Source organism: Bradyrhizobium mercantei (genome assembly GCF_001982635.1).
Taxonomy (GTDB): Bacteria; Pseudomonadota; Alphaproteobacteria; order Rhizobiales; family Xanthobacteraceae; genus Bradyrhizobium; species Bradyrhizobium mercantei.
Map to the genome: position 1 here is coordinate 561,455 of NZ_MKFI01000003.1, position 110,514 is coordinate 671,968.

The following is a 110,514-nucleotide window of genomic DNA, read 5'->3' on the forward strand; positions in this document are numbered from 1 at the left end:
CGCCGGCACCGATCACCAGCACTGCGCCATCAGGCAATTGCGCAGCATTCCTGTAGCTGGAGGCATGGACCTGAAACAGGCCAGGATGATCATCAAGCAGCGCGGGCCGCAGCGGCCGCTGATAGGGGCCGGTGGCAATCACGACGTTGCGGGCGGCGATGCTGCCGCCGGCAAATTCGGCAACGAAGCCGCCTGCGTCGCGGCGCAGTCTTGTGACCTCGACGCCGCAGCGGATCGGCGGCGCGACGAACGCGGCATAGTCCTCGATGAAGGCGATGATCGCAGCGGTGTCGGAGAAGCCGTCGGGATCGCGGTGCGGAAACGCAAACTCCGGTAGCCGCACCGACCAGTTCGGAAACTGGAACATCAATCCGTCCCAGCGTTCGCTGCGCCAGCGCTCGGCGATCCGTCGCCGCTCCAGCACCAGGTGCGCGATGCCGCGCTGCTTCAGCCGATGGCTCATGGTGAGCCCGGCCTGGCCGCCGCCGATCACCAGCGTATCGATCGCTTCGTCAGGCACTTCGCGTTCCCTTGCGGCGGGTAGCAGGCTCCGTTGCCGCGCGGATGATCCAGCGCCGGAACGCGGCGAAATCGCGCTGCTCGGCGTGGAAGCCGCGATAGACCAGATACCAGCGCATCCCTTTCGGCACGCTGAGCGCAAACGGGGCCACCAGCCGGCCGGCGGCGAGATCGTCATCGATATAGGGCCGGATCCCCATCGCGATGCCGAGCCCGTCGCTGGCTGCTTGCAGCGCCTGGCCGTAGAACTGGAATTCCGGCCCGCGCGCCGTCAGGCGCGGCACGCCCGCGGCCTTCAGCCAGGATGGCCAGTCGTCGGGCGAATGCGCGACGCGGATCAGGCTCGGCCCCTTGAGGTCGGCGGGGCGCTTCAGGGTGCTGGCGAGCCGCGCCGTGCATACCGGCATCAGGTCGGCGGCGAACAGCGGCTCGGCGACGAGGCCCGGCCATTGGCCGTCGCCGAGCTGGATGCCGCAGCTCCAATCGTCGGCGAACGGCACCGCCATGCCGCCGGTCGTGATCCGCACCTCGATGTCGGGCTCCGCTTTGCGGAACTCGGCGAGATGCGGGATCATCCATTTCATCGCAAATGTCGGCCCGACGCCGACGGTCAGCACGCGCGAACTTGCCGATACCGTGACCTGCGCGGTGAGGCTCGCCAGCGCGTCGAAGATCGGCGTCAGCCCGCCCTGATAGGCGCGGCCGGCCGGTGTGGTGACGAGCCGGTTGGCCTTGCGCTCGAACAGCGCGACGCCGAGCCGCTCTTCCAAGAGATGCACCATGCGGCTGATTGCGGCGGCCGAGACGTTGAGTTCCTGGCCTGCCGCCGCGAAGCTGCCGGTCCGCGCCGCGGCTTCGAACGCCTTGATGCCGTTGAGAAAGAGCAGCCGCCGCATGAACCCTCAGGAAAACTGATGCAAGGGCAAGATAACTCAGTTTGCGGGAGCAGGCCAAGCGGCGCAGAAATAGCGGACGATGAATCCCTGCTGACCCGGCGAGGACCCAATGACTGAGACCACCGACGCCCTGGTGCTCGATCTCGTCGAATGGGTCGCGCGCGAGCCGCGGCCCTATGCCGAGGTGCTCGAGGTTTGGCGCACCTCATGCCCGCGGCTGACGATCTGGGAGGACGCGGTCGACCGCGGCTATGTCGCGCGCCGTCCCTCGGTCGAGGGCATGCGGGTGATGGTGACGGCAAGCGGCGAGACGTTCTTGCGCGCGCATGGTCGGATGCATTGACGCGACGCGTCAGCGTCCCGGCGCCACCAGCCGCGGCCGGATGATCTCGACCATGCGGTCGGCCGAGGTGCCCGGCGGGAAGAAGCCGAGATAATTGCCGTCGCGGTCCATCAGGTAGATGTAGGCGGTGTGGTCGACAGTGTAGTCGCCGGCGTCCTGCGGCACCCGCGCGTAATAGACCTTGTAGGCATCGGCGACCTTGCGGATCGCATCAGCGCTGCCGGTGAGCCCGATCAGCCGCGGATGGAACATCGGCACGTAGTCTGCGAGATGGGCCGCGGTGTCGCGCTCGGGATCGACCGTGATGAAGATCGGCTGCACCTGATCGCCGTCACGGCCGAGCTTGTCGAGCGCGAGCCCGATCGCCTGCAAATCGGTCGGGCAGACGTCGGGACAATACGTGAAGCCGAAATAGACCAGCATCAGCCTGCCACGAAACTCCTTATCGGTGCGCTCATGGCCGGCCTGATCGGTCAGCGCGAACGGGCCGCCGACCGGCTCCCTGTTCCACATCAGGATGTCCATGATCTCGGCGGCGGAGCGCGCCGATTGCTGTGGCGCGTCGCCGGCCAGCGCAGGCGCCAGCGTCAGCCACAGGCCGGCACCGGCGCACGCAATCGCGCGCAGGATCGGCGTCATATGCCGAAGGAGAGACGGCTGCCGGTCGTCGTGACCAGCACCTTGTCGCCCATCTGCGCGGTCGCCTCCTGCACGAAGTTGAGCCCGGAGCAATGCATCGGGATCAGCACGTCGGGGTCGAGCTTCTTGATCTCGGCCACGACCTCGGTGAGATAGTCCTTCGGCGCCGGTCCGAGGTGGAAGCCGCCGACGATCGCGTGCACCTTCTGGACGCCCGAGACCTCCTGCGCCTGCTTCACCGAATTGACGATGCCGACATGGCCGCAGGACGAGATCACGACCAGGCCGAAATCCTTCACGTTGAAGCAGGTGGCGTGCTCGTGGATGTGCTCGTCGGGCACGATCTTGCCGTCGAGCTCGGCCGGCAGATAGTGGCTGGTGTTGCAGCCGAGCCCGTCCTTGATGCCGAACTCGACCCAGGTCTGCGGCAGCACGCGCTCGATGCTGCGGCGGGTGATCTTGCCGGTCGTGAAGGCGTGGCCGGCGATCACGGTCGGGGTCTCGCACAGCACGGTGGTGACGCGTTGCGCGGCGAGCTGGCGCCGATCCAGCGTGCCGAAATCGGTGAACTGGCCCTTGGTCGGCGTCGCGTTGACGCGGTGGCAGAAATTGTCCTCGCCGCCGGCATAGAGCTTCACGTCGGCCGGGAGCTTGTCGCGGAATTTGTCGAGGAAGCCGTTGAGGCCGCCGAAATGGTCGTAATGCCCGTGGCTCACGATCAGCGCGTCGAGCTTGGACGGGTCGGCGCCGACCAGCTCCATGTTGTTGATCAGCACCTCGGGCGTATAGCCATAGTCCAGCATCAGCGTGCGCTGGTTGCCCGCGGCCTCCGATTCCAGCCACAGCGACAGGCCCCATTCATTGTGCAGCGATTTGCGGAAGTCGGCGCCGCGCGCCGCCGGCGCGATCGAGACGCCGTGCGCCTGCTTCGGCCGCAGGAACAGATCGAAGCTGGAATCGACCAGCACGCGGATCGACAGTTTGTCGACGGTCGGCACCTCGATCGGCGCCGCGCTCGCGATCTCGACGCAGGAGAATGCGCCCGCGGCCGCAGCGCCGGCGATCGCCGCCGAACCTTTCAGGAAATCACGTCGTGCCAAATCCCGTGTCATTGAAATCCCCCATGTTCTGAAAATTCTTCAATACGAAGCACGCGGAGCCTAGGAGCATTCGGAGCGCGGCTCAATCGGTCGCTTGCGTTGTTTGCAGATCACATTCGCGCGCGGTGCAATGCGCGCGCCATTGACTTGGGAGCGGTTATACGCCCAACTCCATGCATTCGCATCTTTCTCGCCGATGCCTCAGCAATCCCGTGCAATACAGGATCACGCACATGATCGATCTTCACTACTGGTCCACGCCGAACGGTCACAAGATCACGATGTTCCTTGAAGAGACCGGACTGCAATACAAGGTTTTCCCGGTGAACATCGGCAAGGGTGACCAGTTCAAGCCGGACTTCCTGCAGGTCGCGCCGAACAACCGCATTCCCGCCATCGTCGATCACGCGCCGAAGGGGGGCGGCAAGCCGGTCTCCTTGTTCGAGTCCGGCGCGATCCTGCTCTATCTCGCCGAGAAGACCGGAAAATTCCTGCCCGAGGATCTCTACGGCCGCTATGACGCGATCCAGTGGGTGTTCTGGCAAATGGGCGGGCTCGGGCCGATGGCCGGACAGAACCATCACTTCCGCAACTACGCGGTCGAGAAGCTGCCTTATGCGATCGACCGCTATGTCAACGAGACCAACCGGCTCTACGGCGTGCTCAACAAGCGGCTTGCCGACCGCGAATTCATCGCCGGTGATTATTCGATCGCCGACATGGCGAGCTATCCCTGGGTCGTGCCCTACAAGAACCAGGGCCAGGAGATCGACGACTTCCCGCATCTGAAGCGCTGGCTCGAGACCATCGGCAAGCGCCCGGCGACCGAGCGCGCCTATGCCAAGGCGAAGGAGGTCAACCCGAATTTCGGCCAGCCCGCGATCCGCACCGAGGAAGAGCGCAAGCTGCTGTTCGGGCAGACCGCGGCCGTGGTGCGGTAGGCCTACGACTCTCTCCCGCGTCATTGCGAGGAGCGAAGCGACGAAGCAATCCATCCCTCCGCGCATGCGGATCGATGGATTGCTTCGCTCCGCTCGCAATGACGGGTGTGGGACCAGCGTGCCTCACGCCCCAACGTACTTCGCCGGCCGCCGCTCCTTCCACGCCGCCAGCCCCTCGGTGAGGTCACGGCTCGGCACCAGCGCGGCGAACTGTTCGCTCTCGACCAAAAGGCCCTCGGCAATCGGCATGTTGAGCCCGCGTGTCACCGCGGTGATGGTGCCGGCGACGGCGCCGGGCGAATGCCTGGTGATGCGGCCGGCGAGTTCGCGCACCGTTGTCAGCAGTTGATCGTGCGGCACGATGTGATTGATCAACCCGATCTCGCGCGCATGCTCGGGAGGGAACGGATCGCCCGCCAGCAGCAATTCCAGTCCGCGCTTGCGGCCCGCCAGCCGCGGCAGCCGCTGCGTGCCGCCGAAGGTCGGGGGCATGCCGAGCTTGATCTCGGGTTTTGCAAACAGCGCACGGTCGCTGGCAACAGCCAGATGCACGGCTTCCGTGATCTCGCAGCCGCCGCCGAAGGCGAGGCCATTGACCGCGGCGATCACCGGTTTCTTGAACGCCTCCAGCCGCGCGGTCATGGCTTGTCCCCGGCGGACGAAGTCGCGCACCGCGACCGCCGCGCCCTGTTTGACACTGTCGGAGAATTCCTTGATGTCGGCGCCCGCCGAGAAGGCGCGCTCGCCGGCGCCGGTCAGGATCACCGCGCGCACCGCGGCATCGCCCTCGATGCGGTCGAGCGCCGCCATCAGCTGGTCGATCAGCGCATAATTCAGCGCATTGAGCTGTTCGGGACGGTTGAGGGTGATCAGGGCGATCCCGTCATTGGTCTCGAGCAGGATGGGGGCGGGCATGGTGCAGTCTCCGGCATTCGGGGGTGTCGGGGTGGAATGTAGGGCCGGCTGCAATTTGTGTATATTCACTGGTTAGTATACATACGGACGATGCCCAGACCCTCCGAACCCACCCGCGCGCGCATCGTCCAGGCGGCGAGCGCGCTGTTCTACAGTGAAGGCATAAGACGCGTGAGCGTCGACGAGGTCGCCGCCAAGGCCGGCCTCACCAAGCGCACGCTGTATTATCACTTCAAGAGCAAGGACGATCTCGTCGCCGCCTATCTCGCCGCGCGCGACCAGCCCAATCTCGCGCTGTTCCGGACCTGGTTCGCGGAAGCCGAGGGCGGCATGCCGGCGAAGGTCGAGGCGATCTTCAGGAACCTCGCGCGCTCGGCGCGGCATCCGAAGTGGAAGGGCTGCGGCTTCCTGCGCACCTCCGCCGAGCTCGCCAACATGCCCGGCCATCCCGCGATCAGGATCGGCGCCGCGCACAAGAAGAAGTTCGAGGACTGGCTGCGCACGACCTTCGCGGAGCAGGGGATCGTCGACCCGTTGAAGCTGGCGCGGCAGATCCTGCTGCTGCTGGATGGATCATTCGCCGTGGTGCTGCTGCATCGCGACGCCAGCTACATGGAGACGGCCGGCGAGGCCGCACGCGCGCTGATCGAGACGGCGCTGACGAAGCCGGGGCGTAAACGCGGAAGCCGGAAATGAGGATCGGACGCGAAACCGGCATTTCCGACTTAGGGCAAAGGACAGCACCCGTACCCCTCATTCGGGGAGCCCAGCCTTGCGCAAGCCCTCGGCTAACTTGGCGAGATCCACTGATAGACGAACAGGGTATACCTCGCTCAGATTTGAGATACGCAACGACGGATCGAGTTCACGTAAATGGGCCATCGCTTCTCGCGCTTCGTTCATGTGACCAGCGAGCGCGTGGCTGGCTGCGAGAATGCGATTGGCCGCTGGGAAGTTCGGCTGCTCGCGAAGCGCACTATTTGCCCATACGATCGCTTCGTCGTAACGACCCGCGAGAAAATGCGCAAACGCAGTTCCCACATGCATGTTGTAGAGGATGGGATCGAGTGGGCTCAGGCGCATTGCCCGTGCATGATGTTCAATCGACAGGTCCAACTCGCCTCGATAGGCCCTTACCCAGCCGCTGAGGTTCCACGCAGCCGACAAGTTCGGATTCAGTGCCAGTGCCCTGTCAATAAAAGCGGCGCCGTTGTCCAGGTCAGATACAAACCAGACGATCGCGTGCCCACCCCTGGACAGTGCGACGGGATCATCCTTGCCTAGCTCCACGGCGCGCCTGGCCAAGCGGGCGCCTTCGGAATTTTCTCGCGCGCGATCAACCACCCATCCATTAAGCTTCCGCCAGATATAACACCACGCCGCCATGCCATGAGCAGAGCCAAACTCGGGATCCAGCTCCATAGCTTTGTAAAATTGGCGTAACGCCTCGTCATTGGTAGCTCTCGTCCAATGGTTGACGTTTGCCATTCCCCGTAGAAAATAATCATAAGCATCGAGGCTCTCGGTCGGCTTGCGCGTCGCGCGCTCGATCTCGGCTTGTTCCAGCTTTGGTGCAATTTCGCCAACGACGCGCGCCGCAACCTGGTCTTGCAGCTCGAAGATGTCCTGAAGTCCACCGTCAAAGCGCTCCGCCCACAGATGCGCGCCCGTTGATGCATCGATCAGCTGCGCGGTTATGCGAATGCGGTTCGCTGCCTTGCGAACGCTCCCTTCAAGGATATAGCGCACGCCCAAGTCGCGGCTGATTTGCTTGACGTCAACAGCCCGACCTTTGTAGGCGAATGATGAATTGCGAGCGATCACGAATAGCTGACGAAACCGCGATAATGCAGTGACGATGTCTTCGACGATCCCGTCGGCAAAGTATTCCTGCTCGGGGTCGCCACTCATGTTCTGAAACGGCAAGACGGCAATTGATGGCTTGTCGGGGAGCGATAGTCTGGGCGCAGTCGAGGCCGTAGCCCCGGCCGGCGCTTTTACCGCGGTCGCGTTGCCGAATTGAAGCGAATAGACGCGAATAGGCTCGGCGATGTTTTTCAGCCTTGTCTCACCAAGATCACTGATTGCCAGATCGAGTCGCGATTTCACCTGTCGATAAGCATCCTCCGAAAGACATATCGCTCCAGGCTGGGCGACGCCCTCCAGTCGTGCGGCGATATTGACGCCGTCGCCCATCAGGTCGCCATCGCTTTCCTCGACAACGTCGCCGAGATGAATGCCGATGCGAAATTCGATGCGACGCTCAGGCGGCACGCCGGCGTTACGTTCGATCATCGAGTTCTGAATCTCGATGGCACAACGAACGGCATCAACGACGCTTCGAAATTCGACAATCGCTCCATCGCCGGTACGCTTCACCACCCGTCCTTTGTAGACCGCGATTGTCGGATCAATCAGGTCGCTTCGAACTGCGCGCAACCTTGCCAGGGTACGGTCCTCGTCCGCGCCGGTTAGCCGACTGAACCCAACGACGTCTGTCACCATTATCGCGGCAAGCTTTCTGGACTCATCCATGCCCTGCCTCCCCGACGGAAACAAACCCGTTGGCCAGGTTAGCATATTTTGGGGATGCTCATGTGAGGTCAAAGCCCGCCGCGGCATCCGAAATGGAAGGGCTGCGGCTTCCTGCGCACCTCCGCCGAGCAGGGGATCGCCGATCCGCCGAAACTGGCGCGGCAGATCCTGCTGCTGGATGGATCATTCGCCGTCGTGCTGCTGCATCGCGACGCCAGCTACATGGAGACCGCCGGCGAAGCGGCGCGCTCGCTGATCGAGACGGCGCTGAAGAAGCCGCGCGGCGCAGACGGGGCAAAGACGTGTGTCCATAAACGCCGCATCCCCTAGGCTTAGCGGGCTCTGAAAGTGTGATACGTGGGAAGCGGCTATGGACCGCCTGACCGTATTAGGGATCTGATGAGAGTCTTTCGGCACTATCATTGCGACCACGGACATCAATGGACTGTTCAACGGCAGCACACCGAAGACGAGCACGCTTCTGATCTGATTTGCCCAGAGGGGCACCCGACGATCACTTGCCGAATAGATCTTCCAGTTGACGATGTGCAGATACTGATCAGTCCCGCAGCCAGGGTTGTTGATCAACTAAGACGGCAGCGCACACTTAACGGGCGATACTATCTGTCGTTGCTCGACAAGAATGGAAAGGAACTGTGTGCATCCAGGGAGCACTACGGCTGGGATGAGGTCGTGAAACTCTCCGCCTTCTTCAGAGATAAGGGAACCGACCAGGCGCTGGCCTGGTGGACAAAGCGCAATCCTTAGTGCGCATCTGATTTCGGCTCTGCGTCAAAGGCCGTCGATGACGGCCGAGCCGAGTGGCATCCGCTTGACCTTCAGAAGCGGGTCCTACGAGAAAACACCCATGCCGATCAGATTCCGTCATTGCGAGGAGCGAAGCGACGAAGCAATCCATCGCTCAGCATATGCGGGATGATGGATTGCTTCGCTTCGCTCGCAATGACTGCGCGGATCGTTGTTGCAGCAACACCAGCACCGCGTTGACGTCGGGCGGCACGGCCGCGCGCAGGCTGAAGACGGCGCTGGCGAAGCTGAGACGCGGGCGCATTGAGGACGGAGGGGTGCCTGCGTCATTTCGGAATATTAGAAATATATCCCTGAGTTGCCCGACGTGTCAAGCGGCCCGGCCGAACGCTGGCGGCTGCCGGCTCCTTTGCATGGGGTTGTTTTCGATATTTTGCGACGGGCCCGCGGGCGGTGAGTTCCTCCACCGTCACCGCAGATACGAGTTGCATTCGGGCAACATCGTCCGGAAAGATGGGTCGTTAACCTTCTTTCGCCATTGCGCGACCACGCCCCGAGCGGATGATCGCATCGTCACATGCTTGCAATCTGGCTCCCGAGGAGCCCGTGGAGGCTGGGATGATGAACTCGCGGCGGGTGCGGGCGGCGTTGGGCGGAACGGTCGTTCTGTCGGGCTGCATTGTCTCGTGGTTTGCGGCGTTCGGTTCGGCTGGCATCCAGAAGATCGGTGCGTCAGTCACCGATACGTCAGTCACCGATGTGTCAGTTACCGGTGCATCAGTTGATGAGTCCCGCGCACCTGCAGTCGTCGCCGATGCCGTATCGGCGACATCACCAGCAACTGCGACGTCGAACGCTGCCGTCGACGGCCCTCACGCACCGAGCATCAGCGAACAGGAAGCGGTGGCGACCGCCAAGGCTGCGCTGACCGTGCAGGCGACGGAACCTGTCGTCGAGGCCGCATTGACCGATCCGGCGCTGCCGCCGGACATTCAACCGCTGCAGGCGCCGGCAACGAATACGCCGGATCCGGAGCCTCGCGTGGTCAAGCCGGCGGTGGACACCGTCGAAATCCTCGACGAGTGCTGGGACGTCAATGCCTGCATCGATCGCTATCTGTGGGCGCTCTATCAAAGGACGCCCAAGGAAGACACCATCAAGGTGCCGGAGCAGAGGCAGGTGACGGTCAAGAGAAAGAAGAAAATGGTGACGGTCACCCGAACCTTCACCAGGCTCGTCGATGAGGATTTCGCCTGGAAGGACACCAAGGCGGCCGAAAGAGCCGGCATGCCGATGATGGACTACGTCATGGGAGGCGTCGATCGGAGCTTCAAGCTGAAGCTCTTTCGTGCGCTTCTCGCGGCGGAACAGGCCGGCCTGTCGCCCGGCATCACCAGCGCCTTCCGCGATGACTACCGCCAGTCGATCGCAAGCGGGCTGAAGGCGGCCAGCAACAAGTCGTATCACGGCGGCAGCTTCCGTGGCGGCTACGGCCATGGGCTCGCGGCCGACATCGTCAGCATCGACGGCGCGACGCGCGACGACCGTTGGAAAGCGTCGGAACGGCTCTGGAAATGGGTCGACGCGCACGGCAAGGAGTTTGGCGTCGCGCGCCCCTATCTCGATTTTGACCCGCCTCATCTGGCGCCGATCGATGGCAAGGAATATGCCGCTCACCGCGGTGGCGGCAAAACGCGGCAGGCGGCGCTGGACGCGAAGACGCGCAGCCGCCACGCGGCGCGCGACAATCGCGCCGCGGCGAAGCGCGCAAAGACCGCGAAGTCATCGAAGGTGCGAACGATCTGAGCGGGTTCGCGATGGTTCGGATGGTGGGTTAGCCCACCGGGTGCTCGCAGTAATGCTTAAAGCGCGCCGCGCTCCTGCAGCAGCGCCAGCACGGCGTTGAGGTCGGGCAGCACGGCCGCGCATTTCGCGCGGGTCTCCTCGGTCGGCGGCGCGATGTCCGGCACCATCAGCGTGATCGCGCCGGCGGCATGCGCGGCCGCGACGCCGTGGTTGGAATCCTCCACCGCGATGCAGGCCGCAGGTAGCACGCCAAGCCGTGCGGCGGCCTTGAGATAGAGCGCCGGGTCCGGCTTGCCGTGCGTCACGTCGTCGAGCGTCAGCAGCGTTTCGAAACGATCGCGGATGCCGGCAAGCGTCAGGTTGCGCTCGGCCGAGCGGCGCGAAGACGAGGTGACGATCGCCATCGGTCGCTCCGCGGCGGCGATGGCGTCGAGCAGATCGAGCGTGCCGCGCTTCAACGGCAGGCCCGCGCGCATCATCTCATCGCGATGATCGAGAAAGGCCTGGTTGACGGCGTCCAGCGGAAACGCCGCGCCATAATGCTCGCGCAGCATCGCCTCGCAGACCGGGCCGGGAAGTCCGACCATGGAATGGCACAGCGCGACGACGTCGTCGCTGTAGCCGCATGCATTCAGTGCAGCGACCAGGCTGTCGAAATAAACCTTCTCGGTGTCGAGCAGCGTGCCGTCCATGTCGAGCAGGACGGCGTCGACGGTCCAGGGCGCGTTCACGTGTCGCTCACCGCGGCTTGCTGTTCCGCCAGTTTCCGCAGGCATGCCGGGCACAGGCAGTCGCCGCCGTCGCTCGGCATCGGCAGGCGAAAGCTCTCGTCGGAACACCAGCACGAACCCGTGAGCGAGCAGGAAAATTCGCTGCCGCATGCCGTGCAGGCGAGCCGGCGCGGCGAGGCTTGTTCGGAACGATCGGTCGACGAGAGGTCCATTCTAACCGCGATTTAATGCGCGAATTAATCTCGGGTTCATCCCGGGCCGCGCTATGATGCCTGCAACTGATATAGCCGGGATAGGCCGTTAAGGGAATTCTGATGGCCCGTGATTCGCAAGCCGCGCTGACAGCGCTCAACCGGTTTGGATTTGGCGCCCGCGGCGGGGCGTCCGGCGACTTCATCAACGCGGCCTCCGATCCCCGCGGTTTCGTGCTGGCGGAACTGGCGCGTCCGAACGGCGCGCTGCTCGAAGTGCCAGGCCTGCTCTCGACGCCGGAGCTCGGCAAGCAGGTGTTCGACTATCAGTTCGAGATCAAGCAAGCGCGTGATGCCGCGAAGGCGGCGCAGCAAGGCGCGAGCGAGACGCCGCCGCAGGGTTCGGACGCGAAGCCGCAGCAGCGGCGCAATCTGTCGCTGTCGACTGCTGCGAAAGAAATCGCCGGGAAGGATCCAGCGATGCAGCCGCAGCCGGCCGACAGCGCCAATGCGGTGATGACGCCGTCCGCGACGATGCAGCCACAAGCCGGCCCAGCGAAGCCGCCGGCGCAGCCGCTCAACATCATCCAGAAGACGTTCCGCGCCGAGGCACTGGCGCGGCTGCAACGCGGCGTGGTCGCCGATTGCGGCATCGTCGAGCGGCTCGTCGTGTTCTGGTCCAACCACTTCTGCATCTCCGCCAACAAGGGCGCGCTGGCGCGGATGTGGGCCGGCTCGTTCGAGCGCGAGGCGATCCGCCCGCATGTGCTGGGCCGTTTCGGCGACATGCTGAAGACCGTCGAGCAGCATCCGGCGATGCTGTTCTTCCTCGACAACCAGCAATCGCTCGGACCGGAGTCGCGCGCCGGCATCAATCGCCATCGTGGCCTCAACGAGAACCTCGCCCGCGAGATCATGGAGCTGCATACGCTCGGCGTCGGCGGCGGCTACACCCAGGACGACGTGACCTCGCTGGCGCGCGTCATCACCGGCTGGACCTTTGCCGGCCGCCAGGGCCGGCTCGGTACGCCCGGCAGCTTCGCGTTCAACGCCAATGCGCATCAGCCCGGCCCGCAGCTTGTGCTCGGCAAGACCTATGCGCAGGCCGGCATCGCGCAGGGCGAGGCGGTGCTGTCCGACATCGCGCGGCATCCTTCGACCGCCAAATTCATCGCGACCAAATTCGCCCGCCATTTCGTCGCCGACGATCCGCCGCCGGCACTGGTGGCGAAGCTGCAGGATACGTTCACGAAGACCGACGGCGATCTCAGGGCGCTGGCCACGACGCTGGTCCAGTCCAACGAGGCGTGGCAGGCGCCGCTGACAAAGATGCGCTCGCCCTACGAATTCCTGGTCGCCTCCGGCCGCCTGCTGGCGCGCAATCCGGAGGATCCGGGCCGCTATCTCAACGGCCTCAATTTGCTCGGCCAGCCCTTGTGGTCGCCGGCCGGGCCGAACGGTTTTCCGGACACGGCCGCGGCCTGGGCGGCACCTGAAGGCATCAAGCTCAGGCTCGACATCGCCGCGCAGGTGGCCTCCCAGCTCGCCGACAAGTTCGACCCGCGCGACCTGCTCGAGCTGGTCGCTGCGGATGCGGCGTCACCGGAGACACGGCGCACCATCGAGCGCGCGGAATCGCGGCAGCAGGCGCTGGCGCTGCTGTTGATGTCGCCGGAATTCCAGAGGAGATGACGATGGATTGCTCCGAGAGCTTGACGATGCAGGCGACGTCGCGGCGCGCGCTGCTGCTCGGCGGAGCCTCGTTTGCGGCCTGGGCCTACTTGCCGAAATTCGCGCGCGCGGCCGACGGCCGCGATCCGCGCTTCGTCACCATCATCCTGCGCGGCGCGCTCGATGGCCTTGCCACGGTTGCGCCGATCGGTGACCCCGATTATGCCGGCCTGCATGGCGCGATCGCGCTCCGCTCCGATGGTCCGAACGCGGCCGTGATGCTCGATCAGTTTTTCGGCCTGCATCCGGCGATGCCGGAATTTACGCGGATGTACCGCGCCAAGCAGGCCGCGGTGGTCCATGCGGTCGCGACCTCGTATCGCGATCGCTCGCATTTCGACGGCCAGGATGTGCTGGAGAGCGGCTTCCCCGGTCCCGGCCGCGTGCAGTCCGGCTGGCTCAACCGCGCGCTCGAGGCATTGCCGAAGGGCGAGCGGGTGACGAGCGCGCTTGCGGTCGGCCCGACCACGCCGCTGGTGCTGCGTGGCGCGGCGCCAACGGTCGGCTGGGCCCCGACCGCGCTGCCACAGGCCGCCGACGACACCGCGATGCGGCTGCTCGATCTCTATCAGCATCGCGATCCGACGCTGGCGAGCGCGCTGACCCAGGGCTTGCAGCTCGAGAAGCAGGCGCAGGGCGACGAGATGAAGCCGAAGCCCGGCGGAGGCGGTGCGGCGGCGATGCGGCTGGTGGCGCGCGGCGCCGCCAAATTGATGGCGGCCGATGACGGTCCGCGGATCGGCGCGCTCGCCTTCGACGGCTGGGATACGCATGCCAATGAAGGCGGGCCGGTCGGCCGGCTGGCGCAGCTGCTCGGCGGTCTCGATGGGGCGCTGGCGGAATTCCAGAGTGGCCTCGGCGCGCGCTGGCGCGACACCGTGATCGTGGTTGCCACCGAGTTCGGCCGCACCGCGCGCATCAACGGCACCGAGGGCACCGACCACGGCACCGGCACCATCGCGCTGCTCGCCGGCGGCGCGGTCAATGGCGGCCGGATGATCACCGACTGGCCCGGCCTGAAGCCGGCCAATCTCTACCAGGCCCGCGACCTCGCCCCGACCACCGACCTTCGCGCCGTCATCAAGGGCGTGCTGCACGACCAGTTCGGCCTCGGCGAGCGCGTGCTGGCCGACACGGTGTTTCCGGACAGCGCCCCGGTGAAGCCGATGAAGGGGCTGGTGGTGTAAGCGCCAACCCCAATCACTGCGTCGTCCCGGCCAAGCGAAGCGCGAGCCGGGACCCATAACCACCGAACGAATTTACTCGAGAACGCTGGGGCCACAGCATGGCGTCCAACTACGCCCTGTGGTTATGGGTCCCTGCTTCCGCAGGGACGACAGTTGTGACTGTGGCTTCAGCGGAGCCTACTACTTCGTAATCCCGTCGATCTCCGCCATCTCCTCCGCAGTCAGCTTCCAGCCGATTGCCTTGACGTTCTGCTCGACCTGCTCGACCCGCGTCGCGCCGGCGATGACGCTTGAGACTTGCGGGCGCGCGGCGAGCCAGGAGAAGGCGAGCTCGAGCATGGTGTGACCGCGCTCGCCGGCGAAGGCTTGCAGCTTCTCGACGATGTCCTCGTTGCGCGGGGTGACGTAGCGATCCTTCAGCGCCGGCGCCTTGGCGAAGCGGGTGTCGGCGGGCGCGGCGGCGCCGCGCTGGTATTTTCCGGTGAGGAGACCGCTGGCGAGCGGGAAGAACGGCAGCAGGCCGAGATTGTATTGCTGCGCCGCCGGCAGCAGGTCCTTCTCGATGCCGCGCACCACGAGGCTGTATTCGTCCTGGCAGGACACGAAGCGGTTCAGGTTCATCTGACGCGCGACGTATTCGGCTTCCGCGATCCGCCACGCCGGGAAGTTGGAGTTGCCGATGTAGCGCACCTTGCCCTGGTGCACGAGATCGTCGAGCGCGCGCAGCGTTTCGTCGATCGGGGTCAGCGGATCGTAATCGTGCTGCTGGTAGAGATCGATGTAGTCGGTCTTCAGCCGCGTCAGGCTCGCTTCGACCGCCGACATGATGTAGCGCCGCGAGGCACCCTGCTTGGTGCCGTCGGTCGCCATCGGCTTGGAGAATTTGGTGGCGAGCACGATGTCCTTGCGGCGGTCGCCCAGCACGGTGCCGAGCACGGTTTCCGAGCCGCCCATGCCCGCATAGATGTCGGCGGTGTCGAACAGGGTGATGCCGAGATCGATCGCCTTGTGGATCACCTTGCGGGAGGTTTCGAGATCAGTGCGCTGGCCGAAATTGTTGCAGCCGATGCCGACCGCGGACACGCGCAGGCCGGAGCCGCCGAGATTACGAATTTCCATGAGACGATCCTGTGGGATAGGCGAGGGAGCGTGCGGATTGTGACGCGCACGCCGCGGCGCGGCAAGGTGCTGCCCTACCGCCGATCATGCATGGCAATGTTGCGAAAAAGGAAACGTCGCAAAAAAAGCGGTCCCGGTCAGACGCGGCGACTGACGGGGACCGCTCGGGGCGAAGATCTGAGACGGGGGGCCTGATCTTACGCGAGCGGAAGCGTAGCGGGGCTTTGTAACGCGGCGGTGACACCTCTGTGCAATCCACAGGCCGCGACTGCGCGCTCAGAGAATCTTGCGATAGATGACGAAGCCGGGCCTGTCCGCGACCTTGTCATAAAGCTGCATCGCGGTGTGATTGGTCTCGTGCGTTTGCCAGTAGACGCGTGGCGAGCCAACAAGCCTGGCCTGCGTGTAGACGCCGTTGATCAAGGCGCGGCCGACGCCCTTGCCGCGCGCGGCTTCGCTGGTGAACAGATCCTGCAGATAGCAGGTCGGCGCGATCGCCGTGGTCGAGCGGTGAAACAGATAGTGCGTCAGCCCGAGCAGCCTGCCGCCGGCGTCGGCGACCAGCGCATGCACCGGCTCATAGGCGTCGAAGAAACGCTCCCACGTCATTGCGGTGATCTCGGGTGCGAGCGCGGTTGGCCCTGAACGTTCGTAAAAGGCGTTGTAGCCGTCCCACAGCGGAAGCCACTGGGCGTAGTCGTCGCGCGTGACGAAGCGGATGGTGACGTCGTCGGACATGAATGATCCCTGGATGATCCCGCGTTACGCGATGTCTGCGCATCGCCTCGCAAGGTTCTAGAGCATGATCCGGAAAAGTGTGAAGCGTTTTCCGAAAAGATCATGCTCAAACTGACGTCGCAGTCGTGGGGGATCAATTGCGAACGAGGTCGCGCCTCACTCGGCGGCGCGCAGCAGCCGCGCCAGATGGCCTCCGCGCCCGGCGCGCTGCGCCCGGTATTCGTCGGCCTTCGCGGGATCGTCGGTGTGGCGCACGAGGTCAGTCACCGGCGTGTAGCTCAGCATGCGGCCGCCGTCGGGCAGCGCCGTGCAGCTGAAGCGCAGCACCTGGCCGTCGGCGAGGTTGAGGTTGATCGGCGTGGAATCGCCGGATCGCATCATCTCGATGCGCTTGGTGACGAACGCGCTGAGTTCGTCTTCCGGCAGTTCATAGGCGCCGGTGTCGCGGCCATGATACATCAGCGCGACGAAGGGCGGCTTGCTGTCGGCCTGCGCGTCGGACAGCGCGAAATAGTCGCGGAAGGCGCGGTTGATGAATTCGGCGCGGGTGTCGGCGTCGAGCAGCACGATGCCGATGTCGACCTGGTCGAGTGCGGCGGCGAGCCGCTCCGCGGTGGCGTGATGCTGCTGGTCCGCGGCAAAGGCGTCGATCCATTTCTGCCGCAGCATTCCGGTGATCAGGGCGGTGCCGGCCGTGGTCGCCGCCAGCATCAGCATCCGCGCGACGTCGGCTGCGTCATAACCGGGTAGCGCGCGATGATCGAGGAAGAACAGCGCCGAGGCGGCTACCGCGATCGCGGCGGAGATCAGCCCGGAGGTGATGCCGCTGATCGAGCTCGCAAGCGCCACGATGCAGACGAACAGCGGCGCGGGATTGGGGACGGCGACGATGAGGCGATCGATCACGAAGGCGGCAAGCGCCGTGATCGCCGTCAAGGCCGGACCTGAAATTGCACGCCAGTCGAACCGCATGCCCGTTCTCGCTGTCTGTCGAACAAACGATAAAGCGGTAGTTTGACGACAGGCCCGCAACGGCGCCGGGATTTCCGTCCCGACCGTTAAGCCGGCCTTGCCCGGGCCGGACGAGCTTTCGCTGCTTTCAAATCAAATGCTATGCAGACCGGAATGGAACCCGGTTTCGTGCCTGCGGGTTACCGCGTGCTTTGCTTTCACGAGGACATCGATGCCCGCCATTTCGCCTTCGCTTCTGCCTATCCTGATGCTGTTTGCCTCGAACGTCTTCATGACCTTCGCCTGGTACGGCCATCTCAAGTTCAAGGATCATTCGCTCCCCCTCGTCATCATGGTGAGTTGGGGCATCGCCTTCTTCGAATACTGGCTGGCGGTGCCGGCCAATCGCTGGGGCAGCGAGGTCTATAACGCAGCGCAGCTCAAGACCATGCAGGAGGTGATCACGCTGGTCGTGTTCGCCGGCTTCTCGGTGCTGTATCTGAAGGAGCCGCTGGGCTGGAATCATGCGCTCGGATTCGCCTTCATCGCCGCCGGCGCGTTCTTCATCTTCCACAAATGGAGTTAAGGCGCGCGAAGCGCCTTAATGGTGCGGAGCCGGCTTGGCGGCCGGCGTCGTGACATGCGCGGGGTGGGCGCGGTCTTCGCCCTGCGTGCCGGTCACGATCAACAGCGATGCGGCCAGCAGGATCGCCGCCGACAGCGTCACGGTCACCAGTCCGACGGGGGTCTTCATCATGTCGCGCCGCTGTCTCTCCCGCGCCTTGCCGCGGATAAGGTGCCAAACTGGAATTGCTTGATTACGCCGGGATCGGCGTTGCCACGCTGATACCGCTCGACAGCACCGTCACGGCGACGACCAGGCACAGCGTCAGCGCGCCAAGCGCGAGCGACGCGGCGATCGCGTTCGTCAGCCGGGATGATGCCACTGGGGCAGGGCGGCCATGGAAGCCTGCCGTGCCGGACCACCGTCTCATGGTCTAAATCCCTCAGGCCGCGAGCGAATCACTCGCGACATCCGAGCAAATCTGCCCATCGTCACAGGCAAGATTGCGGCGGCGGAGCACGCCGAAAACGGCCAAAATACGGCACCAATGGCAGTTTTGCCCGTTATTTAGGCAGTTTCCCCGTTATTCCCGATATTCAGACCCTGATGGTCAGAGGCCTGCCACCAGGCGGGCCTCTGGCTCGGCCTCGGGACCCGGCTGCCAATCCATCGAGACGAATCCGGGCGCCTGCTCGACCCGCTTCAACCAGGCCCGGATCGACGGGAAGGTCGCCAGGTCGAAGTCGCAGCGGTCGGCGACGTGGGTGTAGCCGTAGAGGGCGATGTCGGCGACGGTGAGCTGCCCGGCGGCGAAATAGGCGTGCTCCTTGAGGTGATTTTCCATCACCTGCAACGCCGCGTAGCCGCGCTCCATCCAGTCCTCCAGCGCGTGGGTCTGCAGGTCGCGCCCGCCCTTGACCAGCGACAGCCAGAAATAGGCAGCGCCGATATTCGGCTCCAGCGCATGCTGCTCGAAGAACATCCATTGCAGCGCCTCGGCGCGCTCGATCCGCGACTCCGGCGCCAGCGGCGTGCCGATCGCAACGTACCAGAGGATGGCGTTGGACTCGGCGAGATAGCGGCCGTCGGCGACCTCGAGCAACGGCACCTGGCCGCTCGGATTCTTGGCCAGGAATTCCGGGGTGCGGCTCTCGCCGCTCAGGATGTCGATCTCGATCGCCTCGTACGGCGTGTTCAGCACCGCAAGCGCCAGCCGGACCTTGTAGCTGTTGCCGGAGCGCTGCATCGAATAAAGCTTGTACATTGCGTCGGGGTTCACTCGGTGCGTCGGGTTCACTTGGTCTGAGACGGTACGCTCGAAATTGCGCGGCCTGTCACACCGCAACGCCGCTAAACAATGATGCCGACAGGGGGGCGTCGCAAGCCCTGGAGTGTGGAAAAAGTCGAAACATCTACCGCACTGCACGCGTGCAGAACGATTCCATCAACACGGCAGAACAACTCGGATCACGCCTCTGCGACGCTGTGCACGGTGCCGGTCGATGCCAAGGTCGATGCCAAGATCGATGCCGACATCAATGCCGTGGCGGGCCGTGCCGCAAGCCACAAATCTTAACGCGTTGCGGCCGATGGCGGCCGTGCCGGATGGCCCGCCCGTCAATGCTGTCGGGCAAGGGCCAAGCCGCAGATTGTCCTCGGAGCAATCCGCGCTGACGCATGCGGCGCAGGCCTTGCCCGCTAGGCCAAAGCGGCCGCCGCCGCGCTTGCCGGATATGAGCGATTTGGCTCCGGAACTTGCGGAAAATTGCGCATACCGCGCGCCATGCGCGAAAGTTTTCGTGCTTGACCGCCAAGCTTCTTGCGATGCAGCGGCGACAGGCCTAGGGTGCCTCGATCCCATTCAAATCAAGTCGTGGCGCAACCGCTCACGACGTTTGCCAGGAGATGATAATGGCCTTCCTGTCCGCTGCGCTCGACCGTGTGAAGCCGTCCGCGACGATCGCGGTCACGGACAAAGCACGCGCGCTGAAAGCCGCGGGCCGCAACGTCATCGGCCTCGGCGCCGGCGAGCCGGACTTCGACACGCCCGCCAACATCAAGCTGGCTGCGATCCACGCGATCGAGGCCGGCAAGACCAAGTACACCGATGTCGGCGGCATTCCGGAGCTCAAGGAAGCCATCATCAACAAGTTCTCGCGCGAGAACGGCCTGACCTACAAGCCGAACCAGATCATCGTCGGCACCGGCGGCAAGCAGGTGCTCTACAACGCGCTGATGGCGACCATCAATCCGGGCGACGAGGTCATCATCCCGGCGCCGTACTGGGTCAGCTATCCCGAGATGGTGGCGCTCGCCGGCGGCGAGTCGGTGCCGGTGGTGTGTCCGGCCTCGACCGGCTTCAAGCTGCGCCCGGAAGATCTCGAGAAGGCGATCACGCCGAAGACCAAGTGGGTGATCCTGTGCTCGCCGTCGAACCCGACGGGCTCGGCCTACACCAGGAGCGAGCTCAAGGCGCTGACCGACGTGCTGGTCAAGCATCCGCATGTCTGGGTGATGACGGACGACATGTACGAGCACCTCGTCTATGACGACTTCGTCTTCACCACGGCGGCGCAGGTCGAGCCGAGCCTCTACGATCGCACGCTGACCGTGAACGGCGTGTCGAAGGCCTACTGCATGACCGGCTGGCGCATCGGCTATGCCGGCGGCCCGGCGCATCTGATCAAGGCGATGGCGACGATCCAGTCGCAGTCGACCTCGAACCCGTCGTCGATCGCGCAATGGGCGTCGGTCGAGGCGCTCAACGGTCCGCAGGACTTCATCGCCGCGAACAACAAGGTGTTCAAGGAGCGTCGCGACCTCGTGGTGTCGATGCTTAACCAGGCGAGCGGCATCGAGTGCCCGCGGCCCGAAGGCGCGTTCTACGTCTACCCGTCCTGCGCCGGCACGATCGGCAAGACGGCGCCGACCGGCAAGGTGATCGACAACGACGAAGCGTTCGTTACCGAGCTGCTCGAGAGCGAAGGCGTCGCGGTGGTGCAGGGATCGGCGTTCGGCCTCGGCCCCGCATTCCGCATCTCCTACGCCACCAAGACTTCGGATCTCGAGGATGCCTGCAAGCGCATCCAGCGCTTCTGCGGTAATCTGAGGTAGTTCAGTTTCGAACTAGAAAACTTCGAACCGAAGACTTCGTACCAGGCAACGCTCTCGCACCATGTGCGGGAGCGTTTCTGTTTGTGTATTCACCTCGCGCGGGCCGGTAAAATCGCAGAGTCAAATCACAAGCCGCTCACCTCACGTGTGTGTGTGCGAACATCAATGCCACACGCGGGAAGTTTTTACGGCCTCTTTGCGAGCTGCCTTGTTTTGGACACGAGCCTTCCTTTGTGTCCGGCGCACAAATTCCAGTTCAGTTCACCTTGCGGAGACAGATAATGCGACTTTCGACTCTCACCCTTGCAGCGCTTGCGTTGCTGGCGCCGTTCGCCACCGCCAACGCGGCACCTCAGCAGGTTCAGGCCGGGGTTCTGCAATGCCAGGGCGGCGAGAATGTCGGCTTCGTCGTCGGCTCTGTTGCCCGCCTCGAGTGCGTGTTCCAGAGCGGCGGCCGCCGTCCGGAGCCCTATGTTGCGACCGTGAAGCGTATCGGCGTCGACCTCGGCGTCACCGCGACGACCCAGCTCGCCTGGGCCGTGAGCGCGCCGACCACGCAGCTCCCGCGCGGAGCGCTTGCCGGCAGCTACGGCGGCGTCGGCGTCAACGCCTCGGTCGGCCTCGGTGCCGGCGGTAACTTCCTGTTCGGTGGCCCGAACAACGCCTATGCGCTGCAGCCGGTCAGCGTGCAGGGCCAGACCGGCCTCAACGTTGCGGCCGGCATCGCCGGGATCGATCTCGAGCCGGTCGCCGCCGGTGGTCCGCGTCGTCACCATCGTCACCACCGTCATCATCACCACCACTAAGTTGGTGGATGTTCGATCTAGGAGGCCCGCGAAAGCGGGCCTCTTTTTTTGCTCAGTGTTGTTGAATGTCCGTTGCGTGACGGGACTTGTCGCGTGCCATAGCAGCGCCGCAACAGCTCCCAACAATCGGTGGCCGGGCACCGCAAATTCTGGCTGACCATCGGCTGTTATGGCATAGGATACGAACGGCGCCGCAGACACGGCGCCGTTCTGTTCTCTGCTCGCGTCAATGCCTCTCAGCCGGAGACTCCCCACCATGCGTCGCTTCACTCTCCTCGCCGGTGCTGCCATCGCCACGCTGACCGCAATCGTTGGCGTCAACGCCCAACAGCCGAGCCAGCGCGTGCAGGTCGGTGTCCTGGAATGCCGCGGTGGCGCGAGTGTCGGTTTCATCGTCGGTTCCGTGACCCATCTCGGTTGCGTGCTGCGCGCCAACGGCCTGCCTGAGGATCGCTACATCGCGACCATCCAGAAGGTCGGCCTTGATCTCGGCATCACCCAGGAATCGGCGCTGGCCTGGGGCGTCTACGCACCAGTGGAGCGGCTCGGGCCGGGTGCGCTCTCCGGCAACTACGCCGGTGCGCAGGGCAGCGCGACGCTCGGCGTCGGCGTCGGCGGCAATGTGCTGGTCGGTGGCTCCGACAACACCATCGCGCTGCAGCCGCTCAGCGTGCAGGGCCAGGTCGGCGTCAACATCGCCGCCGGGCTCGAGAGCCTGGAGCTCCGTCCGGGGCGCTAACGCACGCCAGCAGCGTTCGCCAAACTGCCGAAGAAGCCGCGGGCTTCCTCGGCGACGATCCCGGGCGCCTCGGCGTGAACATAGTGCCCGGTGTCGACGAAGCTGATCGAAGGGTCACTCCAGTAGTCGCCCAATTTGTCCGACCATTCGGGCGCGATCAGCGGATCGCGGCGGCCCCAGAGAAAGCGCGAGGGGATTTCGATGCGCGGCTGCGCCGGCAGTCTGCCTTCGAGCCAGAGCCGGCGATTGGGCGCGGACGAGAGATACCAGTCGAAGCCGCCCTGGATGTTGCCCGGCTTCATAAAGTTATCGACATAGGCTTCCAGCAGATCGCCGAACACGGCGGGATCGTCGCCCGACCAGTGGTCGAGGAAATGGCGGAAGTAGAGCCGGCATGACTCGCGCGAGCTGCCGACCAGTTGCGCGGCCCATGGCAGCTGCTGGAAGTATTGATACCAGACCTCGATCAGGTGACCGGGCCCGCCGTAGCGCTGGCCGAGGCCCGGATAGGGCGTACAGAGATAGAGCGTGCCGGTCAGCCGCTGCGGTCCATGATGCGACATCGCCTGCATGACATAGGCACCGAGATCGCCGCCGATCACGCCGAAGCGGTCATGGCCGAGTGCGTCCATGACGGCGAACATATCGAGCGCGTGGCGCTCCGCGGTGGCGGACGCGTCGGGCCCCGGCACGGGTTTGCCGGTGTCGCCGCAGCCGCGCAGGTCGGGCGCGATCAGCTCGAAGCTGTCGCCGAGACGCAGCATCAGCGGACGCCACACCAGCCAGAACTCCGGCCAGCCATGCAACAGCAGCAGCGGCTTGCCCTTGCCGAAGCGCGCGACGTTGACGCGCAGGCCGCCGATATCGATCTTCCGTTGCGTGATGCCTGCCGCGGCTGCGTCCGCGAAAGCCTGTTCCAGCGCCGTCATTGCGAGCTCCTGTGGTTTGCCGCAGGCTGTCCGCGTTGGCGCGTCCGGTCCAATACTCGTTCGATACGGTTGCAGAGCTATCGCGTATGGCTGCCGGCGCCGGCCGCCGTGCTATACCGCCGGCATGGAATTGCGACACCTCAGATATTTTGTGGCGCTCGGCGAGGAATTGAATTTCACCCGCGCGGCCGAGCGGCTGCATATCGCGCAACCGCCGCTGAGCCAGCAGATCCGTCAGCTCGAGGACGAGCTCGGCGTGACGCTGTTGCAGCGGAATAGCCGTCCGGTCCGGCTCACCGAGGCCGGCGAGCTGTTTCTGGCCCGCGCCCGTGCGCTGCTGGCAAGTTTCGAGGAGGCGGTTGCGGATACGCGGCGCGTCGGTCGCGGCCAGGCCGGCAGGCTCGCGATCGGATTCGTCGGCTCGGCGATGTTCGCCGGCCTGCCCGATATCGTCGGCGCCTATCGCTACGCCTGCCCCGATGTCGAGCTCGTGCTCGACGAGATGCTTGCGGCCGAGATCGCCGAGGCGCTGCGGCGGCGCCGGATCGATGTCGGCTTCGCACGCCCAGCGCTGTTGCCGGAGGCGGGGCTTGCCCAGCGCCTGATTCTCGATGAGCCCTATGTCGCGGCGCTGCCGCGCGCGCATCCGCTTGCCGAGAGGGACGAGATTGCGCTCGCCGAATTGTCCGACGATGCCTTCGTGCTGTATCCGGCGCGGCCGGAGCCAACGGTCACCGGCCTGATCGTCGCCGCCTGCGACGCCGCAGGCTTCACGCCGCGGCTCGCGCAGGAAGTTCTGCATCTGCAGACTGCGATCGGCCTGATTGCCGCCGGTGTCGGTGTGTCGCTCGTCCCGGAGGCCGCGGCGCGCGCGCAGACCGGTCGCGGCGTGGCGTTTGTCCGGCTTGCCGCGCCGGCGGTGAGCGCTCCGCTCGCGATCGCGTGGCGTGAAGAGGATGTTTCGCCGGCCGTGCAGCGCCTGCTCGACCTTGCGAAGCGCTGGCGCGACATTACAGCGAGACCGGACGTCAGGAACTGACGTACCGGACGCAATCTTCCGAAAATTGACGGCGCTTCGCTCCGCCGGTGCAAACTTCCGCGACGCCGCACCGCAGCGACGTTTTCCCGCTTGCCAAATGTCAAACGCAGGCAGAGCATGAACGGTCGCCGACCCAATCATGGGCCGAGCTCCAACACGAGGAGGCGGCAATGGGACAAGACGTCAGAAGTCCCCGAGGTCCACGGTGCATCGCGCTGGTGGGCCCTTTCCAAAGCGGTAAAACCACACTTCTGGAAGCAATCCTGGCGCGCACAGGCGCCATCAAGTCATGCGGCAGCGTCGATGCCGGAACCTCCGTCGGCGATGCCAGCCCCGAGGCGCGTCAACACAAGATGGGCGTAGGCCTGACCGCCGCCACCACCACCTTTATGGGGGACAGCTACACCTTCATCGATTGTCCCGGCTCGATCGAATTCGCGCACGACATGCGTGCCGCGTTGCCGGCGGTCGATGCCGCGGTCGTGGTCTGCGAGGCTGACGAGAAGAAGCTGCCGCAGCTGCAGATCATCCTGCGCGAGCTCGAAGAGCTCGGGATTCCCCGTTTCCTGTTCCTGAACAAGATCGACCGCGCCAACAAGCGCGTCCGCGAGACGCTTCTGACGCTGCAACCGGCGTCGCGCGTGCCGCTGGTGCTGCGCCAGATCCCGATCTGGAACGGCGATCTGATCGAAGGCTTTGTCGATCTCGCGCTGGAGCGCGCCTTTGTCTATCGCGAGCACAAGCCGTCGGAAGTGATGGCGCTCGAGGGCGGCAACCTCGACCGCGAGAAGGAAGCGCGCTTCTCGATGCTGGAGAAGCTCGCCGATCACGACGATGCGTTGATGGAGCAATTGCTGGAGGACATCCAGCCGCCGCGCGATGCCGTGTTCGACGATCTCGCGCGCGAATTGCGCGAGGGGCAGATCTGCCCGGTGCTGCTGGGAGCTGCGAGCCGCGAGAACGGCGTGCTTCGCCTGATGAAGGCGCTGCGCCACGAGGCGCCCGGCGTCATTGAGACCGCCAGCCGGCTCGGCATCAAGGATCAGAAGGATGCGCTGGCCTATGTGTTCAAGACCGTGCATCTGCAGCACGGCGGCAAGCTGTCGCTGGCGCGCGTGCTGATGGGCCATCTCGATGACGGCGCGACGCTGCAGGCTTCGAGCGGCGAGAGCGGGCGCGTCTCCGGCATCCTCGCGGTCTCCGGCACGCATGACAGCAAGCGGCCGTCGGCGGAAGCCGGCGACACGGTTGCGCTCGGCAAGCTCGACGCGATCAAGACCGGCGATACGGTCTCGAGCGGCAAGACGGCGCCGGGCTCGCTGGCCAAGGTCGAGCCCGCCGCCGCGGTGCTGTCGATCTCGATCGCCGCGACCGACCGCAAGGACGACGTCAAGCTCGGCCAGGCGCTGCTGCGGCTGAACGAGGAGGATCCCTCGCTGACGATGATCCAGAACCCGCGCACCCACGACACCGTGCTGTGGGGGCAGGGCGAGATGCATCTGCGCGTCGCGCAGGAGCGGCTGAAGGACCGCTACGGCGTCAACGTCAAATCGCACCCGCCGGCGATCGGCTACCAAGAGACCATCCGCAAAGCCATCACCCAGCGCGGCCGGCACAAGAAGCAGTCCGGCGGCCACGGCCAGTTCGGTGACGTCGTGCTCGACATCAAGCCGAAGCCGCGCGGAAGCGGCTTCGAATTCCACGAGAAGGTGGTCGGCGGCGCGGTGCCGCGCAACTATATCGGCGCGGTGGAAGAGGGCGTCGTCGACGCGCTGGCGCGGGGGCCGCTCGGCTTCCCCGTGATCGACGTCGATGTCACGCTGACCGACGGCTCCTATCACAGTGTCGACTCGTCCGATCTGGCGTTCCGCACCGCGGCGCGGATCGGGGTCAGTGAAGGCTTGCCGCAGTGCCAGCCGGTGCTGCTCGAGCCGATCCACATGGTCGAGATCGTCTGCCCGACCGATGCCACCGCCAAGATCAATGCGATCCTGTCGGCGCGGCGCGGCCAGATCCTCGGCTTCGACACCCGCGAGGGCTGGAGCGGCTGGGACTGCGTCCGCGCCACGATGCCGGAATCCGAGATCGGCGATCTCATCGTCGAACTACGGTCGGCCACCGCCGGCGCCGGCACCTTCACCCGGCAGTTCGACCGCATGGCCGAAGTAACGGGACGCGCCGCCGACCAGATCATCGCCGCGCATCGCGACGCGGCGTGAGGTTGGTCCCGCGATCACGCCCCGCGCGGGCGTGATCGTTGGCAGGATGGCCTGTTACAGCTAGCTTGCGTCCCTGATGGGGGCGCAAGGACATCATGCTTGGATCCAGCCGTAACCTGGCGCTGGCCTGCGCGCTCAGCGCGCTGGCCGGCTATGTCGACGGCATCGGCTATCTGCATCTCGGCGGGCTGTTCGTCTCCTTCATGAGCGGCAACTCGACGCGGCTCGGGGTGACGCTGGCCGAGGGACATTGGCAGCATGCCCTGGAGGCGCTCGCGCTGATCGTGCTGTTCGTCGCGGGCGCGGCGGCCGGCAGCCTGATCGTGCTGAGCCCGCTCGTGCATCGCCAACCGCTGATTCTGCTTGTCGAGGCGCTGCTGCTGACGGCCGCGGCATTGGCCTATGCCTATGGCCTGCCGAACGCGGCCATCGCCGCCATCGTACTGGCGATGGGGCTCGAGAACGCGGTGTTCCAGCTCGAGGGCGGGGGCGGGCTTGGCCTGACCTATGTCACCGGTGCGCTGGTCAAGGCCGGCCAGCTGATCGCCGCTGCGTTGACCGGCGGCGCAGGCTGGGCCTGGCTGCCCAATTTGCTGTTATGGGCGGCGCTGGTCGCGGGCGCGCTCGCCGGGGCACTTGCCTACCGGTGGATCAACCTCGCCGCGATCTGGTTTGCCGCAGGCACCGCGTTCGCCCTCAGCGCGCTGGTTGCCGTAACCGCGAAGCGGACGGATTGACAGCACGCCTGCATTGGCCGATGTCACCATCATGACATCCGCAACCAAAACCCGCGCTGCGTGCCTGATCGGCTGGCCGGCGGCGCATTCCCGCTCGCCGCTGATCCATCATTACTGGCTGCGCACGCTCGGCATCGAGGGCGGCTATGTGATCGAGGCGGTGCCGCCGGAGGATTTCAAGGATTTCCTGTTCCGCCTGTCGCTGCGCGGCTTCGTCGGCGCCAACGTCACCATCCCGCACAAGGAGCAGGCGCTGGCGCTCTCGGCACCGGATGAACGTGCTCGTGCGGTCGGCGCCGCCAATACGCTGTGGTTCGCCGACGGCGAGCTGCGCTCGACCAACACCGACGTCGAAGGCTTCATCAACAATCTCGACGCCTGCGCGCCCGGCTGGGACAAGACCGAGGACGCGCTGGTGCTCGGCGCCGGCGGCGCGTCGCGCGCAGTGGTGTTCGGCCTGATCGAACGCGGCATCGCGCGCGTGTACCTGGTCAACCGCACCATCGATCGGGCCCGGGCGCTTGCCGACCTGTACGGCGGGCGCGTCCATCCGGCGACCTGGGACACGGTCGGTGAGCTGCTGCCGCGCGCCGGCCTGCTCGTCAACACGACGTCGCTCGGCCAGCACGGCCAGCCTCCGTTGGAGATCGATGTCGGGCTGTTGCCGCAGGACGCGGTCGTTTCAGATATTGTCTATGTGCCGCTGCTGACGCCGTTGCTTGCAGCAGCACAGGCGCGCAATCTGAAAACCGCCGATGGGCTCGGCATGCTGCTGCATCAGGCGGTGCGCGGTTTCGAATTGTGGTTCGGGCAGCGCCCGCACGTCACGGCGGAATTGCGCGCGATCGTTGAAGCCGATCTCACAAAGACTTGAGGGCTGGAATAGCGTCTCCGGAACGGGGTCTCGTGTTAGTCCCCCCGCGTTCCTTCCCGGAGATCACTGATGCCTGCCAACCGTTCCCATCTCATTCGTCCGTTCATTGCGCTTGCGATGGTGACGGCGTCCACGCTTTACGCGCTTGCGCAGCAGCCGCCGACGCCGACGCGGGTGCGCGGAACCGTCGAAAGCGTCGACGGCGATACGCTCGCGGTGAAGTCGCGCAGTAGTGAAGACGTCAAGCTGCATATGGCCGGCAATATGGTGGTGCTTGGTCTCACCAAGATCGCCCTGGCTGACATCAAGGTCGGTTCCTTCATCGGCACGACCACGGTGCCCGGCCCCGACGGCACGCCGAAGGCGGTCGAGGTGCATGTCTTCCCCGAGAACATGCGCGGCACCGGCGAGGGTTCGCGGCCGTATGATCTGAAGCCGAACAGCAGCATGACAAATGCGACGGTCGCGCAATCCGTGGTCAGCAATGACGGTCATACGTTGCTGGTCAAGTACAAGGACGGGGAGAAGAAGGTGCAGGTCACGCCCGACACGCCTGTCGTGACCTATGTTCCCGGCGACAAGGCGGACCTGAAAGCCGGCGCCAAGGTCATCGCCTTCATGAAGAAATTGCCCGACGGCTCGCTCGAGACCGATCGCGTCAGCGTCGGCCGCGACGGGCTGACACCGCCGATGTAACGCTTGCTCTCACCCTCTCCCACGCAACCGGGGTTCACCCCGGTTGCGCATCAAGACGCTGCGCAAGTCGGGCAAGCCCGACTTGCGTGTGGGAGAGGGGCGCTTCGCACAGCGAAGCGGGGTGAGGGGTTTGTCTCCGCGGACAGAGACCCCTCATCCGTCTCGCATCTGTCGATGCGAGCCACCTTCTCCCACAAGGGGAGAAGGGAAGAGAGTGCTACATCACCTGTCCGTGACCGCAGTAACGGCCCCTCAACTGGTGCGTAATTGTCGTGCGAGCCGCCATTCCAGCGATGAGTTGTGGCTTGCACGGAATACCACCAATCCCCCGGTGTTCCCTGAATCGCCAGCCAAACCCATGAGGAACACCATGCCGAAATCGCCGCTCTTCGCCGCATTACTTCTCGTTGCCTTTGCCTCGGCCGCATCTGCGCAACAGCCGCCGGTGGTGCGCATTCGCGGCACCATCGAGGCCGTCGATGGCGCCATGCTGTCGATCAAGTCGCGCGACGGCGCCGACATGAAGGTGCGGACCACCGACAACGTCGCGGTGTTCGGCGTCGCCAAGACCGATTTGTCGGAGATCAAGCCCGGTTCCTATATCGGCGTCACCGCGATGCCCGAGCCCGACGGAACACAAAAGGCGATCGCGGTTCACATCTTCCCGGAAAACCAGCGCGGCGCCGCCGAGGGCTTTCGTCCCTGGGACCTGCGCGCCAACTCGACCATGACCAACGCCACCGTCGCCGAGACGGTGCAGGGCACCGACGGTCAGAACATCACGGTGAAATACAAGGACGGCGAGAAGAAGGTCGTGGTGCCGCCGGGCACCCCGGTCGTCACCTTCGTTTCCGGCGACAAGTCGGAGCTGCAGCCGGGCGCCAAGATCATCATCTTCGGCGCGGTGAAGAAGGACGACGGCACGCTGGAAGCCAACCGCGTCAATGTCGGCCGCGACGGCGTTACGCCGCCGATGTGAGGCGAAGCGGCAGCCTCTCTCAACACGTCGTCCCTGCCTAGTGCGCGATTGCGCACGGGAGCAGGGACCCATAACCACCGATGGTAAATGTTGAGAAGAGCTGTGGCCACAGCCGTGTTCAAATCTCGCACGGCTGTGGTTAGGGGTCCCGGCTTTCGCCGGGACGACGATGCTTCTTGCAGCCGCCCTAAACCGCCAGCACCTTGTCGTCGATCTCGGCGATGGTGTTGACGCCGCACAGCCCCATCGTGGTGGTGAGCTCCTTGCCGAGGATGTCGAGCGCCTTGGCGACGCCGGCCTCGCCGCCGGCACCGAGGCCGTAGGCATAGGCGCGGCCGATCATGCAGGACTTCGCGCCAAGCGCCAGCGCGCGCATGATGTCCATCCCGGTGCGGATGCCACCATCGAACATGATCTCCATCTGCGAGCCGACCTCGTCGACGATCTCCGGCAGCACCTCGATCGAGGACGGGGCGCCGTCGAGCTGGCGGCCGCCATGGTTGGAGACCACGATCGCCTGCGCGCCGGTCTTGGCGGCGAGCTCGGCGTCCTCGACGTCCAGGATCCCTTTCAGGATCAGCTTGCCCGGCCAGATCGAGCGGATCCAGTCGATGTCCTTCCAGTTCAGCGTGGTGTCGAACTGCGACGCGGTCCATTCCGACAGCTTGACGATGTCGTCCATGCCTTTGACGTGACCGGCGATGTTGCCGAAGGTGCGGCGCTTGCCTTGCAGCACGCCCGACACCCAGGCCGGCTTGGTCGCGAAGTCGATCAGCTTCGACAGCGACCATTCCGGCGGCACCGTCATGCCGTTCTTGATGTCCTGGTGGCGCTGGCCGATCACCTGCAGATCGACGGTCAACACCAGCGCCGAGCATTTTGCCGCGATCGCGCGCTCGATAAGCGACTTGATGAAGCCGCGGTCCTTCATGACGTAGAGCTGGAACCAGAACGGCTTGTCGACGGCGGCGGCGATGTCCTCGATCGAGCAGATCGACATCGTGCTCTGGGTGAAGGGGATGCCGGCGGCCTGGGCGGCGCGGCAGGCATGGATCTCGCCGTCGCCATGCTGCATGCCGAGCAGGCCGACCGGCGCCAGGATCAGCGGCATCGCCGAGGGCTCGCCAAGGATAGTGGTCGCCAAAGTGCGCTTGGACACATCGACCAGGATGCGCTGACGGAACTTGATCTGCTGCAGGTCCTCGGAGTTGGCGCGCAGCGTGTCCTCGGTGTAGGAGCCGCGGTCCGCATAATCGAAAAACGCCTTCGGCACCCGGCGCTTGTGCAGCTGGCGCAGATCTTCGATGCAGGTAATGTGCTTCATGGACGTTCCCGGCCCTTCTTCTTTGGCGCAAGTCTATTCAAGCGAGCCTTGCGGGTATTCGCTCTTGCCGTCATCTAGCATGGTTGAAGGGGCTGCCAAATCGAAGACGAATGGGAGAGCACGATGACGCAATCAGGCTCCAAGCCGAAAGCAGACGACAGCGCCGAAAAGCGCCGGCTCGACGAGGCGCTGGAAGAGGGGCTGGAGGAGACGTTTCCCGGTTCCGACCCCGTCAATGTCACCCAGCCGGCCCCCAGCAAGGGCGACCAGCACGTCAAGCGCAACGGCAAGCGGTAGTGGACAGCGTTCGCTTCCGGGATTACGATAAGTGTGATAATGTTATATTTTTCAGTGCCTTAATCTCGATCCAAGCGGTTTGATGACGGTAATGATTCATCATATTTTTTGAAGTCATCTTAGCGCTCGGCAGTCTATAAGGCCGATGCACGCTAGACTGGCAGGCGTTCGGGACTCTCTCGCCGGGTGGTTCGAGAGGTCCGTGTTGGGGGTTACATGAGCCGCAAATATTTCGGGACCGATGGAATTCGGGGCCGCGCCAATGGTTTGATCACGCCGGAGCTCGCGCTCAAGGTGGGGCAGGCTGCAGGGTTGGTGTTCCAGCGTGGCGACCATCGCCATCGCGTCGTGATCGGCAAGGACACGCGGCTGTCCGGCTACATGATCGAATACGCCATGGTCGCGGGCTTCACCTCGGTCGGGATGGACGTGCTGCTGCTCGGCCCGATGCCGACGCCCGCGGTTGCGATGCTGACCAAGTCGATGCGCGCCGATCTCGGCGTCATGATCTCGGCGTCGCATAATCTTTTCGAAGACAACGGCATCAAGCTGTTCGGGCCGCAGGGCTTCAAGCTCTCCGATGATGTCGAGAAGCAGATCGAGCAGCTGCTCGACGAATCGCTCGACCGCCGGCTGTCGCAGAGCGCGAGCCTCGGCCGCGCCCGCCGCATCGACGGCGTCCATGACCGCTACATCGAATTCGCCAAGCGTACGCTGCCGCGCGACCTCTCGCTCGACGGCCTGCGCGTCGTGGTCGATTGCGCCAACGGCGCCGCCTACAAGGTGGTGCCGGAGGCGCTGTGGGAGCTTGGCGCCGACGTGGTGCCGATCGGGGTCGAACCCGACGGCTTCAACATCAACAAGGAATGCGGCTCCACCTCGCCGGAAGCGCTGTCGCGGAAGGTGCGCGAGATGCGCGCCGACATCGGCATCGCGCTCGACGGCGATGCCGATCGCGTCATCCTGGTCGACGAGCGCGGCCACATCGTCGACGGTGACCAGTTGCTGGCGGTGATCGCGCAGAGCTGGAAGGAAGAGGGACGCCTCGCCAAGCCGGGCATCGTCACGACCGTGATGTCCAATCTCGGGCTGGAGCGCTTCCTGCAGGGCCAGGGCCTTTCGATGGTCCGCACCCCGGTCGGCGACCGCTATGTGCTCGAGCAGATGCTGAGCGGCGGCTACAATCTCGGCGGCGAGCCGTCGGGCCATATCATCATGTCGGACTATTCGACGACCGGCGACGGCTTCGTCGCGGCGTTGCAGGTGCTGGCCGTGGTGCAGAAGCTGCGCCGCCCGGTGTCGGAGATCTGCCGCCGTTTTGATCCATTGCCGCAGATCCTGAAGAACGTGCGCTATCGCAGCGGCAAGCCGCTCGACGACGCCGAGGTCAAGTCCGCGATCACCGACGGCGAGAAGCGCCTCAACGGCCATGGCCGCCTCTTGATCCGTCCGTCCGGCACCGAGCCGGTGATCCGCGTGATGGGCGAGGGCGACGATCGCATCCTGGTGGAAGAGGTCGTCGACAACATCGTCAGCGCACTCGGCCACGCCGCCGCTGCTTGATCGCCTAGCTCTCCGACCAACGTTTCCCCGTCATCCTGAGGAGCGGCCACTTGGCCGCGTCTCGAAGGATGCACGGCCAACAGCCGGGCCGTTCATCCTTCGAGACGCGCTGCGCGCTCCTCAGGATCACGGGGAGGCGGACAGTAGCGGTGAGAACCACACAGCGCATCGCTGCCATCGGCTAACGCAACTGGTCCGCCCTACCTCCGCGTCGTACGACACGGAGGTAGTTTTGCGAATCCGTCCGGGAATGCTGCATTGAACAAGCCTGTCGTGAGCGAAGAGGCACTGGGCGAACCGGTGCTGGTGCCGGAACTGACGGCTGCGCAGGCTGCCAAAGCGGCGGTCGCGGGGCCGGCCTATGTCGTGCTCGCCGGCATCAGCTTCTCGCACTTCCTCAACGACACGATGCAGTCGCTGATCGCCTCGGTCTATCCGATCCTGAAGGACAATTACGCGCTCGACTTCGCGCAGATCGGCATGATCACGCTGGCGTTCCAGTTCACGGCCTCGCTGCTGCAGCCGCTGGTCGGGCATTTCACCGACAAGAAGGCGCAGCCGTTCTCGCTTGCGATCGGCATGGGCTTCACCTTCTTCGGCCTGCTGCTGCTCAGCGTCGCGCATACCTACGGGATCATCCTGATCGCGGCGTCGCTGGTCGGCCTCGGCTCCGCGGTGTTCCACCCGGAATCGTCGCGCATCGCGCGGCTGGCGTCCGGCGGACGCTACGGCTTCGCGCAATCGGTGTTCCAGCTCGGCGGCAGTTTCGGCACCTCGATGGGGCCGGTGCTCGCCGCACTGATGGTGCCGTTCGGCCAGCCCTCGATCGCCTGGTTCTCCTCGATCGCGTTCCTCGCCATCGTGATCCTCTGGCGCATCGGTGCCTGGTACAAGCCGCAGATCGCAGGCAAGAAGGCGGTCAGCATCGAGCGGCATCCCGACCATCCGGATCAGCGGCGCGTGATGACCGCGCTCGTCGTGCTGGTCGCGCTGCTGTTCTCCAAGCAGCTCTATGTCTCGAGCCTGTCGAGCTATTACATCTTCTATCTGATCGACCGGTTCGGCGTCTCGACCCAGGCGGCGCAGCTCTATCTCTTCATCTTCCTTGCCGCCAACGCCGCCGGCGCGTTCATCGGCGGACCGCTCGGCGACCGCTTCGGCCGCAAATACGTGATCTGGTTCTCGATCCTCGGCGCGTTGCCGTTCACCCTGGCGCTGCCCTATGCCGGCCTGTTGGCGAGCGCCGTGCTGACGGTGGTGATCGGCTTGATCATCTCGTCGGCGACCTCGGCGATCATCGTGTTCGCGCAGGAATTGATGCCGCATCGCTTCGGCATGATCTCCGGCGTGTTCTTCGGCGTCGCCTTCGGCATCGGCGGTCTTGGCGCCGCCGTGCTCGGCAAGCTCGCCGACCACACCTCGATCGCCTTCGTCTATCAGCTGTGCGCCTTCCTGCCGGCGATCGGCCTGCTCGCGGTGTTCCTGCCGAAGATGCCGAAGACTGCTCGCTGAACTGCCTGGCCGCGGTGGCAGCGGCGCGCGCATTAAGTATTCGCTAACACTCTCCGCCCGCGTGCGCTGCAAACAGCGCGCATCCGTCAAAGCTTCATTAGCACTTGTGGCGAGACCGCCATCTTTCGCGGCCGCATGCGCGCATCTATGGACCCATAAGCGCCAGCCGCAGAAAAACGTCAGAGAAAATCAACCTTAAAAATTAGGGTTAAGTGCCGCTTAAACATTTGCTGGCATCGTCCGCCCGTGAGTTTCAGACGTGGGGCTTTCGTGTCGCCTCACTTGGCACAAAAGGACGAAGCCAATGCGTAGCGTAAAGACCCTGCTTGCCGCCGGCGCGGCATCTCTGTTGTCCTCGGCGGCGTTCGCCGCCGACATGCCCATCATGCCGCCGCCCCCGATGGCGTATGCTCCTCCGCCGGTCCAGGATTTCGGCGGCTGGTATCTGCGCGGCGATATCGGCATGACCAACACGCAGGCCAAGCTGCACGTCAACGCCTACGACACGCTGCCGGCCGGCACAGCCTTCAACCAGTATGGCCACGGTTTCGACGGCGGCATGCTGTACGGCATCGGCGTCGGCTATCAGTTCAACAGCTGGTTCCGCGCCGACATCACCGGTGAGTATCGCTCGAAGGTGAGCTTCAACGGCACCGACTTCTTCACGTTCCCCGGGCCGAGCTCGCTGGGCGATACCTATCACGGCGGCATCTCGAGCTGGGTCGGCCTCGTCAACGTCTACGCCGATCTCGGCACCTGGGGTTGCCTGACCCCGTTCATCGGCGCCGGTGTCGGTGCCGCGACGATCAAGACCGCGGCGTTCTCCGACGTCGCCACATTCCCGAGCGGGTCGGGCCTGACCAGCTCCTTCATCGCCGACGGCGCCACCAAGACCAACTTCGCCTGGGCGCTGCATGCCGGTGTCGCCTACAAGGTCACCAACAACTTCACGGTCGAACTGGCCTATCGCTACCTCGACATGGGCACCGCCGGCCAGGGCCAGGGTCACTTCTTCGACGGCACGCCGACCGGTCCGTCGAGCTTCCAGTACCGCGACATCACCTCGCAGGACGTGAAGCTCGGCGTCCGCTTCGCCCTTCCGTGCTGCGACGTGCCGCCCCCGCCGCCGCCGCCCCCGCTGATCCGCAAGGGCTGATAAGGGTTAATTTCGACCGGTCCACGGTTAACGATTGAAACGGCGCGGGATCATCCCGCGCCGTTTTTCTTTGCGGCGTGGCGTCGCGAGCTCTTGCAGCTCACGTGGTCGAAATCCGCCGACGACAACGATTGGTTAAGGTTAACAGGCGATGATCAACGCGCATTCGGTAAGTGGGATGGAGCGTTGCGATGCGTAGGTTCTTGCTGGCGGCGATGATGTTCGGAGCGGTGACCGGCGCACATGCTGCCGACATGCCCGACTTCCTTCGCGGCAGTCTTCCGGCTTCCAGCGCGCCGACCAGAAACTGGGACGGCTGGTATGTCGGCGGCCAGGTCGGCCAAACTTGGATCAACACCGACTTTGGCGGCAGCGTTTCGTCTCTGACCAATTCCATCTTCCGCAACACCACGCTGCAAGACCCGGTGTCCCAGTTCAATTTGCTGGGCCGGGTCAATGCGCAAAGCTCGGGCTTTGGAGCGTTTGTCGGACGCAACTGGCAGTATGACGACGTCGTGGTGGGTGTCGAAGCAAACTATACCTATTGGTCCGGGCTTACGACAGTGACCTCCGGAAGCCTGGGACCGATTCAGGTCGCGCAGCCGACCCTGGTGCTGCCGGCCGGCGCCACCGCTGCCGACGGCGTGTCGTTGAATGGAAGCGCTTCGCTGAAGCTCAAGGATGAGATGACGTTCCGCGGGCGCGCGGGTTGGGCGACCGGTGACTTCATGCCGTACATGTTCGGCGGTCTGGCGGTCGGCCGAATGGACGTCGCGCGCACGGTCACGAGCTCCGTGAACAGAACGATCAACTTTGCCGACGGGAGTTCGACCACCTTTGCGCTCCCGCAGTTTTCCCAGACCGCAACGGATGCGAAGACGGACAATTACGTGGCCGGCTGGACCGCTGGTCTCGGCCTGGAATACATGCTGTGGAACTGCGTGTTCGTGCGCGGCGAGTGGGAGTACGTCAAGTTCGCGCCGGTCAAGAACACATCGGTCACGCAGAACAGCGTACGCGCGGCGATCGGCTACAAGTTCTGACGCGCGCCGCGTCGCTTGACACCGCAATGGGCGGCTGATCGGATGTTGCTCCGCAAGCGGAGCGACTTCGCATGAAAATCTACGGCGACGCCAATTCGGGCAATTGCCTGAAGGTGAAATGGGTGTGCGACAGACTGGCGCTGCCCTACACATGGGTCGAGATCGACACCATGAAGGGCGGCAGCCGGACCGCGGAATTCCTCAAGCTCAATGGTTGGGGCCAGGTGCCGACGGTGGAGCTGGATGACGGCCGCACGCTCGCGCAATCCAACGCCATCATCCGCTACCTCGCGCTCGGCAGCGATCTGATCCCCGGCGATGCCTATCGTGCAGCGCAGATGGATGCCTGGATGTTCTGGGAGCAGAACAGCCACGAACCCTATGTCGCCGTCTGTCGCTTTCAGGCCGTCTATCTCGGCAAGGCGATTTCGGAGATCGATCCGAACCTGATCAAGCGCGGCTACGTGGCGCTCGATCATCTGGAGCGGCATCTTGCCGGTGCGCAATTCCTGGTCGGAGATCAATTCTCGCTCGCCGACGTGTCGCTGCTCGCCTACACGCGTGTCGCCGAGGATGGCGGCCTTGCGCTCGAACGCTATCCCATGATCCGCCGCTGGATCGCCGATGCCGAGCACGTGCTCGCGCTGCCGCCGGTCCGCTGAATTGTCATGAATGCCGCCATGACCGAAGCTTCGACCATCACGATCCGCAGGGCTCGCCGCGAGGACGTCGCCGCCATCGTCGGCATGCTGGCGGACGATCCGCTCGGCAGCGCGCGCGAACGGATCGAGGATCCGCTGCCGCAAATTTATTACGAGGCCTTCGCGCGGGTCGAGCGCGATCCCAATCTGCAGCTCGTCGTCGCGATCGACGGGGAGGGCGCCGTGGTCGGCTGCCTGCAACTCGCGGTGCTGCCTGGCCTCAGCTCGCAGGGCGGCTTTCGCGGACTGCTCGAGGACGTCCGCGTTGCAAAACACTGCCGCAGCCGCGGCATCGGCGAGAAGCTGGTGCAATGGGCGGTCGCCGAAGCGCGTGCGAAAGGCTGCATGCTCGTCGAGCTCTTGACGCATCAGACGCGCGTCGATGCGCAGCGCTTCTATGAACGGCTCGGATTCGCCCGCAGCCATCTCGGCATGACGCTTCGCTTTTGAGGCGCGTTTGTGAAGTTGTGCGGTCTGCGCGGCAATCCCTGCGGTAGCCGTTGCTCTGCGATCCGGTTAACAGCCAATAAACTAAGCTGGCCTCCGTGATTTTACGGGGCGGAACGAACGCGGTATGTCGGACGTCTCCCACGGGGCGGCGGCAACTGGGGATTGGAATGTCGGACTATTCGATCGTGCGGGTCGGCAACGAGTATATCGTGCAGGCCGGCGATAAGCGCATTTTGAAAGTATCGAGCCGGCGCAGGGCGGTTAAGATCATGACTCTCGCGGCAGATTTGCTCGATCAGGAGACGACGCAGCAGGTCGAAGGGTCCCCATCAATCAGCCGTGATCGCCCGGTTGTTCCGGACAAGTCCGACCTTTCTTGACGTTTTGGTGCCTTTCCACTATTTCCGACGGCGGGAAACCTCTCCCCACCGAGAGGCAGCTATCTGGAAGGGTAGATTATGACTGCAGCGAAGCCCGCTTCGCGGCCCCATGTGCCGCATTTCTCCTCCGGCCCTTGCGCCAAGCGCCCCGGCTGGAACCCCGAAAATCTCAAGGACGCCGCCCTCGGCCGCTCGCATCGTGCGAAGGTCGGCAAGACCAAGCTCAAGCTCGCGATCGAACTGACGCGTGAAGTGCTTGAAGTGCCGGCCGATTACAAGATCGGCATCGTGCCGGCGTCGGATACCGGCGCGGTCGAGATGGCGCTGTGGTCGCTGCTCGGTGCACGGCCCGTCACCACGCTCGCCTGGGAATCCTTCGGCGAGGGCTGGGTCAGCGATATCGTCAAGGAATTGAAGCTGAAGGACGTCACCAAGCTGAACGCGGCTTATGGTGAAATCCCGGATCTCTCCAAGGTCGATCCCGCGTCGGACGTCGTCTTCACCTGGAACGGCACCACCTCGGGTGTGCGCGTGCCGAACGCCGACTGGATTCGCGCGGACCGCGAAGGCCTCACGATCTGCGACGCGACCTCGGCCGCCTTCGCGCAGCCGCTCGATTTCGCCAAGCTCGACGTCGTCACCTTCTCCTGGCAGAAGGCGCTCGGCGGTGAAGCGGCCCACGGCATGCTGATCCTGTCGCCGCGCGCGGTGGAACGGCTCGAGACCTACAAGCCGGCCTGGCCGCTGCCGAAGATCTTCCGCCTCACCAAGGGCGGCAAGCTCAACCAGGGCATCTTCGAAGGCGAGACCATCAACACGCCGTCGATGCTCTGCGTCGAGGACTATCTCGACGCGCTGAACTGGGCGAAGTCGATCGGCGGCCTGAAGGCGCTGATCGCGCGCGCTGACGCCAACACCAAGGCACTCGCCGACTGGAAGGCGAAGACGCCGTGGATCGACTTCCTGGCCAAGGATCCCGCGATCCGCTCCAACACCTCGGTGTGCCTGAAGTTCACCGATCCCGCGATCACCTCGCTTCCCGCTGATGCGCAGGCCGACTTCTGCAAGAAGCTGGTCGCGCTGGTGGAGAAGGAGAACGCCGGTTTCGACTTCGCGTATTACCGCGATGCGCCGGCGGGCCTGCGGATCTGGTGCGGCGCCACTGTCGAGGCAAAGGACGTCGAGCTGCTGACGCAGTGGATCGACTGGGCTTTTGCGGAGACCAAGGCCGCGCTGCCGAAAGCGGCTTAAGCGAACTTTCTAGCTCATCTCGTCATGGCCGGGCCTGACCCGGCCATCCAGCAAGAAAGATGGACACCCGCGGGTCAATCCCGCGGGTGACGACTGCAGATCAATCGTCATTGACGGATCACACCCATGACAAAACCCAAGGTTCTCATTTCCGACGCGCTGTCCCCGGCCGCCGTGCAGATCTTCAAGGATCGCGGCGTCGAGGTCGACTTCCAGCCCAACCTCGGCAAGGACAAGGACAAGCTCGCCGAGATCATCGGCAATTATGATGGCCTCGCGATCCGCTCGGCCACCAAGGCGACCGCCAAGATCATCGAGAAGGCGACCAAGCTGAAGGTGATCGGCCGCGCCGGCATCGGCGTCGACAATGTCGAGATCCCGGCCGCGACCGCCAAGGGCATCATCGTGATGAACACGCCGTTCGGCAATTCGATCACGACCGCCGAGCACGCGATCACCTTGATGCTGGCGCTGGCGCGCGAGATCCCGCAGGCCGATGCCTCGACCCAGGCCGGCAAGTGGGAAAAGAACCGCTTCATGGGCGTCGAGATCACCGCCAAGACCCTCGGTGTGATCGGCTGCGGCAATATCGGCTCGATCGTCGCCGACCGCGCGCTCGGCTTGCGCATGAAGGTGATCGCGTTCGATCCGTTCCTGTCGCCGGAGCGCGCCAAGGACATCGGCGTCGAGAAGGTCGAGCTGGATGACCTGCTCAAGCGCGCCGATTTCATCACGCTGCACACGCCGCTGACCGAGAAGACCCGCAACGTCATCGACGCGGCCGCGATCGCCAAGATGAAGCAGGGCGTCCGCATCATCAACTGCGCCCGCGGCGGTCTGGTCGACGAGCAGGCGCTGGTCGATGCGCTGAATTCCAAGCATGTCGCGGGCGCCGCCTTCGACGTGTTCGTCGAGGAGCCGGCGACGACCAACGTGCTGTTCGGCCATCCCAACGTGATCTGCACCCCGCATCTCGGCGCCTCCACCACGGAAGCGCAGGAGAACGTCGCGCTGCAGGTCGCCGAGCAGATGTCGGACTATCTGCTGTCGGGCGCGATCTCGAACGCGGTCAACTTCCCCTCGATCACGGCGGAAGAGGCGCCGAAGCTGAAGCCGTTCATCGAGCTCGCCGAGAGGCTCGGCTCGTTCGCCGGCCAGCTCACCGAGAGCGGCATCCTCAAGACCACCATCACCTATGAAGGCCACGTCGCCGAGATGAAGATCAAGGCGATCACGTCAGCGGTGCTGTCCGGCCTGCTGCGGCCGATGCTGGGCGAGGTCAACGTCGTCTCGGCGCCCGTCGTTGCCAAGGAGCGCGGCATGGTGGTGGACGAGGTGGTTCGCGCCGCGCAGAGCGACTACGAGAGCCTGATCACGGTCACGGTCGCGACCGAGCGCCAGGAGCGTTCGGTGTCGGGCACCGTCTACGCTGACGGCAAGCCGCGCCTGGTCGACATCAAGGGCATCCGCGTCGACGCCGAGTTCGGCAAGTCGATGATCTACGTCACCAACGAGGACAAGCCGGGCTTCATCGGCGCGTTCGCGAGCCTCTTGGGTGATGCGAAAATCAACATCGCGACCTTCCATCTCGGCCGCGTCAAGCAGGGCGGCGACGCCATTGCACTGGTCGAGGTCGATGGCGCGGTGCCGGCGGAGCTGCTCGCCAAGGTGCAGGGGCTGCCGCAGGTGAAGCAGGCCAAGGCCCTGACGTTCTGAAGCGCTGACATCTTGAGGCGCTGAACGTTTCAAACACTGTTTGAGCGGGTTCTCGTCGTCGCCGGGGCGCGACGAACGAAGATACCGCTCAAACGCACCCAAATTCCGATCTGCGGAACATGACGCCGTCTCCGGCCCCGGAGGCGGCGTTCGGCGTTCCGCCGCCTCCGGTATTGCTGTTGCGCCCGCCGAAAAATGTGTACGAACGGGCCACGACGCGCCACAATGACCATCATCTCAGAGGGAGAAAACAATGCGTGAAGCCGTAATCGTTTCCTACGCGCGCACCGGCCTGGCGAAGTCCGGCCGTGGCGGATTCAACATCACCCCGCCGATGTCGCTCGCCGCGCACGCCATCAAGCACGCGGTCGACCGCGCCGGCGTCGACAAGGAATATGTCGAGGATTGCTATCTCGGCAATTGCGCGCACGGCGCGCCGAACATCGGCCGCCAGGCGGCGCTGCTCGCCGGCCTGCCGAAGTCGACCGCCGGTGTCTCGGTGAACCGCTTCTGCTCGTCGGGCCTGCAGACCATCGCGATGGCCGCCAACTCGATTCGTTCGGATGGCTCTGATTGCATCGTCGCCGGCGGCGTCGAGAGCATCTCGATTCCCGGCGGCGGCTCGCCGAAGGAATCGATCGATCCGGACCTGCTCAAAACCGCGCCCGACATCTTCATGGCGATGATCGACACCGCCGACATCGTCGCCGAGCGCTACAAGCTCAGCCGCGAATACCAGGACGAGTATTCGCTGGAGTCGCAGCGCCGCATGGCGGCCGCGCAGCAGGCCAACAAGTTCAAGGACGAAATCGTCCCGATGAAGACCAAGATGAAGGTGGTCGACAAGGCGACCAAGGCCGAGTCGATCGTCGACTACGTGGTCGATCGCGACGAGTGCAATCGCCCCGAAACCACGCTGGAAGGCCTCGCCAAGCTCGAGCCGGTCAAGGGTCCGGGCAAGTTCGTCACCGCCGGCAACGCCAGCCAGCTCTCCGACGGCGCCGCCGCCGTGGTGCTGATGGAAGCCAAGGACGCCGAGAAGCGCGGCCTCAACCCGCTGGGCCGCTTCGTGGCCTGGGCCTCGGCCGGCTGCGAGCCCGACGAGATGGGCATCGGGCCGGTGTTTGCCGTGCCGAAGCTGCTCAAGCGCCACGGCCTGAAGGTCGACGACATCGATCTCTGGGAGCTCAACGAGGCGTTCGCCAGCCAGTGCCTCTATTCGCGCGATCAGCTCGGCATCGATCCCGAGAAGTACAACGTCAACGGCGGCTCGATCGCGATCGGCCATCCGTTCGGCATGACCGGCGCCCGGCTCACCGGCCACCTGCTGCAGGAAGGCCGTCGCCGCAAGGCCAAGTGGGGCGTCGTGACCATGTGCATCGGCGGCGGCCAGGGCGGCGCCGGCCTGTTCGAGATCTACAGCTAAGCGCGATCAATACTGACGCGCGAGAACGAGCGGCCCGGCGCCAACGCCGGGCCGCTTTTCATTTGCAGCCGGCTATGACGCCGGCGAATCCGCCGCGCGTTCGCCGAATTCGAGCGCGGCGATCAGTTCGAGCGTCCGCCTGAGATCGGCGGCCTGCTTCGCGCCGAACGCCGTCTCGAAACGGTCCTGCGCCTCGAGCCAGGCGGCCTGTGATTCCGCGAGCATGGCTTCGCCGCGTTTGGTGAGCCGCACCAGCCTGCTGCGGCGGTCATTCTTGTCGACGGTGATGGTCAGGAGGCCGTCGCGCTCGAGCGGCTTGAGGTTGTGGTTCAGCGCCGTGCGGTCGAGCACCAGGGCTGCGGCAAGCTCGCCCATGGTCGGCGCACCCGAGCGTTTGACATAGACCAGGATGGCCCGTTGCGTGCCGCGCAGCCCGGACCTCGCAAGGACCTGATCGTAGAGCTGCGACACCCGCCGCGTCGCCTTGCGCAGCGCCGTGAGATTGCACCGGCTGGTTTCGATCCTTGCCATCGCTGCCTCCTGTGGCCTTGACAATTACATGTATATGCACCTAATGCAATAGGTGCATATACACATATAAGGAGGGATGTGATGTCCGACGTAGAGGCGGAGACCATCGGGCTGGCTGTCGGGACGGATGCGCGGCCACGGTCGCGCGCCGCAACGCCGCGCCAGGTGCTCGCGATCGTCTCGGTCGGGATCTGCCTCGCGAATCTCGACCTGTTCATCGTCAATGTCGGGCTGCCGAACATCGCACAGGAATTCCGCGGCGCTTCGCTCGAGGACCTGTCCTGGATCCTCAACGCCTATGCGATCGCCTACGCGGCGCTCTTGGTGTTCTTCGGCCGGCTGGCCGAACGCCATAGCCGCAATCTGAGCTTCCTGCTCGGCGTCGCGCTGTTCACGGCCGCGTCGGCGGCCTGTGCCCTTGCGTCAAATGTCGAATTCCTGGTGGCCGCACGCATCGCGCAAGCCGCCGGGGCAGCCTTGATGACGCCGACGTCGATTGGTCTGCTGCTGGCATCCTTTCCGCCCGAGCAGCGTGCCGGCGCAGTGCGCACCTGGACGGCGGTAGGCGGCCTTGCAGCAGCGCTTGGGCCGCTGGTCGGTGGCGCGCTGGTGACCTTCGACTGGCGCTGGATCTTCATCGTCAACGTTCCGATCGGTCTCGTCGCCATTGTGATAGGTTGGCTGAAATTGCCCGAAGTGCCGGGTCATGACGCGCCGCGCCCCAGTCCATGGGCGGCGCTGCTGGTGACCTGCGGAATCGGCGCGTTGACCTTCGCAATCGTGAAGGCGAACGATTGGGGCTGGAGCTCACGCGGTATCGCCTACAGCCTTTCCGCCGCGGCAATCTGCCTCGCAGCCTTTGCCTGGCACTGTCTCGGATCGAAAAACCCGTTCGTCGATCCCGCCCTGTTCAAGGTGCGGCCGTTCACCGGGGCGACCTTGATCATGGCGCCTTACTCGGCGGCTTTCGGCGCGATGCTGCTGTCGGTGGCGCTATGGGAGCAAACCGTGTGGGGCTGGTCGGCGCTGAAGTCCGGCATTGCGATCGCGCCAGGTCCGCTGCTCGTCCCGTTCACCTCCCTGTTGTTCGCCGGCCGCCTGATCGCGCGATTTGGTGCTGCGCCCGTCGTATCCGCCGGCATCGTGTCGTTCGCGAGCGGCCTCACGATCTGGGCAACGTTGCTTGGTGCGGAGCCCAACATGCCTGCCTTTGTGGTCGGCATGATGTTCACCGGCATCGGCGTCGGACTGACCTTTCCGACCCTGATGGGGGTCGGCGCCGGTGCGCTGCCGCCGTCGTCGTTTGCCACCGGCTCCGGCGTCATCAACATGATCCGGCAGGCGGCGCTGGCGATCGGTGTCGCGATCTTCGTTGCAATCCTGGCAACGCCGGTCTCGATGACTGAGCGGATCGCGGCGTTCCAGCGCGGCTGGTGGATCATGATCGCGATCACCATTGCCGGCTTCGTGCCGAATTATCTGTTCATCCGGCGCCGGGCGGCGCGCTAACGGAGCAAAGACATCGCCGCGCCATGCGGCGGCCGCGGCGCGGCCATGGTCGCGCCGCAGGGAAACCTCAATCGAACCAGTCTCTTCCTCGCTGCGTCTCACCACCAGAAACGGCGCGCGCCCGAGTTTGGCGCGCCGTTCGTCGCGCGCGATGCGCGTTGTTCTGTGGAGGGATGTGATGCGAAAGATCGCGAATTGTCTTGTGACCACCAGCCTGGTGCTGGCGGGTGCGCTGGCTGCCAAGCCGCTCCATGCGGCCAATCTCGACGCGGCGTCGCAGGTCGATGCCGTCACTGTTTATCCCGATGGCGCGAGCGTCACCCGCGTCATCACGCTCGATTTGCCGGCCGGCGACAACACGCTCATCGCCAAGGATTTTCCGATGGGGCTCGATCCGTCCTCGCTGCGGGTCGAGGGCGAGGCGGGAGGCCGGCTGACGATCGGCGCGATCGACGCGCGGCCGCCGCGCCCGGCAGAGCCGGCGAACCTGCCTGAGATCGACAAGCGGATCGAGGCGCTGCGGGATCAGCGCGAGGATCTGCAAGGCATCATCACCTCCGCCGAGGCGCGGCGTAAGTTCGCCGAACACTTCGCCGAGGCCGCACCGGTCGGCATCGGCGAGAAGGGCGAGGCGCGTCCGGTGAGCGAGTGGCGTACCGCGTTCTCGGCGGTCGGGGACGAAGTCGCAACCGCCGACACCGCGATCCGCGACGCCACGCGCAAGCAGCGCGACATCGATCGCGAGATCGCGCGCCTCGACGCCGATCGTGCCGCCAAGCCGCCGAGCAAGCTCGAGGTACGGATCGAGTTGGCTTCCGCCGCCGCGACCCGCGCGACGCTGCGGGTGACCTATGCGGTGCGCAACGCCCGCTGGATGCCGCTCTACGACGCCCGTCTCGACACCGGCGCCAGGGACCGCAAGCCCGCGATCGAGCTGGTGCGGCGCGCCGAGATCACCCAATCGACCGGCGAGGACTGGTCGAACGTGGCGCTCGTCGTCTCCACCGTGCGCGTTGCCCGCGGCGGCAACGCGCCCGACCTCAATTCGCTGATCGTGCAATATCCCCAGCCGCCGCGGCCGCAGGCGGTCGGCAAACTGCTTGACGGCGTGCAACAGCGTTCGGCGCTTGCGCCCGCGCCGGCGAGCGAGCCGTTGCGCGAATTCCGGTTTGGCGGGGGAGGGGTCATTGACGAGCAACAGGCGACCGCCGAGGTCGGCGCCTTCCAGGCCACCTTCAAGATTCCCGGCCGCGTCAGCGTCGCCGCGCATGAGGGTGCCAAGAGCCTGCGCATCTCGACGGCGACGATCACGCCCGATCTCGCGGTCCGCGCCGTCCCGGTGATCGATCCGACCGCGTTCCTGGAGGCGAGCTTCGTGCAGGCCGACGACGCGCCGCTGCTGCCGGGGCAGGTTTCGATCTACCGCGATGGCATCTTCGTCGGCCGCAGCCGGATGGCCACCGCCGCCAAGGACGAGACCGTGCGGCTCGGCTTCGGTGCCGACGACAAGGTCAAGATCGAGCGCACGGTGGTGAAGCGCAACGAAGGCTCGGCCGGCCTGATCGTGACGACGTCGAAGACCGACGAGCGGGCGTTCAAGACCACGGTGCGCAACGGCCACGATTTTCCGATCAAGGTCGCGATCCAGGATCAGCTCCCCGTCAGCGAGAACGACGATATCGTGGTCGAGATGCTGCCGTCGTCGACGCCTGCGACGACCACCAATCTGCGCGACAAGCGTGGCGTGCTGGAGTGGGCGTTCGAGGCCAAGGCCGGCGAGGTCCGTGATATCAATTTCGCCTGGCGGATGCGCTGGCCGAAGGACAAGGGCGTCGTGATGGTGCCGGCGGGGTGACCTGCACTAACTGCCGATGACATCCCTCCCGATCTCGGGCATCACTTTGCCAAAGGCAACAAAGCCTGAGATCGGGAGGATCCATGAGCTACCAGCACATCATCGTCGATGATCCGCGTCCACGCGTCCGCCGCATCACGCTGAACCGCCCCGAGAAGCGCAACGCGCTCAACAACCGCCTGCGCGGCGAGATCTTCGAGGTGCTGGAGCAGGCCGACCGCGATCCCGATATTTCGATCTCGATCCTGTGTGGCGCGGGACCCTGCTTCTCGGCAGGCTATGATCTCTCCGCCGACAATCGCGTCGACCAGCCGTATCATTCGGCGTCCGGCCCCGGCCAATGGTCGCGCCATGTCGTCGAGGGGTGGTTCTCGATCTGGGATCTCGCCAAGCCTGTGATCGCGCAGGTGCACGGCTATTGCCTCGCCGGCGGCACCGAGCTCGCGACCGCCTGCGACGTGGTCTATGTCGCCGACGATGCCCAGATCGGCTACCCGCCGGTGCGGCTGATGAGCCCGCCCGACATGCAGTATCACCCCTGGCTGGTTGGCATGCGCCGCGCCATGGAATTGATGCTCACCGGCGATGCGATGTCCGGCCGCGAGGCCGCCGAATGGGGCTATGCGACCCGGTCGTTTCCGCTCGCCGAGCTGGAGGCGAAGACGCTGGACTTCGCCGAGCGCGCGGCGAAAGTGCCGATCGAGCTGCAACAGCTCAACAAGCGTTCAGTGCATCGCGCGATGGAAATCATGGGCGCCCGCGCCGCGATGCGTGCCGGCACCGAGATCCAGGCGCTGGCCTTCACCACCGAAGCGAGCAAGGCCTACATGGCGGGCTTCCGCCGCGACGGCGGCAGCGTGAAGGCGCAGCTCGACCAGCGCGACACGACGTTCGGGGATTACCGGACCAAGAAGGAGTGACGTGGCTCAGCCGGGCGAGCACCGGCTAGAAGCCGGCGTCCTGCTCCAGCCATTGCTGATTGTCCCAGCGCGCACGGCGGCCGAGGACATAGTCGCGCGCATCGTCCATGAAGTGAACCTTGCTGGCGAGTGCCCCGATGAAAGCAGCGAGCGTCGCGATCCACGGCCATAGATGCATCAGCAGCGCGCCGGAGATCTGGTTGGCGAATCCCGCCTGCAGCGTGCGCATTGCGAAATAGGCCAGCACGGCCCATGCAAGGGCCAGGATTGTTGCTACGACCTGATAGGTGTTCTGGTGAAGCCGCACCAACCATCGCATCAGGTACAGATAGGCAAAGTAAACGACCACACCGAGCATCAAGGCAATGCATGGCGGGGGCAGGCCCCAACTTTGGTCCCAGGCCAAGTACGCAATGAAGCTCGCGGCGATCAGCGCCTCGATGTAGGTTAGGCTGGATTTCTCGCTCATGATTTGCCCCGAAGCGATTCGGTATCGGCGGAGGCTATCATCATGTAGCGCGTTGCTAGAAGTGCAATTATAGGACAACCGTTCGGAATGGACTTGGCCTGACGGCCGCCCAGGTCGCCGCATACTCGCTGTCATGCCCCGCCTTGAGCGGGGCATCCAGTACGCCGCGGCCTCTCCGTTGAAATCGATCCGTCTCTGGAATACTGGGTCGCCCGGTCAAGCCGGGCGACGACACTGTTGTGTGCGGCGAGTGCAAAAGCCTCACTTCGCCTTCAGGAAGTCGCCGACTTCGAGCAGCACGAACTCGTCGTCATCGGCCTTGTTCGGATCGCGGCTTGAGGAGAACGGCAGGTTGTTGTCGTTGCCGACGATGATGTGGGTCTCATCGACCCGGTCGACATTCTCGATGGTGAAGAACGGGAAGGTGTAGACGCCGTCATTGAGCGGCTTGCGCGCCTTCTTGTTGGGATCGCGGATCTTCAGCAGATCGATGTAGCCGATCTTGCGCACCGGCTTGCCGACATTGGCGTCGGACAGCTCGATCTTGTAGACGCGCTTGAACTTGGCGATATCGGGGAAGCAATTTTCACCGCGCTGGCCTTGCGGGCAGGCCTTGTCGGCGGTGCCTTCGCCATTGTCGCGCTCGATCACGAGGCCCTGGGTCGGGTCGATCATGTTGAAGTCGCCGATCGCATTGCCGTTCTGCTCGAACACATAGTGCCAGTAGCGTCCGGTGAACTTCTCCGCCGCGACGTCGAATTCCAGGATGCGCGAGGCTTCCTTGCCGTCGACCTTTTCCCAATCCTTCTTGTCGGTGTCCCACAGCGGCCCTTCGAGCAGGCCGTACAGGAACTTGCCGTCCTTGGAGGAGGCGAAGCCCTCATAGCCCTTGGAGCGGCGCAGGTTGACGTTGGTGTAGGAAGCGCCAGGCGCGCCCGGCGACTGCACCGCCCAGTGATCCGGCGAGCGCACCGGCTTGCCGTCGGCAACCGTCTCGAACACGGCGAGGATCTTGCCGCTCTTGTCGGCCTTCAGGATGTAGGGCCCGAACTCGTCGCCGATCCAGAAAATGTCGTTGATGATCTGGAAGCCTTCGGTGTCGAAGTCCGCGCCGGTGAGGTAGCGCTTGGCGGTGTCCTCATGCACGATGCGGAACGGCACCTTCTTGTCGGGATCGTGCAGGAACACGGTCTCCTGGCGTTCGATCTTGCCGCCCGTCCAGTCCATCTTATAGCGGTTGAGATACAGCATCGAGTCCGCGGAGTTGTAGCGCGAGCCCATGCCGTTGTCGGTGATCACCCAGAACGTGCCGTCGGGCATCATCTTGATGCCGGAATGGCCCTGCAACGGCTGGCCCTTGAACGGCAGCGACACGCCGGTCGGCCGCTCATAGGACTTGCCCATCACGGTGCCGATGGCATCGACACGCTTGCCGGTGGTGTACTTGCCCGAGGTCTTCAGATCGTTCGGCGCGTCGGCGGGGGCGTCGATGAAGCTCTCGGCCGGCATCACGGCGTGTCCTGCCAGCGTCGCCGGAAACTCGCCTTCGCTCTGCGCGAACGCCGATGTGGCGAGCAGGAGCGAGGCGACGGAGCAGAGCAGTGACAGGCGCATGGTTGATCTCCCAAAGGATAAACGATGCGGTGTTCTCCGAGCCGCCTGTTACAGCCGGCTGACAGTTTTGTGAATCGCCGATGTTGCGGCGGGATAAGCCTTGCGGCGTTAGGTCGCCTTGCCGGCCGGCCGCATGGTCTGCGGCAGCAGGAACGGCACGCCATCCCCGGTGTAGTCGATCGTGGCGTCGATCTCGAAGATCTGCCGGAGTGTGTCGGCCTGCATCGCGGCGGTGCGGTCACCGTCGATCGCGAGCCGGCCGCGATGCAGCAGCAGGACACGGTCGGCGAACCGCATCGCGAGGTTGAGGTCGTGCAGGATCGCGATCACGGCGGTGCCGCGCGCGGCACGCCGCCGGGCGGTTTCGACCAGGTCGATCTGGTGCCGCAGATCGAGGCTCGAGGTTGGCTCGTCAAGCAGCAGCAGCCCCGGCCCATGCAGCGCCTCGCCGCAGGCGAGCTGCACCAGCACGCGGGCAAAATGCGCGCGCTGCTGCTCGCCGCCGGACAGCGTCGGCAATTGCCTGGAACGGAAATGTTCGAGCCCGACCTCGTCCAGCGCTGCCGCAACCAGCGCACGCGCCACGGCGCGCGGGCTCTCGCCGGCACCCATGCCGACGATTTCCTCGACGGTGAACGGGAAGCTGACGTTGACGTGCTGCGACAGCATCGCGCGGTGCTCCGCCAGCGCGCGGGGTCCGTAGGCGTGGAGGTCACGCTGCTTCAGCGTGATCGCGCCGCGGGACGGCCTGATGTCGCCGGACAGCATCCGCAACAGCGTCGATTTGCCGGCGCCGTTGGGCCCGACGATCGCGACCATCTCGCCGGCACCGATCCGCAGCGAGACCGCATCGACCAGCGTCGCGCCGCCGACGGTCATCGAGATCGACTGCGCTTCGAGCAGGGTCGTCATAGCGACACCAGCCCGCGCTGGCGCAGCAGCATCGCAAGGAAGAACGGCGCGCCGATCGCCGCAGTGAGAATGCCGATCGGCATTTCCGCGGGCGCCACGATGGTGCGCGCCACCGTGTCGGCACCGACCAGCAGGACGGCGCCGAGCAGGGCAGAGGCCGGCAGCAACAGCCGATGCGCGGGGCCGATCACCAGCCGCAACAGGTGCGGCACCACGATGCCGACGAAGCCGACCACGCCGCAGACCGAGACCGCGACCCCCGTCATCGCCGACACCAGCACGATCGAGACCCGCTTCAGCCGCTCGACGTCGACGCCGCTGTGGAACGCCTCGGCCTCGCCGAGCACCAGCACGTCGAGGCCGCGTGCGATCGAGAGGCAGGCGATCAACGCAACGGCCAGCACCGGCGCCAGCGCCGTCAGCTTGGCCCAGGTCGCACCGCTGAGCGAACCCAGCATCCAGAAGGTGATGTCGCGGAGCTGGCGGTCATCGGCGACGAACACCAGAAGCCCGATGCCGGCATTGGCGATCGCGGCAATCGCAAGTCCGGCGAGCAGGAAGATCGCGATCGAGGTGCGGCCGCCCCGGCTGGCGATACCATAAAGCACGATGGTTGTGATCAGCGAGCCGGCAAAGGCCGCGACCGGCAGCAGCTGATGCTGCAGGAAGCGCAAGCTCCCGCCGAGATGGCTGTCGGTGAACACGATCGCGGCTGCTGCGGCAAACGCGCCGCCGGAGGAGACGCCGACCAGCGCGGGGTCGGCGAGGGGGTTGCGGAACAGGCCCTGCATGATTGCACCTGACACGGCAAGGAGTGCGCCGACCATCGCGGCCGCCGCGATCCGCGGGATGCGGATCGACCACACCACGAGCTGGTCGCGTGCGAGCAGCGGATTGGCCGTGCTATCGGCCCACAGGCCGAGCGCCGCCGGAAGCCGCGTCAGCGGAATGCCGGCGGCGCCCACCGTCAAGGCGATCAGCGTCGTTCCTGCGAGCGCCGCAAGCAGGCAGAGCAGGGTGAGCGTCGCCGCCGGCCGCAGCGATAGGCCGGCGCGCCGTTGTTTTGCACGTGCGCGGCGCTCGGCCAGCACGCTCATTGCCGGCAATTCGCAGTCAGCACTGCCGGCTTGAAGCCGTCGGCCTCCGGCGCCAGCTCTGGATAGAGCTTGACCGAGAGGTCGCGTGCCGCCGCTGCGGTACGCGGTCCGAAGCCGAGCAGATAAAGTCCTTCCATCGAGATGAAGGCCTTGTTGGCCGCGACCGGCGTCAGCGCGAAGGCTGGATGCGTGAACACGGCATCCGATGTCAGCGAGTCCTTGCCGCGATCGATCGACAGCACGACATCCGGTTTCGCTGCCACGATCGCCTCGTCGTTGACCGGCTTGTAGCCGTCGTACCTGTCGATCGCGTTGACGCCGCCGGCAAGCTGGATGATTTCGTCGGCTGCGGTCTTGTGACCTGCGGCCAGCGCCCGGCCGTTCAACAGCGACATCACGAACATCACGCGCACCGGCTTCGTCACCTTGGCACGCAGCGCGCGCAACTGCGCGAGATCGCTTTCCACCGCAGCGGAGAGGCACGCGGCGCGCGGATCGGCGCCCATGGCGTGGCCCACCAGTTTGATCTTCTCGATCAGCCCGGTTTCCGAGAACGTCTCGGGGACCAGCACCAGCGGCACCTTGGCCGCCTCCAGCACGTCCATTGTCTCCTTCGGCCCGGAGCCCTGCACCGCGAGCACCAGCGATGGATGCAGGCCGAGCACGCCCTCCGGCGACAGCTGGCGCATGTAGCCGACATCAGGCTTCTCGCGCAGCGCGGCCGGCGGGTAGAGGCTGGTGGCATCGACACCGGCGATGCGGTCCTCGAAGCCGAGCGCATAGAGGATTTCGGTGATCGCGCCGCCGATCGAGACGATCCGCGTGGGATCGTCGATCACGACGTCGCGGTCGCGTGCGTCATGCACGGTGATGCCCTCGGCCATCGCCGCACCTGATGGCAGCAGACAGGAGAGCGCGAGCAGAGCGAGCGTGCGACAAATTGTCATCGGGGCCGTCACTTGGTGAGGATCAGCTTGTTCTGCGAGGTCAGCCGCAGCCGGTAATGTTCTTCACCATGCACGATGATGATCTCGCGCTCGGCCGCGAACAGCTCGCGGCTGTCGAGACGATTGCCGCGCATGACGAGCGTTTTTGCCGCGTCAGACGTCGACTCGGCCGGCTTTCCCGCTGCGCTGATAGGGTCTCCGGAAGTTGCCGACATTCTCGTGGTTCTGCGTCTTCGAAATCGTCAAACGGTGCCTGCTTGTATAAGCGGGCGAAGGCGCATTCCAACGGCTGCACTTTACAATCGATGTAAACAGCGCCGCCGCATTCTTGACCGTTTTGTTGCCGGCTCGTAACCAATCATCACGCGATGCAAGCAGGTGGCTTGCATCGCAACGTAGCCAGCAAGCCGCTCGGTGGAGCGCACGCCAGCCAAACCAGAAACGCGATGATCGGGCTGGGGCTAGAATGGCTGACGGGGCTAGGGTTTCGCGCGCCTTGATGTTGGGCGCGTCGGTATTTTCATTTTCGGCGACACTGCCGGACAGCGGCATCGCGCAAACGGCGGATGGTTCGGCCGCGCGTCCCGCGGCCGAACGGCCTAAGCAGGCCAAGCGCAAGCCGAAATCTGTGGCTGAACAGCAGGCGGCGTCGCCTGTGATGACTGCGCGTGCCGAGATCGGCGCGGTGCCGGTGCAGTCGCTCGACACCATCACCGCCGTGGCGTCCAAGACCGAGGAGCGCGCGATCGACGCGCTGGCGCCGGTCAGCTCTGTCACGCTGGAAAAGATCCAGGGTCTGCAGCCGAACCGGCTGTCCGACATCTTCTATAACGTGCCCGGTGTCTCGTTCCAGGAACGCGGCGACGATCCGGCGACCGTGATCAACATCCGCGGCCTGCAGGATTTCGGCCGCGTCGCGGTGGTGGTCGACGGCGCGCGGCAGAACTACCAGCGCACCGGCCACAACGCCAACGGCTCGTTCTTCCTCGATCCCGAGTTGATCGGCGGCGTCGATGTGGTACGCGGCCCGACCGCGAACATCTACGGCTCCGGCGCGATCGGCGGCGTGGTCTCGTTCCGCACCAAGGATATCGACGACGTGGTGCGGCCCGGCGAGCGCTGGGGCGTCGACATGTCGGGCTCCTACGGCAGCAACAAGGACCGCGGCATGGGCTCGGTGTTCGGCGGTGTGCGCGCCGATCCGAATGTCGACGTGTTCGGCGGCGCGGTCTATCGCACCCAGGGCAATTACAAGGATGGCGCGGGCACCGAGATCGGCAACACCGGCAACGACATCGCGGCCGGCCTGATGAAGGTGACGATCCGCCCCGCCGAGGGCCACGAGTTCAAGATCGGCGGCGTCTTTCAGGACTACCAGTACAATATCGGTCAGCAGAACCGCGGCCCGACCACGACGGCGGCGCCGTTGGCGGCGATCGCGGGCTCCTCGGTCTATGCCTCCGACGCGAAGAACTACACTGGCACGCTGAGCTGGCGATACTCCAAGCCCGACGACATGCTGTTCGACTGGAACATCTCGGTCTACGGCAACCGCACCGACAACGACCAGGTCAAGACCTACAACAACCGCATCACGACCGGCGGCGGCGTCTGCACGCTCGCCAATCCCGGCAACAACATCTCCGGCTGCGTCGGCGACAGGCGCGGCTATTCGCTCGACACCGTCGGTCTCGACGTCAACAACACCTCGCGCTTCAATGTCGGCGACTGGCGCAATGCCGTGACCTACGGCTTCGATGCCTTCCGCGACGATGTCGAGACCTTCGATTCCCGCGGCAACTCCAACATCACGACGCCGGGCGGTCAGCGCACCGTGTCCGGCGGCTTCGTGCAGCTGAAGCAGAACTATTCGACCTGGCTCGAGCTGGTCAGCGCCGTGCGCTACGACCACTACGAGCTCAATTCGACCGGCACCACGACCAGCGGCGACCGGCTGTCGCCGAAGATCACGGTCGGCGTCACGCCGGTTGCCGGCTTCACGCCCTATGTGAGCTATGCCGAAGGCTATCGCGCGCCGTCGATCACCGAGACATTGATCTCGGGCGGCCACGCCACCGGCGGCGGGCCGGCGCTGTTCAACTGCCCGGACGGCACCAGCGGCCTGTTCTGCTTCCTGCCCAACGCGGCGCTGCGGCCAGAGGTCGGCAAGAACAAGGAAGCCGGCATCAATCTGAAGTATGACGGCATCTTCACCGCAAGCGACTCGTTCCGCGGCAAGATCAACGTGTTCCACAACGACGTCGACGGCTATATCGACCTCGTCGCGTCGGCGCCGACCACGACGCCGTTCGGGCGCTTCAGCCAGTTCTACCAGTATCAGAACATCGCCCACGCCCGTATCGAAGGCGTTGAGCTCGAGACGATGTACGACGCGGGCGACTGGTTCGTCGGCGTCGCCGGCCACCTGATGCGCGGCCGCAACACCGAGACCAATGTCGGGCTCGCCACCATCACGCCGCGCAAGGTGACGACGACGGGCGGCGTCCGCCTGCTCGACCGCTCGCTGATCATCGCCGCGCAATGGTCCTCGTTCGGCGCCAATAACGATTTGCCGGCGGGCTATCTGCCCTCGACCGGCTACGAGCTGGTCAACCTCTATTTGACCTGGAACGCCACCAAGGACATCACCTTCACGGCGTCGGTCGACAACCTCTTGAACCAGTACTACCGGCCCTATGCGATCCCGGGCTCCTCGACCGACGGCACGACCCAGAACGACGTGCTGTTCTCGAGCCCCGGTCCGGGCACCGTCTACAAGGCCGGGCTCAGGATTCACCTTGGTGGAGCGTAGCGCGACGAGCCGATCATTCCATCCAGGTTGCTCCGGCCGCGCTGGTGCCCCCAGCGCGGCCTTGGCGCGTTCATGATATCAACGAGATCAACCGGCAGGGTCCAAGGCATTGTCCAAGGCATCCGCCGCCAAACAGGAGAGAGTTTCATGTTCATCGCAATGAACCGGTTTCAGGTGATCAAGGGCAAGGAACAGGCGTTCGAGACGGTGTGGAAGACCCGCGAATCCTATCTCGGCGATCTGCCCGGCTTCATCGAGTTTCACCTCGTGAAGGGTCCCGAGGCCGAGGACCACACGCTCTATGCCACCCACACGGTGTGGGCCAGCAAGACGGCATTCGAGGACTGGACCAAATCGGATGCGTTCCGCCGCGCCCATTCCCGTGCCGGCAACGAGACCGGCGGCAGCCTCTATCTCGGCCATCCCAAGTTCGAGGGTTTTGAGGTGCTGATCACCGAACGGGCCAAGAGCGCCGCGGCGTGATGGAGACGGTCGTGCCCGATACGGAGCTTTCCGGGCTGAAGGCCTACATGGCCGACAATCCCGGCGCGGTCATCGAAGACGTCGCGCGCGAGCGCAAGGTGACGCCGCGCGCGGTGCTCGAGGCGCTGCCCGAGAGCATGGTGCGGATCGGTGCCGGCGAATTCGCCGCCGCGATGCAGGACATCGCGGAATGGGGCGAGGTGACGCTGATCGTGCACACCGATGATGCGATCTTCGAATTCACCGGTGCCATTCCGAAAGGCGAGGTCGGCCGCGGCTATTTCAACCTGATGCAGCCGAAGGGCCTGCACGGCCATCTCAGGCACGAGCGCTGTGCGGCGATTGCCTTCGTCGAGCGGCCGTTCATGGGCAAGGTGTCGGCGTTCATCGCCTTCATCAATCGCGACGGCGGCATCATGTTCAAGGTGTTCGTCGGCCGCGACGAGGCGCGGGCGCTGCGCGGCGATCAGCTGGTGCGCTTCCACGCGCTGGCGGACCGCCTCGCGCCGAAGGCAGGCTGAGAGCACGAAGGACGGGAGGCGACCATGTCGCAGCGCTGGCTTGGGGGACGCATCTGCATGGCGGTGTCGGCCGCGCTCGGCATGCTGCCGGGAGCGAGCCTGGCCGCAACCGACGCTGCGCTGCTGCCGCGCAACCTCTCGCCCTGGGGCATGTTCGCGAGCGCCGACATCGTCGTGAAGGTTGTGATGATCGGGCTCGCCTTCGCCTCGCTCGTCACCTGGACGGTGTGGCTCGCCAAGACCATCGAGCTCCGCCGCGAGACCGCGCTCGCCAGGCAACGGATCGGCCTCTTGGAGCGCGACACGCAACTTGCCGAGGTCGAGCAGGCGAGCCGCGACGGCAATGATGCCGTGGCGCAGATCGTGCAGTCGGCCTCGCACGAGGCCACGCTCTCCGGCGGTATCTTCGACGAGGGGTTCAAGGAGCGCATCGCGCTGCGGCTGGAGCGGGTCGAGGCGGCGATGTCGCGGCAGATCGCGCGCGGCACCGGCGTGCTCGCCACCATCGGTGCCACCGCGCCGTTCGTCGGCCTGTTCGGCACGGTGTGGGGTATCATGAATGCCTTCATCGGTATCTCCGAGGCCCACACCACCAATCTTGCCGTGGTCGCGCCTGGAATCGCCGAGGCGCTGCTCGCAACCGCACTAGGCCTCGTGGCCGCGATCCCCGCGGTCGTGATCTACAATCATCTGACCCGCTCGATTGCGTCCTACCGCGCGCTGCTCGGCGACGCCTCCGTGATGGTGATGCTGCTGGTCAGCCGTGAGGGCGATCGCAGCCTGTTCCGGCTGGCACGCGCCGCGGAGTGAGAGATGGGCGTCAAGCTTGGCTCTGGTGGCGCGTTCGGCGGCCGGCGTCGCGGCGACGACGACCTGGCCGAGGCGCATGAGATCAATGTCACGCCGTTCATTGACGTGATGCTGGTGCTGCTGATCATCTTCATGGTGGCGGCGCCCCTTGCGACCGTCGATCTCGGCGTCGATCTGCCGGCTTCGACCGCCGAGCCGCAGCCGCGGCCGGACAGACCGGTGTTCGTCACCGTGAAGCCCGACCTCTCGGTCGCGGTCGGCGAGGATCTGATCGCGCGCGATGCGCTGAGCGCGACCCTCGACGGCGCCACGCAAGGCAAGAAGGACGAGCGCATCTTCCTGCGCGCCGACAAGGCGGTCAGCTATGGCGACCTGATGGAGGTGATGAACCTGTTGCGCAACGCCGGCTATCTCAAGATCGCGCTGGTCGGGCTCGACGGGCGAAGCTGATCCATGAACGCCTACGCGCTTCATGATCCGAGCGGCGATATCCGGCTGAGGCGCTGGGGCCTGTCGGCGGCCGCGATCCTCGCCGCGCACGCCGCGCTGCTCGCGCTTGGGATGGCATGGGTCTCGGCGCCGCCGCCGGGTGTCGCCGTGCCGGCGGTACTGGTCGACCTGACGCCGATCACATCAGCGCCGGAGGTTTCGGAGACCGAGCTGCCGCCGGGGCCGGCGATGCAGGAGGCCGATGCCTCCCCGCCGGAGCCTATGGCCGCGCAGCCGGTGCAACAGGAGATCGCGCCGACGCCGCTGCAGGAGAAAGCCGAGGTCGCAGCACCGCCGGAGCAGAAGCAGCAGATCACACCGCCAAAGCCAGAGCCCGCGAAACTCGTCCCGGAGCGGAAGCCCGAACCGGTCAAGCCGAAAGTGGTTCGCCGCGAGGCCAAGCAGCCGTCCGAGGCGACACCGGCGCCGCGCACCAGCGCGCCGAGCCGGGCCGAACGTCAGGCGCCCATGACGTCCGCGATCAGCGCGGGCGCGGCAGCGTCGGCGATTGCGGCCTACAACGCGCGTGTCCGCGCGCATCTGCTGCGCTTCCATTCCTATCCGGCCGGCGGCAACGGCCAGCGCGGCGTGGTCCGGCTGGTGTTCACGCTCGGTCGTGGCGGGCAGGTGCTGTCGAGCCATCTCGGCGGCTCCTCCGGCAATCCGACCTTCGACGCGCGGGCGCTTGCGATGGTGCGCCAGGCCCAGCCGTTTCCCCCGTTTCCGTCCGAGGTCGCGCAGGGCTCGATGGGCTTTTCCGTGCCGGTCGCGTTCGTGCCGCGATAACAGGGGCGAGTTCAACGCTAATCCAGGCACTAGCCTATCCCCGTCATCCTGAGGTGCGAGCCCTTGCGAGCCTCGAAGGATGCACGGCCGCGCTGGGGGCCGTCGACCCTTCGAGACGCGCTTCGCGCTCCTCAGGGTGACGGGGATGGACTGAGGTTGTTTCGTTCCGAAGCCTACCTACTCCTTCACCGCGCCCGTCAGCGACGACACGTAGTAGTCGACGAACAGCGAGTAGAACAGCGCGACCGGCAGCGAGCCGAGCAGGGAGCCAGCCATCAGCGCGCCCCATTGGTAGACGTCGCCGGTGACGAGCTCGGTCAGGATCGCGACCGGCACCGTCTTGTTGGCGCCGCTCTGGATGAAGGCGAGCGCGTAGATGAACTCGTTCCACGACAGCGTGAACGAGAAGATCCCGGCTGAGATCAGGCCGGGCACTGCGAGCGGCAGCGTGATCCGCCACAGGATCTGCAGCCGCGTCGCGCCGTCGACCAGTGCGCATTCCTCGAGCTCGTAAGGGATCGACTTGAAATAGCCGATCAAAAGCCAGGTGCAGAACGGCACCAGGAAGGTCGGATAGACCAGGATCAGCGCCAGCGGTGAATCGAACAGGCCGAACTGCACGATCACGGTGGCGAGCGGAATGAACAGGATCGACGGCGGCACCAGATAGGCGAGGTAGATGCCGAGCCCGACATAGGGGCTGCCGCGGAAGCGCAGACGCTCGATCGCATAGGCGGCGAGCGTCGAGGCGAACAGCGACAGGAAGGTCGAGCCGATCGCGACCATCATGGTAGTCTTCAGCCAGCGCGGATACGAGGTGTCGAACAACAGATGCTTGATGTGTGCGAGCGTCGGCGAGGTGATCCAGAACGGGTTGTGCTCCTTGTAGTTCAGAAGCTCCGCGTTCGGTTTGAACGAGGTGATCGCCATCCAGTAGAACGGGAACAGCAGGATCAGGACGAAGCAGGCGAGCGGCAGATAGATCATCACCACGCGCCGGGTGCGGGAATCCCACGCCATCGTGTCGGGCGTGGCGCTGGCGACGTTGGAGGTTTGGGCAGCGACGTCAGTCATTGGCCTCTCCCTGCTGCCATTTGCGCCGCGCGAGGCCGAAATAGCTGAACAATGTCGCGAACACGAGGAACGGGATCATCGAGACCGCGATCGCCGCACCCTCGCCGAGCTCGCCGCCGGCGATGCCGCGCTGGAACGCCAGCGTCGCGAGCAAATGCGTCGAGTTGACCGGGCCGCCGCGGGTGATGGCGTAGACGAGCTGGAAATCGGTGAAGGTGAAGATGATCGAGAACGTCATCACGATCGCCAGGATCGGCATCATCATCGGGAAGGTGATGTAGCGGAAGCGCTGCCAGGAGGTGGCGCCGTCGAGCATCGCGGCCTCATAGAGCGAGGGCGAGATGGTCTGCAATCCCGCGAGCAGCGAGATCGCGACGAACGGGATGCCGCGCCAGATATTGGCCGCGATCAGCGAGAACCGCGCCGGCCAGGGCGAGCCGAGGAAATCGACATTGTCGTCGCGCAGATGCAGCACGTCGACCAGCAGGTAGGAGATGATCGAGAATTGCGGATCGTAGATCCACCAGAACGCCAGCGCGGAGAGCACCGTCGGCACGATCCACGGCAGCAGCACGATGGCGCGGATCAGGCTCTTGAGCGGGAAATGGTTGTTGAGCAATAGCGCCAGCCAGAAGCCGAGCGCGAACTTCCCGAAGGTTGCGACTGCGGTGTAGAAGATCGAGTAGAACACCGCGTTCCACCACAAGGGATCCTTGAGCAGGTACTGGAAGTTCTCCAACCCGATATAGATGCCGCGCTGGCCGATCGTGGTGTCGGTGAAGGCGAGCCAGATGCCGAGCCCGAGCGGATAGGTGAGGAACACCAGCAAGAGACCGATCGCCGGTGCAAGGCACATCACGATCAGGAACGGCTTGTAGTCGAACAGGCGCGCGAGCCAGCCTGGCTGGTGCAGCGTCGCGCCGCGCGATGGGAGGGTGGTTACGGACATTGAATGCTCGTCTCCTCGTCATTGCAAGGAGCGAAGCGACGAAGCAATCCACTTTCCGTCTGTGGCGCTATGGATTGCTTCGCTTCGCTCGCAATGACGGTTGATTTAAGTTGCGCAGTTCAATGACCGCCGTTACCGGTTCTGCCGCCGGAAGTAGCGCTTGGCGCGCTGCTCCGCTTCCGCGGCAGCCGCCTCGGGCGTTGCCGCATCGGTCGCGACGGAGGCGCACATCTGCACCAACACATAGTCGGCGGTGACAGCGCCGGTCGCGGTCGAGATTGGTCCCTTGTAGCCGTTGTAGTAGGCGCTCTTCATCGTCTCCTTGAAGATCGAGACCCTGGGATCGCCCGACCACACCGCAGCGTCCGCGTAGGCCGCGAGCGGCTGCGACCAGTAGCCGGAGTTGGCGTTGAGCCACGGCTCGTATTGCTCCTTCTCCAGCATGAATTGCAGGAACGCCTTCGCCGCGTTGGGGTAGGGGCTGTGCTTGAACACCATCGCATTCAAGGTCAGGCCCGACATCGGCGATGTCGATGCCAGTCCCTTGGGCAGGAACTGATGTGCGGTATCGTCGGCGATCGCCTTGGTCGCGGGATCGTTCTTCAGCGAGAAGTACAGCGAGACGCCGTTGGCGGTGAGACCAATCTCCTGTGAGGAGTAGGCGCGGTTGTTGGAGACGTCGTTCCAGGACGGCGTGCCGGCGATGAAGGTCGGATAGAGTTCCTTGAGGTATTTCAGCGCGGCGATCGTCTCCTTGCTGTTGACGATGATATTGCCTTCCTCATCGAGCAGCGCTGCGTTGTGCGACCACAACAGCCAGTTGGCGAAGCCGTTGCCGTCGCCGACGGCGTTGCCGAGCGCGAAGCCGGCCGGCTTGCCCGCCGCCTTCAGCTTCTTGCAGAGCTCGAGGATGCCGGCATGGTCTTCCGGCACCTTGTCGAAGCCGGCTGCATTGACCAGCGACTTGCGGTAGACCAGCGGGCCGCCGGAGGCGCCGAACGGCAGGCCGATCCAGCTCTTCGACTTCGAGCGCATGCCGTAGCGCTGTGCTAGCGCGAGCCAGCCGCCGTAGCGACTGCCGAGATAGTCGGCGACGTCGGTCAGCTCGATCAGCTTGTCGATATAGATGTGCGGCGCATCGCCGAAGCCGATGATGATGTCGGGGCCGGCGCCGGAGTTCGAGGTCACTGCGGTCTGCTGGTTGATGTCCTCCCAGCCGACGAAGTCGACCTTGATCTCGACGCCGGTCTTGTCGGTGAACTTCTTGGCATTGGCGCGGAACACGTCTTCGTCGGCCTGGACGAAGCGCACCGGCCGCAGCATGCGCAGGCTCGCGCCCTTTTCGATCGGCAGCGACGGCGCTGCCACGTCGGCAGCCTTGACCTTCGAGGCTTCCTGCGCCGAAGCGCCGGTGATTGCCAGTGTTGCCGCTGAAGCTCCCAGCGCCAGCGCGTCGCGACGCGTGACCTCGTACGTCATGTCGTTTGCACTCCCTGCTTTTTACTGCACCTTCCCGGCGTTGGCCGCCGGTGAAGGCCTTGTCGTCCTTGCGCGCCTGCCGCGCGAAGTGCTCATTGAGAGAAGAGCCTTCGCGCGAGAGGTGCACTCCGTCTAGCTGTTCGGACCGCGATCCATGCTGACGGGCTGCCAGCGGCGCAGCGCGGTGTCTTGCAGCACCGACGGGTTGACGCAGCTTACCGGCCACATGCCTTGCAGCACTAGTGACAATTCGTAGCCCACGCGACGCTTGCGTGCCTCGTCAAAACGTGCCGATGCCGAGGCGACGTGGGCGGTCAAGGTAACATTGTCCATCCCCAGCATCGGATTGTTGTGCGACGGCGGTTCCTTCTCCAGCACGTCGAGCGCGGCATGGGCGATCCAGCCTTCCTGCAGCGCCTTGATCAGGGACTCCTCGTCGACGGTGGCGCCGCGGCCGGTGTTGATGAAGATGGCCGATTTCTTCATCTGGCGAAAATGCTTCTCGGACAGCATGTGGTGCACCTCGGGCCGTGCCGGGGCGTGCATCGAGACGAAGTCCGACTGCGACAGCACCTCCGACAATGTCGAGGGGATCACGCCGTGGTCGTACATCAGCGTCTCCTGGATGAAGGGATCGTAGGCCATCATCCGAAGGCCGAACGGCGCGGCGCGTTTGGCCACCGCGCGGGCGACCCGGCCGAACGAGATGAAGCCGAGCGTCTGGCCCATCAGCCGCGGAATCTTCAGAAGCGCCGGGCGGCCTTCGGCCCAGCGGCCGCTGCGCACCATCTTGTCCTGCTCGATCAGGCGGCGGAAGCCGGCGAGCAGCAGCATCATGGCGTGGTCGGCGACCTCCTCGATGAAGGTGTCGGGGATGTTGGTGACGGGGATGCCGCGGGCAGTCGCGGCCTTGACGTCGACCGAGTCGACGCCGACGCTGCCGAGCGTGATCACCTTGCAGTTCTCGAGCGCATCGATGACCGCTTTCGTGATCGGCATGCCCTTGGCGTAGATCGCATCCGCGGTGCGGGCCGCGGCGATGAATTCGGCTTCATTGGCCGGCGCCTCGACGATCTCCGCGCCGATCGGATCGAGCGCCTCGCGTTCATAATCGTAGCCGCCGCCGGCGACCGTGAAGCTCGCGCCCTTCGGCGTCACCACCCTGAATTTCGACATTGTCTGCTCCCGATGTGAGGTCTTCTGTTCTTGCTTCTTGCTGGTCTGCGGCTTGGTGTTCTTGCTTCTTGGAGCGCGGCTTGCATCGCCGCTTCCCATACTTGTACGCGAGCTGCGCTGCCCTCTCTACAATTGCCGGTTGGTCCGCGGCGCGATTCTCCGGGCTTCTACGGGGAACCTCCGTAACCATCAGGTAAAGGGTCTCACATTACGGTGAGCGGAATCAATCCGCCAATCGCGTCGCGTTCCCCGCCTCTTCTGGAGATCCCCGTGAAGCTGTCAAATTTGAAGATCACCCCCAAGCTCGGCATTCTGGTGGGGGTGACCCTCCTTGGTCTGTGCACGGCCGGCATCCTCGCCGGTCAGCTGATGCAGCGTGAGATGACAAATGCTCGCATCGACCAGGCCAAGGCCATCGTCGAGATGGCGAAGAACATGGCGGCGAGCCTGAAGAAGGAGGTCGACGCCGGGAAGCTGACCAAGGAGGCTGCGCTGGCCGAGTTCGGCAAGCGCGCCAACGCCATGACCTACGACAACGGCTCGGGCTATCTGTTCGGCACCGACTACAGCGGCATCACGGTGCTGGCGCCCGATCCGAAGCAGGTCGGAACCAACCGCATGGACGTCGTGACCAATGGCCGCAAGCTGTCGCAGGAACTGATGGACGGCGTGAAGTCGAAGGGCGACATCCTGCTGTTCTACGAATACGTGAAGCCCGGCCAGGAGACGCCGATCCGCAAGCTCGGCTACGCGGTCGCGGTCCCCGGCTTCGACATGTATCTCGGCACCGGCGCCTATCTCGACGACATCGACGCCAAGATGCGCCCGATCGCCTGGCTGCTCGGCCTCGCGATATTCGGTATCGGCATCATCTCGAGCTCGGTTGCCTGGTTGATCGGCCGCAGCATCTCCCGTCCGCTCAATTTGCTCGGCAGCCGCATGCGCGACATTGCCGACGGCAAGCTCGACGGCGACATTCCGGGCGTCGGCCGCGGCGATGAGGTCGGCGGGATGGCGGCGACCGTGCAGATCTTCAAGGACAACGCGATCCGTATCCGCGACCTCGAGCAGGCCGAGGCTGCGACGCAGGCGCGCGCCACGGCCGAACGCCGCAGCGCGATGCAGGGCCTTGCGAGCGATTTTGAGCGCAGCGTGAACGGCATCGTCCGCACGGTGGCCTCCGCCGCCGCCGGCATGCAGACCACGGCGCAGTCGATGACCGCGACCGCCAGCGACGCCAGCGCGCGGGCCGCCACCGTCGGCGCCGCCTCCGACAGTGCCTCCAACAATGTCGGCACCGTCGCCGCTGCCGCCGAGGAGCTCTCGAGCTCGGTTGCCGAGATCTCCCGCCAGGTGGCGCGCTCCAGCGAGGTCGCAAGCCAGGCGGTCGCCGATGCCGAGCGCACCAATGCGACCGTGCAGGCGCTCTCCACCGGCGCCGAGAAGATCGGCGAGGTGGTCAAGCTGATCCATTCGATCGCCGCCCAGACCAATCTGCTCGCGCTCAACGCCACCATCGAGGCGGCGCGCGCCGGCGAATCCGGCCGTGGCTTCGCGGTGGTCGCCTCCGAGGTGAAGGCGCTGGCCAACCAGACCGCCAAGGCGACCGAAGAGATCTCGGCGCAGGTCGCCGCGATGCAGGCCTCCACCGGCGAGGCGGTGACCTCGATCGGCGGCATCACCGCGACGATCGCGCAGATGAGCGAGATCACCGCCTCGATCTCGACCGCGATCGACCAGCAGGGCGATGCGACGCGCGAAATCGCGCGCAACATCCAGCAGGTCGCGGCCGGCTCCAGCGAGATTTCCGCCCATATCGGCGGCGTCACCACCGCGGCCGCCGCCACCGGCACTGCGGCCGGCGACGTGCTGTCGAATGCGCGCGAGCTCGACACCCAGTCCGGCATGCTGCGCAACGCGGTGGACGAGTTCCTACAGAAGGTCCGGGCGGCCTAAGGCCGACGCGTAGGGAGGGGTAGTCGAAGGACCTTCACCCCGTCATTGCGAGCGAAGCGAAGCAATCCATCTTTCCACATATGCGGGGCGATGGATTGCTTCGTCGCTTCGCTCCTCGCAATGACGGCCGCTCCCTACTGCTTCTCGATCCCGGCGTCGGCGATCAGCTTCTCCCACAGCACGAGCTGCTCCTTGAGGAACGCCTCGAACTCCTCGGGCGTGCCGGAGAACGCCTCCATGCCGCGCTCGGCGAGCTGGCTCTTGATGTCCGGCCGCTCGATGATCTTGCGGATCTCCGCGTTCAGCCTGACCACGACGTCCTTCGGCAGATTGGCGGGACCGAGATAGCCCTGCCAGGAGGTGATGTCGAAGCCCTTCACGGTTTCGTCCATCGTCGGCAGGTCCGGCAGCAGCGCGGACTTGCGCTTGGTGGTGACGGCGAGCGGCTTCAACGCCTTGGCGTTGACGTGCGGCAAGCCGGTCGGGACATCGATGAACATCATCGAGATGCGGCCGGCGATGACGTCGGTCAGCGCCGGCGGCGAACTCTTGTAGGGCACGTGCAACAGGTCGATGCCGGCGAGGCGGGCGAAAGTCGCGCCCGAGACGCTCGCCGACGACGAGCCGCTGGCATAGGAGTATTTGCCCGGCTCCTTCTTGGCGAGCGCGATCAGCTCGGCGACCGAGTTCGCCGGGATATCCGGATGGATCACCAGCATGAAGGGCAGGTCGCCGGTGCGCGCGATCGGGGTGAAATCCTTGATCGGATCGTAGTTCATGGTCTTGAGCAGATACGGATTGGCCGAGTGCGTCGTGTTCGTGGTGACGAACAGCGTGTAGCCATCCGGCGCGGCGCGGGCGACATAGTTCGCCGCGATCGAGCCGTTGGCGCCGGCGCGGTTGTCGATCACCATGCCGACGCCGAGCGCAACGCCGAGCTCCTTGGAGATCAGCCGCGTCGTGGTGTCGGTGCCGCTGCCGGCGGCGAACGGCAGCACCAGCGTGATGTTGCGGGTGGGGTAGGTCTGGGCGAGTGCCGCGCCGGATGTCGCCGCAAGCACGGCAGCGGCTGCGGCTACCAGGCACCAGTATCGTCTCGATCCCATGTCGTCGTCCCCCCGCAGGGGCCCTGAGCAGGCCCATTGCGGCCGAAGCTAGCCCGGCCGCCAGGCCTGCGGAAGCCGTGCCGGCAGCAGCCTTTCGCCGCAGCGCCACTCACGGACCGTCGCAGGGCGCGCTGTCAAAATATCGAAAACAACCCCATGCAAAGGAGCCGGTGACGGCCGGCGCACCACCGGCCGACTTGACACGTCGGGCAACTCAGTGTCATATTTCTAATATTCCGAAAAGCCGGCCGTGTGGCTCTACGATCCCGCCGGGAAGACCTGCGCGACGTGAAACGCCTTGGTGGTGACGAGCCACCTGCCGTCGATCCGGTGAAACACGAGATGGTCGATGAAGCCGGTCTGGCCGGCCCTGACGCGCACCTTGGCAATGGCAAGGTCAGGTGCGGTCTGCTCGATGCTGATGATGGCCTCCTCGCGCGGCGAGTTCATCGCCGCCGGCGAGGGGCGGCTGCGGATGAAGTCGCGGAATTCCGCGGCCGACCGCACGGTGTGCTTGCCGTCCCGGATGCCGTGCACGATGCAGCCATCGTAGAACACGTCGCGGAACCGGCTGTCGTCGGCGTCGTACATCAGGCTGAAATAGCCGTCGATCGCGGATGCGATAGCTGGGATGTCGCTCATTGCAAAGTCTCCGTTGCTGATGATGTGGCGGTGGCCTCACCGGATCGAACCGGTGATCTGCGCCGACAGTGGCCGATACGGCAGCGGAGTGCTACGACTGGGCGGTCATCTCTTGGATGACTGAGAGGCATCGGCATGGACGACGTGGACGGTCGGTTGGTCGGCGGCTTGATGGTGCTGGCGGCGGTCGCGGATGCCCGCAGTTTTGGCAGGGCCGCGGAGCGGCTGGGCATGACCCAGTCCGGTGTCAGCAAGGCGATCGCGAAGCTCGAGGCACGCCTCGACGCCAGGCTGGTTCATCGCACGAGCCGCGCCGTCGAACTCACCGAGGAGGGACGCGCCCTCTGCGAGCGGGTCGCTCAGCACCTGGCCGGGATCGGCGATGCCGCCGCGGAAACCTCGAAGGCCCGCGATGCGGTCCGCGGCCGATTGCGGGTCAATGTCGATCCGCTGTTCTCGCGAATGGTGCTGTCGCCGAAGCTGAGCGAGTTCTTGCTGCGCAATCCGGAAATGGAGCTGCGGCTCGAGACCCGGGATCGGATCGCGGATCTGGTGAGCGACGGCTTTGATCTGGCGGTGCGCTTCGGCGAGCCGCTACCGTCGGCGTTGATCGCGCGCCGCATTCTCGATGCGCGTGTTCTCACGCTCGCCTCGCCGGCCTACCTCGGACGTCATGGGCGGCCGGTTCATCCGCGCGACCTCGCGAGCCGCGATCATCAATGCATCCACGCCATCGATGCGGCGACCGGACGCCCCTTCGAGTGGGAGTTTTGGCGCGGCGGCGAGGTCGTGCCGGTTGCGGTCAACGGGCGGCTCACCGTCACCGATTCAGGCACCAAGCTCGGCGCCTGCCTGGCCGGCTTCGGCATTGCGCAGGTGATCGATATCGGGCTCGACGATCATCTGAAGAGCGGCGCGCTGATCGACCTGTTTCCGGATTGGCCCGACGAGCGTTTTCCGCTCTACGTCTATTACGCCTCCCGCAACCATCTGCCGGCCAAGGTCAGAAAGTTCATCGACTTCGTCACGGAAGCGCTGGCGGCAAAGCCCGCTGCGGATTCACCGAGGAGCGCCGCAGCGCGCTTGCGCAGGGCGGGATAACCCGGCGCTAGGCCTTGGCCGATCCCTGCCGCGAGGCGATGATGACACCGGCGAGCACCAGCGCGTAGCCGATCAGGTGGAATGGCGCGAGCGTCTCGCCGAGCAGCAGGATCGCCATCGCCGAGCCGAACACCGGCACCAGATGGAAGAACGGCGCGGCGCGGTTCGGGCCGATCAGCGCGACGCCGCGGTTGAAGAACAGATAGGCGAGCGTGGACGGGAAGATCAGCGTGTAGGCCAGCGTGCCCACCGTCAGCAGGTCGAGCTTCAGCGTCACGCCGTTGGCGAATTCCCAGACCGCCGCCGGCAGCAACATCATCGCGCCACAGCAGGTGGTGAACGAGATCAGCGAGAGCTGATGGATTTTCGGCCGCCGCGGGATCAGGGCCGAATAGAGCCCGAACGACACCAGCGAGGCGCCGAACATGATGTCTCCCCGGTTGAAGGAGATGCTGGCGAGCGCCGAGAAATCGCCGCGCAGGATGATGGTCAGCACGCCGGCAAGCGAGATCGCGATGCCGGCAAGCTGCGCAGGCGTCAAGCGCACGCCGAACAGGACGAGCGACCACAGCGCCACGAACAGCGGGCCCGCCGACTGGATCAAGAGCGCGTTCAGCGCCTCGGTGTATTGCATCGCCCAGTAGGAGATCGCGTTGTTGAAGGCGAAACCGACCGCGGACAACAGCAGCATCAGCGGCAGGGCGCTGCGCAGCTTCGGCCAGTCCTCCCTCAAATGCGGCCAGGCGAACGGCAGCAGGATCAGGAAGACGCCGAACCAGCGGATCGTGGTCAGCGTGATCGGCGGCACGTGACTGCCGACATGGCGCGCCAGCACGATGTTGGCGGCCCAGAACAACGACGTCAGGCTGAGCAGCAGATAGGGCTGGTTGTTGAGCCAGTGCAGCGGGGAGCGGCGCGGGGTTGTGGCTGGTGCGGGCAAAGCGGTCATTATTGGATGGATGTTGTGCCCGAATCCGCCGCCGCGACAAGACGAAAGAGCGGATTGGAGCCATGCGCGGCGGTGTCGCAAGGTTGCCGCACCGCCCAATGTGTCATCGCCGGCAAGGGGGGCCGAGTGATGGAATTGAATTCCGTCATCGTGAGGTGCGAGCGGAGCGAGCCTCGAAGGATGCACGGCCCGGCTGGTGGCCGTGCATCCTTCGAGACGCGCTTCGCGCTCCTCAGGATGACGGAGATGGTTCTTTTGCGTGGCCCGGCACGCGCCGCCTATTTCTGCGGCCCCGACAGCGAGATGTCGCGCTCGGCGCGGAACACGTTGCTGTAGAGATTGGCGATCCATTGCCGTCCGCTGGAGGTGATGTTGAGGTGGCGGATCGCCTTCTGCACATGCGGCGCGACGCTGTCCCAGTAGAAGCGCGGATAGAGGTCGACGAGATCGGCCGGCGAATTGTAGCCGAGCTGGCGGTTCAGTCCGGCCTCCTCGAATTCGAGGTACAGCGCGTTGGCCTTGCGGATGTAATGGGGATCGCCGAGCTGGCCGATCAGATCGGCGGCCCGCAGCAGGGTGGCCTCCTCACCGAAGTCTTCATCGTCATCAGGGGCGGTGAGCGGAAAGCGCGTGCCCTCGATGGCGCGTACGATGCGCTCCTTGTCGAGCAGGTCGACGCCCTTGAGCCGCTCCATCACGAAGATCTTGGAGCGGTCGACGTGATAGGACATCAGCGCCGCATCCGAAGCACCGCGCGGCAGGATCACCTTGCGGCCGTCGGGATCGACCAGATAGCCGTTCTGGTCGTCGGCATCGAACAGCCCGCGCACATAGCCGATGTCATGGGTGAGGCAGGCGATGATGACATGCGCGTAATCCTCGGCGCTCATGTGCGAGTGCAGCGCGCGGCCGCGCAGGATGGCGTGGCCGGCCAGCGTCACCAGCATGGTGTGCTCGACATTGTGATAGAGCGCGTCGCTGTTGCCGATGCATTCGAGCGCGATCCGCGCGATCGAGGGCACCATTTCCACGAGCTGGGTCTGCGAGGAGCCGAACCGGCGCTGCATGTACTCGCCGAGGAATTTGCCGAGCGCATCGGCCGCAAGTTCGGGAAGGGTCATCACGGCATTGACCTCCGAGATCGGGTGGTGAGCTTACGGCCTGCCAGCATTTCAGGGTAGTCCCGCGATGTGACATAATGTTTGCGGCCGGGCCGATCCGGCCCGTGGTGTGGCCGTATTGATTGCGGATTTGGCCGGGAGCTGGTGATGGGTGTCGATCTCCTGAACGTCAGAGGGCTGGGCGAGCTGGATCAAGCGGCTCCGGTCGTGATGGTCAACCTGATGCGGTTTCGCGCGCACTCGCTCGACGGCGACGGCTCGGGCTGGGATGCCTATCTGCGCTACAGCGCGCTCACCGTCCCGATGATCAAGGCGCGCGGCGGCACGCTGCTGTGGACCGGCAGCGCCGAGACGGTCGCGCTCGGCGAGCCGGCCGGCCAGCAATGGGATTATCTCGCGCTGGTCTACTATCCGAGCGTTGCGGCCTTCATCGACATGATGACCTCGGCCGACTACGAAACCCGCTGCGACCCGCATCGCCGCAACGGCTGCGAGGAGCACGTCATCATCGCCACGCGCGAGGCCTACAGCAAGTTCAAGCCTACAAATCCGTCACCCTGAGGAGCGCGAAGCGCGTCTCGAAGGGTCGACGGCCCGAGTGTGGCCGATTCATCCTTCGAGGCTCGCCCAGCGGCGCAATTGCGCCGCAAGGCTCGCACCTCAGGATGACGGGTTTGACAATCCTGCAAGCACCGCACGGCAGGCCGCCTGCACCAGCCGGCAGACCTCGTCCCGCGACCGCCCGGCGCTCAGCGAGGCAAAGGTCGGATAGCTGGTCAGCGCGAAGATCAGATCGACTGCGTCCTTGCGGGCCTGCGGTGACGCGCTCTTGCCCGCGATGCGGTCGATCAATCCGGTGAGGCCGCGGCGGCGGCGCTCGTTGCGCTCGCGCACGGCCTCGGCGAATTCGGGATCGGTCGCCATCGCGTCGTGCAGCCGGCCGACCGCGGTATCGCGGCTCCAGAAGCCGCAGAAGATCTCGATCATGCGGTCGAGCGCGGCGCGCGGGTCGGCCATCGTCATGGCGTCGGCGAGCTGATGCAGGCCGCCGTGGCGGGCGATCTCGTCGAACACGGCCTCGAGCAGCCCGCGCCGCGAGCCGAACTGGTTGTAGACGGTCAGCCGCGTCACGCCGGCGGCCTTCGCCACCGTATCGAGCGAGAAGCGCGCGATGCTCTCGCCCTCGCGCAGCGTGCGCGAGGCGGCCTCAATCACCCGCTCGCGCGTCTCGGCGGCAGCCGCGCTGCGGACCGGGCTCACATAGCTGCGCGGCGGCATCGGTTTGCCTTGCTTTCGTCAGATTGATTATACATTATGTATATCTAATTTCCAATGCCGTTTGGAGCGTCATCATGCAGACCGCCCTCATCATAGCCTTGTCTCTTCACATCCTGTCATCGGTGTTTTGGGCCGGCTCGAGCTTCACTTTGGCGCGCACCGGCGGCCTCGGCGGCGAAAAGCTGCTGTTTCCGCAAATCGGGGCCGCAACGGTTGCGATCGTGACCGGCGCCACGCTGTGGCGCCTGGTCCATGAAGGCTCGTTTGCGCTGTCGGAGCAGATCCTGGCCGGCGGCGCGATCGCAGCACTTGCCGCGATTGCGGTGCAGATCATCGTCGGCGGAGGCGCGGTCCGGCAGCTGCGCAATGGCGCGGCCGACATGTCAGCGGCGCGGTCGCGGCTGGCGGCGGCGCAACGCATCGCGGCGGGCCTGCTCGCGATCACCGCGCTCTGCATGGGCGCGGCGCGCTATGCGTGAGCCGTTCCGATAGCGTCGGAACGGGGCTCCAGATTCTTGCTTGACGCGCTTTCTTCACGCGAACCGGTATCCACATCGCTCGAAAACGCTCTAGAATTTCCGCACCAGATCCGGCGTGATCTCTTTCAGGCTGCGGATGCCGAGCAGCGCGAGGTCGCGGTCGATCTCGGCATGCAGCAGCGAGATCGCGCGCGACACGCCGGCCTCGCCGGCGACCACGGCCGCATACAGGAAGGGACGGCCGACCCAGACGAAATCAGCACCCAGCGCCAGCGCCTTGATCACGTCGGTGCCGCGGCGGATGCCGCCGTCGACCATCACGGTCATGCCGCCCTTCTGCGCCGCGATCTCCGGCAGCGTGCGCAAGCCGGAGACGGTGTAGTCGAGCTGGCGGCCGCCATGGTTGGAGACCATCACGCCGTCGCAGCCGTGCTCGCGCGCCAGCCGGGCATCTTCCGGCGAGATCAGTCCCTTGACCACGAGCTTGCCGTTCCAGCGCTTGCGGATCAGCTCGACATGCTTCCAGGCCAGCTGATCGCGGCTGCCGATGTTGCGCATCAGGTTCTTGGACAGCACCGGCGGGCCCTGCTTGGCGTCCATGTTCTCGAAATGCGGCATGCCGTGGTTGAACACGGTGCGCGCCCAGGTGTTCAGCAGCCAGTCCGGATGGGTGATGGTGTCCCAGAACACCCGCGGCGTGATCGCCAGCGGCACCTGGAAGCCGTTGCGGATATTGTTCTCGCGGTTGGGCGGCACCGGCACGTCGGCGGTGACGACGAAGGTGTCGTAACCGGCGGCTGCGACCCGATCGACCAGCGGCTCGATCCGCTCGGGCAGGCCGGCGAGATAGGCCTGGTACCAGGCCTGCTGGTTAGCGGCGCGGACGTCCTCCAGTGTGATCAGCGAGGAGGCCGAGAGGATCATCGGGACATTGGCGGCGGCCGCTGCGCGCGCCAGCACGATATCGCCGCGATAGGCGCACAGCGCAGACGAGCCCATCGGCGGAATCCCGAACGGCGAGGCGTAGCTCTTGCCGAACAGCGTCGTGGTCTGGTCGCGGCCGGAGACGTCCTTCAGCACCCGCGGCACGAAGCCGTATTCCTCGAACGCCCTGCGATTGTCTGACCGGGCCATATCGGTCTCGGCGCCGCCGGAGATGTAGCCGTAGAGGAATTTCGGCAGCAGCCGCCGCGCCTGCGGCTCGAAATCGTCGAGCGTGAGATAGCGCCGCAAATGCCGGGGCACGGCGGGCGCGGCGCGGTTGACGGTTGCGGGCGGCGGGGAAGGGGCTGCGGTCCGGTCGTGCACGTCGGGCGTTTCCATTGTTCTTGGTTCTTGACGCATCCAGTCTAAAGCACGAACCCGACGGGTGCGAAGCGGTTTTGCCTCGCGGCAAGCGCGGAACGCGTTGCGCGGAGATCATGGTTCAACACAGGGGCTGAAGCGCGCTGATATGCCTTAGCGCCTGGCGGCGGGGCCGACAAATTTCTGGTTGAATTGGTTGACGGACTGGCTGACGTCGCTGAGGGTCTTGCGGGTCTCGGCGATCATGGCGCCGGATTTCTTGTCAAAACTCTGGATCAGCTCGCGCAGCGAGATCACGGTCGGCAGCAGCTCGCCGCCATATTTGTCGCTGCCGAAGCTCTTCAGGAACTTGTCGGCCGAATCCATCTTGGCGTCGACCGCGCTGATGCCGTCGTCGGCGGCGTCGATGAAGCCGGCGATCAGCTCGCCATTGCCCGACAGCGAGTTGGTGAAATTCTCGAGCCCGAGCAGCGAGTCCTTGATGTCGGCTTCGTTCTCGGTGATGACGCGATCGACATTGCGCAGCGCGACCCGCAGCTTCTCCTGGATCCCCATGGTGCCTTCGGCGTCGGCGGTCAGCTCGGGAATGCCGTCGGCGCCGACCGCAGGCGGCGGAGCATCGTCGGTGCCGCCGGTAAACGAGATCGAGGCGATCCCGGTCAGGCCCTGGAATTCGAGACCGGCCTGGGTGTCCTTCTTGATCGGGGCGTTGCCCTCGATCCGCGTCATCGCCACCACGCGGTGACGGTCGAGCCTGATCGACACCACCTCGCCGATCCGCACGCCGGCGAAGTTGACGCTGGCGCCGCGGCGCAGGCCGGAGGCCGAGCCCTCGAAGATGACGCGGAACGGCACCATCCGCTTGATGCCGGCATAGCGCTGATAGCCCAGCCAGCCGCCGAGCGAGCCGGCGATCAGGGCCAGCGTCAGGGTGCCGATCACGAGATTGCTGGCGCGCGCCATGCGTTGGGACCTGTCCGCGAAGAGACGTCAAGAGATAGCGGATTTGCCGCCGATAGTCACCGCGCCTCGCGCGGGCCGGAATCAGGCCGACTGCTTGCGCGATGCCGCGAAGACGCCGGCCAACACCAGCGCGAAGCCGACGAAATGGAAGGCCTGCGGGTGCTCGCCGATGAACACGATCGACATGATGGTGCCGAACACCGGAACCATGTGGAAGAACGGCGCGGCGCGGTTGGCGCCGATCAGCTGCACCCCGCGGTTGAAGCACAGATAGGCCAGTGTCGAGGGGAACACCGCGACATAGAACAGCGACAGCAGGTTGTTGGTGGTGAGCTGCATCACCGGGCGTGCGCCGAGTTCCCAGATGAAGAACGGGATCAGGACCAGCGCGCCGCAGCCGAAGGTGAAGGCCGCAACCGAGAGGCCGTGGATTTTCGGCCGCTTCAAGGTCAGCACCGAATACAGCGCGAAGATCACCAGCGCGACGGTGAAGATCAGGTCGCCCTTGTTGAAGTCGATCTTCGACAGCGTCGTGAGATCGCCGTGCAACAGGATGACCAGCACGCCGCACAACGACAGCGACACGCCGAACAGCTGCGCCAGCGACAGCCGCGTGCCGAGCAGGATCAGCGACCACAGCGCGACGATGAGCGGCGCCGCCGATTGCAGCAGCAGCGTGTTGAGCGCCTGGGTGTGCTCGAGCGCCCAGTATTGCAGCGTGTTGAAGGCGCTGATGCCGGTGATCGACAGCAGCACCATGATGCCGAGATTGTTGCGGATCGCGGGCCAGTCGCGGACCAGGTGCTTCCAGGCAAACGGCAGGATGATCAGGAAAGCCGCCGACCAGCGCAGGAACGACAGCGTCACCGGCGGAATGTGGCCGGCGGCGAGCCGGCCGACGATCGCATTGCCGGCCCAGCACATCGCGGTGATGCAGAGCAGGAGATACGGCTGGTTGGCGATCCAGGAGCCGGAGGCAGGCGTTGCGGTGGAATCGGAGGCAGACATTCGATGAGGCCCGGGTTCACGACGCCGCGGCCCGCCCGGCTGATGGCGCCGGGCCGGAATGGATCTCCCCGGCTCCTGTCACAGACACGGATTTCGCCATTCCATCAATGGGGATCGACGCATCGCGACCATGCACGAAGTCCCCTTTCACGGGCTCCCGCGGTGGTTCGGCAGGGTCCGTCCGCGGGCCGCTATCCGGCTCCCGGCGGCGTGGTCTGGCGTTTGACGATCTGCTCGGCGAGCTCGATCAGGATCCGCTTGGTGTCGGGGTCCTGCACGTCGCGGAACACCCGCAGCATGCGCAGCTCGAGCAGCGACTGTAGCGATTCCGCGGTCTGGCCACCGCCGTGCGCGGGCGCGGTCGTGGCGGTCCGCCGATTGAGCATGTCGGCGGCGATCCCGAGCATCTCGGCGACGGTCGCCAGGCGGCCGGTATCGACCTTCACCGTGCCGTTGACGCCGTTCTTTTGCAGGGCGGCTCCGGCGCACAGGATCTCGGCGAGATCGGCCTGCGACAGCCCGATTTCGCGCCAACGCGCCTGCACCAGTTGATCGATCTGGTCGTCCTGCGATGTGCTCATGGTGCGTTCAGACGATCTCCGTCCGCCTCAGCCTTATTATCAAGACCGTGCCCGAATGCAATCAGGGCGCGATCGACGAGACAAACCCAACCGGGATGTGTGACCTCGCCACATATCTCCGCATGTCCTGCTCGCGAGGCGATGCCGCGGACGCAGCCCCGGGAATGCTGCGATGGCTGCGCGGCGCCGCTCACAAATCGATGATCCCGAGCGCGATGCTCTTCGCCACCCCGTGCGTCTTGTTGGAGGCCTCGAGCTTGCGCAGCGCCTGCTTGATGAAGCCTTCCACGGTCTCCGGCGAAATGCCGAGGATCTGCGCGGTGTCGGCCACGGTCTTGCCGCGTGCCGCCCAGGCGATCACTTCCTTTTCCCGCCCCGTGAGCTTGATGGTTTCGGCGGCGTCGGCGGGCTTCAGGATGGTCGGCGCGTTGCGCTGGTCGCGGTTGACGATGTCCATTGCCCGCTGCACCCAGTAGATCATCAGCAGATGCAGTTCATGCCGGTGGCAGATGAACAGCTTGTCGAAATCGCGCGGCTGGTCTTCCCAGAAGAACACCGTCGAGCTCGAGTGCACGGCGCCGAGCCGGTCGCGATAGTGGAAGGGCACGACGAAGCCCTGGCGAAAGCCGTGATCGCGCGCGGCCTCCATCATCTTCAGCTCGGGCGGACGCTTGCGGCCCTGCCGCTCCGGCAACTTCAGCTCGCCCCAGTGAAACGGCGTGTTGGTTCGCCGCACCCGCGTCAACGCCGGGTCGCAATGGACGAAGTCGTTCTGGATGTAGGCGCGCTCCCATGCCGGGTTGTAGGTGCCGGTATGGTAGGGCAGGTCGAGCTCGGGCCGGCCTGCATCGATGAAGGCGAAGCTGGAGAAGCCGTAGTCCTGGATCACCCGGTGCAGCGACAGCCGAAGCTCGTCGATCGTGCCCGACGCCTCGATGCTCGAAATCGCTTCTTCCAGGACCATCGACTAAAACCCCCGGTTTCCGGGGGTACCACAATTAAGCCTTTTTGTCCCAGATGCCGGCGACATCTGGAGGCGGAGGGAATGTCGCACCTTTGGGGGGAATACCACGCGCTCGTGACGACGGAGGAGCGCTATCCGGCGCATGTTCAGGCGATGCTCAGGCTGCGCAAGCGGCTGTTCGTCGACCATTGCGGCTGGCTTCTAACCACGACCGGCGACGTCGAGCGCGACCAGTTCGACGTCTGGTATACCGAACACTGCCTGCTGTTTCTCGGGTCGGAGCTGATCGGCGGCTTCCGCGCCATCCGCACCGACTATCCCTATCTCACCAAGTCGGTCTTTCCGCAGCTGGCGCAGCGCCGCTTCCCCAGCCGCCGTGATGCCTGGGAAATCAGCCGCTTCGGCGTGCTGCCGGGGGCTGCCACCGCATCCGCCGCGCGGGTCAATTATGCGCTGATGTTTCGTTTCGCCGAGCTGCGCGGTGCGTCGGCGCTGGTGGCGATGGCCGACCTTACCTACGAGCGCTTCCTCGCCCGGATGGGCATCCACACCCACCGCTACGGCCCGCCGCAGGTGATCGGCAACGACCGTTACGGCCGCCCGCTGACGGCGCTCGCCGGCGAGATCCCGCTCGATATCGCCGGCAATCCCGGCCTGACAAAATTCCTCGATCTTGGACGGCAATTGGAGATCCACGATGCCACACATGTTCTCGGACGTTCGAGCGTTTCGGAGCGACCCGCTCAAATTCCTGCTTGAGCGCGGCAACGCTGCGCCGCTCGGTCTGGTGCCGCTCCATCTGGGGCCCGCGCCGGTCTTACTGGTGAATGATCCGGATCTGATCCGCCCGATCCTGAAGGCGCCGGAAACCGACATCGGCAAGGGCCGGCTGATCAAGAAGCTCTCGCCGGTGCTCGGCCAGAGCTCGCTGATGCTGCATGGCGACGAGCACAAGCGGCGGCGCGCGGTGCTGCACAAGCACATGGCCAAGGGCAGCGTCGAAAAATACCTGCCGCAGATGTGCGCCGAGATCCGCGCGGTCGGCGCAAGGCTGGCGCGGCTCGGCTCGTTCGATCCGCATCGCTTCACGGCGACGCTTGCGCTGCGCACGATCTGCATCGCGGTGTTCGGCGCGCAGGTGATCTCGTCCGGCGATGAGGAGGCCCTGGTGCAGGCCGTCGGCACCATCGAGGACGATCTCGCCGACGAGATGTTCCGCGTGCTGCCGCTCGGGCCCGTGTCCTGGTATCGCCGGCGGCAGAACCGGATCTGTGCCAAGCTTGCGATGTCGACCGTCGTGCAGCGGCTGCGCAGCAGCGCCGGCTCGACCAGCGCGCTGCGCGACCTCGAGGCGCTCGGCTTGAGCGATCGCGACCTGCACGACGAAATTCTGACGCTGCTGCTGGCCGGTCATCACACCACCGGGTCGACCGCCGCCTGGGTGCTCTATCACATGGCGGCCAATCCCGCGCTGATGGACGAGATCGCGGAGGAGGCTGCCGACTGCATCGGCGACGACGGCGAATTGCGCGTCGATGCGGTCAGGCGCGCCGATGTCAGCGCGACCCTGGTCAAGGAGGTCTGCCGGCTCTATCCCAGCGCCTGGTGGTTCTCGCGCGAGGTGATGCAGCCGGTGACGATCGGCGGGCGCGACCTCAAGGTCGGCACCTCGCTGTTGCTCTGTCCCTGGCAATTGCAGCGCGATCCGAGGCACTTCGAGGATCCGGACCGCTTCCTGATGACGCGGCGCTACAACACCGATGCCTACATCCCGTTCGGCGCCGGTCCGCGCGCCTGCGCCGGGATGGGCGTTGCGATGCTCGAGCTGCAATTGCTCGCGCTCGAGATCGCCGCGGCCTATCGCTTCACCGGTGTCGCGCCAAATCCGGCGCCGTGGCCGAAAGCCTCGGTGACACTCGTGCCGCCTGCGATGACGATCGACATCGAGGTCCGCGAGACGCGCTCGCGCATCCTGCATCTCGGCGAGGAAGCCGAGCAGCTGCCCTACATCCCCGCCGCCAGTGCGGCATCCATCAGCACACTACAATCGGTATCCCCATGACAACTCAGATTACAACGGCCAGCATCGGGCAAAGGGCCATGGATCAAGTGCAAGTGCGCAGTCTGCGCGACGTCATCGCGGTCTTGATCGAGCAGCGCAGCATCGTGAGGGCGGCCAACGCCAGCTTTGCCGCACATCTGCTCGACCTCGCGATCATGCAGCTGCGGCTCAACGTCAACGATATTTCGGCCGAGGAATTGACCGGCCTGTCCGATTTCGTTGGCGCGGAGTTTGCCAGGGACAAATCCTCGCACTGATCGCGGCGGTCGATCCGAGCATCAGCCTTGGGATCACTCCTGCGTCGCCACCAGAGCCTTCATCATGGCGCCGGCGGCGAGCGCGGCGTCGTTCGGATCGATCTCGATCTGCAGGCCGCGCTGGCCGCCATTGACGAAGACGGTGACGTGGGTGAGCGCGGTCTCGTCGATCGCGGTCGGCACTTTCTTCTTCTGGCCGAACGGGCTGATGCCGCCGACATGGTAGCCGGTCAGCCGCTCGGCATCGGCCGGCCGCATCATCCTGGCCGTCTTGCCGCCGAGGGCTGCGGCAAGCTTCTTCATGCTGACTTCGCAGTCCGACGGCACCACCGCGCAGACCGGCTTGCCGTCGACCTCCGCCATCAGCGTCTTGAGCATCCGGTTCGGATCGACGCCGAGCGCCTCCGCCGCCTGCAGCCCGATGCTCTCGGCGCTGGAATCGTAGACATAGGTGTGGAGCTTGAAGGCAATGCCGAGTTTGCGCAGCGCCATCGTCGCTTGTGTCGAGTTGGGCATGGACCCCGCCGGTTGATCGGGGTGAATGATCGCCGCAATGGGCTCGGCGATCAATCGGCCGTACGGCCAGCCCCGGGCCGTGCCAACATTAAATTCCCGCCAGCCCGGAACCGCCCGGCGCGGCATGGAATTTTCAGGGGATATCAAAGGGTTGTAGCTCGTCTAAAAGGCGTAAACGACCCCCTTCTTGCTTGCGCAGCGAGGCCGCTTCCTTTATCCGGTAGGCGCCTTGCGTGCGCGCGGCCGGGCGCCGCGATTTGGGCTGGGCATATCACTGCATGATCCTGTGGGCGGACGCGTTTTCGCCGTGATCATGGTCTCTGAAACACCTGAAGGGAACATCTTCGCAATGGCCAATGTTGTCGTCGTCGGCGCCCAATGGGGTGACGAGGGGAAGGGCAAGATCGTCGACTGGCTGTCGGAACAGGCCGACATCGTCGTGCGCTTCCAGGGCGGCCACAATGCCGGCCATACGCTCGTGATCAATGGCGAGACCTACAAGCTGGCGCTGCTGCCCTCCGGCGTGCTGCGCCCGAACAAGCTGGCGGTGATCGGCAACGGCGTGGTGTTCGACCCGCAGGCCTTCCTCGACGAGGTCGCCAAGCTGAAGGGCCAGGGCGTCGCGGTCGGACCGGACAATCTGCGGATCGCCGAGAACGTCACGCTGATCCTGCCGCTGCATCGCGAGCTCGATTCCCTGCGCGAATCGAGCAACGCCATCACCTCGATCGGCACCACCCGCCGCGGCATCGGCCCGGCCTATGAGGACAAGGTCGGCCGTCGAGCCATCCGTCTGATGGACCTCGCCGACCTCGATACCCTGCCGCACAAGATCGAACGCCTGCTGGCGCACCACAACGCGCTGCGCCGCGGCAACAATCTGGCGGAGATCGAGGGCAAGAGCATCCTGGCCGAGCTGTCAGCGCTGGCGCCGAAGCTCTTGCCCTATGCCGAGACGGTGTGGCGGCTGCTCGATCTCAAGCGCCGCGAGGGCAAGCGGATCCTGTTCGAAGGGGCGCAGGGCGCGCTGCTCGACGTCGACCACGGCACCTATCCCTATGTGACCTCGTCCAACACGGTGGCGGCGCAGGCCGCGACCGGCACCGGCCTCGGCCCGGGCGCGGTCGGCTATGTGCTCGGCATCTGCAAGGCCTACACCACCCGCGTCGGCCAGGGTCCGTTCCCGACCGAGCTGAACGACGAGATCGGCGAGGAAATCGGCCGCCGCGGCAAGGAATTCGGCGTCAACACCGGGCGCAAGCGCCGGGTCGGCTGGTTCGACGCGATGCTGGTGCGACAGACTGTCCGGACCTGCGGAATTGCCGGGCTGGCGCTGACCAAGCTCGATATTCTCGACGGGTTCGACAGCATCAAGGTCTGCATCGGCTACAAGCTCGACGGCAAGGAAATCGACCATCTGCCGGCGGGCGAGGGTGCGCAGGCCCGTGTCGAGCCGATCTATGAGATCATCGAGGGCTGGAAGCAGCCGACCGCCAACGCGCGGTCCTGGGCGGACCTGCCGGCCCAGGCCATCAAATATGTCCGCCGGGTCGAGGAACTGGTGGGGTGTCCGATTGCCCTGCTATCCACCAGTCCGGAACGTGAAGATACTATTCTGGTACAGAATCCGTTCGAGGCTTAACGGGATATTACCTATATCCCACCAATTGTGTGGAAATGGCTGACTACTACCCGCTGATCGCCCGTGCCATCGCCGGACTGGACCCCAACGCTCCCGGCGAAGCCCGCCGCGCGCTCTACGCGCGGGCGCGGACGGCGTTGATCCAGCAGCTCCGCGGCGTGCAGCCGCCGCTCTCGGAGTCCGAGATCACCCGCGAACGGCTGTCGCTGGAAGAGGCGGTGCGCAAGGTCGAGTCCGAGGCCGCGCAGCGCGCCCGCGAGGCCTCGCGCCCCGGCGGCGGTGCGGCCCGCGGCAGCGACCCGCTGCGCCGTGCCAATCCAAGGCCGCCGGAGGCAGGTGCAAGGCCGCCGGAGGTAAGTGGAAGGCCGCCGGAGGCAAATGCGAGGCCGCCCGAGGCCAATCCCGCCGACAATGCCGGCCGCCCGCGGCCGCCGGCCGAGCCCCGCCCGCCGCGCAACCTTCGCCCCGATGCGCCGCCGCCGACCCCGCCGCGGCCGCAGACCCCGCCGGTTCCGCCCGCTCCGGACTCCCAGGCCCGGCCGCCGCGCCGCGGTCCCGAGGGCGCGCCGCCGCCGGCCGCGCCGGGCGTGCGCGGCTTCCGCGACATCACCGCCGACGCCGACGATCTCGGCCGTGCCGCGGCGCAAGCCAGCCGCAACGCACGCAAGACCTACGCCAACGTGCCGTCGCCCTCGCCGGAATTCGACCGGCTCGAGCCGAGCCTGGAAAACCGCGGCGGCGATGACGAGGCGCCGTATTCCTACGACGAGTCGATCGAGGAGGCCGAGCGCTACACCCCGCAGCCGCCGCAGGGGCCGCCGCCGCAACGGTCGCGGGTCGGCAGTGCCGATCGCGAGCCGAAGAAGCCGCCGCGCGTCGGCTCGATGTTCCCGTTCAAGACCGCGATCGTGATCGGCATCCTGCTGATCCTGGTCGGCACCGGCATCCTGTTCCGGCAGCAGGCCATGACCCTGGTCAGCAGCCTGTTCAAATCCTCTGCCCCGGTCGAGACGCCGAAGGATGCGTCGGCGACGCCGTCGAGCAAGAAGATCACCGACCGCGTCGGCCAGCCCTCGTCGGGCGAGCCGGTGGCCCCGGTGGCGCAGCGCGTCGTGCTCTATGACGAGGACCCGTCGGATCCGAAGGGCAAGCAGTATGTAGGTTCGGTGGTCTGGCGCACCGAGCAGGTCAAGGGATCGGGCAACCAGAAGCCCGACATCGCCGTGCGCGCCGACATCGACATCCCCGATCGCAAGTTCAAGATGACGATGTCGTTCCGCCGCAACACCGATTCATCGCTGCCGGCGAGCCATACCGCGGAATTGACCTTCATCCTGCCGCAGGACTTCGCCAATGGCGGCGTCGGCAACGTGCCGGGCATCTTGATGAAGTCGAACGAGCAGGCGCGCGGCACGCCGCTGGCCGGGCTCGCGGTCAAGGTCACCGACGGCTTCTTCCTGGTCGGCCTCTCCAACGTCGATGCCGACCGCTCGCGCAATCTGCAGCTCCTGAAGGAGCGCTCCTGGTTCGACGTGCCGCTGGTCTACACCAACCAGCGCCGCGCCATCATCGCGATCGAGAAGGGCGCGCCCGGCGAGCGCGCCTTCAACGACGCCTTCGCGGCGTGGGGTGAGTAAAGGCCTTCGCGCTCACCTTGATGCTTGATGTCATCGCCCGGCTCGTCCGGGCGATTCCGTATCGCAGCGAGTTCGGCCGCTCGCTGTTGCAGCGCGTTAGACGCGCGGAGCGTCGGAACATTGCCGGGCGCTTTGGATTTTCCCTAGAACCGTTGCGTGACTGCGTTACACTCTGGCGACCTCGGGCAAGGGCACGCCATGAAACGCTATCTGATCTTTGCAGCCATCGGGCCGTTCATCGGCGGCTTCCTGCTGTTGCTCATGACCACCTATCAGTCCGGCTACTGGACCGAGACCGATCGCGGCGAGGTGACGAAGCTGCTCGTCGTGTTCGTGAAGTCGCTGCAATACAATTATCTGTTCGGCATCGTGCCGTCGCTGATGTTCGGCGCGATCGACGACATCCTGATGCATGTGCGGCGGATCTCGCCGCTGGTGCGCATGCTGCTCGTCGGCGCAGTGGCGTTCGTCGGCGCGGCGCTGACCTACGCCTCGCACGGCTCCGAAAGCGGCGCGGTGCAGTTCATCCTCTACGGGCTGGTCGGCTTCATCCCGGGCGTGATCACATCCTGGCTGGCGCACAAATATGCCGAGGAGCTGCACGCGCCGGCGCAGCCGGCATCGCAGCACTAGAGCATGCGCGCATAAACGATCACTCCGATCCGCGCGCGCTGTGCGCGGACATCCATGCCAGTGATACCGTTGGCTCCAACCCCGGCTCAGCAGATTGTTGCCGTGCAGCAACAAGAGGCGACGATCTGCGAATTCGGTCGTCGCGTGAGTTCAGTCCGCATTGCGTCCGTCGCGATAATCTCGTCAAAGTTGTGCCCGGAGCGTTGGCGCTTTCTGTTCTGATTGCCCGACGGGAAGGCTGGGAATGTGCAATTTTGGAATTCGCGATCGCGGCGTCGCTTTGCGTCGCTTGACGCTGGCCGCAGGACTGCTGATCGCATGTCCGTTGTGGATGAACCGACCGGCCTATGCCGACTGTACGCCCGCGTCAGCTGATGGTGTGACCGCGTCCTGCACGGGGACGACAACCAATCAGGGCGGCGGCGCGCCCGGCACCAGTGCTGGAACCAATGGGTACGGCACCGGCAACGAGACCGGCATCACCATCAACGTTGGTGCCGGAAGTACGCTCACGGGCAATTCATCCGGCGTCTCCATTCACGACGGAACGGTGACCAACGGATCCGGGAGCACAATTTCGGGACAGGGCACCGGCATAGCGGCGACCGGCAACCTGACGGTGAACAACGAAGCCAACGGGAGCATCTACACCTTCGGAGTCGCCGCCATCTCCGCCGGCGGCACCGTCAACATCAACAATTCGGGGTCGATCGTAGGATTCCTGTTCGCGGGGATTGGGGTCGAGACCGGATCCGTGACGAACAATGTTGGCGGAAGCATCAACGGCGACTATATCGGGCTTTCCGGCGGACATGATCTCATCGTTACCAACTATGGCAGCATCCGCGGCAATAGCAATGCGGGCCTGGGAGTCGGTAGCGGCTCGGTCGTGGTCAACGGTGCCAGCGGCAGCATCCATGGTTTGTTTTCAGGGATTGTGACAAGCGGTGGCGGAGTCTCCATCTTCAACGCCGGCACCATCACGGCCCTCAATACCGCGATTCAATTCAGTGGTGCAAATAACACGCTGACACTTGCGCTTGGCTCAACCATCCAAGGCCTGGTGTTGGGGTCCGGCAACGACACGTTCCAGCTGGGCGGCAACGGCAATGCGACTTTCGACCTGAGCTCGATCGGCGCCACCAAGCAATACCGCGGTTTCTCGACCTTCAACGTGGTCGACAATGCGAACTGGACGGTCACCGGCACCTACGGACAGAGTGATCCGTGGACCGTGAAGGGCGGCACGCTCAACGTCAGCGGCGACCTGTCGGCGGCCAGCAATCTCACCGTGGCGGCCGGCACGCTGACCGGCGCGGGCACGGTCGGAACGACGCAGATCAATTCCGGCGCCACCTTCGCGCCGGGTAATGGCGCGCCGGGCTCGTCGATGACCGTGTCGGGCAATCTTGCCTTGCAGTCGGGCGCGACCTACCAGGTGCAGGTCAATCCATCGGCTGCATCCTTCGCGGCCGTAACGGGCATGGCCACGCTCGGCGGCGCCACCGTGAATGCGGTCTACGCGCCCGGCAGCTATATCAGCAAGCAATACACGATCCTGACCGCAGCGGGCGGCGTGTCCGGTACATTCGGCTCGTCTGTCGACACCAACCTGCCTGCGAACTTCCACACGACATTGAGCTACGATGCCAACGACGCCTATCTCAACCTGATGCTGAACTTTGCGATTCCGGGCAACCTGAACGGCAACCAGCAGGCGGTCGGCAACGCACTGACCGGCTTCTTCAACAGCAACGGCGGCATTCCGCTGCTCTATGCCTCCCTCTCGGCCGGCGGCCTGACGCAGGCGTCCGGCGAGAGTGCCACGGGTTCGCAGCAGACCACGTTCGATGCGATGCACCAGTTCATGGGCGTGCTGACCGATCCGTTCATGGGCAGGGGCGATGGCGTTGGCGGAGCGTCGGCGGCGAACGGCTACGCGGAGGAAGGCGATCAGACCAGCGCCTACGCGGCACGCCGGGGTACCGATGCATTTGCGATGTTCACCAAGGCGCCGCCGGCGGCGTTCGTGCCGCGCTGGAACGTGTGGGTGGCGGGGTTCGGCGGCTCGCAGTCGACCAACGGCAATGTTGCCCTGGGCTCGAATGACACGACGAGCCGGATCGCCGGCACGGCCATCGGCGCCGACTATCTGGTCTCGCCGAACACGCTTCTCGGCTTCGCGCTTGCCGGCGGCGGCACCAGCTTCAGCGTCAACAATCTCGGCACTGGCCGCTCCGACCTGTTCCAGGCCGGCGCCTATATCCGCCACACCGATGGCCCGGCCTATATCACCGCCGCGCTTGCCTATGGTTGGCAGGACATCACCACCGACCGCACGGTGACGGCCGCCGGCATCGACCGGCTTCGCGCCGAGTTCAATGCCAACGCCTATTCCGGCAGGATCGAGGGCGGCTATCGTTTCGTCGCGCCGTGGACCGGTGGCGTGGGCATCACGCCTTACGCCGCGGGCGAATTCACGACCTTCGATCTGCCGGCCTATGCCGAGCGGGTGATCTCGGGTCTGCCGACCTTTGCGCTTCAGTACGCCAGCCGGAGCGTGACCGACCCGCGCAGCGAGCTCGGCCTCCGCACCGACAAGTCCTTCGTGATGCAGGACGGCATCCTGACGCTGCGCACGCGCTTTGCCTGGGCGCATGACTACAATCCGAACCGCCTGGCGGCCCCGACCTTCCAGGCGCTGCCGGGCGCGAGCTTCGTCGTCAACGGCGCGGCGCAGGCCAGCGACTCCGCGCTGACCACCGCATCGGTCGAGATGAAGTGGCGCAACGGCTGGTCGGCAGCCGCCACGTTCGAAGGCGAATTCTCCGACGTCACCGCGAGCTACGCCGGCAAGGGTGTGGTGCGCTACGCCTGGTGATGTGGCGTCTTGGGCGAAGTCAGCGCGTTGCCGGGCGGACTGGAAGCCAAGGGCAAAGTAAGCGCGAGCAGTGATCGCGCCGTTACACTAGATTTATCAATGCATTAGGCTCTGGCGGCAAGTCGGGCGAGATGCATTTCATGCAACTGTCATATGTGTGTCATGAAGACGTAGTCCCAATGTCACATGGCCGCTTTTGTCCTCCCGCGGCTGTGAGGGCGATCCCATGAGTGATGTGGCGTTACCTGGTTCGATCGAGCCCGCGCGTAGCGGTGGCCCCGATCTCGAGAAGGGCTTTCATCCTCTCACCGGCATCATCTATCTGGGCATAATCGGCGCCGCGCTGCTGTTTGTGGCGTACAGCATCTATGCGGATGTCGGTGCGACGGGCGCAGGCAAGACCTCTTATGTCGCGTTCCTGCTGCTGTTCGTTGCGCTCCTGATCTCGCTCGGCTTCGAATTCGTCAACGGCTTTCACGACACCGCGAACGCCGTCGCAACCGTGATCTACACGCGCTCGATGCCGGCCCACATTGCCGTTGTCTGGTCGGGCCTGTTCAATCTGATCGGCGTGCTGCTCTCCAGCGGTGCCGTTGCGTTCGGCATCGTCTCCCTGTTGCCGGTCGAACTGATCCTTCAGGTCGGCAGCAGCGCCGGCTTCGCAATGGTGTTCGCGCTCCTGATCGCCGCCATCATCTGGAATGTGGGGACGTGGTATTTCGGGTTGCCCGCCTCGAGCTCGCACACCCTGATCGGATCGATCATGGGCGTCGGGATTGCGAATGCCTTGATGCATGGACGAGAGGGGACATCAGGCGTGGATTGGTCGCAGGCCGTCAACACCGGCAAGGCGCTGCTGCTGTCGCCGCTGTTCGGCTTTCTGCTTGCCGCCCTCCTGCTCTACGGACTGAAGACCGCATTGCTGCGCGCAACACCGGCGCTGTTCGGCGAGCCGAAAGGCGATCAGCCGCCGCCGTGGTGGATTCGAGGCGTCCTGATCCTGACCTGCACCCTGGTCAGCTTCTTTCACGGCTCGAACGACGGTCAGAAAGGCATGGGTCTCATCATGCTCATTCTGATCGGTGTGGTGCCGACCGCCTACGCGCTCAACCGCGCGATGCCTGCGAGCCAGATCGCGGCATTCACCGCGAACTCGGTCGCGGCGAGCAAGGTGATCGAGGACAAGGGAGCCGATCGCAAGGCCACGGGCAATCCGCGTCCGGCGGTGACGAACTACATCGCGCTTCGGCAACTCACCGACGATACCTATCCATCCCTCGCGGTTCTCGTCCACGAGATCAGCGACCAGGTCACCCAATACGGTTCGCTGGCGAAATTCCCGGCCGAGACCGTCGGCAACACGCGCAACGACATGTACCTGGTCTCGGAGGCGCTGCGCCTGCTGATGAAGAGCAGCGACAGCGGGCTGAGCGATGCCGACGTTGCGACGCTCAATCGCTACAAGGGCTCGCTGGATGCCGCCACCAAGTTCATTCCGTCCTGGGTGAAGATCGCGGTCGCCATCGCGCTCGGCCTCGGCACGATGGTCGGCTGGAAGCGGATCGTCGTGACGGTGGGTGAAAAGATCGGCAAGACCCATCTGACCTATGCGCAAGGTGCCTGCGCCGAGATCACGGCGGCCGCGACCATCGCCGCCGCCGACGGATACGGCTTGCCGGTGTCGACGACGCATGTGCTGTCGTCCGGTATCGCCGGCACCATGACTGCGAACGGGTCCGGCCTGCAATGGTCGACGATCCGCAACATCGCCATGGCCTGGGTCCTGACCCTGCCGATGGCAATGCTGATCTCGGGCACGCTGTACTTCGTTTTCTCGCATTTATTTTAATCAGAGCCGCAGACAGCCGGCACGTCTCGGTTCGGGGAAAGGGGTTTCTGGTGGCAGATGCAAGCTTCAGCCTTTTGACGGGCAACGACATCGAAACCCGGCTGGTCCGCGCCGGTGGCATCATTTTTCGCGAGGGTGAGCAGGCCAACGAGCTCTTCGTCATCAAGAGCGGTTACGTGCGCATTCAGGTCGGCAACAAGACCATGGCGGAGCTGGCGCCTGACACGATCTTCGGCGAAATGGCCCTGATCGACAACGAGCCGCGGAGTGCGACCGCCACGGCTATCACCGATGTCGAACTGGTGCCGGTCTCGGAAAAGCAGTTTCTCTTCCTCGTCAGCCAGACGCCGCATTTTGCCCTGAAGGTGATGCGGACGCTGGCGCAGCGGCTCCGAACCATGAACAAGGGCGTCTACTGAGCGGGGCGGATTGATCCGCTGTGTGCGTCGGATGTCATGCCGATGATACCGTCGGGCGACACGACCCGTCCAAGCAGATTGTTGCTGTGCAGTCACAGCCGGGAACCATCTGCAAATTCGGTGGTCTTGTCGGGTCAGTCCACATTGCGTGTGTCGCGATAATCTCCTCAAGATTGTGACCCAGGGCGTCGGCGCTTTCTGATCTGATAGCCGACGGGAAAGCTGGGATGCGCAGGTTCGGGATTCGCGATTGCGGCGGCGCATTGCGTCGCTTGACGCTGGCTACAGGACTCCTGACAGCATTTCCGTTGTGGGTGGACCAGCCGGCGTTTGCCGCCTGCACACCCGCGGCCGCCAACGGAGTGACGGCGTCCTGCACGGGCACCACAACCAATCAGGGCAGCGGCGCACCCGGCACCAGTGGTCCAAGCACGATCGGGTACGGCACCGGCACCGAGACCGGCATCACCATCAACGTTGGCGCCGGGAGCACGCTCACCGGCAGTTCAGTGGGCATCTCCATTCAGGATGGAACGGTGACCAATGGATCCGGGGCCACCATCTCGGGACCAAACAACGCGATCGTGGCTGGCGGCAATCTGACGCTGACCAACGAGGCGGGTGGTGTCATCAACACGTCGAATGGGGCGACCGCCGTCTCCATCAGCGGCACGGCCGACATCAACAATTCGGGGACGATTTCAGGAAACTTCTATGCGGCGGTTTTTGCTGCAACCGGGTCTGTGGTGAACAGCACTGACGGAGTCATCGCCGGCAACGGCGTCGGGATTTACGGCGGGCCGGATCTCATCGTCGCCAACCAGGGCAGCATCAGCGGCACCGTTACTTCGGGCCTGATACTCTATAGCAACTCCGTCGTGATCAACGCCGCAGGCGGCAGCATCAGTGGTGGAATTTACGGAATTTTCGGCGGCGATAAGGAGACCATCATTAATGCCGGCTCCATTGCCGGCACCTATCAAGCAATCCGTACAGGCGATGGGGCCTCGATCTTCAATGCCGGCACGATCTCCGGCGTTTCTGCCGCAATTTTCTTTTACGGCGCGAATAACACGCTGACGCTTGCACCTGGCTCATCCATCCAGGGCCAGGTGTTCGGGTCCGGCACCGACACGTTCCAGCTCGGCGGCAACGGCAGTGCGGCTTTCGACCTGAGCTCGATCGGCGCCACCAAGCAATACCGAGGCTTTTCGAGCTTCAACGTCGTCGACAACGCCAACTGGACGGTCACCGGGACCTACGGACAGAGTGATCCATGGACCGTGAAGGGAGGCACGCTCAACGTCAGCGGCGACCTGTCGGCGGCATCCAATCTCACCGTGGCGGCCGGCACGCTGACCGGCGCGGGCACGGTCGGAACGACGCAAATCAATTCCGGCGCGGTTTTCGCGCCGGGCAACGGCGCGCCGGGCTCGTCGATGACGGTATCGGGCAATCTTGCCTTGCAGTCGGGCGCCACCTACCAGGTGCAGGTCAATCCATCGGCGGCATCCTTTGCCGCCGTCAGCGGCACGGCCACGCTCGGCGGCGCCACCGTGAGCGCGTTCTATGCTCCCGGCAGCTACATCAGCAAGCAATACACCATCCTGAGCGCAGCGGGCGGCGTGTCCGGCACGTTCGGCGCGCTCGTCGAGAGCAACCTGCCGGCGAATGTCCACACGTCGCTGAGCTATGACGCCAACGACGCCTATCTCAACCTGATCCTGAACTTTGCGATTCCGGGCAACCTCAACGGCAACCAGCAGGCGGTCGGCAACGCGCTGACCAATTTCTTCAACAGCAATGGCGGCATTCCGCTGCTCTATGCGTCACTCTCTGCCGGCGGCCTGACGCAAGCGTCCGGCGAAAGTGCCACCGGCGCGCAGCAGACCACGTTCGATGCGATGCACCAGTTCATGGGCGTGCTGACCGATCCGTTCATGGGCAGGGGCGATGGCGTTGGCGGATCGTCGGCGGCGACGGGTTACGCGGACGAAGGCGACCAGACCAGCGCTTACGCGGCACGCCGGGGCACTGATGCGTTTGCGATGTTCACCAAGGCGCCGGCGGCGGCGTTCGTGCCGCGCTGGAACGTGTGGGTGGCGGGGTTCGGCGGCTCGCAATCGACCAACGGCAACACTGCGCTCGGCTCGAACGATACGACGAGCCGGATCGCCGGCACGGCCGTCGGCGCCGACTATCTGGTCTCGCCGAACACGCTTCTCGGCTTCGCGCTCGCCGGCGGCGGCACCAGCTTCAGCGTCAACAATCTCGGCACTGGCCGCTCCGATCTGTTCCAGGCCGGTGCCTACATCCGCCACACCGAGGGCCCGGCCTACATCACCGCCGCGCTTGCCTATGGCTGGCAGGACATCACCACCGACCGCACGGTGACGGCCGCCGGCATCGACCGGCTTCGCGCCGAGTTCAATGCCAACGCCTATTCCGGCAGGATCGAGGGCGGCTATCGTTTCGTCGCGCCGTGGACCGGCGGCGTGGGCATCACGCCTTACGCGGCGGGCGAATTCACCACCTTCGATCTGCCGGCCTACGCCGAGCGGGTGATCTCGGGTCTGCCGAGCTTTGCGCTGACCTATGCGGGCAAGAGCGTGACCGACCCGCGCAGCGAGCTCGGCCTCCGCACCGACAAATCCTTCCTGATGCAGGACGGCGTCCTGACGCTGCGCACGCGCTTTGCGTGGGCGCATGACTACAATCCGAACCGCCTGGCGGCCCCGACCTTCCAGGCGCTGCCGGGCGCCAGCTTCGTCGTCAACGGCGCGGCGCAGGCCAGCGACTCCGCGTTGACCACCGCATCGCTCGAGATGAAGTGGCGCAACGGCTGGTCGGCAGCCGCGACGTTCGAAGGCGAATTCTCCGACGTCACCGCGAGCTACGCCGGCAAGGGTGTGGTCCGCTACGCCTGGTGATGTGGCGTCTTGAGCGCGACCGGGCCTTGAATGTGACACAGTGGTAATGTGAGGCAACTTGAACCACCTGCCTGCGTTACCATGTGATGGCCATGCCCGAGGACGACATTTTCACCCCCCACGCCACGCGTTCGCGACCGCCCTTCGGCGGGGCGCAGGCGCGCGGCAAGGTGATCGATCAGGACGGGCGCGAACTCGGCGATGGCCCGCTGCATCCGCAGTTCCAAGGTTTTCAGCAAGGTTTTCAGGAGGGCTTCAGCTTCGACTTCCGCAACTCGACCGCCAATCCGTTCGGCAACCTCACGCGCGAGGAACGGCTCGCGCGGCTCGAGATGATCGCCAAGCTGCTCGACGTCGCCTTCGTCGTGCCGGGCACCAATGTCCGCTACGGCATCGACGGGCTGATCGGCCTGATCCCGGTGGTCGGCGACATCATCACGACCGCGATCTCGCTGTGGCTGGTACGCGAGGCCCGTCTGCTGGGCGCGCCCTGGCACATCACCGCGCGGATGCTCGCCAATGTCGCGGTCGACGGCGTGGTCGGCATGGTGCCGGTGGCGGGCGATGCCTTCGACGTCATGTTCCGCGCCAATATCCGCAACGTGCGGATGCTGCGGCGCTGGCTCGACAAGCAGCCGCGGCTCTAGCGCATAATCCGGAAAAGTGTGCAGCGGTTTTCCGATCAGATTATGCGCAAAAAGAAGTCTTCCCCCAAAACAAAAGCCCCCGGATCAATCCGAGGGCTTTTCGTTAGGCGACGAGCAGAAATCTTATGCGGCGTCGGCGTCCGTCTGGCTGGCGGCGGGGCGCGGACGGCGCGGCAGCGGGAACGCCTCGCTCTCATAGAGCGAGCGGATGCCGTTCTGGTCGAAACGGGCTTCCTCGACCTGCAGATAGGCGCCGTTCAGCGAATCCGCCGGCAGCTGCTCCATCGCGAACTGTACGGCTTCGGCAGCAGTGCCGAAACGGCGGTACGCGAAGCCGGCCCGCTTCTTCTTGCGGATCGCGGCAGGAAACAGTTCGGCAGACGTATTATAGTTGAACGGACGCAGGGGACGCATGGTCGACGACCTCTTGTGTTCTTGTCAGTTAGCGTGGCGAAAGGGATTTTGGGGGACGGCGACCTATTCTTGGCGGCGCGCCGTACATGTCATTTCGATCCCTAATATAGGCCTCTTTGACAAAAATGCGACCCCAGAAGCGCCCCCGGCAGGGCACATGCTGAATCCGCGCATGGCACGAGGGCGGATCAAATAAGCCTATTTATTTCAATGGCTTGTAGCCATTAAATCTTGTCGAGCCAGGCCAGGATCGCGACCACGATCAAAATCACCCCGAAAAGGCCCATTCCGGAGTGGCCGAGACCGTAGCCATAGCCGCGGATCCGGCCGCTATAGCCGCCCAGCAGGATAACCAGCAGGAGGATGATGAGGATCAATCCGAGCGACATGGCGCCCTCCTCAGAATAGGCGGCAGCCGCACGGCGAGACGCCGACGGCCCCGCGAATTCGGAGCAAAGCACATTCCGGGCCGCGAGTCGTTAACTTCGGCGTCATTGCGGGGCGATGCGCCAGCATTGAACCCCAATTCGCAATTGCGAATTGGGCAAGCTTGGGATTCCCCCGGCGCGCAATTGCGCATCTCGGGTTCAGTCCGGAGCAGTCATCGAGCGGCGCACAGCGGCGGCCCGCCGGGACCGCCGCGGGACGACGGCCTCGCCGTCACTTCTTGCTTTCGTCGATCGGAAGCACCTTCAGCGGCGTCGGATAGGGTTCGACCCGCAGCGAGTCGCTGGCGATCAGGCCAACCTTGTGCAGCGGTGCCTGTTCGAGATCGCCGGAAGACGATTTGTGCACGGCATATTGCCAGACGCTCATCGAGCCCTTGGCCACCAGCATCTTGGCGATGCCGCCGGCATTCTGGCCCTCGACCTGCGCGAGATCGGCATCAGTCAGGCCGATCACGATTTCATCCTTGGACGTGATGACCTTGAACAGCGAGATCTTGTCGGCGGCGAACGCAGGCATGCTCACGGCACTCCCGATGATGAAGCTGGCAAGACCGAAACCAAACAAAAGCTTTCCTGGAATCCGTGGCATCAAAATTTCCTCATGTTGAGGCGCGGACGGACGGCCAAAGCCAAAACAAAACCCCGCGCGACCGGTTCTTGGTCGCGCGGGGCGGATCAAACGTTCGACGGGCCGGTGCGATATTTGCCAAACCCGCCATTGTCATTGCCGGGCTCGACCCGGCAATCCATCACAGCGAAAAGCTCTGTTATTGATGGATGCGCGGGTCAAGCCCGCGCATGACGAGCTTGCTGCCTTACTTCTTCTCGTCCAGCTTCAGCGCCGCCGAGTTGATGCAGTAGCGCAGGCCGGTCGGGCCGGGGCCGTCGTTGAAGACGTGGCCGAGATGGCCGTCGCATTTCGAGCACAGCACCTCGGTGCGGATCATGCCGTGGCTCATGTCGCGCTCCTCGTCGACATGGCTCTCCACCGCGGGCCTGGAGAAGCTCGGCCAGCCGCAGCCGGAATCGAACTTCTGGTCGGACTCGAACAGCGTCTGCCCGCAGCCGGCGCAGACATAGGTGCCCTTGCGGGGATCATGCTCGTATTCGCCGGTAAAGGGCCGCTCGGTCGCCTTCTCGCGCAGCACGGCGTACTGCATCGGCGTCAATTCCTTGCGCCACTCGGCCTCGCTCTTGCGGACCTTGCCGTCGGTCTTGGTATCGGACATGGAAACTCCCTTGGTTTGATCGTCATTGCGAGGAGCCAACGGGTCCGGCCTTTGGCCGGCCCGATGATAAACTCCGCTGACGAAGCAATCCATCTCTCCGCTAGTTGCGGCATGGATTGCTTCCGCGGAGCTTGTCATCCGGCGGGGCTTTGCCCCGACCGGGTGGCTCGCAATGACGGGAAGCATCGCCTCAGTTGGTGACCTTGGTGCTGCTCACCAGCGTCGGCTTCTCGATGTAGTTCTCCGCGAAGATCTTCTTCAGGTTCTCGACCTTCGGGATGTCGTTATACGCAATATAGGGCTGGTTCGGGTGCAGCGTCAGATAGTCCTGGTGGTAGCCTTCCGCCGGATAGAACGCCTCCAGCGCGCCGACCTTGGTGACGATCGGCTTCTTGTAGACCTTGGCCGCGTTGAGCTGGGCGATGTAGGCGTCCGCCACCTTCTTCTGCTCGTCGCTGGTGGTGAAGATCGCCGAGCGATATTGCGTGCCGGAGTCGGGACCCTGGCGGTTGAGCTGGGTCGGGTCGTGCACGACCGAGAAGAAGATCTGCAGGATCTTGCCGTAGGAGATCTTCTGCGGGTCGTATTTGATCTCGACCGACTCGGCGTGGCCGGTGGTGCCGGTCGAGACCTTCTCGTAGTCGGCATTCGCCTTGCTGCCGCCGGAGTAGCCGGACACCGCACTGACGACGCCGGCGGTGTGCTGGAACACGCCCTGCACACCCCAGAAGCAGCCGCCGGCCAGCACCGCGGTCTTGATGCCGGTTTCCGGCGCACTCGCCGCAGGCGGCGGGATGACCACGGCGTCCTCGGCGGCAAGCGAGGGCGCAATTGCAAACGCGGCGACGGCCAGCGCGCCGATCGCGGCGGCGCAAAGCGAGACGCGGCTGAGGGAGCTTTTGGGCATGGGTTCCTCGTGGGATCGCAGTGGGGGCCAGTCTAGAGCGGGGGCCGGCATTGGCAAACCGGGCCGGGCTGCTCCGACGCTTCAAAATACGGGCGAAGGGCCGTTTTGTTACGGCGCCGGCCACACGGTTTCGTGAGGGAAATCAGCGCGGTTCAGCGATGACGGTGATGGATTTTTGCCCGCGACCCCTCCACTCACGTCGTCCTGGCGAAAGCCAGGACCCAAAACCACCAAATGTAACTGTAGGCGGGATCGTGGCCCGCGCTTCCCGCAGCAACAAGCAGCCGGGGTAATGGGTCCTGGCTTTCGCCAGGACGACGCCCAATGTTGGTGTCACACACTCATCCGCTTGTCGGGATGACGTTGGCGCCTGCGGCACGTCACACCACGACGCTGAGCCGCTTTGCCGCCCGCGTGATGCCGGTATAGAGCCAGCGCGCGCGCGAGTCCTGGAACGCAAAGCTCTCGTCGAACAGCACGACGTCGTCCCATTGCGAGCCCTGCGACTTGTGCACCGTCAGCACATAGCCGTAGTCGAACTCGTCATAGGGCTTGCGCTGCTCCCACGGCACGCCCTCGACGCCGCCGTCGAAGCATTCGCCGCGCACCGAGACTTTTGTGACCTTGTAGCCGAAATCCTCGTCCGGCATCACGCGCATGGTGATGATCTTGGATTTCGACTGCGCGCGCGCCTTGACCCGCCACAGCCCGCCGTTGAACAGGCCCTTCTTGCGGTTGTTGCGCAGGCAGACCAGCTTGTCGCCGGCAACCGGAAGCGGATCCTCGATGTTCAGCCTCTGCCGCACCCGCATGTTGTAGGCGCGGCGGGTGTTGTTGCGGCCGACCAGCACCTGGTCGGCGCTCATCACGCGGTCCGGATCGAGCTCCTTGCGCGACACCACCTCGCTCTCGCCGTGGCGGCCGATCTCGAGCTCGCGGCCCTCGCGGATATCCATCGACATCCGCACGATCGGATCGTCCTGCGCCTGGCGATGCACCTCGGTCAGCATCGCGTCGGGCTCGGCGTCGGTGAAGAAGCCGCCGCCCTGGATCGGCGGCAATTGCGCGGGGTCGCCGAGCACCAGCAGCGGGCAATCGAACGACATCAAATCGCGGCCGAGCTCGGCATCGACCATCGAGCATTCGTCGATCACGATCAGCTTGGCCTTCGATGCCGGCGCGTCGTCCCACAGCTCGAAGCTCGGCTGCTCGACCCCGGACTCGCGGGCGCGGTAGATCAGCGAATGGATCGTGGAGGCGCTGTCGCACCCCTTGTTGCGCATCACCAGTGCCGCCTTGCCGGTGAAGGCCGCGAACTTCACCTCGCCGTCGACGCCTTCGGCGATGTGGCGGGCGAGCGTGGTCTTGCCGGTTCCGGCATAGCCGAACAGGCGGAACACCGGCGGCGTGCCGTTTTGGCCGGGCTTGGCCTTCAGCCAGTCGGCGACGGCTTTCAGCGCAGTGTCCTGATGCGGCGTGAAGGTGGTCATGAGCTTTCGGAAAGGTGAGCGCGCGACCAATAGCGCCGCGACTCAGGCCAGCACAAGCTAACCATTCATGTATTCCAATCAAGCGGGCTTCCCGCTCTGCGGAATTGGGGTTTCGCCCCGGAGGCTAGACTTGAGGGGCGACGCCACTAGACTGACCGACAATAATAAACGGTCGGGGACGCGACCTTGGGAGTGACGCCATGAAATTCGGCATCTTTTACGAGCTGCAACTGCCGCGCCCGTGGAGCGACGGCGACGAGCTCAGGCTCTACCAGAACGCGCTGACACAATTGGAGACGGCCGACCGGCTCGCGTACGACTACGCCTGGGTCGTGGAGCATCACTTCCTCGAGGAATACTCGCATTCGCCGGCGCCGGAATCCTTCCTTGCCGCCGCCAGCCAGCGCACCCGGAGCATCCGGCTCGGCCACGGCATCTTCCAGCTCACCACCAATCATCCCGCCCGCGTCGCCGAGCGGGTCGCGGTGCTCGATCTCCTGAGCAACGGCCGCTGCGAGTTCGGCATGGGCGAAAGCGCCTCGATCACCGAGCTGACGCCGTTCGGCCGCGACATGGAGACCAAGCGCGAGGTGTTCGAGGAGGCGGTCCAGGCGATCTTCCCGATGTTCACCAAGGTCGGCACCGAGCATCATGGCAGGTATTTCGACATCCCCTTGCGCAACGTCGTGCCGAAGCCGGTGCAGAAGCCGCATCCGCCGCTCTGGATGGCCTGCTCGCAGCTGCCGACCATCGAACGCGCCGGGCAGAACGGATTTGGCGCGCTCGGCTTTCAGTTCGTCAGCGCCGAGGCGGCGCATGCCTGGGTGCACGCCTATTACAACGCGATCACCAAGCGGCTGAACAAGCTCGCCGACTACGAGATCAATCCGAACATGGCGCTGGTCTCGTTCTTCATGTGCGCGAAGACCGACGAGGAGGCACGCAAGCGTGCAGACGGCGCGACCTTCTTCCAGTTCGCGCTGCGCTATTACGGCCAGGCGCAGAACCGGCAGCGCCCGGCGCCGGGCACCGTCAACATGTGGGACGAGTACAACAAGTGGAAGCGCGACAATCCGGAGGCGCAGGAGGCCGCGCTGCGCGGCGGCCTGATCGGCTCGCCGGAGACGATCGCCAGGAAGCTGCGGCGCTTCCGTTCGTCGCATATCGATCAGGTGATCCTGCTCAACCAGGCCGGCAAGAACACCCATGAGCACATCTGCGAGTCGCTCGAGCTGTTCGCCAAAGAGGTGATGCCGGAGTTCCAGCACGATCCCGAGCACGATGCCTGGAAAAAGGGCGTGCTCGACGGCTCGATCCAGCTCGAGGAGATCGACACCCAGGCGTTCACCGATCGCTACGGTAAACTCGCCGTCAATGTCGGCTCGAAAGCCGCCGCTGCCGGCTGATCAATATCTGGAGCTTCGGCTCTGAGTGATTCAGAGCCGAAGCTCCAGATTTCTTGTTTGTCGCGTTTTCTTCACGCGAACCGGTATCCACTTCGCTCGAAAACGCTCCTGTGCAGCGACCTCGCGTTTCCGTGAGGAAAATAATTCGCTACACGCGATCAGCGCTTTAAAAGAAACGACACGCGCGATGCCTGCACCGAAGTGCTGGCATCGCTATTTTTGTGCGGTGCTCGACAGCTTCATTCGCGCGCCCCATCATCCTGACAACGCATGATCGTGCAGCGCGATAGCGCAGCTGATCGTCAGGAGAATTTTGGAATGAAGCGTCGTGAGTTCCTCAAATTTTCGCTCGGCACTGCCGCAGCGGCTGCGCTGTCACAGCGAGCAGAGGCGCAAGCGGACGCGAAGGAAATTCGTATCGGCTACCAGAAGAACGGCGTGCTCGTCATCACGCGGCAGCGCGAGGCCTTGGAAAATCATTTCAAGCCGCAGGGTGTCAGCGTGAAATGGGTCGAGTTCTCCTCGGGCCCGCCGATGATGGAGGCGATGAATGTCGGCAGCGTCGATTACGGCGCGGTCGGCGATTCGCCGCCGATCTTCGCGCAGGCCGCCGGCGCGGCCATCGTCTATGCCGCGGCGCAGCCGATCATCAACGGATCGGGCATCCTGGTGCCGCAGAATTCGGCAATCAGGGACATCACTGATCTCAAGGGCAAGCGCGTCGGCTTCACCAAGGGATCGAGCGCCCATAACGTCGTGATCCAGACGCTGGAGAAGGCCGGGCTTACCTATGACGACATCACGCCGGTCTATCTGACGCCGCCGGACGCCGGTCCGGCCTTCGCCAATGGCGGCATCGATGCCTGGGCAATCTGGGATCCGTATTTCGCGATCGCCGAGACCAAGCAGAACGGCCGGATTCTGGTCAAGACCCGCGACATCACCAAGACCAACTCGTTCTACATCGCCAACCGCGACTTCGCCCGCAATCACGGCGCCCTCCTGCAGCAGATCGTCGACGTCACGACGTCGAGCGCGGCATGGGCGCAGGCGCATCCCGATGAGGTCGCGAAATCGCTCGCCGCGGTCACCGGCGTGCCGCTGGACATCCAGACCATCGCGGCGAAGCGGGCGGGCTTTTCGGTCGGACCCGTCACCGACGATATCATCGCGACCCAGCAGGGCGTCGCCGACCGCTTCTTCAAGCTCGGCCTGATCCCGAAGCAGATCGCGATCCGCGACATCGTCTGGCGCAACACGCAGACCTGAATCGCGCGCCTTGCTCAATTCCTTGGTCAATTCAATGCAAAGGATATTCCCATGACGCGTTTGTTTCGACGCTGGGTTGCCCGCGCGGTGCTGTCGGTCAGCATCGTCGCTGCGAGCGTCGGCGCCTCCTACGGCCAGGACAAGGTCGTTCGCGTCGGCTTCCAGAAATACGGCAAGCTGGTGCTGCTCAAGAGCAAAGGCTCGCTCGAGCAGAAGCTGAAATCGGTCGGCTACAGCGTGGCGTGGACCGAGTTTCCGTCCGGGCCGCCGCTGCTTGAAGCGCTCAATGTCGGCGCGATCGACTTCGGCAACACCGGCGAGGCGCCGCCGATCTTCGCGCAGGCCGCCGGCGCGCCGATCCAGTATGTCGCCTACGAGCCGCCGGCGCCGAAGGGCGAGGCGATCCTGGTGCCGAAGGACAGCCCGATCAAGTCGGTTGCCGATCTCAGGGCCAAGAAGGTCGCGCTCAACAAGGGCTCCAACGTCCACTATCTGCTGGTGAAGGCGCTGGAGAAGGCCGGCGTCAAATATTCCGAGATCGAGCCGGTGTTCCTGGCGCCGGCCGACGCGCGCGCGGCGTTCGAGCGCGGCGCGGTCGATGCCTGGGTGATCTGGGATCCGTTCCAGGCCGCGGCCGAAGCTGCGACCAGCGCGCGCACCATCGCCGACGGCACCGGCATCGTCGCGAATTATCAGTTCTACTTCGCCTCGAAGAAGTTCTTGCAGACCGATCCGAAGATCGTCGAGCTGGTGCTGGCGCAGCTCAGCGAGGTCGACGACTGGGCCAAGGGCGATATCCACGCCGTCGCCGAGCAGCTCGCGCCGAGCATCGGCCTGTCGGTACCGGTGGTGGAGGTCGCGCTGAAGCGGCAGGCCTACGGCATCAAGCCGGTCACCGATGCAGTGGTCGCAGATCAGCAACAGGTCGCCGACACCTTCTTCGCGCTCGGCCTGATCCCCAAACAAATCAAGATTTCCGACGTCGCATGGAGGCCGGGCACGTGAGCACCCCAACGAACACCAACATCCTCTGGTTCCTGCCGACCCACGGCGACAGCCGCTATCTCGGCACGTCGATCGGTGGCCGGGAGGTGAACTTCAACTATCTGCGCCAGATCGCGCAGGCCGCCGACCAGCTCGGTTATTACGGCGTGCTGCTGCCGACGGGCCGGAGCTGCGAGGATTCCTGGGTGGTGGCCTCAGCCGTCGCGCCCTGGACCGAGCGGCTGCGCTATCTCGTGGCGGTCAGGCCCGGCCTGCAATCGCCGAGCGTTGCCGCGCGCATGACCGCGACACTCGACCGGCTGTCGAACGGCCGTCTGCTGATCAACGTCGTCACCGGGGGCGATCCGGTCGAGAACAAGGGCGACGGCATCTTCCTCGACCACGACGAGCGCTACGCGGTGACCCGCGAGTTCCTCAACGTCTACAGCGATCTCTTGGCGGGCAAGACGGTCAATGTCGAGGGCAAGCACATCCGGATCGAGGATGGCCGCCTGCTGTTCAACCCGGTGCAATCGCCGCGGCCGCCGCTGTATTTCGGCGGCTCCTCGGATGCCGGCATCGACGTCGCGGTCGACACCGTCGATAAATACCTCACCTGGGGCGAGCCGCCGGCGCAGGTCGCCGAGAAGATCGCCAAGGTGAAGGCGGTGGCCGCGCAGCGCGGCCGCAAGCTGTCGTTCGGCATCCGCCTGCACGTGATCGTGCGCGAGACCAATGCGGAGGCGTGGCGCGCCGCTGACGAACTGATCCAGTACGTCACCGATGACACCGTCGCCGCTGCGCAAAAGATCTTCGCACGGATGGACTCGGTCGGCCAGCAGCGCATGGCGCAGTTGCATGGCGGGCGCCGCGACCAACTCGAGATCAGCCCGAACCTCTGGGCCGGCGTCGGCCTGGTGCGCGGTGGCGCCGGCACCGCGCTGGTCGGCGATCCCCAGACCGTCGCGGCACGGATCAAGGAGTATCAGGACATCGGCGTCGATACCTTCATCATGTCGGGATACCCGCACCTCGAGGAAGCCTATCGCTTCGCCGAGCTGGTGTTCCCGCTGCTGTCGCTGGCGCAAGGCGGCAACGTGACGCCGATCCGCGTCAACACCGGGCCGTTCGGCGAGACCATCGGCAACGACTACCGTCCGCAGAAGCAGGCATCGCAATCATGAGCTTGATCGATTCACTACCGCGCCGCAAAGCGTTTTCGAGCGAAGTGGACGCCGGTTCGCGTGAAGAAAACGCGTCAAAACAAAAATCTGGAGCTCCGTTCCGATCCGATCGGAACGGAAACAGCTCCAGCGCACCCAAATTGCCCAAGGTCGACGGCCTGATCCCCTGGATCGTGCCGCTCGCCATCGTGCTGGTCTGGCAGCTCGCCTGCGTCACCGGCTTTGTCCCCTCGCGCGTGCTGCCGGCGCCGACCGACGTTGCGCTGGCAGGTTGGAAGCTGCTGCTGTCGGGCGAACTGATCCGCAACATCTGGGTCAGCTTCTGGCGCGCCTCGATCGGTTTTTTGATCGGCGGCAGCATCGGCTTCGCCTTCGGGCTCGCCAACGGGTTGTCGCAGCTGTCGGCAAAACTCACCGACACCACGCTGCAGATGGTGCGCAACATCCCGCATCTGGCCCTGATCCCGCTGGTCATCCTGTGGTTCGGCATCGACGAGTCGGCAAAGCTCTTTCTGGTGGCGCTCGGCGTGTTCTTCCCGATCTATCTCAACACGCTGCACGGCATCCGCACCGTCGACCCGCAGCTGATCGAGATGGGCCGCATCTACGGCATGACCGACGGCGAACTGTTCCGCCGGGTGATCTTCCCGGGCGCGCTGCCGTCGATCTTCGTCGGCCTGCGCTTTGCGCTGGGCATCATGTGGCTGACCTTGATCGTCGCCGAGACCATCGCGGCCACGTCGGGCCTCGGCTACATGGCGATGCAGGCGCGCGAATTCATGCTGATCGACGTCGTCGTGCTGTCGATCCTGATCTACGCCTTGCTCGGCAAGCTCGCCGACAGCGCCTCGCGGGCGCTGGAGCGGCTGACGCTGTCGTGGCACCCCGCCTTCCAGAAGAAGTGAGAATGAGTATGCAAGAAGCGCTTCGTTTCCAGCCCGTTGACGCCGAGCCGGTCGATCGTTCCGACATCCGCGTGCAGGCGCGGCAGTTGCGGCGCGGGCCGGAAGCGGCGACCCGCGGCCTCTCGCTGACCATCCGCGGCCTGCGCAAGGCGTTCGGCGACAATGAGGTGCTGCGCGGCATCGACCTGCACATCCCCTCAGGCCAGTTCGTCGCGATCGTCGGCCGCAGCGGCTGCGGCAAGAGCACGCTGCTGCGCCTGATCGCCGGCCTCGAGGCGCCGACCGCGGGCAACATCGCCTTCGGCGAACAGCCGCGGGCGCAGGACGTCAGGGTCATGTTCCAGGAGCCGCGCCTGCTGCCCTGGGCGCGGGTGCTGTCCAACGTCGAGGTGGGGCTGGGACGCGAACGCTCGTCCGCCGACGCCCAGGCCCGCGCCGAGCGCGCGCTGGTCGAGGTCGGCCTCGCCGACAAGCGCACCCAGTGGCCGTCGGTGCTCTCCGGCGGCCAGAAGCAGCGCGTCGCGCTGGCACGGGCGCTGGTCAGCCAGCCGCGCGTGCTGGCGTTCGACGAACCGCTCGGCGCGCTCGACGCGCTGACGCGGATCTCGATGCAGCAATTGCTGGAGCGGGTCTGGCGCGACCAGGGCTTCACCGCGATCCTGGTGACGCATGACGTCGCCGAGGCGGTCGCACTCGCCGACCGCGTGCTGGTCATCGAGGATGGTCGCATCGCGCAGGACGTCACGATCGACCTGCCGCGGCCGCGCCGCCGCGGTTCGGCCGAGCTCGCCACGCTGGAAGGCGAGATCCTGAAGCACCTGCTCGAAGGCAGCGAAGACACGCAGTGAGGTCGCCATGAATTCCGTCGTCCGCAATGTTTCGATCGCATCAGCGGTCACCGCCGTCGACTTCCGCGGCGCGATGCGCCACCTCACCGGCGGCGTCAGCGTCATCACGGCCGGTCGGGCCAAGGAGATCTCGGGGATGACGGTGACCTCGGTATCGTCGCTCTCGGTCGAGCCGCCGTCGCTGATCGTCAGCATCAACCGCGCTGCCTCCTCGTGGCCGCTGATCGCGCGCCATGGCGCCTTCGGGGTCAACATCCTGACCGCGGATCAGCTCGAGATCGCCGAGCGTTTCACCGGCAAGGGCGGCCTGAAGGGCGCGGAGCGGTTCGCGGGCGCCGAATGGACGACGCGCGCGTCAGGCGTCCCGCTGCTGGTCGGCGCGCTGGCCGCGATCGACTGTGAGGTCGAGGAGGTCATCGAACGGCATTCGCACGCGATCGTCATCGGTCGCGTGCTTGATGTGATCGTGTCGGAACGCACCGCCGCGCTGGCCTATTGGCACGGCGAATACGTCGCGATCGACCATGAGGAGGACGCTGTCAGGCTGGCCGAAGTCAGCCTGCCGTCGCGTCACGTGCATGCGCGAGGATCGCGCTAAAGCATGATCCGGAAAAGTGCGAAGCGGTTTTCCCTCGCGACAAACGCGGAACGCGTTTGCGCGGAGATCATGCTCAAACAAAGAACTAAAGCGCGATGACGATTCAACCCAATCTCATCGCGCTTTAGCTCATGATCGCGGTCAAGCTCGCGGGCGTGTCGATGATGACGGTGCTGCCGCGGACGCTGGACCAGACGGCCTGGATGGTCTGAGCGGTATTGCCGAGCGGGATGCCGACCACCAGCGTCGTCGGGACGCGACCGTAGGATTGCGGGGTCTGTTCGTTGTAGGTGAAGCCCGCGACGACCCCGGACATCACGCCGTTGACGGTGACGCCGAAGCTGCCGCCGGGCGTATCGGTGCCCTGGGCGTACGGGAACGGGATGTTCAGGATGATGATGGCGGTAATGCCGACGCCCTCGGGGAGGGTGATCGATAGGCCTTTGAGCGGGGTGAAGGAAGCGGAGTTGGTGGTTAGCGTGCCGGTGGTCTGCGCGTAAAGGGCCATCTCACTCTCCAGTTGTCAAAAATGTAAACGCAATAGGAGATTGAGTAAGGCAATTGAGCGGAAGATTCAAGGGATGAAAGGCGGCAGGCCGGGCGCGGCATGTTGGCGGTGGCGCTTTCCCGGGCAGCGCATTAAAAGCGCCCGAGATTTCGGAGACGTGACGGTTCGATGAAGCGCCTGGCAACCTGGCTATTCTATCTCGTCGGTGCGATCGCCGTCGCCTATCTCGCGCTTTATGCCTATGTGACGTTCACCGGCCGCGAGATCACGCCGGGCGATCCGATCCGGATCTTCCGCAAGCCCGACGCGCCCAGCTATTCGTGAGGCGAGACAATTGCGGCGGGATTGCCCCGCCGCCAGAGCGTTTTCGAGCGAAGCGGACGCCGGTTCGCGTGAAGAAAACGCGTCAAGAGATCAAAGCTGCTCAGCCGGCGTTCGCCATGCGCTGATAGTCGGGCGCGCCGTTGCCGGCCGGGGTGATCGGGATGCCGCCGTCGGCATATTCGTTCAGCTTGTTGCGCAGCGTGCGGATCGAGATGCCGAGGATGTTGGCGGCATGGGTCCGGTTGCCGAGGCAGTGCTTCAAGGTTTCCAGGATCAAATCGCGTTCGACATCGGCGACGGTGCGGCCGACCAGCGCGCGGGTGACCTGCTCGGCGGCGAGCGTGGCGTGGGCAACCGCGGGTGCGGTCTTGGCGAGGTCGAGGCGATCGCCGTCGGGGGTCAGGATCGCGTCGGGACCGATCTCGTCGCCCTGCGCCATCAGCACGGAGCGGTGGATGGTGTTCTCGAGCTCGCGGACGTTGCCCTGCCAGCGGTTCGCGGTCAGGACGCGGCGGGCATCAGTCGAGATCGGGCGGACCGCGAGGCCATTGGCCTCGGCGTACTTCTTGGCAAAGTGCTGCGCCAGTTCGAGGATGTCGGCCGGGCGATCGCGCAGCGGCGGGATCTTCAGATTGACGACGTTGAGGCGGAACAGCAGGTCTTCGCGGAAGGTGCCCTCGCGCACCGCCTCCGACAAATTGCGGTTCGAGGTCGCGATGATGCGGATGTCGACTGGAACCGGCTTGGTGCCGCCGACGCGGTCGATCACCCGCTCCTGGATCGCGCGCAGCAGCTTGGATTGCAGCCGGACGTCCATCTCGGAGATTTCGTCGAGCAGCAGCGTGCCGCCGGTGGCTTCCTCGAACTTGCCGATGCGGCGCGCCACCGCGCCGGTGAAGGCGCCCTTCTCATGGCCGAACAGTTCGGATTCCAGGAGGTGCTCCGGGATTGCCGCGCAGTTGATCGAGATGAACGGCCGCTTGGCGCGGGCCGAGCGCGAGTGGACGTAGCGCGCCAGCACCTCCTTGCCGGTGCCGGACTCGCCGGTGATCATGACCGAGGCGTCGGAGCCCGCGATCTGCTGCGCGAGCTTGATCACCCGGCCCATCGCCTCGTCGCGATAGATCAAATCGCGCGCGTCGTTGGCAACCGCGGCCAGCACGGCGGCGATCAGCTCGGGGTCGGGCGGCAGCGGGATGTATTCCTTGGCGCCGGCATGGATCGCGGCGACCGCGGCGCGGGCGTCGTTGGAGATGCCGCAGGCGACGATCGGGACGTGGATGTGCTCGGCCTCGAGCCGCATCACGAGGTCGCGGATGTCGAGGCCGACATCGACCAGCAGCAGGTCGGCACCCTTGCCGCCGCGCAGCACGTTCATCGCCTGTTCGGCGGCCTCGGCGTGGGTCACCGAGGCGCCGTTGTCCATCGCGATCTTGGTCGCGGTCGTGAGCTGGCCCTTCAGGGTGCCAACGATGAGAAGCCGCATGATGATCTCCTGTTCGTCTGGTCGCGCAGGTTCCGCGCGCACCCGTCAAATTGTTAAGAGCGTTCTGCCTTGATGATTTCGGTCATGGTCACGCCGAGCTTGTCTTCCACCAGCACCACCTCGCCACGCGCCACCAGGCGGTTGTTGACGTAGATGTCGATCGCTTCGCCGACCCGGCGGTCGAGTTCGAGCACGGTGCCCGGTCCGAGCTTCAGGAGGTCGCCGACGTCCATCTTGGAGCGGCCGAGCACCGCCGAGACCTGCACCGGCACGTCGAACACGGCCTCGAGATCGGCGGCAATGCGCGCGGCGTTTTCGTCCTCGTTGTAGCCGATGTCGTCGATCCCCGGCGCGTCGGCGGCGTTGAGATCGGGAAGCGGGACTTGGGTATCGGTGTCGCTCATGGTTCAGCCCTCAATCGCCTTCAGCCGGCCTGGCCGCGGGACGCCAGATAGCGCCCGACGAGTTCGTTGATCTTCCCTTCGATCGCGGCGCGCTCCAGCACCACGCCGCCATCGGCCCATTCGATCCGGCAGTCGCCGGTCGCAATGGTCGGTTCGGCCAGGATCACCAGCCGGCCCTGGAAGCCGGAATGTGCCGCCATCTGCTCGATGTCGTGATGCGCCGCGTCGTAGAGCGCGTCGTTGATGCGGACCACCAGATGCGGGGTCGCCACCAGATGCGAGAAACAGTCGGAGACCAGCGCGGTGATCTCGCCGAGCGGCTCGCGCGCGATCAGTTCGGAGCAGAGCTTGCGGGCGACCGCGACCGCGACGTCCACGGCCTCGGTCTCCATCCGCGTCTCGATGCCGGCGAAGCGGGCCGCGATGCCCTTGATCGCGGTGCCGATCTCTTCCAGCGCCTGCGCCGCGCGGCGGTCGCTCTCGACCTTGGCCTCGCGCAACGCGGCCTCGTAGCCGGCGCGATAGGCCCGCGCCTCGGCATCGGCGACCTTCTGCGCCACCTCGGCTGGGGTTGGCGCGCGCTCGCGCGCGCGGTCCGGTGCCGAGAAGTCGGTGTCGAACAGGAATTTCGCGGGTGCGGCCATCAGTACACCAGCTCGTCGTCGGCGCGGTTCTTGGTCAGCGTGATCTCGCCGCGCGCCGCGAGGTCCTTGGCGAGGTTGACCAGCAGCGCCTGGGCCTCGTCGACGTCGCGCAGCCGCACCGGGCCCATCGCGGCCATGTCGTCCATCAGCATCTTGCCGGCGCGCGAGGACATGTTGCCGAGGAAGAAGCTGCGCACCTCCTCATTGGCGCTCTTCAGCGCGACGCCGAGCTTGTCCTTGTCGATGTTGCGCATCAGCGTCTGCGCCGAGGCGGCATCGAGCTTGATCAGGTCGTCGAAGGTGAACATCAGCGCCTTGATGCGCTCGGCGGATTCGCGGTTTTCCTCTTCCAGCGAGGTGATGAAACGGGTCTCGGTCTGGCGGTCGAAATTGTTGAAGATCTCGGCCATCACCTCATGGGCGTCGCGGCGGCGGGTCTGCGACAGGTTCGACATGAACTCGGTGCGCAGCGTCTGCTCGACGCGCTCGATGACTTCCTTCTGCACCGCCTCCATCCGCAGCATGCGGCCGACCACGTCGAGCGCGATGTCCTCGGGCAGGATCGCGAGCACGCGCGCGGCGTGCTCCGGCTTCAGCTTCGACAGCACCACGGCGATGGTCTGCGGGTACTCGTTCTTGAGGTAGTTGGCGAGCACCTCTTCCTGCACGTTGGAGAGCTTCTCCCACATGTTGCGGCCGGCGGGGCCGCGGATCTCGTCCATGATGCCGGAGACGCGCTCGGCCGGCAGGTATTGCTGCAAGAGCCGTTCGGTGGCGTCGAAATTGCCCATCAGCGCCCCGGACGCCGACATCCGCGAGACGAATTCCAGCATCAAATCCTCGACCACGTCGGCCTCGACGGTGCCGAGCGTCGACATATGGACCGACAGCTCGCGGACCTCCTCGTCGTCGAGCATCGACCAGATCTTGCCGCCATACTGCTCGCCGAGCGCGAGCATCAGGATCGCGGCGCGCTTGGGGCCGGGCAGGGGCTTGCCCTTGGGGCGGGCGCTCTGCCGGTTCGCCAGCGTCGAGAGGACGGTGGCGATGTCGTTGGCGTTGGTGGTCTGGGGTACGGCGGCCATGTCAGTTCTCTACCGGCTCGCTCAGCCATTGACGGACGATGGAGACGGTTTCGTTCGGATTGCGCTCGGCAAGCTCGCCGACCCGGTGCACCGCCTGGGCGTGGACCTGGCCCTGGATCTGGGCGACGTCGATCAGTTGCGCGGCGCCGCTGCCGGCCGGGATCAGCGCCTGGCCGGTCGCGCCCGCGCTCTCGGCATGAGCCTCGGCGAGCGCCGGCATGCCGCCACCGGCCAGCGCCGGAATGGCATCGGCCGCCACGATGCGCTTGACCAGCGGGCGGACCACCATGAACAGCACGACGAGGCCGAGCATCATCATGACGCCGAGCTCGATGACGTACATCACGTCATCCTTGGTGAATTGCAGCATGCCGAGCAGGCCGGTCGGCTCGGCGATCGGCTGTGCGGCCGGGGGCTCGGCGAAGCGGAGGTTGACGACCTCGACCTGGTCGCCGCGCTTCTGGTCGAAGCCGATCGCGGAGCGGACCAAGGCGGCGATGCGGTCGAGCTGCTCCTTGGTGCGGTCCTGGTAGACCATCTCGCCTTTTTCGTTCTTGGCGTAGCTGCCGTCGACCAGCACCGCGACCGAGATGCGGTTGACGCGGCCGGCCTCGGTCACCTCGGTCTTGGTGGTGCGGGAAATCTCGTAATTGTTGGTTTCCTCGCTCTTCTTGCTCTGGTCGCGGGCGCGGGCGGCGTTGTCCTGGTTCTGGCTGCCCGGCAGCTCGTTGGCGACGGTGACCTGGCCGGAATTGTCGGCGGTGAGGCTCGATTCCTCGCGGGTCTGGGTCGAGCGCAGCACGCGGCCCTCGGGGTCGAACTTGTCCGAGGTCTGGGTGATCTTGTTGTAGTCGAAGTCGGCCGAGAGCTGGACGCGGGCGCGCCCGGCGCCGACCACCGAGGAGACGATGTCCTCGACCTGCTTGCGCATCCGTTTCTCGAAGGCGGCGCGGCGCTCGTCGCCGACCGCGGCATCGGCGTCGGACTGGGCGCCGTCGGCGAGCAACTGGCCGGCCTCGTCGACGATCGAGACCCGCTGCGGCTTCAACCCGTTGACCGCGGAGGCGACGACATGGCGGATGGCCCGGATCTGCTGCGGCTCCAGCGCGCCGCGCACCCTGAGCACGATCGAGGCCGACGGCTCCGGCGTCTCGCGCGAGAACAGCGGCTTTTCCGGCAGCACGAGGTGGACGCGCGCGGCCTGGACGCGGTCGATGGCGCGGATGGTGCGGGCGAGCTCGCCCTCCAGCGCCCGCAGATGATTGATGTTCTGGACGAAACTCGTGGTGCCCAGGGCGTCCGACTTGTCGAAGATCTCGTAGCCGACGCCGCCGCCCTTGGGCATGCCGCCCTCGGCGAGCTTCATCCGGAGTCGTGTCACCTTGTCCTTCGGCACCATGATCGCGGCGCCGTCATTGCGCAGCTCGAACGGGATCGCCTGGCGCTCCAGCTCCTTGATGATGGCCGAGGAATCCTCGGTCGACAGGTCGGTGAACAGGGTGGTCATCTGCGGCGTGGTGACGCGCATGATGACGAAGGCGAAGAAACCGATCAGGGCCGCGGTGACCGCAACCATGGCCGCGAGGCGGGCCGCACCAAGACCTCTGAAGAAAGCAACCAGACTTTGCACCAACGGCCCCCAGGGATTCGGCCCACGCGGGTCCGACTGGGCAAATATTGCCTAGGGTATGGTTTCCATATGGTTAACGAAGGTTAAGAACCGCGGCAAAAACGCGGACATGAAAAAAACCGGCTTCGCAAAGCGAGGCCGGTTTTCGTCAAATGCCACAGGATCGGCGTGGACTTACTGCCGATATTGCTGGATCCGGGTGGTGCGCAGCCCGGCCAGACCATGCTGGTCGATCGAGAACTGCCAGGAAAGGAATTCATCGACGGTCAACGTGTAGCGGCTGCAGGCCTCCTCGAGGGAGAGCAGGCCGCCGCGGACCGCAGCGACGACTTCGGCCTTGCGGCGGATGACCCACCGTTTGGTACCGGGGGCCGGCAAATCCGCAATCGTTAACGGGCTGCCGTCAGGCCCGATGACGTATTTCACCCTCGGGCGATGGGGTTCTGTCATGGCGTACTCACAAACTCTCAACCACTGAACTCGCGATTGGTAACCTACGCCTCCCGGTTTAAAATTTGCCTAAGCCCAAGCGTTCAATACGAATCTCGTTGGAAGGGCCGGGAACAGGGGCGTCTGCCCGTTGACAGGCATACGTGCGCGCGGCCGTAATTCGCGGCTGCACGCGCTCAGATCGTGGGGCGCAACGGACCGCGCGCCAGCGTCAGCAGGGCGTCGGTGAGCGCCTCCGCAGCCTTGTCCGGCCGTTGCTTCTCGTAGATCGCAAACTCCAGATCGGGCAACGGCGGCAGGCCGTCGCCGGTTCCG

112 protein-coding genes and 1 pseudogene (2 of these 113 only partly in view) are annotated in these 110,514 nt (G+C 65.1%); 61 read left to right on the forward strand and 52 right to left on the reverse strand.

Annotated features, from left to right (window positions below; translation table 11 throughout):
- Together BI327_RS16230 and BI327_RS16235 are read right to left on the reverse strand one after the other, a co-directional pair.
- On the reverse strand, positions 1–520 hold the 5' portion of the coding sequence (locus BI327_RS16230) for an NAD(P)-binding domain-containing protein (protein WP_076861559.1). It extends 701 nt beyond the left edge of the window; the window shows 520 of its 1,221 coding nt (coding positions 1–520); it begins with the start codon at positions 518–520; its stop codon lies beyond the left edge, outside the window.
- Positions 513–1,415, reverse strand: a complete 903-nt coding sequence (locus BI327_RS16235; RefSeq protein WP_076861561.1) for a LysR substrate-binding domain-containing protein — start codon at positions 1,413–1,415, stop codon at positions 513–515. The genes BI327_RS16230 and BI327_RS16235 overlap by 8 nt, the downstream gene beginning before the upstream one ends.
- Before the next feature lie 109 nt (positions 1,416–1,524).
- On the opposite strand from BI327_RS16235, the gene BI327_RS16240 reads away from it, so the two are divergent.
- On the forward strand, positions 1,525–1,758 hold the full coding sequence (locus tag BI327_RS16240) for a hypothetical protein (protein ID WP_076861563.1): 234 nt from the start codon (positions 1,525–1,527) through the stop codon (positions 1,756–1,758).
- Positions 1,759–1,767: 9 nt separating this feature from the next.
- Here the strand turns inward: BI327_RS16240 and BI327_RS16245 are convergent, their stop codons facing one another.
- Both BI327_RS16245 and BI327_RS16250 read right to left on the reverse strand, forming a co-directional pair.
- The gene (locus BI327_RS16245; protein WP_076861564.1) at positions 1,768–2,397 is read right to left on the reverse strand and encodes an SCO family protein; all 630 of its coding nucleotides are present in this window, start codon (positions 2,395–2,397) and stop codon (positions 1,768–1,770) included.
- Positions 2,394–3,509 (reverse strand): MBL fold metallo-hydrolase, encoded by a 1,116-nt coding sequence (locus BI327_RS16250; protein ID WP_076861566.1) that lies wholly within the window; start codon positions 3,507–3,509, stop codon positions 2,394–2,396. The genes BI327_RS16245 and BI327_RS16250 overlap by 4 nt, the downstream gene beginning before the upstream one ends.
- A 221-nt stretch (positions 3,510–3,730) precedes the next feature.
- On the opposite strand from BI327_RS16250, the gene BI327_RS16255 reads away from it, so the two are divergent.
- Positions 3,731–4,438, forward strand: coding sequence for a glutathione S-transferase N-terminal domain-containing protein (locus BI327_RS16255; RefSeq protein WP_076861568.1), 708 nt, complete (start codon positions 3,731–3,733; stop codon positions 4,436–4,438).
- A gap of 123 nt (positions 4,439–4,561) precedes the next feature.
- Here the strand turns inward: BI327_RS16255 and BI327_RS16260 are convergent, their stop codons facing one another.
- Positions 4,562–5,353: a crotonase/enoyl-CoA hydratase family protein gene (locus BI327_RS16260; RefSeq protein ID WP_076861570.1), complete on the reverse strand. Its 792-nt coding sequence runs from the start codon at positions 5,351–5,353 to the stop codon at positions 4,562–4,564.
- Between the two features lie 90 nt (positions 5,354–5,443).
- Here BI327_RS16260 and BI327_RS16265 point away from each other — a divergent pair, with 90 nt between their 5' ends.
- On the forward strand, positions 5,444–6,049 hold the full coding sequence (locus BI327_RS16265; protein WP_076861572.1) for a TetR/AcrR family transcriptional regulator: 606 nt from the start codon (positions 5,444–5,446) through the stop codon (positions 6,047–6,049).
- Between the two features lie 57 nt (positions 6,050–6,106).
- Here BI327_RS16265 and BI327_RS16270 read toward each other — a convergent pair whose 3' ends face one another.
- Positions 6,107–7,888, reverse strand: a complete 1,782-nt coding sequence (locus tag BI327_RS16270; RefSeq protein WP_076861574.1) for an adenylate/guanylate cyclase domain-containing protein — start codon at positions 7,886–7,888, stop codon at positions 6,107–6,109.
- An 81-nt stretch (positions 7,889–7,969) separates the two neighbouring features.
- Here BI327_RS16270 and BI327_RS41085 point away from each other — a divergent pair.
- A pseudogene (locus tag BI327_RS41085) lies at positions 7,970–8,218 on the forward strand (TetR/AcrR family transcriptional regulator); the annotation flags it as partial.
- Between the two features lie 1,056 nt (positions 8,219–9,274).
- Entirely contained in the window at positions 9,275–10,462 is a 1,188-nt protein-coding gene (locus BI327_RS16275) for a peptidase M15 (RefSeq protein ID WP_245334833.1), read from the forward strand.
- Positions 10,463–10,518: 56 nt separating this feature from the next.
- On the opposite strand, the gene BI327_RS16280 is transcribed toward BI327_RS16275, so the two are convergent.
- Both BI327_RS16280 and BI327_RS16285 read right to left on the reverse strand, forming a co-directional pair.
- Positions 10,519–11,193: an HAD family hydrolase gene (locus tag BI327_RS16280; protein ID WP_076861575.1), complete on the reverse strand. Its 675-nt coding sequence runs from the start codon at positions 11,191–11,193 to the stop codon at positions 10,519–10,521.
- Positions 11,190–11,405, reverse strand: a complete 216-nt coding sequence (locus BI327_RS16285) for a cysteine-rich CWC family protein (RefSeq protein WP_076861577.1) — start codon at positions 11,403–11,405, stop codon at positions 11,190–11,192. Before BI327_RS16285 ends, BI327_RS16280 begins: the two co-directional genes overlap by 4 nt.
- A gap of 102 nt (positions 11,406–11,507) precedes the next feature.
- Here BI327_RS16285 and BI327_RS16290 point away from each other — a divergent pair, with 102 nt between their 5' ends.
- Together BI327_RS16290 and BI327_RS16295 are read left to right on the forward strand one after the other, a co-directional pair.
- Positions 11,508–13,076, forward strand: a complete 1,569-nt coding sequence (locus tag BI327_RS16290) for a DUF1800 domain-containing protein (RefSeq protein WP_076861579.1) — start codon at positions 11,508–11,510, stop codon at positions 13,074–13,076.
- Positions 13,073–14,302, forward strand: coding sequence for a DUF1501 domain-containing protein (locus BI327_RS16295; RefSeq protein ID WP_076861582.1), 1,230 nt, complete (start codon positions 13,073–13,075; stop codon positions 14,300–14,302). The genes BI327_RS16290 and BI327_RS16295 overlap by 4 nt, the downstream gene beginning before the upstream one ends.
- Positions 14,303–14,482: 180 nt before the next feature.
- Here BI327_RS16295 and BI327_RS16300 read toward each other — a convergent pair whose 3' ends face one another.
- From BI327_RS16300 to BI327_RS16310, 3 genes are all read right to left on the reverse strand, one after another.
- Positions 14,483–15,421, reverse strand: a complete 939-nt coding sequence (locus BI327_RS16300; protein ID WP_076861583.1) for an aldo/keto reductase — start codon at positions 15,419–15,421, stop codon at positions 14,483–14,485.
- A gap of 276 nt (positions 15,422–15,697) precedes the next feature.
- A complete protein-coding gene (locus BI327_RS16305; protein ID WP_076861585.1) occupies positions 15,698–16,159 on the reverse strand; it encodes a GNAT family N-acetyltransferase in 462 nt (153 codons plus the stop codon).
- 156 nt (positions 16,160–16,315) lie between these two features.
- Complete coding sequence (locus tag BI327_RS16310) at positions 16,316–17,131, reverse strand: PAS-domain containing protein (protein WP_076861587.1); 816 nt, start codon at positions 17,129–17,131, stop codon at positions 16,316–16,318.
- Between the two features lie 211 nt (positions 17,132–17,342).
- Here BI327_RS16310 and BI327_RS16315 point away from each other — a divergent pair, with 211 nt between their 5' ends.
- Positions 17,343–17,696 (forward strand): DMT family protein, encoded by a 354-nt coding sequence (locus BI327_RS16315; protein WP_076861590.1) that lies wholly within the window; start codon positions 17,343–17,345, stop codon positions 17,694–17,696.
- A gap of 15 nt (positions 17,697–17,711) precedes the next feature.
- Here the strand turns inward: BI327_RS16315 and BI327_RS42740 are convergent, their stop codons facing one another.
- From BI327_RS42740 to BI327_RS16320, 3 genes are all read right to left on the reverse strand, one after another.
- Entirely contained in the window at positions 17,712–17,867 is a 156-nt protein-coding gene (locus tag BI327_RS42740) for a hypothetical protein (RefSeq protein WP_167386881.1), read from the reverse strand.
- A gap of 61 nt (positions 17,868–17,928) precedes the next feature.
- Positions 17,929–18,105 carry a hypothetical protein gene (locus BI327_RS42745; protein ID WP_167386882.1) on the reverse strand — a complete coding sequence of 59 codons (177 nt, stop codon included), beginning with the start codon at positions 18,103–18,105 and terminating at the stop codon, positions 17,929–17,931.
- A 180-nt stretch (positions 18,106–18,285) separates the two neighbouring features.
- Positions 18,286–18,939, reverse strand: coding sequence for a glutathione S-transferase family protein (locus BI327_RS16320; RefSeq protein ID WP_076861591.1), 654 nt, complete (start codon positions 18,937–18,939; stop codon positions 18,286–18,288).
- A gap of 129 nt (positions 18,940–19,068) precedes the next feature.
- Between BI327_RS16320 and BI327_RS41695 the strand changes: the two genes are divergently transcribed.
- From BI327_RS41695 to BI327_RS16335, 4 genes are all read left to right on the forward strand, one after another.
- Positions 19,069–19,251: a hypothetical protein gene (locus BI327_RS41695; protein WP_143271615.1), complete on the forward strand. Its 183-nt coding sequence runs from the start codon at positions 19,069–19,071 to the stop codon at positions 19,249–19,251.
- Positions 19,252–19,586: 335 nt separating this feature from the next.
- Positions 19,587–20,789 (forward strand): pyridoxal phosphate-dependent aminotransferase, encoded by a 1,203-nt coding sequence (locus BI327_RS16325; protein ID WP_076861593.1) that lies wholly within the window; start codon positions 19,587–19,589, stop codon positions 20,787–20,789.
- Between the two features lie 281 nt (positions 20,790–21,070).
- A complete protein-coding gene (locus BI327_RS16330) occupies positions 21,071–21,595 on the forward strand; it encodes a DUF992 domain-containing protein (RefSeq protein ID WP_076861596.1) in 525 nt (174 codons plus the stop codon).
- A gap of 256 nt (positions 21,596–21,851) precedes the next feature.
- Positions 21,852–22,334 carry a DUF992 domain-containing protein gene (locus BI327_RS16335; protein ID WP_076861598.1) on the forward strand — a complete coding sequence of 161 codons (483 nt, stop codon included), beginning with the start codon at positions 21,852–21,854 and terminating at the stop codon, positions 22,332–22,334.
- On the opposite strand, the gene BI327_RS16340 is transcribed toward BI327_RS16335, so the two are convergent.
- Complete coding sequence (locus BI327_RS16340) at positions 22,331–23,263, reverse strand: alpha/beta fold hydrolase (protein ID WP_076861599.1); 933 nt, start codon at positions 23,261–23,263, stop codon at positions 22,331–22,333. The two genes, BI327_RS16335 and BI327_RS16340, sit on opposite strands and share 4 nt — an antisense overlap.
- Before the next feature lie 124 nt (positions 23,264–23,387).
- Between BI327_RS16340 and BI327_RS16345 the strand changes: the two genes are divergently transcribed.
- From BI327_RS16345 to BI327_RS16370, 6 genes are all read left to right on the forward strand, one after another.
- Positions 23,388–24,302 carry a LysR substrate-binding domain-containing protein gene (locus BI327_RS16345; protein ID WP_076861601.1) on the forward strand — a complete coding sequence of 305 codons (915 nt, stop codon included), beginning with the start codon at positions 23,388–23,390 and terminating at the stop codon, positions 24,300–24,302.
- A gap of 170 nt (positions 24,303–24,472) precedes the next feature.
- A complete protein-coding gene (locus tag BI327_RS16350; RefSeq protein ID WP_076861603.1) occupies positions 24,473–26,521 on the forward strand; it encodes an elongation factor G in 2,049 nt (682 codons plus the stop codon).
- Positions 26,522–26,616: 95 nt separating this feature from the next.
- Complete coding sequence (locus tag BI327_RS16355; protein WP_076861605.1) at positions 26,617–27,258, forward strand: YoaK family protein; 642 nt, start codon at positions 26,617–26,619, stop codon at positions 27,256–27,258.
- A 31-nt stretch (positions 27,259–27,289) separates the two neighbouring features.
- Positions 27,290–28,132 (forward strand): shikimate dehydrogenase, encoded by an 843-nt coding sequence (locus tag BI327_RS16360; RefSeq protein ID WP_076862175.1) that lies wholly within the window; start codon positions 27,290–27,292, stop codon positions 28,130–28,132.
- 117 nt (positions 28,133–28,249) lie between these two features.
- On the forward strand, positions 28,250–28,828 hold the full coding sequence (locus BI327_RS16365) for a hypothetical protein (RefSeq protein WP_167386891.1): 579 nt from the start codon (positions 28,250–28,252) through the stop codon (positions 28,826–28,828).
- Between the two features lie 370 nt (positions 28,829–29,198).
- Positions 29,199–29,807 carry a hypothetical protein gene (locus BI327_RS16370; protein ID WP_076862176.1) on the forward strand — a complete coding sequence of 203 codons (609 nt, stop codon included), beginning with the start codon at positions 29,199–29,201 and terminating at the stop codon, positions 29,805–29,807.
- Positions 29,808–29,994: 187 nt separating this feature from the next.
- On the opposite strand, the gene BI327_RS16375 is transcribed toward BI327_RS16370, so the two are convergent.
- Positions 29,995–31,131, reverse strand: coding sequence for an alpha-hydroxy acid oxidase (locus BI327_RS16375; protein WP_076861608.1), 1,137 nt, complete (start codon positions 31,129–31,131; stop codon positions 29,995–29,997).
- 123 nt (positions 31,132–31,254) lie between these two features.
- Here BI327_RS16375 and BI327_RS42750 point away from each other — a divergent pair, with 123 nt between their 5' ends.
- From BI327_RS42750 to BI327_RS16425, 11 genes are all read left to right on the forward strand, one after another.
- Complete coding sequence (locus tag BI327_RS42750; protein WP_167386883.1) at positions 31,255–31,428, forward strand: hypothetical protein; 174 nt, start codon at positions 31,255–31,257, stop codon at positions 31,426–31,428.
- 216 nt (positions 31,429–31,644) lie between these two features.
- Positions 31,645–32,991 (forward strand): phosphoglucosamine mutase, encoded by a 1,347-nt coding sequence (gene glmM / locus BI327_RS16380; protein ID WP_076861615.1) that lies wholly within the window; start codon positions 31,645–31,647, stop codon positions 32,989–32,991.
- A 258-nt stretch (positions 32,992–33,249) separates the two neighbouring features.
- Entirely contained in the window at positions 33,250–34,503 is a 1,254-nt protein-coding gene (locus BI327_RS16385) for an MFS transporter (protein WP_076861616.1), read from the forward strand.
- 304 nt (positions 34,504–34,807) lie between these two features.
- Positions 34,808–35,659: an outer membrane protein gene (locus tag BI327_RS16390; protein WP_076861618.1), complete on the forward strand. Its 852-nt coding sequence runs from the start codon at positions 34,808–34,810 to the stop codon at positions 35,657–35,659.
- 203 nt (positions 35,660–35,862) lie between these two features.
- On the forward strand, positions 35,863–36,702 hold the full coding sequence (locus BI327_RS16395; RefSeq protein ID WP_245334834.1) for an outer membrane protein: 840 nt from the start codon (positions 35,863–35,865) through the stop codon (positions 36,700–36,702).
- A gap of 71 nt (positions 36,703–36,773) precedes the next feature.
- Positions 36,774–37,364: a glutathione S-transferase family protein gene (locus BI327_RS16400; RefSeq protein WP_076861621.1), complete on the forward strand. Its 591-nt coding sequence runs from the start codon at positions 36,774–36,776 to the stop codon at positions 37,362–37,364.
- Positions 37,365–37,382: 18 nt separating this feature from the next.
- Positions 37,383–37,853 (forward strand): GNAT family N-acetyltransferase, encoded by a 471-nt coding sequence (locus tag BI327_RS16405; RefSeq protein ID WP_076862177.1) that lies wholly within the window; start codon positions 37,383–37,385, stop codon positions 37,851–37,853.
- 167 nt (positions 37,854–38,020) lie between these two features.
- Positions 38,021–38,233: a hypothetical protein gene (locus tag BI327_RS16410; RefSeq protein ID WP_076861622.1), complete on the forward strand. Its 213-nt coding sequence runs from the start codon at positions 38,021–38,023 to the stop codon at positions 38,231–38,233.
- Positions 38,234–38,311: 78 nt separating this feature from the next.
- The gene (locus BI327_RS16415) at positions 38,312–39,484 is read left to right on the forward strand and encodes a phosphoserine transaminase (protein ID WP_076861624.1); all 1,173 of its coding nucleotides are present in this window, start codon (positions 38,312–38,314) and stop codon (positions 39,482–39,484) included.
- A gap of 126 nt (positions 39,485–39,610) precedes the next feature.
- Positions 39,611–41,200: a phosphoglycerate dehydrogenase gene (gene serA, locus BI327_RS16420; RefSeq protein ID WP_076861626.1), complete on the forward strand. Its 1,590-nt coding sequence runs from the start codon at positions 39,611–39,613 to the stop codon at positions 41,198–41,200.
- A 253-nt stretch (positions 41,201–41,453) separates the two neighbouring features.
- Positions 41,454–42,626, forward strand: coding sequence for a thiolase family protein (locus tag BI327_RS16425; RefSeq protein WP_050423239.1), 1,173 nt, complete (start codon positions 41,454–41,456; stop codon positions 42,624–42,626).
- 72 nt (positions 42,627–42,698) lie between these two features.
- Here the strand turns inward: BI327_RS16425 and BI327_RS16430 are convergent, their stop codons facing one another.
- On the reverse strand, positions 42,699–43,157 hold the full coding sequence (locus tag BI327_RS16430) for a MarR family winged helix-turn-helix transcriptional regulator (protein WP_076861628.1): 459 nt from the start codon (positions 43,155–43,157) through the stop codon (positions 42,699–42,701).
- A gap of 81 nt (positions 43,158–43,238) precedes the next feature.
- Here BI327_RS16430 and BI327_RS16435 point away from each other — a divergent pair, with 81 nt between their 5' ends.
- The 3 genes from BI327_RS16435 to BI327_RS16445 all read left to right on the forward strand — a co-directional run bounded on the left by BI327_RS16435 (position 43,239) and on the right by BI327_RS16445 (position 47,441).
- The gene (locus BI327_RS16435) at positions 43,239–44,666 is read left to right on the forward strand and encodes an MFS transporter (RefSeq protein WP_076861629.1); all 1,428 of its coding nucleotides are present in this window, start codon (positions 43,239–43,241) and stop codon (positions 44,664–44,666) included.
- Between the two features lie 178 nt (positions 44,667–44,844).
- A complete protein-coding gene (locus BI327_RS16440; protein ID WP_076861630.1) occupies positions 44,845–46,521 on the forward strand; it encodes a mucoidy inhibitor MuiA family protein in 1,677 nt (558 codons plus the stop codon).
- Between the two features lie 83 nt (positions 46,522–46,604).
- The gene (locus BI327_RS16445; RefSeq protein ID WP_076861632.1) at positions 46,605–47,441 is read left to right on the forward strand and encodes an enoyl-CoA hydratase-related protein; all 837 of its coding nucleotides are present in this window, start codon (positions 46,605–46,607) and stop codon (positions 47,439–47,441) included.
- A gap of 25 nt (positions 47,442–47,466) precedes the next feature.
- Here BI327_RS16445 and BI327_RS16450 read toward each other — a convergent pair whose 3' ends face one another.
- The 6 genes from BI327_RS16450 to BI327_RS43165 form a co-directional block, all read right to left on the reverse strand.
- Positions 47,467–47,910, reverse strand: a complete 444-nt coding sequence (locus BI327_RS16450; RefSeq protein ID WP_076861633.1) for a hypothetical protein — start codon at positions 47,908–47,910, stop codon at positions 47,467–47,469.
- A 261-nt stretch (positions 47,911–48,171) separates the two neighbouring features.
- On the reverse strand, positions 48,172–49,524 hold the full coding sequence (locus BI327_RS16455) for an esterase-like activity of phytase family protein (RefSeq protein WP_076861635.1): 1,353 nt from the start codon (positions 49,522–49,524) through the stop codon (positions 48,172–48,174).
- 108 nt (positions 49,525–49,632) lie between these two features.
- Complete coding sequence (locus BI327_RS16460; RefSeq protein ID WP_076861637.1) at positions 49,633–50,436, reverse strand: heme ABC transporter ATP-binding protein; 804 nt, start codon at positions 50,434–50,436, stop codon at positions 49,633–49,635.
- Positions 50,433–51,533, reverse strand: coding sequence for a FecCD family ABC transporter permease (locus BI327_RS16465; protein ID WP_076861640.1), 1,101 nt, complete (start codon positions 51,531–51,533; stop codon positions 50,433–50,435). Before BI327_RS16465 ends, BI327_RS16460 begins: the two co-directional genes overlap by 4 nt.
- A complete protein-coding gene (locus BI327_RS16470) occupies positions 51,530–52,480 on the reverse strand; it encodes a heme/hemin ABC transporter substrate-binding protein (protein ID WP_076861642.1) in 951 nt (316 codons plus the stop codon). The genes BI327_RS16465 and BI327_RS16470 overlap by 4 nt, the downstream gene beginning before the upstream one ends.
- Positions 52,481–52,488: 8 nt before the next feature.
- Positions 52,489–52,695: a hemin uptake protein HemP gene (locus BI327_RS43165; RefSeq protein WP_076861643.1), complete on the reverse strand. Its 207-nt coding sequence runs from the start codon at positions 52,693–52,695 to the stop codon at positions 52,489–52,491.
- A gap of 251 nt (positions 52,696–52,946) precedes the next feature.
- Between BI327_RS43165 and BI327_RS16480 the strand changes: the two genes are divergently transcribed.
- From BI327_RS16480 to BI327_RS16505, 6 genes are all read left to right on the forward strand, one after another.
- Entirely contained in the window at positions 52,947–55,292 is a 2,346-nt protein-coding gene (locus BI327_RS16480) for a TonB-dependent hemoglobin/transferrin/lactoferrin family receptor (RefSeq protein ID WP_089025496.1), read from the forward strand.
- Positions 55,293–55,439: 147 nt separating this feature from the next.
- Positions 55,440–55,775, forward strand: a complete 336-nt coding sequence (locus BI327_RS16485) for an antibiotic biosynthesis monooxygenase family protein (protein ID WP_076861644.1) — start codon at positions 55,440–55,442, stop codon at positions 55,773–55,775.
- The gene (hutX, locus tag BI327_RS16490) at positions 55,775–56,296 is read left to right on the forward strand and encodes a heme utilization cystosolic carrier protein HutX (protein ID WP_076861645.1); all 522 of its coding nucleotides are present in this window, start codon (positions 55,775–55,777) and stop codon (positions 56,294–56,296) included. The genes BI327_RS16485 and hutX overlap by 1 nt, the downstream gene beginning before the upstream one ends.
- 57 nt (positions 56,297–56,353) lie before the next feature.
- A complete protein-coding gene (gene exbB, locus BI327_RS16495; RefSeq protein ID WP_076861646.1) occupies positions 56,354–57,106 on the forward strand; it encodes a tonB-system energizer ExbB in 753 nt (250 codons plus the stop codon).
- Between the two features lie 3 nt (positions 57,107–57,109).
- On the forward strand, positions 57,110–57,556 hold the full coding sequence (gene exbD / locus BI327_RS16500) for a TonB system transport protein ExbD (RefSeq protein ID WP_076861648.1): 447 nt from the start codon (positions 57,110–57,112) through the stop codon (positions 57,554–57,556).
- A gap of 3 nt (positions 57,557–57,559) precedes the next feature.
- The gene (locus tag BI327_RS16505) at positions 57,560–58,381 is read left to right on the forward strand and encodes an energy transducer TonB family protein (protein WP_076861650.1); all 822 of its coding nucleotides are present in this window, start codon (positions 57,560–57,562) and stop codon (positions 58,379–58,381) included.
- 177 nt (positions 58,382–58,558) lie between these two features.
- Here the strand turns inward: BI327_RS16505 and BI327_RS16510 are convergent, their stop codons facing one another.
- The 4 genes from BI327_RS16510 to BI327_RS16525 form a co-directional block, all read right to left on the reverse strand.
- Positions 58,559–59,401 carry a carbohydrate ABC transporter permease gene (locus BI327_RS16510; RefSeq protein WP_375710003.1) on the reverse strand — a complete coding sequence of 281 codons (843 nt, stop codon included), beginning with the start codon at positions 59,399–59,401 and terminating at the stop codon, positions 58,559–58,561.
- A gap of 46 nt (positions 59,402–59,447) precedes the next feature.
- Entirely contained in the window at positions 59,448–60,404 is a 957-nt protein-coding gene (locus BI327_RS16515) for a carbohydrate ABC transporter permease (RefSeq protein ID WP_076861652.1), read from the reverse strand.
- Positions 60,405–60,536: 132 nt separating this feature from the next.
- On the reverse strand, positions 60,537–61,883 hold the full coding sequence (locus tag BI327_RS16520) for an ABC transporter substrate-binding protein (RefSeq protein WP_076861654.1): 1,347 nt from the start codon (positions 61,881–61,883) through the stop codon (positions 60,537–60,539).
- 132 nt (positions 61,884–62,015) lie between these two features.
- Positions 62,016–63,059: a C-terminal binding protein gene (locus BI327_RS16525; protein WP_076862179.1), complete on the reverse strand. Its 1,044-nt coding sequence runs from the start codon at positions 63,057–63,059 to the stop codon at positions 62,016–62,018.
- Positions 63,060–63,329: 270 nt separating this feature from the next.
- Between BI327_RS16525 and BI327_RS16530 the strand changes: the two genes are divergently transcribed.
- A complete protein-coding gene (locus BI327_RS16530) occupies positions 63,330–65,015 on the forward strand; it encodes a methyl-accepting chemotaxis protein (RefSeq protein WP_076861656.1) in 1,686 nt (561 codons plus the stop codon).
- A gap of 134 nt (positions 65,016–65,149) precedes the next feature.
- Here BI327_RS16530 and BI327_RS16535 read toward each other — a convergent pair whose 3' ends face one another.
- The gene (locus BI327_RS16535; protein WP_076861658.1) at positions 65,150–66,121 is read right to left on the reverse strand and encodes a Bug family tripartite tricarboxylate transporter substrate binding protein; all 972 of its coding nucleotides are present in this window, start codon (positions 66,119–66,121) and stop codon (positions 65,150–65,152) included.
- Between the two features lie 258 nt (positions 66,122–66,379).
- Positions 66,380–66,763, reverse strand: coding sequence for a nuclear transport factor 2 family protein (locus BI327_RS16540; protein ID WP_076861660.1), 384 nt, complete (start codon positions 66,761–66,763; stop codon positions 66,380–66,382).
- Between the two features lie 135 nt (positions 66,764–66,898).
- On the opposite strand from BI327_RS16540, the gene BI327_RS16545 reads away from it, so the two are divergent.
- The gene (locus tag BI327_RS16545; protein WP_076861662.1) at positions 66,899–67,864 is read left to right on the forward strand and encodes a LysR family transcriptional regulator; all 966 of its coding nucleotides are present in this window, start codon (positions 66,899–66,901) and stop codon (positions 67,862–67,864) included.
- A gap of 7 nt (positions 67,865–67,871) precedes the next feature.
- Here BI327_RS16545 and BI327_RS16550 read toward each other — a convergent pair whose 3' ends face one another.
- On the reverse strand, positions 67,872–68,813 hold the full coding sequence (locus BI327_RS16550; RefSeq protein WP_076861664.1) for a DMT family transporter: 942 nt from the start codon (positions 68,811–68,813) through the stop codon (positions 67,872–67,874).
- Positions 68,814–69,091: 278 nt separating this feature from the next.
- Entirely contained in the window at positions 69,092–69,937 is an 846-nt protein-coding gene (locus tag BI327_RS16555; protein WP_076861666.1) for a metal-dependent phosphohydrolase, read from the reverse strand.
- A gap of 144 nt (positions 69,938–70,081) precedes the next feature.
- On the opposite strand from BI327_RS16555, the gene BI327_RS16560 reads away from it, so the two are divergent.
- Positions 70,082–70,495, forward strand: coding sequence for a DUF1330 domain-containing protein (locus BI327_RS16560; protein WP_076861668.1), 414 nt, complete (start codon positions 70,082–70,084; stop codon positions 70,493–70,495).
- Positions 70,496–70,594: 99 nt separating this feature from the next.
- Here the strand turns inward: BI327_RS16560 and BI327_RS16565 are convergent, their stop codons facing one another.
- The gene (locus BI327_RS16565) at positions 70,595–71,212 is read right to left on the reverse strand and encodes a TetR/AcrR family transcriptional regulator (protein ID WP_076861669.1); all 618 of its coding nucleotides are present in this window, start codon (positions 71,210–71,212) and stop codon (positions 70,595–70,597) included.
- Between the two features lie 74 nt (positions 71,213–71,286).
- Between BI327_RS16565 and BI327_RS16570 the strand changes: the two genes are divergently transcribed.
- The gene (locus tag BI327_RS16570; protein WP_076861671.1) at positions 71,287–71,691 is read left to right on the forward strand and encodes a hypothetical protein; all 405 of its coding nucleotides are present in this window, start codon (positions 71,287–71,289) and stop codon (positions 71,689–71,691) included.
- 90 nt (positions 71,692–71,781) lie between these two features.
- Here the strand turns inward: BI327_RS16570 and BI327_RS16575 are convergent, their stop codons facing one another.
- The 5 genes from BI327_RS16575 to BI327_RS16595 form a co-directional block, all read right to left on the reverse strand.
- Positions 71,782–72,936 carry an alpha-hydroxy acid oxidase gene (locus tag BI327_RS16575; RefSeq protein WP_076862180.1) on the reverse strand — a complete coding sequence of 385 codons (1,155 nt, stop codon included), beginning with the start codon at positions 72,934–72,936 and terminating at the stop codon, positions 71,782–71,784.
- Positions 72,937–73,149: 213 nt separating this feature from the next.
- Complete coding sequence (locus BI327_RS16580; RefSeq protein WP_076861673.1) at positions 73,150–73,959, reverse strand: MlaD family protein; 810 nt, start codon at positions 73,957–73,959, stop codon at positions 73,150–73,152.
- A gap of 81 nt (positions 73,960–74,040) precedes the next feature.
- On the reverse strand, positions 74,041–74,967 hold the full coding sequence (locus tag BI327_RS16585) for a DMT family transporter (RefSeq protein WP_076861675.1): 927 nt from the start codon (positions 74,965–74,967) through the stop codon (positions 74,041–74,043).
- Between the two features lie 191 nt (positions 74,968–75,158).
- Complete coding sequence (locus BI327_RS16590; protein ID WP_076861678.1) at positions 75,159–75,548, reverse strand: hypothetical protein; 390 nt, start codon at positions 75,546–75,548, stop codon at positions 75,159–75,161.
- A gap of 190 nt (positions 75,549–75,738) precedes the next feature.
- Positions 75,739–76,512: a helix-turn-helix transcriptional regulator gene (locus tag BI327_RS16595; protein WP_076861680.1), complete on the reverse strand. Its 774-nt coding sequence runs from the start codon at positions 76,510–76,512 to the stop codon at positions 75,739–75,741.
- An 81-nt stretch (positions 76,513–76,593) separates the two neighbouring features.
- Between BI327_RS16595 and BI327_RS16600 the strand changes: the two genes are divergently transcribed.
- From BI327_RS16600 to BI327_RS16610, 3 genes are read left to right on the forward strand one after another with little or no spacing between them, the layout of a single operon-like run.
- Positions 76,594–77,271 (forward strand): acyl-homoserine-lactone synthase, encoded by a 678-nt coding sequence (locus tag BI327_RS16600; RefSeq protein WP_076861682.1) that lies wholly within the window; start codon positions 76,594–76,596, stop codon positions 77,269–77,271.
- Complete coding sequence (locus tag BI327_RS16605) at positions 77,210–78,574, forward strand: cytochrome P450 (RefSeq protein ID WP_245334835.1); 1,365 nt, start codon at positions 77,210–77,212, stop codon at positions 78,572–78,574. The genes BI327_RS16600 and BI327_RS16605 overlap by 62 nt, the downstream gene beginning before the upstream one ends.
- A gap of 38 nt (positions 78,575–78,612) precedes the next feature.
- Positions 78,613–78,831 (forward strand): hypothetical protein, encoded by a 219-nt coding sequence (locus tag BI327_RS16610; protein WP_076861686.1) that lies wholly within the window; start codon positions 78,613–78,615, stop codon positions 78,829–78,831.
- A gap of 33 nt (positions 78,832–78,864) precedes the next feature.
- Here the strand turns inward: BI327_RS16610 and ybaK are convergent, their stop codons facing one another.
- Positions 78,865–79,347: a Cys-tRNA(Pro) deacylase gene (ybaK, locus tag BI327_RS16615; protein ID WP_076861688.1), complete on the reverse strand. Its 483-nt coding sequence runs from the start codon at positions 79,345–79,347 to the stop codon at positions 78,865–78,867.
- 349 nt (positions 79,348–79,696) lie between these two features.
- Between ybaK and BI327_RS16620 the strand changes: the two genes are divergently transcribed.
- The 8 genes from BI327_RS16620 to BI327_RS16655 all read left to right on the forward strand — a co-directional run bounded on the left by BI327_RS16620 (position 79,697) and on the right by BI327_RS16655 (position 91,985).
- Positions 79,697–80,989 (forward strand): adenylosuccinate synthase, encoded by a 1,293-nt coding sequence (locus tag BI327_RS16620; protein ID WP_076861690.1) that lies wholly within the window; start codon positions 79,697–79,699, stop codon positions 80,987–80,989.
- A 35-nt stretch (positions 80,990–81,024) separates the two neighbouring features.
- On the forward strand, positions 81,025–82,626 hold the full coding sequence (locus tag BI327_RS16625; protein WP_076861692.1) for a hypothetical protein: 1,602 nt from the start codon (positions 81,025–81,027) through the stop codon (positions 82,624–82,626).
- A 198-nt stretch (positions 82,627–82,824) separates the two neighbouring features.
- Entirely contained in the window at positions 82,825–83,259 is a 435-nt protein-coding gene (locus tag BI327_RS16630; protein ID WP_076861693.1) for a DUF5413 family protein, read from the forward strand.
- A gap of 244 nt (positions 83,260–83,503) precedes the next feature.
- Entirely contained in the window at positions 83,504–86,140 is a 2,637-nt protein-coding gene (locus BI327_RS16635) for an autotransporter outer membrane beta-barrel domain-containing protein (protein ID WP_083742098.1), read from the forward strand.
- A 226-nt stretch (positions 86,141–86,366) separates the two neighbouring features.
- Entirely contained in the window at positions 86,367–87,989 is a 1,623-nt protein-coding gene (locus BI327_RS16640) for an inorganic phosphate transporter (RefSeq protein ID WP_076861695.1), read from the forward strand.
- Positions 87,990–88,039: 50 nt separating this feature from the next.
- Entirely contained in the window at positions 88,040–88,408 is a 369-nt protein-coding gene (locus BI327_RS16645; RefSeq protein WP_076861697.1) for a Crp/Fnr family transcriptional regulator, read from the forward strand.
- Between the two features lie 227 nt (positions 88,409–88,635).
- A complete protein-coding gene (locus BI327_RS16650) occupies positions 88,636–91,338 on the forward strand; it encodes an autotransporter outer membrane beta-barrel domain-containing protein (RefSeq protein WP_083742100.1) in 2,703 nt (900 codons plus the stop codon).
- A gap of 86 nt (positions 91,339–91,424) precedes the next feature.
- Positions 91,425–91,985 carry a DUF4112 domain-containing protein gene (locus BI327_RS16655; protein ID WP_076861699.1) on the forward strand — a complete coding sequence of 187 codons (561 nt, stop codon included), beginning with the start codon at positions 91,425–91,427 and terminating at the stop codon, positions 91,983–91,985.
- 123 nt (positions 91,986–92,108) lie between these two features.
- Here the strand turns inward: BI327_RS16655 and BI327_RS16660 are convergent, their stop codons facing one another.
- The 6 genes from BI327_RS16660 to BI327_RS16685 form a co-directional block, all read right to left on the reverse strand.
- Entirely contained in the window at positions 92,109–92,399 is a 291-nt protein-coding gene (locus BI327_RS16660) for a hypothetical protein (protein WP_016844322.1), read from the reverse strand.
- A gap of 224 nt (positions 92,400–92,623) precedes the next feature.
- Positions 92,624–92,788 carry a DUF3309 family protein gene (locus BI327_RS16665; RefSeq protein WP_074131060.1) on the reverse strand — a complete coding sequence of 55 codons (165 nt, stop codon included), beginning with the start codon at positions 92,786–92,788 and terminating at the stop codon, positions 92,624–92,626.
- 271 nt (positions 92,789–93,059) lie between these two features.
- Positions 93,060–93,365: a hypothetical protein gene (locus BI327_RS16670; protein ID WP_083742143.1), complete on the reverse strand. Its 306-nt coding sequence runs from the start codon at positions 93,363–93,365 to the stop codon at positions 93,060–93,062.
- 298 nt (positions 93,366–93,663) lie between these two features.
- Positions 93,664–94,077, reverse strand: a complete 414-nt coding sequence (msrB, locus tag BI327_RS16675; protein ID WP_076861703.1) for a peptide-methionine (R)-S-oxide reductase MsrB — start codon at positions 94,075–94,077, stop codon at positions 93,664–93,666.
- Between the two features lie 190 nt (positions 94,078–94,267).
- Positions 94,268–94,984, reverse strand: coding sequence for a peptide-methionine (S)-S-oxide reductase MsrA (gene msrA / locus BI327_RS16680; protein WP_089025499.1), 717 nt, complete (start codon positions 94,982–94,984; stop codon positions 94,268–94,270).
- 380 nt (positions 94,985–95,364) lie between these two features.
- Positions 95,365–96,474 carry an ATP-dependent DNA helicase gene (locus BI327_RS16685; protein WP_076861704.1) on the reverse strand — a complete coding sequence of 370 codons (1,110 nt, stop codon included), beginning with the start codon at positions 96,472–96,474 and terminating at the stop codon, positions 95,365–95,367.
- Between the two features lie 200 nt (positions 96,475–96,674).
- Between BI327_RS16685 and BI327_RS16690 the strand changes: the two genes are divergently transcribed.
- The 7 genes from BI327_RS16690 (at position 96,675) to BI327_RS16720 (ending at position 103,668) form a co-directional block, all read left to right on the forward strand.
- The gene (locus BI327_RS16690; RefSeq protein WP_076861706.1) at positions 96,675–97,880 is read left to right on the forward strand and encodes an LLM class flavin-dependent oxidoreductase; all 1,206 of its coding nucleotides are present in this window, start codon (positions 96,675–96,677) and stop codon (positions 97,878–97,880) included.
- 318 nt (positions 97,881–98,198) lie between these two features.
- Positions 98,199–99,149 (forward strand): sulfonate ABC transporter substrate-binding protein, encoded by a 951-nt coding sequence (locus BI327_RS16695; RefSeq protein WP_076861708.1) that lies wholly within the window; start codon positions 98,199–98,201, stop codon positions 99,147–99,149.
- Positions 99,150–99,200: 51 nt separating this feature from the next.
- Positions 99,201–100,154, forward strand: a complete 954-nt coding sequence (locus tag BI327_RS16700; protein WP_076861710.1) for a sulfonate ABC transporter substrate-binding protein — start codon at positions 99,201–99,203, stop codon at positions 100,152–100,154.
- A complete protein-coding gene (gene ssuD / locus BI327_RS16705) occupies positions 100,136–101,317 on the forward strand; it encodes an FMNH2-dependent alkanesulfonate monooxygenase (protein ID WP_076861712.1) in 1,182 nt (393 codons plus the stop codon). Before BI327_RS16700 ends, ssuD begins: the two co-directional genes overlap by 19 nt.
- Positions 101,318–101,457: 140 nt before the next feature.
- Positions 101,458–102,222, forward strand: a complete 765-nt coding sequence (gene ssuC, locus BI327_RS16710) for an aliphatic sulfonate ABC transporter permease SsuC (protein WP_076861714.1) — start codon at positions 101,458–101,460, stop codon at positions 102,220–102,222.
- A gap of 8 nt (positions 102,223–102,230) precedes the next feature.
- On the forward strand, positions 102,231–103,070 hold the full coding sequence (locus BI327_RS16715; RefSeq protein ID WP_076861715.1) for an ATP-binding cassette domain-containing protein: 840 nt from the start codon (positions 102,231–102,233) through the stop codon (positions 103,068–103,070).
- Between the two features lie 7 nt (positions 103,071–103,077).
- On the forward strand, positions 103,078–103,668 hold the full coding sequence (locus tag BI327_RS16720; RefSeq protein ID WP_076861717.1) for a flavin reductase family protein: 591 nt from the start codon (positions 103,078–103,080) through the stop codon (positions 103,666–103,668).
- Between the two features lie 124 nt (positions 103,669–103,792).
- On the opposite strand, the gene BI327_RS16725 is transcribed toward BI327_RS16720, so the two are convergent.
- Entirely contained in the window at positions 103,793–104,176 is a 384-nt protein-coding gene (locus BI327_RS16725; protein WP_076861719.1) for a hypothetical protein, read from the reverse strand.
- A gap of 168 nt (positions 104,177–104,344) precedes the next feature.
- On the opposite strand from BI327_RS16725, the gene BI327_RS42755 reads away from it, so the two are divergent.
- Positions 104,345–104,500 (forward strand): hypothetical protein, encoded by a 156-nt coding sequence (locus tag BI327_RS42755; RefSeq protein WP_167386884.1) that lies wholly within the window; start codon positions 104,345–104,347, stop codon positions 104,498–104,500.
- A 100-nt stretch (positions 104,501–104,600) separates the two neighbouring features.
- On the opposite strand, the gene flbD is transcribed toward BI327_RS42755, so the two are convergent.
- The 7 genes from flbD to BI327_RS16760 all read right to left on the reverse strand — a co-directional run.
- Complete coding sequence (gene flbD / locus BI327_RS16730; protein WP_076861721.1) at positions 104,601–105,986, reverse strand: sigma-54-dependent transcriptional regulator FlbD; 1,386 nt, start codon at positions 105,984–105,986, stop codon at positions 104,601–104,603.
- 53 nt (positions 105,987–106,039) lie between these two features.
- Positions 106,040–106,390: a flagellar motor switch protein FliN gene (gene fliN, locus BI327_RS16735; protein ID WP_050631817.1), complete on the reverse strand. Its 351-nt coding sequence runs from the start codon at positions 106,388–106,390 to the stop codon at positions 106,040–106,042.
- Positions 106,391–106,410: 20 nt separating this feature from the next.
- Positions 106,411–107,034 carry a FliH/SctL family protein gene (locus tag BI327_RS16740; RefSeq protein WP_076861723.1) on the reverse strand — a complete coding sequence of 208 codons (624 nt, stop codon included), beginning with the start codon at positions 107,032–107,034 and terminating at the stop codon, positions 106,411–106,413.
- The gene (gene fliG / locus BI327_RS16745) at positions 107,034–108,119 is read right to left on the reverse strand and encodes a flagellar motor switch protein FliG (protein ID WP_057017326.1); all 1,086 of its coding nucleotides are present in this window, start codon (positions 108,117–108,119) and stop codon (positions 107,034–107,036) included. The genes BI327_RS16740 and fliG overlap by 1 nt, the downstream gene beginning before the upstream one ends.
- A 1-nt stretch (position 108,120) precedes the next feature.
- Positions 108,121–109,695, reverse strand: a complete 1,575-nt coding sequence (gene fliF, locus BI327_RS16750) for a flagellar basal-body MS-ring/collar protein FliF (protein ID WP_394329866.1) — start codon at positions 109,693–109,695, stop codon at positions 108,121–108,123.
- Between the two features lie 228 nt (positions 109,696–109,923).
- Complete coding sequence (gene sciP / locus BI327_RS16755) at positions 109,924–110,199, reverse strand: CtrA inhibitor SciP (protein WP_002714638.1); 276 nt, start codon at positions 110,197–110,199, stop codon at positions 109,924–109,926.
- Positions 110,200–110,375: 176 nt separating this feature from the next.
- Positions 110,376–110,514, reverse strand: the 3' end of a protein-coding gene (locus BI327_RS16760) for a LysR substrate-binding domain-containing protein (protein WP_076861725.1). Its footprint extends 722 nt past the window's final position; only the last 139 of its 861 coding nucleotides appear in the window; its start codon lies off the right edge, out of view; its stop codon occupies positions 110,376–110,378.

Excerpts from the sequence above, each read along its gene's own strand:
- BI327_RS16235 (WP_076861561.1), bottom strand. The coding sequence starts at position 1,415 with ATGCGGCGGCTGCTCTTTCTCAACGGCATCAAGGCGTTCGAAGCCGCG.
- BI327_RS16240 (WP_076861563.1), top strand. The coding sequence starts at position 1,525 with ATGACTGAGACCACCGACGCCCTGGTGCTCGATCTCGTCGAATGGGTC.
- BI327_RS16245 (WP_076861564.1), bottom strand. The coding sequence starts at position 2,397 with ATGACGCCGATCCTGCGCGCGATTGCGTGCGCCGGTGCCGGCCTGTGG.
- BI327_RS16250 (WP_076861566.1), bottom strand. The coding sequence starts at position 3,509 with ATGACACGGGATTTGGCACGACGTGATTTCCTGAAAGGTTCGGCGGCG.
- BI327_RS16255 (WP_076861568.1), top strand. The coding sequence starts at position 3,731 with ATGATCGATCTTCACTACTGGTCCACGCCGAACGGTCACAAGATCACG.
- BI327_RS16260 (WP_076861570.1), bottom strand. The coding sequence starts at position 5,353 with ATGCCCGCCCCCATCCTGCTCGAGACCAATGACGGGATCGCCCTGATC.
- BI327_RS16265 (WP_076861572.1), top strand. The coding sequence starts at position 5,444 with ATGCCCAGACCCTCCGAACCCACCCGCGCGCGCATCGTCCAGGCGGCG.
- BI327_RS16270 (WP_076861574.1), bottom strand. The coding sequence starts at position 7,888 with ATGGATGAGTCCAGAAAGCTTGCCGCGATAATGGTGACAGACGTCGTT.
- BI327_RS16275 (WP_245334833.1), top strand. The coding sequence starts at position 9,275 with ATGATGAACTCGCGGCGGGTGCGGGCGGCGTTGGGCGGAACGGTCGTT.
- BI327_RS16285 (WP_076861577.1), bottom strand. The coding sequence starts at position 11,405 with ATGGACCTCTCGTCGACCGATCGTTCCGAACAAGCCTCGCCGCGCCGG.
- BI327_RS16290 (WP_076861579.1), top strand. The coding sequence starts at position 11,508 with ATGGCCCGTGATTCGCAAGCCGCGCTGACAGCGCTCAACCGGTTTGGA.
- BI327_RS16295 (WP_076861582.1), top strand. The coding sequence starts at position 13,073 with ATGACGATGGATTGCTCCGAGAGCTTGACGATGCAGGCGACGTCGCGG.
- BI327_RS16300 (WP_076861583.1), bottom strand. The coding sequence starts at position 15,421 with ATGGAAATTCGTAATCTCGGCGGCTCCGGCCTGCGCGTGTCCGCGGTC.
- BI327_RS16305 (WP_076861585.1), bottom strand. The coding sequence starts at position 16,159 with ATGTCCGACGACGTCACCATCCGCTTCGTCACGCGCGACGACTACGCC.
- BI327_RS16310 (WP_076861587.1), bottom strand. The coding sequence starts at position 17,131 with ATGCGGTTCGACTGGCGTGCAATTTCAGGTCCGGCCTTGACGGCGATC.
- BI327_RS16315 (WP_076861590.1), top strand. The coding sequence starts at position 17,343 with ATGCCCGCCATTTCGCCTTCGCTTCTGCCTATCCTGATGCTGTTTGCC.
- BI327_RS42740 (WP_167386881.1), bottom strand. The coding sequence starts at position 17,867 with ATGATGAAGACCCCCGTCGGACTGGTGACCGTGACGCTGTCGGCGGCG.
- BI327_RS42745 (WP_167386882.1), bottom strand. The coding sequence starts at position 18,105 with ATGAGACGGTGGTCCGGCACGGCAGGCTTCCATGGCCGCCCTGCCCCA.
- BI327_RS16320 (WP_076861591.1), bottom strand. The coding sequence starts at position 18,939 with ATGTACAAGCTTTATTCGATGCAGCGCTCCGGCAACAGCTACAAGGTC.
- BI327_RS16325 (WP_076861593.1), top strand. The coding sequence starts at position 19,587 with ATGGCCTTCCTGTCCGCTGCGCTCGACCGTGTGAAGCCGTCCGCGACG.
- BI327_RS16330 (WP_076861596.1), top strand. The coding sequence starts at position 21,071 with ATGCGACTTTCGACTCTCACCCTTGCAGCGCTTGCGTTGCTGGCGCCG.
- BI327_RS16335 (WP_076861598.1), top strand. The coding sequence starts at position 21,852 with ATGCGTCGCTTCACTCTCCTCGCCGGTGCTGCCATCGCCACGCTGACC.
- BI327_RS16340 (WP_076861599.1), bottom strand. The coding sequence starts at position 23,263 with ATGACGGCGCTGGAACAGGCTTTCGCGGACGCAGCCGCGGCAGGCATC.
- BI327_RS16345 (WP_076861601.1), top strand. The coding sequence starts at position 23,388 with ATGGAATTGCGACACCTCAGATATTTTGTGGCGCTCGGCGAGGAATTG.
- BI327_RS16350 (WP_076861603.1), top strand. The coding sequence starts at position 24,473 with ATGGGACAAGACGTCAGAAGTCCCCGAGGTCCACGGTGCATCGCGCTG.
- BI327_RS16355 (WP_076861605.1), top strand. The coding sequence starts at position 26,617 with ATGCTTGGATCCAGCCGTAACCTGGCGCTGGCCTGCGCGCTCAGCGCG.
- BI327_RS16360 (WP_076862175.1), top strand. The coding sequence starts at position 27,290 with ATGACATCCGCAACCAAAACCCGCGCTGCGTGCCTGATCGGCTGGCCG.
- BI327_RS16365 (WP_167386891.1), top strand. The coding sequence starts at position 28,250 with ATGGTGACGGCGTCCACGCTTTACGCGCTTGCGCAGCAGCCGCCGACG.
- BI327_RS16370 (WP_076862176.1), top strand. The coding sequence starts at position 29,199 with ATGCCGAAATCGCCGCTCTTCGCCGCATTACTTCTCGTTGCCTTTGCC.
- BI327_RS16375 (WP_076861608.1), bottom strand. The coding sequence starts at position 31,131 with ATGAAGCACATTACCTGCATCGAAGATCTGCGCCAGCTGCACAAGCGC.
- BI327_RS42750 (WP_167386883.1), top strand. The coding sequence starts at position 31,255 with ATGACGCAATCAGGCTCCAAGCCGAAAGCAGACGACAGCGCCGAAAAG.
- glmM (WP_076861615.1), top strand. The coding sequence starts at position 31,645 with ATGAGCCGCAAATATTTCGGGACCGATGGAATTCGGGGCCGCGCCAAT.
- BI327_RS16390 (WP_076861618.1), top strand. The coding sequence starts at position 34,808 with ATGCGTAGCGTAAAGACCCTGCTTGCCGCCGGCGCGGCATCTCTGTTG.
- BI327_RS16400 (WP_076861621.1), top strand. The coding sequence starts at position 36,774 with ATGAAAATCTACGGCGACGCCAATTCGGGCAATTGCCTGAAGGTGAAA.
- BI327_RS16405 (WP_076862177.1), top strand. The coding sequence starts at position 37,383 with ATGACCGAAGCTTCGACCATCACGATCCGCAGGGCTCGCCGCGAGGAC.
- BI327_RS16410 (WP_076861622.1), top strand. The coding sequence starts at position 38,021 with ATGTCGGACTATTCGATCGTGCGGGTCGGCAACGAGTATATCGTGCAG.
- BI327_RS16415 (WP_076861624.1), top strand. The coding sequence starts at position 38,312 with ATGACTGCAGCGAAGCCCGCTTCGCGGCCCCATGTGCCGCATTTCTCC.
- serA (WP_076861626.1), top strand. The coding sequence starts at position 39,611 with ATGACAAAACCCAAGGTTCTCATTTCCGACGCGCTGTCCCCGGCCGCC.
- BI327_RS16425 (WP_050423239.1), top strand. The coding sequence starts at position 41,454 with ATGCGTGAAGCCGTAATCGTTTCCTACGCGCGCACCGGCCTGGCGAAG.
- BI327_RS16430 (WP_076861628.1), bottom strand. The coding sequence starts at position 43,157 with ATGGCAAGGATCGAAACCAGCCGGTGCAATCTCACGGCGCTGCGCAAG.
- BI327_RS16435 (WP_076861629.1), top strand. The coding sequence starts at position 43,239 with ATGTCCGACGTAGAGGCGGAGACCATCGGGCTGGCTGTCGGGACGGAT.
- BI327_RS16440 (WP_076861630.1), top strand. The coding sequence starts at position 44,845 with ATGCGAAAGATCGCGAATTGTCTTGTGACCACCAGCCTGGTGCTGGCG.
- BI327_RS16445 (WP_076861632.1), top strand. The coding sequence starts at position 46,605 with ATGAGCTACCAGCACATCATCGTCGATGATCCGCGTCCACGCGTCCGC.
- BI327_RS16450 (WP_076861633.1), bottom strand. The coding sequence starts at position 47,910 with ATGAGCGAGAAATCCAGCCTAACCTACATCGAGGCGCTGATCGCCGCG.
- BI327_RS16455 (WP_076861635.1), bottom strand. The coding sequence starts at position 49,524 with ATGCGCCTGTCACTGCTCTGCTCCGTCGCCTCGCTCCTGCTCGCCACA.
- BI327_RS16460 (WP_076861637.1), bottom strand. The coding sequence starts at position 50,436 with ATGACGACCCTGCTCGAAGCGCAGTCGATCTCGATGACCGTCGGCGGC.
- BI327_RS16465 (WP_076861640.1), bottom strand. The coding sequence starts at position 51,533 with ATGAGCGTGCTGGCCGAGCGCCGCGCACGTGCAAAACAACGGCGCGCC.
- BI327_RS16470 (WP_076861642.1), bottom strand. The coding sequence starts at position 52,480 with ATGACAATTTGTCGCACGCTCGCTCTGCTCGCGCTCTCCTGTCTGCTG.
- BI327_RS43165 (WP_076861643.1), bottom strand. The coding sequence starts at position 52,695 with ATGTCGGCAACTTCCGGAGACCCTATCAGCGCAGCGGGAAAGCCGGCC.
- BI327_RS16480 (WP_089025496.1), top strand. The coding sequence starts at position 52,947 with ATGGCTGACGGGGCTAGGGTTTCGCGCGCCTTGATGTTGGGCGCGTCG.
- BI327_RS16485 (WP_076861644.1), top strand. The coding sequence starts at position 55,440 with ATGTTCATCGCAATGAACCGGTTTCAGGTGATCAAGGGCAAGGAACAG.
- hutX (WP_076861645.1), top strand. The coding sequence starts at position 55,775 with ATGGAGACGGTCGTGCCCGATACGGAGCTTTCCGGGCTGAAGGCCTAC.
- exbB (WP_076861646.1), top strand. The coding sequence starts at position 56,354 with ATGGCGGTGTCGGCCGCGCTCGGCATGCTGCCGGGAGCGAGCCTGGCC.
- exbD (WP_076861648.1), top strand. The coding sequence starts at position 57,110 with ATGGGCGTCAAGCTTGGCTCTGGTGGCGCGTTCGGCGGCCGGCGTCGC.
- BI327_RS16505 (WP_076861650.1), top strand. The coding sequence starts at position 57,560 with ATGAACGCCTACGCGCTTCATGATCCGAGCGGCGATATCCGGCTGAGG.
- BI327_RS16510 (WP_375710003.1), bottom strand. The coding sequence starts at position 59,401 with ATGGCGTGGGATTCCCGCACCCGGCGCGTGGTGATGATCTATCTGCCG.
- BI327_RS16515 (WP_076861652.1), bottom strand. The coding sequence starts at position 60,404 with ATGTCCGTAACCACCCTCCCATCGCGCGGCGCGACGCTGCACCAGCCA.
- BI327_RS16520 (WP_076861654.1), bottom strand. The coding sequence starts at position 61,883 with ATGACGTACGAGGTCACGCGTCGCGACGCGCTGGCGCTGGGAGCTTCA.
- BI327_RS16525 (WP_076862179.1), bottom strand. The coding sequence starts at position 63,059 with ATGTCGAAATTCAGGGTGGTGACGCCGAAGGGCGCGAGCTTCACGGTC.
- BI327_RS16535 (WP_076861658.1), bottom strand. The coding sequence starts at position 66,121 with ATGGGATCGAGACGATACTGGTGCCTGGTAGCCGCAGCCGCTGCCGTG.
- BI327_RS16540 (WP_076861660.1), bottom strand. The coding sequence starts at position 66,763 with ATGAGCGACATCCCAGCTATCGCATCCGCGATCGACGGCTATTTCAGC.
- BI327_RS16545 (WP_076861662.1), top strand. The coding sequence starts at position 66,899 with ATGGACGACGTGGACGGTCGGTTGGTCGGCGGCTTGATGGTGCTGGCG.
- BI327_RS16550 (WP_076861664.1), bottom strand. The coding sequence starts at position 68,813 with ATGACCGCTTTGCCCGCACCAGCCACAACCCCGCGCCGCTCCCCGCTG.
- BI327_RS16560 (WP_076861668.1), top strand. The coding sequence starts at position 70,082 with ATGGGTGTCGATCTCCTGAACGTCAGAGGGCTGGGCGAGCTGGATCAA.
- BI327_RS16565 (WP_076861669.1), bottom strand. The coding sequence starts at position 71,212 with ATGCCGCCGCGCAGCTATGTGAGCCCGGTCCGCAGCGCGGCTGCCGCC.
- BI327_RS16570 (WP_076861671.1), top strand. The coding sequence starts at position 71,287 with ATGCAGACCGCCCTCATCATAGCCTTGTCTCTTCACATCCTGTCATCG.
- BI327_RS16580 (WP_076861673.1), bottom strand. The coding sequence starts at position 73,959 with ATGGCGCGCGCCAGCAATCTCGTGATCGGCACCCTGACGCTGGCCCTG.
- BI327_RS16585 (WP_076861675.1), bottom strand. The coding sequence starts at position 74,967 with ATGTCTGCCTCCGATTCCACCGCAACGCCTGCCTCCGGCTCCTGGATC.
- BI327_RS16590 (WP_076861678.1), bottom strand. The coding sequence starts at position 75,548 with ATGAGCACATCGCAGGACGACCAGATCGATCAACTGGTGCAGGCGCGT.
- BI327_RS16595 (WP_076861680.1), bottom strand. The coding sequence starts at position 76,512 with ATGGTCCTGGAAGAAGCGATTTCGAGCATCGAGGCGTCGGGCACGATC.
- BI327_RS16600 (WP_076861682.1), top strand. The coding sequence starts at position 76,594 with ATGTCGCACCTTTGGGGGGAATACCACGCGCTCGTGACGACGGAGGAG.
- BI327_RS16605 (WP_245334835.1), top strand. The coding sequence starts at position 77,210 with ATGCCACACATGTTCTCGGACGTTCGAGCGTTTCGGAGCGACCCGCTC.
- BI327_RS16610 (WP_076861686.1), top strand. The coding sequence starts at position 78,613 with ATGGATCAAGTGCAAGTGCGCAGTCTGCGCGACGTCATCGCGGTCTTG.
- ybaK (WP_076861688.1), bottom strand. The coding sequence starts at position 79,347 with ATGCCCAACTCGACACAAGCGACGATGGCGCTGCGCAAACTCGGCATT.
- BI327_RS16620 (WP_076861690.1), top strand. The coding sequence starts at position 79,697 with ATGGCCAATGTTGTCGTCGTCGGCGCCCAATGGGGTGACGAGGGGAAG.
- BI327_RS16625 (WP_076861692.1), top strand. The coding sequence starts at position 81,025 with ATGGCTGACTACTACCCGCTGATCGCCCGTGCCATCGCCGGACTGGAC.
- BI327_RS16630 (WP_076861693.1), top strand. The coding sequence starts at position 82,825 with ATGAAACGCTATCTGATCTTTGCAGCCATCGGGCCGTTCATCGGCGGC.
- BI327_RS16635 (WP_083742098.1), top strand. The coding sequence starts at position 83,504 with ATGTGCAATTTTGGAATTCGCGATCGCGGCGTCGCTTTGCGTCGCTTG.
- BI327_RS16640 (WP_076861695.1), top strand. The coding sequence starts at position 86,367 with ATGAGTGATGTGGCGTTACCTGGTTCGATCGAGCCCGCGCGTAGCGGT.
- BI327_RS16650 (WP_083742100.1), top strand. The coding sequence starts at position 88,636 with ATGCGCAGGTTCGGGATTCGCGATTGCGGCGGCGCATTGCGTCGCTTG.
- BI327_RS16655 (WP_076861699.1), top strand. The coding sequence starts at position 91,425 with ATGGCCATGCCCGAGGACGACATTTTCACCCCCCACGCCACGCGTTCG.
- BI327_RS16660 (WP_016844322.1), bottom strand. The coding sequence starts at position 92,399 with ATGCGTCCCCTGCGTCCGTTCAACTATAATACGTCTGCCGAACTGTTT.
- BI327_RS16665 (WP_074131060.1), bottom strand. The coding sequence starts at position 92,788 with ATGTCGCTCGGATTGATCCTCATCATCCTCCTGCTGGTTATCCTGCTG.
- BI327_RS16670 (WP_083742143.1), bottom strand. The coding sequence starts at position 93,365 with ATGCCTGCGTTCGCCGCCGACAAGATCTCGCTGTTCAAGGTCATCACG.
- msrB (WP_076861703.1), bottom strand. The coding sequence starts at position 94,077 with ATGTCCGATACCAAGACCGACGGCAAGGTCCGCAAGAGCGAGGCCGAG.
- msrA (WP_089025499.1), bottom strand. The coding sequence starts at position 94,984 with ATGCCCAAAAGCTCCCTCAGCCGCGTCTCGCTTTGCGCCGCCGCGATC.
- BI327_RS16685 (WP_076861704.1), bottom strand. The coding sequence starts at position 96,474 with ATGACCACCTTCACGCCGCATCAGGACACTGCGCTGAAAGCCGTCGCC.
- BI327_RS16690 (WP_076861706.1), top strand. The coding sequence starts at position 96,675 with ATGAAATTCGGCATCTTTTACGAGCTGCAACTGCCGCGCCCGTGGAGC.
- BI327_RS16695 (WP_076861708.1), top strand. The coding sequence starts at position 98,199 with ATGAAGCGTCGTGAGTTCCTCAAATTTTCGCTCGGCACTGCCGCAGCG.
- BI327_RS16700 (WP_076861710.1), top strand. The coding sequence starts at position 99,201 with ATGACGCGTTTGTTTCGACGCTGGGTTGCCCGCGCGGTGCTGTCGGTC.
- ssuD (WP_076861712.1), top strand. The coding sequence starts at position 100,136 with ATGGAGGCCGGGCACGTGAGCACCCCAACGAACACCAACATCCTCTGG.
- BI327_RS16715 (WP_076861715.1), top strand. The coding sequence starts at position 102,231 with ATGCAAGAAGCGCTTCGTTTCCAGCCCGTTGACGCCGAGCCGGTCGAT.
- BI327_RS16720 (WP_076861717.1), top strand. The coding sequence starts at position 103,078 with ATGAATTCCGTCGTCCGCAATGTTTCGATCGCATCAGCGGTCACCGCC.
- BI327_RS16725 (WP_076861719.1), bottom strand. The coding sequence starts at position 104,176 with ATGGCCCTTTACGCGCAGACCACCGGCACGCTAACCACCAACTCCGCT.
- BI327_RS42755 (WP_167386884.1), top strand. The coding sequence starts at position 104,345 with ATGAAGCGCCTGGCAACCTGGCTATTCTATCTCGTCGGTGCGATCGCC.
- flbD (WP_076861721.1), bottom strand. The coding sequence starts at position 105,986 with ATGCGGCTTCTCATCGTTGGCACCCTGAAGGGCCAGCTCACGACCGCG.
- fliN (WP_050631817.1), bottom strand. The coding sequence starts at position 106,390 with ATGAGCGACACCGATACCCAAGTCCCGCTTCCCGATCTCAACGCCGCC.
- BI327_RS16740 (WP_076861723.1), bottom strand. The coding sequence starts at position 107,034 with ATGGCCGCACCCGCGAAATTCCTGTTCGACACCGACTTCTCGGCACCG.
- fliG (WP_057017326.1), bottom strand. The coding sequence starts at position 108,119 with ATGGCCGCCGTACCCCAGACCACCAACGCCAACGACATCGCCACCGTC.
- fliF (WP_394329866.1), bottom strand. The coding sequence starts at position 109,695 with ATGGTTGCGGTCACCGCGGCCCTGATCGGTTTCTTCGCCTTCGTCATC.
- sciP (WP_002714638.1), bottom strand. The coding sequence starts at position 110,199 with ATGACAGAACCCCATCGCCCGAGGGTGAAATACGTCATCGGGCCTGAC.